Below are 114,139 nucleotides of genomic sequence, written 5' to 3' on the forward strand. Positions count from 1 at the left end.
CGGCTCGTCGGCGCCTCATGGCAGATCGTCCACCAACTGCACTCCGTGCTGCTGGCCGCCCATCGCGAACTGCCCCCGGAGCGGATCCGGGCCGTCCACGACCAGGCCCTGCACAGGGTCCAGGCGATCGTCGATCGCGGGCGACGCTCCGGCGTCTTCCGCGACGACCTGCCCGAACGGTGGCTCGTCACGACCGTGTTCAGCCTGATGCACGCCGCGGCGGAGGACACCGCCGCCGGCAGACTGGACGCCGGCGACGCCCCACGGGTCATCTCCGCGACGCTGCTCGCCGCCCTCACCGCGCCCGGCACGGCCGTACCCACACCCGCCCCGTAACCACCGCCGTCACCGGCCCGCCCCCGGCCCGCCCCCGGGCCGACGCCGCGAGCACGCCGCGCGAGCCGACGCCGCGCGGCCACGCGGCTCGGGTCACGCGGCTCGGCAGGGCCTCCGCCAGGGTGCCCTCTCAAGGCGCCAGACCTCCTCGCCACCGTGCCGCGACCGCGCGCGCCTCTCCCTATGGCGGCGACCTGGAGGACTGCTAGCACCTAAGTCGTACATATAGGTACGACTTAGGTGCTAGCCTGAAACTCGTACATGGGTGTACGGGTTATCGAATCGTGCACACCTTCCACCGACTCGGCGGCGCACTCGGGGGCGCCCCCTGTCCACCGTCGCCGCCGGTCGCGCATCAGACGCGCACCCCGCAATGCAACGAGATCCAGGAGAACGACGATGAGTAGCCACCGCTCGGCGCACGAGGGCGCCGGCACGACGACATCCGCCCGGCCCCTCCATCACCACGGCGCCGAGGACGGCACCCGGTATGTACGGGCGATGGTGAGGCTCACCGCGATGATCGGGGGCCCGTTCTTCCTGCTCACCGTCGTCCTGCACCCCGCCCGCGACGGACACGACATCGCGGCGGGCGCCCAGTGGTACGCCTTCACCCATTCCATGGAGGCCATCAGCCTGCTGATCCAGGCGACCTGCCTGGCCGGTGTCCTGGCTCTGGTCATGAACAGGTTCGGTCCGCGCGGACTCACCACGCTGTACACCGCCCTGGCCGGGACCATGCTCTGGTTCGGTCTGATCGTCTTCGACGGCGGCCACAACCCGGTGACCGCCAAGTACGCGCCCGACCTCGTGCACACCTCCAAGGACATCGACATCGAGGGCGGCATCATCGTGCTGGCCGCGAACATCGTCTTCCCGCTGGGATACGTCTTGCTCGCCCTGCTGCTCAACCGGTACGGACAACGGTTGACCGGCCTGCTCCTGGGATTCGGCGGCGTCGTCTACGCGATCGGCGGAACCGCGTCCCTGTTCGGCTTCGGACCGCACTCGATGATCACATCCGTCATCGAGATCGCCGGCGCCGCCCCGTACGCGCTGGGCTACGTGCTGCTCGGCCGCACCTTCGGACGGGCCCGGCAACTCTCCACCTGACGCCCTGGTCGCGCCGGCCTCCCCGCCGGGTGACCGCCGCGTTGCGGCCCTACGAGAAGGACGCCGTCGTCGGGTCGCGTGCCGTTGGTGGGTGGTGAACGCCACCAAGCACTGAAGGAGGCGCCCATCGGAGACCGGCAGCGGAAGCACGGAGGACCAATGGACACGACCGTACTGGTCGGCGGCCGCATCATCACCTGCGACGAACGCGGCACCATCGCCGAGGCCATCGCCATCCGCGACGGCCGGGTGCTGGCCGTGGGCGACAGCGACGCCGTCCGCGCTCAGGCCGGAACCGGCGCCCGGGTGGCCGACCTCGGCGGCGGCATCGTCATCCCCGGCCTGATCGACACCCACCCGCACCTGATGCACTTCGGCGCGCTCGCGGAGCCGCTGGTCGACCTCACGGACGTGAGCTGCCACGAGGACATCGTGGCCCGGATCGCCGCCCGGGCGGCCGTGACCCCACCGGGTGAGTGGATCATGACCACTCCCGTCGGCGAACCGCACTACTTCATCCGCCGGTCCTATCGCGATCTCGTCGAGGGCGTCCTGCCGCACCGCGACGTCCTCGACCGCGCGGCGCCTCGGCATCCGGTGTTCATCCAGGCGTGGGCACCGGTGGTGCCGAACGTCTGCGCCATGAACAGCCTCGCGCTCGACCTGCTGGACATCAGCCACGCCACCCCGGATCGCGTCGGCGACGTCTGGATCGAGAAGGACGCGGCCGGCCGTCCGACCGGACGCCTGCACGGCTCGGTGACCAACTACTACTGCGACGACCCGTTCATGAACGGCCTGCTCCGCCGGCTTCCGCTGCTGCAGCCCGAGGCGATCATCCCTGGGACGCGGCGGGCGATGCGCGCCTTCAACGCCCTCGGCGTCACCGCCGTGTACGAGGCGCACCTGATGACCTTCTCGCTCATCGAGTTCTACCGGTCGCTGCGCGACCAGGACCAGCTCACTCTCAGGGTGCTGTGCGCCCCAGAGGCCGAGCCCTTCGGGGTGGTGTGGAGCGACCCGCTGCAACCCCCCGGCTATCGGGAGCGGCTGGACCGGGCTCGCGACCTCACCGACCGCTCGGATCACATGTTCCGCGTCGACGGCGTCACCGTCTCGCCGTACGGCCCGTGCTGGCCGGGATTCGCCCGCATGCGCGAGGCGTACCAGGACCCGTACGGCAGGCAGACCCGAGGCCGGTCCACCGTGAGCCTGGAAAAGGTCGGTCAGGCGATTCGCTACTGCCACGAGAAGGGGGTGCGCCTCAACATCGTCACCTCAGGCCAAGCCGAGACCGACGGCGTGCTCGGCCGGCTCGAAGAGCTCGGGCACGCGCCCCTCACCACCGACGGCCGGGCCTGGCTGCTGCAGCACTTCTCCTTCGCCGAACCCGACCTGGTGCGACGCGCCGCCGCCCTCGGCCTCGACATCACGACCACCATGTCGTTCTCCTGGGGCAAAGGAGAGCTCGTTCGCGAACGGTTCGGCGCCCACCTGCTCCCCGACTTCATCCCCCTCGCCCGGCTCCTGGACTCCGGCCTGCACGTCGCCGCCGGCACCGACTGGGGACCCAAGAACGTCTTCGAACACATCGCTCTGGCCGTCGAACCCCGCTATGCCGCCGGCGGCGACGCCGCGGCGACCCCCGGTATCAGCCGCCGCCGGGCACTGGCCATGTGGACCAGCGAAGCCGCCCACGTCCTTCGCTGGGACGACATCGGATCGCTGCGACCCGGTAACCACGCCGACCTGGTCATCCTCGACCGCGACCCGCTCGCCTGCCCACTCGACGAGCTTCCCGGCACACAGGTCGTCACCACCATGCTCGGCGGTGAGACCGTCACGGGGCCCGACCCCACGGAGTGACTCACCGCTCCTCTTCGCGGCGGCAGGGCGTCGCGACTCTCGTCATGCCGGGTCCGAGGGAGCAGAACGCCGTGGCGGTCGTGCCGCCCGCGGACCCGGCTGGGCTCATCACGGCCGAAGGAACCGCCGGGCCTTTCGCGGACGCCGCTATTCGCTGCCGCCGGCCGCCTGCTGGGGCGATGTCTCAAGGGCCGCCCTCCGCGGCTCGCCGCGGTAGGTGCCGAACGACCAGAGGTTGTCCTCCCGGTCGCGGACGACGAACTCGCGGGAGCCGTAGTCGGTGTCGTGCGGCTCCTGGACGATCCGCGCCCCCGCGGCGGTCGCCCGGGCGAACAACGCGTCGGGATCGTCGGTCACGGCGTACGCGCCGAACGAGCCGGGGGTGAGGCTCCACTTGTCGTCCGGCGTGTCCCGGACGCTGCCCAGCATGATCCCGCCGCCGTGCGGCCAGGAGAGCTGGGCGTGGTCGACGTGGTCGCCCTCGCCGTAGACGGCGGTCTCCTCGAAGCCGAACGCCTCGACGAGGAAGGCGATCAGGGCGCGTGCTTCCCTGGCCCGCAGCGTGGGCCATACCTGCGGTGCTGGTGTGGTGTCGTTCATGCCACCGAGTCTGGAGAGCCGTCCCCCAGGCCGGCTTGGACGTTTCGGAACAGCTCGCTGCCGTGGCCGCCCTCATCGGCCAGCCAGCGACTGGGCGAGCACCCGGCGAACGCGCCGAACTCGCGGGCGAGATGCGCCTGGTCGTAGAACCCGCACTCGGCCGCCGCGTCGGCCAGCGTGAGCCGCCGTCCGGACGCCGCCGCGCCCTGCAGCAGACGGCGGACCCGGTCGAACCGCACGACCCGCGCCGCCTCCTTGGGGGACAGGCCGATCTCCTCCCGGAACCGGCCGTTGAGGTGCCTGGTGCTCCATCCCGTCTCGTGGGCGAGACCGGACACGGTGACCCGCCCGCCGGCGGTCAGCATCCGCCGCCACGCGCGCGCCACCTCGGCCGGGTGCGCCCGGGTGGGGCGGGCGTGCCGGGATAGGACCGAGTCGAGGACGGCGAAGCGCTCGTCCCAGCCCCGCGCCGCAAGCAGGCGCTCGCGCAGCTCGCCCGCCAGCCGGCCGAGCACCTCGGCGCCGTCCAGGTCGAGGCCGGACAGCTCCCCGGCGGGCAGCCCGAGCAGGGCCCGCGCACCGAGCGGCGTCAGCGCGAGCTGCACGCCCGACTGCCGCCCGTCGTGCGTGATCAGTGCGGGGCTGGTGTGCAGCCCGCCGACCAGCGTGTCGTACGACCCGGGAGGGGTGCGCGGATCGGGGTGCGCCGCGACGACGAGCGGATCGTCGAGCGTGACGATCATCGTCAGGTAGGGCGACGGCAGGCCGCGGTGCGTGGCCGGCGGAACCCCGGCCTCGCGGTAGCCGCTGTACCACGCGACCAGCGGACGCAGCGCGGGAGCGGGCCGCCGGTGCAGGTAGCGTGCCTCGTCGCGCTCGTCTTGCTTGCCCGCAGTCCGCCGTGTCGCTGCCATCGGCCGGTCCTCCTTCCCGCCCTCCCAGTCTCCACGAAGGAGCGCACGGCGGCCATCGTCGCGGCGGTTCCCGTGTCCGCGGCAGGCGGTCAGACGGCCCCTTCGGCCCCTTCGGCGTCCAGGTCGCGGGACAGCAGGTCCGCGAGGGCGGCGAGGGCCTCCTCCGCCCCCGGGCCCTCGGCCTCCAGGGTGACCTCGGTGCCGTGCCCGGCGCCGAGGGTCAGCACGCCCAGCATGCTGTTGGCGGGGACGGCCTTCCCGCCGCCCACACGGATGCGTACGGGCACCGTCTGCCGCGCCGCCGCCTCGACGAAGATCTTGGCGGGTCGGGCGTGCAGGCCGGAGCGCGAGGCGACCGCCACTGTCCTTTCCGGCATCGCGTTCCTCTCAGGGCTCGGTTGACGAGCTCGATCTCAGGGCTTGATTTCAGGGCTCGATGGTGACCTTGATGGCGGCGCCGCGGGCGACGACGTCGATGGCGTCCATGACCTCGTCCAGGCCGAGGCGATGGGTGATCAGGTCGGCGACCGGCACCGCCCCCTCGGCGATGAGCCGCAGGGCGCGGGCGTTGTGCGCGGGGCTCGACCCGTTGGCGCCGACGATGGTGAGCTCCCGGTAGTGCACCAGGTTGGAGTCGCACGCGATGATCGGGTCGTCCTTCGGCAGTCCGCCGAAGAAGCTGATCCGGCCCTGCCGCGCCGCCATCTGCAACGCCTGCTGCTGGGCCGCACCGGAGGCCGCCGCGGTGATCACCACGTCGGCGCCCCGGCCCCCGGTGAGCTTGAGCACCTCGTCCACGAGGTCGGTCTCGCCGGAGCAGATCGCCGCGTCCGGCCGCACGAGGTCGGCCGCCATCGTGAGGCGTTCGGCGTTCAGGTCGGCGAGGAAGACCCGGGCCGCGCCGCGCGAGCGGGCCAGCCGCACGTGCAGGCAGCCGATCGGGCCCGAGCCGACGACGACCACGTCGTCGCCCTCGCCGACGCGGGCCAGCTCCTGCCCGTTGAGCACGCACGCGAGCGGCTCGGCGAGGGACGCCTCGGCGAACCCGACCCCGTCGGGGATGCGGTTGAGCCCGTCCACGGCGAGCACTTTGGCCGGCACGACCATGTACTGCGCGAAGCCGCCGTCGTAGTGGTAGCCCATCGACTCCTGGTTGGGGCAGACCGTGAGGTGACCCCGGCGGCACTCCTCGCACGTGCCGCACGGGATCGCGGCGATCACCTGCACCCGGTCGCCCGGGCTCCAGCCGGTGACGCCCTCGCCGAGCTCCACGATCTCCCCGGCGATCTCGTGGCCCATCACCCGGGGCGGCCTGATGTGGTGATGTCCGAACCGATAGATCTTCACGTCCGTGCCGCACGTCGAGCAGTTGCGTACGCGGATCTTGACCTCGCCGGGGTGGGCGACGGGCTCGGGCACCTCCTCCAGGCGGATGTCCCCGGGAGCATGGAAACGGGCGACTTTCACTCGGAGTCTTCCTCTCCGTCCGGTTGCAGCAGATGGATGACCTCGTCGACCTCGGTGGCCCCGCGCAGGGCCGCGGCGCGGTCCGGGTCGAGCAGGATCTGGGCGAGCTCCGACAGCAGCCGCAGATGGCCGTCCCCGCGGGCCGCGATGCCGACGCACACCGTCACCTGCTCGCCGTGCCAGTCGACGCCGTCGGGGAAGCGCAGCACGCAGAGGGCGTCGTGGCGGACCGCCTCCTTCGAGGTCAGCGTGCCGTGGGGGATCGCGACGCCCTCGCCGACGTACGTGGAGATCGACCGCTCGCGTTCGAGCATGGCCTCGGTGTAGCTCCCGTCGACCGCGCCGACCTCTTGGAGGACCGCGCCGCACTGCCGGATGGCGTCCTCGACGTCCGTCGCGGTCGCGGCCGTCCGTACGGCGCGGGGATCGAGGGGGAGCGGGGCCGTGCCGGCCCGGTCAGCCATCGATCGTTCCCCCGTTCTTGATGGCGGTGACGACCCGCGCCACGGCCGGGTCGCCGATGAAGACCTGGAACGGCACGAGCACGACGCCGGGGGCGCTCGCCCTGGCCCGGTCGGCCAGCCCGGTGTGGCACACGATCACGTCGGCGTCCCCGGGGATCGAGTTGACCGGGGTGTGCTCCACGCTGACCGGGGTGCCCTTGAGCTGCTTGCGCAGCGTGCTCGCCAGCATGACGCTGCTGCCCATGCCCGCGTCGCAGGCCACGATGAGCTTGCGGACGTCCTTGCCCTCGATGCTGGACACGGTTCTACGCCTCCTTGGTGGCGGGCACGCTCTCGGCCGCCGTCTCGCCGGTTGTGTCGCGGTTCTCGCCGCTCGTGATGGTGGTGTCGTTCGTGTTCGTGTCGTTCGTGTTCGTGTCGTTAGGAGCCGTGCCCTGCGCCGGGTCGTCCGCCTGGTCGCCGTTGGCGCGGCCGAAGCCGAGCAGCGCGGCGGCGACGGCGAAGGAGACGGCCGTCGCGATCACGATCCCGGCGATCACTCCGAACCAGCCGCCCTTCGGGGTCACGGCCATGTAGGCGAAGATGCTGCCCGGCGACGGCGTCGCGACCAGGCCCGCCCCGGTGACCAGGAAGGTGAGCACGCCCGAGGCGCCGCCGGCGATCACCGCGAGGATCAGCCGCGGCTTCATCAGCACGTACGGGAAGTAGATCTCGTGGATGCCGCCGAAGAAGTGGATGATCATCGCGGCCGGAGTGCTGGGACGCAGCGACCTCGGGCCGAACAGCAGGTAGGCGATCAGCAGGCCGAGGCCCGGGCCGGGGTTGGACTCCAGCATGAACAGGATCGACTTGCCGTGCTTGACCGACTCGGCGACGCCCAGCGGCCCGAGCACGCCGTGGTTGATCGCGTTGTTGAGGAACAGCACCTTGGCCGGCTCGATGATGACCGAGGCGATCGGCAGGAGCGAGTGGCTGATGAGCCACTCGACGCCGCTGCCCGCCACCTCGGTGACCTTCTCCACGATCGGGCCGATGGCGAGGACACCGGCGATCGCCATGACGGCGCCGATGATGCCGGCGGTGAAGTTGTCGACCAGCATTTCGAAGCCGGCCTTGGTCCGTTCGGCGGTGAACCGGTCGACGTACTTGAGGATCAGCGCGGCCAGCGGGCCGATGATCATCGCGCCGAGGAACATCGGAACGTCCGCCCCGACGACCACGCCCATCGTGGCGACGGCGCCGACGACCGCGCCGCGCTGTGCGTGGACCATCCGGCCACCGGTGTAGCCGATGAGCACCGGAAGGAGGGTGCTGATTATCGGGCCGACGAGCTCGGCGAGTGTCTTGTTCGGCAGCCACCCGGTCGGGATGAACAGGGCCGTGATGAGGCCCCAGGCGATGAAGGCGCCGATGTTGGGCATGATCATCCCGGCGAGATGGCCGCCGAAGCGCTGGATCGTGGCCCGCACACCGGTGCCGGTGACGGTGGGGGTATAGGGCGTGGCCATTGACGTGCTCCTTTGGGGGGCGACCGGCCTGGCTGGCCGGGTTGTGAGGGGGGTGGACCGCTGTCATCCCCCGGGTTATGAGCGAGCGGACCGGATGTGTCGTGTGACGCGGAGCGGACGGAGCGGATGAAGCGTTCGAGCCGGAGCGGGTGAGTCCGAGCCGACAGCGGGCTGGGGGAGGGCGAGTGAGCCGGCGGGCGCCGTGTGGGGCTCACACGCCCCCGGGCGCCGGGCGCGGAGGTGGCGTGAGCGGCCGGGCCGGGTCGGGCGGACCGATCCGGACGTTGGTGCGATCGATGTCGGCCGGGCCGGGCATCCGGCTGCCGGGCAGCCCCACGGCGGCACCGGCCCAGGCGAGGCCCTCGGCGAGGGCAGTCGCGCCGCGGGCCCCCGCGGCGAGGAAGCCCGCCAGCAGGGCGTCGCCCGCGCCCACGCTGCTGCGCGGCTCCTCGACCGCGCATTCGCCGTACCAGACCTGGTCGTCGTGCTCCACCAGCAGCGCGCCGTCCGTCCCGAGGCTGGTCAGGACCGACCGCGCGCCCATGGCGCGCAACTTGCCGACCGCGTCGAGCACGTCGCCGACACAGGCGATCGACGTGCCGGTCGCCTCGGCCAGCTCGTCGCGGTTCGGCTTGATCAGCGCGGGGCCGGCGTTCACCGCGGACACGAGGGCGGGGCCGCTGGTGTCGACCGCCAGATTGATGCCGGCCTCGGCGAACCGGCGGCACAGTCCGGCGTAGACGTCCACCGGCACACCGGGCGGGAGGCTGCCCGAGGCGACCACCCAGTCGGCCGACCGGGCGGCGTCGAGCACGGCGCCCGCCAGCGTGTCGAGCTCGGCGGGGGTCAGCGCGGTGCCCGGCTCGTTGACCTTGGTGATGGTGCCGTCGGGCTCGGCGATCGCGACGTTGGACCTGGTGGGGCCCTCGACCGGCACGGGGATCATGTCGATGCCCTCCGCCGACAGCAGGTCGAGGAGCCGGCGCCCCTCGCTGCCGCCGTACGGGATGACCGCGCACGACCGTACGTCGTTGGCCAGCAGGGCCCGCGACACGTTGACGCCCTTGCCGCCGGGGTCGAGGTGGGTGGCGGCCGCCCGGATGACGGCACCGCGGGTGAGCTCGCCGACCTCGATCGTGCGGTCGAGGCTGGGGTTGAGGGTCAGGGTGAGGATCACGCCCGGACCACCTCCGGCCCGGCGGCGGCCAGCGCGGCGGCCTGGTCGGGGTCGAGCCCGGTGTCGGTGATGACGACGTCGATCTCGCCGAGCGTGGCGAAGCGCGCCAGATAGGTGCCGGAGAACTTGGTGTGATCGGCCAGCAGGACGGCGCGGTCGGCGCAGGCGATCATCGCCCGCTTGATCGCCGCCTCGGCCGGATCGGGGGTGGTCAGGCCCTTGGCCACCGAGCAGCCGTTGGTTGCCATGAAGGCCACGTCCACGTTGAGCTGTGACAACTGCTGGATGGCCCAGTCCTCCACGGTCGCCAGCGTCCGGCCGCGCACCCGGCCGCCCAGCATGAGCACGGTCAGGTTGGGGCGGGCCGCCAGCACCGTGGCCAGCGGAGGCGAGTTCACGACGACGGTGAGCTCGCGGTCCGGAGGGAGGGCCTGCACGAGCCGGCTCGTCGTGGAGCCCGCGTCGATGACCACGGAGCCGTCCTCGGGGAGTTCGGCCAGGGCGGCCTTGGCGATGCGCTCCTTCTCGGCCGTCAGCACCTCGTCCCTGGCGGCCAGTGCGGGCTCGAACCCCAGGCGCTCGACCGGGATCGCGCCGCCGTGCACGCGCCGCAGGACGCCCGCGCGCTCCAGTGCGGTCAGGTCGCGGCGGATCGTCTCCGTCGTGACGCCGAACCGCTCGGCCAGCGTCACCACGTCGACCCGGCCGGCGTCGCGGGCCGCCCGCAGGATCTCCTGCTGCCGCTCCTCGGCGTACATCGTGTTGGTTCACCGCCGTTTCGATGTTGTTTCGTATGTGTTTATACCTGCCTGTGTTGGAGGGTCAAGGGCAGTCAACGTAACGAAACGGACACCCGGCGTTGTGAGGAGGGGCGTGGGGCGCCTGGTCCACCGTGTCCGCGAAGGCCGGCCGGCCCGCGCGGCGCGAACCGGCCGGCGTCGCCGCAGCGGTCAGTCGCGGGGACGCGCGATGAGCGCGGCCGTCACCTGGTGCGCCCGCGCGTTGAGACGGCGGACGAAATCGACGAACTTCTCCAGCTGGTCGTCGTCGTAGTCGGAGACGACCGCCAGGAACTCCGCCTCCATGGTGCTGAAGATCTCCTCAAGTGCCGCCTCGTGTCGTCCGGTCGAGTGGATCAGCACCTTGCGGCGGTCGAGGGTGTCCCGGCGCCGTTCGACGAAGCCGCCGCGTTCGAGCCGGTCGACGACCGACGTGACGGCCGACGTGCTCAGGCCGGTGAGCTCGGCCAGCCGTCCCGCCGTCAGCTCCGGCTCGTGGCGGGCCAGATCGAGGCACTTCAAATCGGTCGGGCCGAGGCCGAAGCGGTCCGCGATCGCCTGGTGCAGCACGAGTCCGCGGCCGGCGTTCTCGCGCATCGCCTCCATGAGGGATCGCAGGGCCTTGGATCGGTGGGTTGACACGAGCGCTCCACATCGTTCATAAGTAGATATCTCGATGAGTCGAGATTTCCCAAGAGTCGGACGAATCTTATCGTGAGGGGCCGATCATGACTATGGAGTCCGTACCCGTCCTCGTCGTCGGAGCGGGTCTGGCCGGGCTGTCCACCGCGATGTTCCTCGGTCTGCACGGGGTGTCCGCGCTCGTCGTGGAACGCCATGCGGGACTGTCGACCCAGCCGAAGGCGCGGGGCCAGATGCCTCCGACGATGGAGGCGCTCGCCACGGCCGGTGTGGCCGGACGGTTCCTGGAGGCCGCGCCGCCCGGGGGGACCGAGAGCATCATCGTGATCGCCGAAAGCGTCACCGGCAGGGTCCTGCACGACTTCGTGCAGACCGCGCCGGACTTATCCGCCTTATCTGCTGCTCCCATGGCTGCGACAAGTCAGGAACGGGCGGAGCGCATCCTCGCCGGCAGGGCCGTCCAGCTGGGAGCCGAGATCAGGTTCTCCACCACCCTGGAGTCGTTCCGGCAGGAGGAGGACGGGGTCGTCGCCACGCTCCTCGACACCACCGGCGGGCGGCGGCGGACGGTGACCTCCCGCTTCCTGGTCGGCGCGGACGGCCACAAGGGCACGATCAGGGAAGCCGCCGGCATCGCGGCGCACGGGCGGACCTCGCCCCGGCCCGCCCGGACGATGTTCCTGCAGTTCGAGGCCGATCTCGACGTCACGCTCAAGGGAGCCGCCTTCGGCCTGTTCTACCTCCGCAACCCCGCCCTGCCTGGCGGATCGGTCACCGTGGTCACCACCGATCACCCCGGCAGGTACGTCGTGAGCTGTGTGTTCGGCCCGGATGAGGAACCCGATCGGGACGGGCTCACCGAGATGATCCGCATCGCCTGCGGCGTGCCGGACCTGGACGTGACGATCGTGGACGCGGCGTGGTCCTCCTCGGGCGAGCATGTCACCCGCATCGCCGGCGCCTTCCACTCCGGGCGGGTCCTCCTCGCCGGTGACGCCGCCCACCTGATGCCGCCGACCGGCGGGCAGGGCGGCAACACCGCCGTCATGGACGGGTATCACCTCGCCTGGAGGCTCGCGTACACGCTGGCCGGTGTCGCGGGTCCCGGACTGGTCGCCTCCTACGACGCCGAGCGCCGTCCGTACGCCGACGCCCTCGCCGAGCAGCAGTACGCGAACATGATTCAGCGGCAGACGCCGCATCTGCGCGACGACACGGTCGCGGAGATCATGGATCCCGCGGTCGGGCTGTTCGGGTACGTCTGCCCGTCGGGGGCGTTCGTCCGCGAACCGGGCGAGGAGCGCCCGCTCTTCGAGGATCCGGCCGCGCCTTCGGGACGTCCGGGGACCCGGGCGCCCCATGTTCGGCTCAGCCGGGAGGGCACGCCGATCTCGGCCCGCGATCTGTTCGGCACCGGGTTCACGGTGCTCGCCGGCGCCGGGGGAGGGGCCTGGGAGAAGGCGGCGGCCGAGGCCGCGCGGACTCTGCGCGTCCCCGTCGAGACGTACGTCGTCGGCGCCGGGCCGGTGCTCGGCGACCCGGACGGCCGGTTCCCCACCGCGTACGGGATCACCTCGACCGGGGCCGTGCTCGTACGGCCGGACGGGATCATCGCCTGGCGGTCGCCCACTGAGGCCGGCCTCGTGGAGCTGGAAGGCGTGCTGTGCAGAGTGCTCGCGTGAGCGGCTAGGGTGCTGGGCTCGTGAGATCGCGCGGGGAGGTGCCGATGCGCCCGTCGGGGCAGGAATGGGCGAAGGTGCGGCGACGCCTGGACGGGCACCGGCACGAGCTGGCCGTCGCGGCGGATCGGCTCTATCCCGGGCCGGCCAGGGCCGGATCGACGCGTCTGCTCACCCGGGACGGCTGGACTGCGACCCCATGGACCCTGGCCACGCCGCTCGACCTGCGCGAGGTGCGGCTCGGCTGGGTGGAGGACGCTCCCGCGCCCACTGTCACGGGCCGCGAACCGGAGGCGGCGGCTCTGCTGCCGGAGGGCGCGGACGCCTACCCGGACGCGCTGGGGACGCTCGCCCGCCCCCGGCTCTTCGAGGACCGCACCTGCTACCGGCTGCTGGACGTCGCCTGGCCGGAGCTGACCTTCACCCGCGCACGCTACTTCGACGGCGTGAGCGTGGGAGAGGCGGCCGCCCACGAGTTCGCCGCGCGCGAGCTCCCCGGGCATGAGTCCGACGGGCAGGGGTTCGACGGGCAGGGGTTCGACGGGCATGGGGGCGGGCGGCCGCTGCCGTTCCGCGCGCTCGTGGGCGATCCCACCGACCTGAGCCGGCGGCCCGCGCTCTGCGCGATCTCCACCCTGACGCTGCGCCACGATCGCCGTACGGGCGAGACGTCGTTCGTCCTGCACTGGCGTGACCCGGCCCGGGTGGCGCACGGCGGCGGGCTCTACCAGGTCATGCCGGTCGGGGTGTTCCAGCCCGCGCACGAGTCCGCGGACGCGGAGAAGGCCGACCTCGACCTGTGGAAGTGCGTGGTCCGCGAGTACGCCGAGGAGTTCCTTGGGCGGGGAGAGGAGTACGGCGACGGGTTCGACTACGAGAGCTGGCCGCTTTACCGGCTGCTGACGGACGCCCGCGAGGACGGCCGGGTGCGTTCCCTCGTGCTGGGCGTGGGGGTCGATCCGCTGACCTTCGCGACCGACTTCCTCACGGTGACCGTGCTGGAGGCGGAGACGTTCGACGCCGTCTTCGGCGAAATCGCCGCCTCCAACAGCGAGGGCCGGATCGTCGGCCGCGTCCCGTTCGACGCGGAGACCGTGCGCCGGCACGTCCGCGACGAGCCGATGCAGGCGGCGGGCGCGGCCGTGCTGGACCTCGCCTGGAGGCACCGCGAGGATCTGCTGTAGTCACACGAACGCCGTCCCCACCGGCCGGTCAGGCCGAGGGGGACGGCGTGTCGAGAGAGGACGGTCAGCCGGCGGAGGCGAGCGCGCCTTCGCCGCCCACGATCGGCAGCGTCACCGTGCTCTTCGTCGTGTCGAGGTACAGCAGCGCGCCGGGGGCGGGCCGGATGGTGTACTCGTAGTCGCTCGACAGCAGCACGACCCCGAGCCGGTGCCCGGCGGGGAAGATGTAGTCGTGCGGCTGCATGTCGAAGTCGAGGCGGTAGGGCGTGCCCGGCTTGACCGGCTCGGTCTGCCAGATCGACTTGCGGTTCTGCGGGTCGGTCCAGCCCCGGGTGATGATCTTCGCCTTGCCGTTCTGGTCGTAGTCGACGAGCAGCGCGGTGACGTTCGCCGCCGGCTGGCCGAAGGACATCCGCAGCGACACCCGCGGCGTGCCGCTGAGCCTGGCCGGCGCGGTCAGCGCCGCCGACTTGTACGCCAGGCGGTTGGGCGAGGTGGCGGCGTCGGCGAGGGTCTGCGCCGGCTTGGTGGCGTCGTCGACGATCGTCTCGGTCACCGGCTTGCCCTTACGGGTCTTGTCCGGAGTGAGCACGCCGGCCGCGCCGCCGTCGCCGGGGGCGAGGTTGAGCTCGGTGTCCGCGGCGGCGGGGTCGGGCCACTCGGCGTACTGCACCAGGGTCCTGTCCTCGCGCTGCACGAGGGCGCGCGGGTCGTTCTCCACGCCGTTCTGGTAATTCCAGAGGTAGCGGGTGAACCAGCGGTTGAGCACGTCGACGCTGGGGGAGCCGCCGTGCCCGCCCTGGTGCAGGTAGATCTTGTGCGGCACCCCGCGGGCCTTGAGCGCCTCGTACCACTGCGCGGCGTGCTTGGTCTTGACGTTCCAGTCGTTGAGGCCGTGCGCGACCAGCACCGCGGCGTGGACCTTGTCCACGTCGTTCATGTAGTTGCGCTCGTCCCAGAAGGCGTTGTAGTCGCCGGTCTCGCGGTCCTGCGCCTTCGCGAGCTCCTCGATGACGCTCCGGCAGACCTGCTGGTCCGCGCGCGTGTAGACGTACTCGGCGAGCACGTCGGTGTCCTCGCCCTGGTAGCCGCCGGCGGCGACGACGGCGCCGTTCGCCCGGTAGTAGTCGTACCAGCTGGAGATCGCCGAGATCGGCACGATGGCCTCCAGCCCGTCGACGCCGGTGCTCGCGACCGCGTTGGGCAGGGTGCCGTTGTACGAGGTGCCGATCATGCCGACCTTGCCGGTCGTCCAGGTCGCCTTGACCTCCTGCCCGGAGGCGTCGTACGCCTTCGCGCGGCCGTTCAGCCAGTCGACGACGGACTTGGCGCCGATGGTCTCGTTGCGCCCGCCGGTGGTCGGGCAGCCGTCGGACTGGCCGCTGCCCAGCGACTCGGCGTGGACCACCGCGAAACCGCGGGGCAGCCAGTTGGACTCGTGGCTGGTGCTGATGACCGGCTGCGGGCCGCTCGCCGAGAGGGACGCGTCGGCGCCGCCGTCCCCGGAATCGTCCGCGGCCGCGGCGGACAGGCGCTCGTCGGTGGCCGGGTCGAGCAGCGTGCCGCCGCGGTTCAGCCAGCCCTTGCCCGGGCGGACCGCCTGGTGGAGCTCGTGGTCGACGTCGTGGTTGGCGATGTCGTTGCCGCCGGCGTAGTAGGGGCTGACCTCGTAGACCACGGGCGACTTCAGGCCGGCCGTCTCGGTCTCCCGCAGGCGGGTGACCTCGGCGTGCACCCGGTCGTTCCGCCCGTCGCCGTCGCTGTCGACCGGGGTCTCGACCCACACCTCCTCGCGGATCCAGTCGTTCCTGTTGGACGAGAACACCGGCTGGGCCATGCCGTCCTGGATCACCGGTCCGACGGGGGCGGCCGCGGTCGCGGGGGCCGAGTTCACGGCGAGCCCCGTGACGGTGGTGGCGACGGCCAGGCCCAGCGCCGCCGCGCTGCGGCGTGCGGCACCCTTACGGCGTGACGCGGCTGGCGGGACGAGGCCAGGCGTCACCCGGCGCGATGAGGACATCGAGAACCTTCCACGAACGATCGGGGGGACTCTGGGCCGGGAGATTCGGCCCGCAGAGGGCGATGCTAGGGACGCAAATGCGGAATGTCTTCGGACGACCGTTCTGTCTTGATCGGGGCTGTTTTCGACATATGTCGAAATCGGTCGCGACGCTGGCGCCGCGGGCGGGCGTCAGTAGCCGTAGCGGCTCTTCAGGTGCCGCCAGACGTCGCGCAGCATCCACGCGTCGAACTCGGTGATCGACGTGGCGGAGCCCGCCTTCATGAGGAAGCAGCACTGCCCGGCCGGGGTCCAGTCGTAGAAGTCGTCCAGGCCGAAGCTGTGCCCGATCTCGTGGAGGAGGATGTGGATGTCGTCGCTGCCGAGGTTGTCCGTCAGATACTCGCTGCCGACGCGCTGTCCCCAGGCGCCTCCCATGCCGCCGTTCATGCCCTCGGTGAGCCACAGCGACATGTCGTAGTGGTGGGACGCGCCGCCCGGGCAGTTCGGGTAGGCGCCCGACTGGTCGAACAGGCGTCCGCACGGCTCGGCGCACTGCGGCGCGTTCTCGCTCATGTCGCCGACGTACACGTCGACCGAGTCGTCGCTCCACTGCAGCAGGGCGCGGTCGCGTACGGCCCAGCCGACCACCTTCACCGGCACGTCCGCGTACGGCCAGCCGTTGTGGCCCGCCATCACGTCCATCCACTTCTTGAACGACCTGGCGAGCGCGGCCTGGATGTCGTCGCGCAGCTCCGCCGAGACCGGCGCGCCGGAGTCCCAGCGGACGCAGTAGTTGACGCTGCCGCCGTTGGCCATGATCTGGTCCCAGGCGTAGTTGCGGTAGCCGTACAGGTCGGGGTAGGTGGACTCGACGTGCCGCCAGACCTCGTCGAGCGGCGCGACCAGGCCGGCGGGCGGGCTCCAGGTGCTCTGCCGCCCGGCGGCGTCGGCGAGCGCCCTGATCTCCAGGAGCCCGACCGACGCCTCGCCGCTACGCAGGACGACGCGCAGCCGGGTGGTGGTGACGGCGGGGAACGTGACGGTGTTGTAGGTGTCGGCGGCGGTGGGGTAGGAGGCGGGGATGTCGACGTACGCTCCGCCGTCCCAGCTCTGGAGCTTCCACGAGGCCGGCAGCCGCACGCCGCCTCCGTCGTCGAAGAAGTAGACCTGCACCGAGGAGATCGTCTGGGCGGACGGCCAGGTCAGCAGGGCCCACTGCTCGCCGGCCTCGGGCCAGGTGCCCCAGCGGCGGTTCCGCGTCTCGTCGGAACGAGCCGGGTCGATGCCGTCGTTGACGGCGGCCACGCTCTCCCAGGGAGAGGTGTAGGAGGCGGAGGCGGTGGCCGACGGGGCCACGTCCACGACGGCGGCGTCGGCATGCGCGGGCGCCAGGAGGAAGCCTGCGACCAGCGCGAAAACGGCGAACAATCGCCTCATGCCTGTCTCCTTCGCGGCTGAGCTCACCGGCCGCTGTCGGGGAAGTGCTGTGGAACGGGAGTGATCCGAGTTTTTTCCGCCACAAAAGGGGTGTCAAGTCCCCAACCGGAACGATGTGACGGACGGGTTGCGAGCATGCAGGGTCGTCGCAGCCCCAAAGGCGACCCGGTGAATTTCGGAAAAAGTCGCTGATTCTAGGATGACCTGGTCGTTTGAGGCTGACGAGGTGGTTTACGGGATGACAGCGCGTGGATGACAGGGCGGTTGGGGATCCGCCGGCTCCGCATGACGGAGTGGTCCGGAATGGGCCGGCGGTTCGGGATGAGCCGGTGGCCCAGGATGAGCCGGTGGCCCGGGATGAGCGTGTGGTCCGGGACAGGACGCGGCCGAAGGCCGGCGCGGCGCGGCGGAGCCCGGTGAGGCAGCGGCAGGGCCCGGCCCGGTCCGCCACATGGACACGCCGCCTGGCGGTCACCGCACTGGTGCTGGCCGCGCTCAACCTCCGCCCCTTGGTCACCAGCCTCGGGCCCGTGCTCGAAGAGGCCCGCGCCGCTCTCGGGATGAGCGCCGCCGTCGCCGGCCTGCTCACGTCCGTGCCGGCGGTGTGCTTCGCGCTGGTCGGCTCGGCCGCGCCCCGCCTGGCCCGCCGTTACGGACCGGACGGCGTCGTCCTCGCCGGGATGGCGGCGGTCGCGCTCGGGCTCGCCCTGCGTCCGTTCGTCGGCAGCACCCCGGTCTTCCTCACGCTGAGCGGCCTCGCGCTGGCCGGGATCGCGGTCGCCAACGTGCTGTTGCCGGTCGTGGTCAAGCAGCGCTTCCCGGACCGGGTCGGCATGATGACCGGCCTGTACTCCATGGCGCTCAACCTCGGGGCCTCGGCCGCCGCCGCCGTCACCGTCCCGCTCGCCGGCGCGTTCGGCGGTGACTGGCGTGCCGGTCTCGGCTCCTGGGCCGTCCTCGCCGCCGTCGCCGTGCCGCCGTGGGCCGCCCTCGTGAGGGACGGCCGGCGGCCGACCGGGCCCCGGCGCGGGCATCAGCTCGGGCAGGGCACCGGGCCGCAGGCCGAACGTACGGCGGGAGGGGACGTCGCCGCGGAGGCCGGGTCGCGCGTACGGGTCGCGCGCAGTCCCATGGCCTGGGCGCTCGCGGCCTTCTTCGGCCTGCAGTCCACCTCCGCGTACGTCATCATGGGCTGGCTGCCCCAGATCTTCCGTGACGCCGGGCTGTCCGCCGAGGCCGCCGGGCTGCTGTTCGCCGTCACTTCGGTGCTCGGGGTGCCGCTGTCCTTCGTGCTGGCCGCCGTCGCCGGTCGGCTGCGGAACCAAAGCGGCATCGCGGTCCTGCTCGGTGCGTTCGGGCTCGCCGGGTACGCCGGGCTGTGGGCGGCTCCCGCCGCCACGCCCTGGTTGTGGGCGGTGCTCCTCGGCGTGGCCAACTGCTCCTTCCCGCTGGTGCTCACCATGATCGCCATGCGCGGCAGGGACGGCGCGACGGTGATCCGGCTGTCCGCCTTCGCGCAGAGCGTCGGTTACCTGCTGTCGGTTCCCGGTCCCATCCTGGTCGGAGTGCTCTATCAGCACAGCGGCGGTTGGCACGGGCCGTTGGCCTTCGTGTTGTGCCTCATGGTGTCGCAGATCGCGGCCGGATACTTCGCGGGCCGCAACCGGCAGATCTGATCTCCCGCCGCTCCGGTCGCCGGCCCTCCCGGCCGTCGCCGTGGGCGCGAGGGTCGCCGGGCGTCGTGGAAGACGTCCCGGCCGCGTCGAGCCCTTGCGCACGGAAAATCGTTGGACGGTCGCGTGCGCCGATGATGATCCTGGGGAGCATGCGGCAGGAGGACATCTGGAACACCGACACCGCCCAGCACTACGACACGCCGGGCGCCGGGATGTTCGCGCCCGAGGTCCTCGGGCCGGCCGTCGACCGCCTCGCCGGGCTCGCCGGCGACGGGCGGGCGCTCGAATTCGCGATCGGAACCGGCCGGGTGGCCGTCCCGCTCGCCGAGCGTGGCGTGCCCGTCACCGGCATCGAGCTGTCACGTCCGATGATCGACCAGCTGCGCACGAAAGTGGACGAAGCGACGATCCCGGTTGTCGTCGGCGACATGGCCACCGCCACTGCCCCTGCCACTGCCCCGGGCGAGTACACGCTCGTCTACCTCGTCTACAACACGATCTCCAACCTGCTGACCCAGGCCGAGCAGGTCGCGTGCTTCCGCAACGCCGCGCGCCACCTGACCCCCGGAGGCCGCTTCGTGATCGAGCTCTGGGTGCCCGAGCTGCGCAAGCTCCCACCGGGCCAGGACGCCGTGGTGTGGCATCGCGAATCCGGCTACATCGGCCTGGACGCCTACGACCTTTTGCGGCAACATCTCGTGTCGCACCATTTCAGGTTCGACGAGAGCGGACAGGCCCGGCTGTTCCGCAGCCCCCACCGCTACATCTGGCCGGCCGAGCTCGATCTCATGGCCCAGCTGGCCGGGTTCGAGCTGGAAAGCAGGCACGCGGACTGGATCGGGACCGAGTTCACCGCGGAATCGCGTTCGCACGTGTCCGTTTACCGCATACCTCCGGGTGAAACCGCGTCTCGATAAGGGCGACGCTGTCGCCGACGTGAATTGCGCATTCGCTGAGGTCTGGGAATCCGCTTACGGCGGCGACGGGCCGAAATGCCGATGAATGGGCCGTACGCCCCGGCGGCAGGGGAGAGCCCCGCGAGGCGGCTGCCTCGTGGGGCGGGAGGGTCCGGCAGGTTCGATGTGCGGTTATCGGTCCTTGCTGCTGTTGGGGCCTCTTCTCTCCCCGCTGCTGATGCCGCTACCGCGGTCCGCGTTCCTCGAATCGGCCGCGCTCTTCCATGCGTCCGCGTTCGCGTCCGCGTTCTTCCATGCGCCCGCGCTCGCGGCCCCGCTCTTCGAATCGTCCGCGTTCGCGTCCGCGCTCTTCCATGCGCCCGCGTTCACGGCCGCGTTCCTCGAAGCGCCCGCGTTCACGGCCCCGCTCTTCGAATCGTCCGCGTTCGCGTCCGCGTTCCTCGAAGCGCCCGCGCTCGCGGCCCCGCTCTTCGAATCGTCCGCGTTCGCGTCCGCGCTCTTCCATGCGCCCGCGCTCGCGTCCGCGCTCCTCGAACCGGCCACGCTCGCGGCCGCGTTCACGACCGTAGTGGCCGTACGTCCGGCGGCGCTCACGTTCACGGCACCTGCCTCCGGGGCAGGGTTGCGCCGGGTTCTGCATGACCTGTGCGGTGCTGCCGGCCGCGTTGGCCGGCTGCGTCTGCATCGTCACCGGGACGATGAGGGCCGACGCCGTGATCGCGCCAGCAGCCAGTGCTTGCTTGAGCATGAGTATCACTCCGTCGACTCCGTGACTGTCACCCGGGAAACCCGGCCACACGGAGCGCGAATCGATCCATCGAACCTTGGATCCAGACCCTCGTTCTCACGCTAGAGGTAAGAAAAGGCCCCGTCACCCAGAAATGCGCAAACAACCGCTTTCCGCTGCAGAAAACACATGTAATCGGAGATGTTGTCGGCCCGTTTCCCTGTGCCGACAACTCCTTTACCCGGGTGGCTGAATTCCTTCCACATCATTGAGCTGCATGGGTTGCGATCGCACATCGGCGGCCGGAGCTCCCTCTCCGGCCCCTTCCCGGTTATTACGGTGAATCGCTGACCGAAACCGCGCGGGTTCTCGAGGTTGCCGTGACGGCTGCCGAGGAAACGGCCCGGAGCGAGCCCCCCGCTCGCCGCCAGGCCCGTCGGCCGCAGCCGTGCCCGGGCCGCGGCGTGGCAACCACGAGATCGCGCGGCATGGCCGGTCATTCCGGTTCCGGGACCACGTCGCGGCCGCCGTGCCGCGCAGGCGTCGCCGTGCTCGTACGCCGCAGGACGGTGAAGGCGATGAGGACGGCACCGGCCAGGAGCGCGGCGCTGAGTGTCATGCCGAGTGCGTATCCCTCGGTGAGGCCCTCGACCGTGGTGCTCGGGCCGGTGCGGGCGTGGGCGGCCGTGCCGAGAACGGCCAGTCCGAGTGATGCGCCGATCTGGCGTGAGCTGGAGAGCAGTCCGGAGGCCATGCCCGACTCGCTCGGCGTGACTCCCACGGTGGCGGCGGAGACGACCGGTCCGAGGCAGAGCCCGAATCCGACGCTGGTGACGAGCGACGGGCCGAGGACGTCGGCGAGGAAGGAACCGTCGGCGCTGATCAGGCCGAACCAGGCGAACCCGGTCGCGGTCACCAGCCCGCCGATGATCAGCATGGTGCGGAGCGGGAGACGGTAGCCGAGCTTGATGGCGGCCGCGGCGCCGGCGATCACGCCGACCGCGAAGGGCAGCAACTGGATCCCGGCCACGGTCGGGCTGACCTGGAGCACCTGCTGGAGGTAGAGGGACGCGAAGTAGAAGGACGACGCCATGGCGGCGCCGAGCAGGAGGTTGTAGGAGTTGGCGCCGGCGACCGAGCGGTTGGCCAGCAGGCCGAGCCGGATCAGCGGGTCGCGGGTGGTGGTCCGCTCGACGTGCACGAACGCCGCCAGCAGGGTGACGGCGGTCACCAGGGTCGTCAGGGTGACGGGCGAGGTCCACCCGTACTGGTCGGTGCGGACGACGCCGAACACGAGCAGGGACATCCCCGCCGTCGCCAGGATGGCGCCCAGCACGTCCGGACGGCCGCCGGGAGCCGTGGGCGGAGCGCCGGTGACACCCCGCCAGGCCAGTGCCAGCGCGACGGCGGCCATCGGGACACTGATGAACATCACCCAGCGCCAGCCCGCGTACTGGGTGAGCACACCGCCGATCAGGACGCCGAGGGCGCCGCCGGCGGCGTTCACCGCGCTCCATATGCCGTAGGCCCGCACACGGGCCTTGCCGGAGGGGAAGGTGACGGTCAGCAGCGCCAGCGCGGCCGGAGACAGCGCGGCGGCCCCGATGCCCTGCAGGGCGCGGGCGGCCACCAGATGGCCGGGCTCCTGTGCGAAGCCGCCCGCCAGGGAGGCGAGGCCGAAGACGGCGAGCCCGAGCAGCAGGACCCGTTTGTGGCCGTAGCGGTCGGCGATCTTCCCGCCCAGCAGGAGGAGGCCCCCGAAGGTGAGGGCGTAGGCGTGGATCACCCAGGTCAGGCCGACCGCGCCGAAGCCGAGGCCCGCGGCGATCCGCGGAAGTCCGAGATTCACGACCGACAGGTCCACCGACACCATGAACTGGACCACTGCCACCGCGGCGAGGGTGAGCCCTGGCCGAGCGGCCGTACGAACGACCGGTGTTCCGCTTGCTGATCGCGTGTGTGTCACCGTTCCGCACTCCTCCGGCAGGTTCTGGCGGCGCACTTTTCGTACGCGTACTGAAAGTACATCGGAAGCGGGGTGGGTGTCGATGGTCGAAGTCCCGATTGGCGGAAGGGAACAGCCGGACGGAATGATGGGACGGTGTCCCGAAGCAATGCGCCGCACGGCCGCACCGGCCGTCCACCGGTGACCTCCCGCGCGCAGATCCTGGAGGCGGCCCGCCGGCTGATCGATCGGGACGGCTGGGAAAAGCTGAGCATTCGCCGCCTGGCCGCGGAGCTCGGCATCGGGACGATGACCCTCTATCACCACGTGCGGGACAAAGAAGACCTGCTGCTTCTGCTGATCACCGAATACGCGGACCAGGTCCCGCGACCCGACCTGCCCGGCGACCCGCGCGACCGCATCATCGCGACCGCCGCCCTGGTCCACGACGCCCTCGCGGCCTGGCCGTGGGCCGCGGAGGTCCTCACGGTCGACGGGTTCGTCGGCCGGCTCGGCGAATCGGTGTGGATGGTCGAGACCATCGTGGCCGGAGCCATCGACCACGGATGCACACCCGAACAGGCCGTGCACGTCTTCCGCCACATCTGGTACTACACGGTCGGCGAGATCCTCGTCCGCGCCCACTCCGCCCACCAGCCGGCGGAGGACGGGCGACCCGCCGACCAAGCCCCCCTCTTCAGCGGCCTCGACAGGTCGCGGATGCCCAGCCTGGTCGCCATCGGCGACCAATGGCGAACGCTGTCCGCGCAGGACACCTACCCCCAGGGACTTCGGGCCCTCGTCGACGGGCTGCTCGCACAGCTCGCGCCGGAAACGTCGCGCAAGCCACGCTCGATACGATCGTGATCGTGGTGGACTGGAGGCTCCGGCCTGCTTCGACGGCGGACGTCGAGGCGGTGGCCGAGCTGCGGGCCGTGGTGCTCAAAGCGGATCTCGAGCGGCTCGGCCGATACGACGAGCAGCGCGTACGGCAGCGGCTGCGCGACGGATTCGCGCCGGCGCACACCTGGACGATCGAGGTGAACGATGCCTTGGCCGGCTGCGTGGCGCTGCGACCGGCCGAGGGCGCCTACTGGCTGGAGCACTTCTACCTGGCTCCGGAGCTGCAGGGGAGGGGCGTCGGCTCCGCCGTGCTGGGCAGGCTGCTGGAACGGTGTGACCGAGAAGGCGCCCTGATCCGGTTGAACGTGTTGCAGGGCAGTCCGGCCCGGCGGCTGTACGAGCGGCACGGGTTCACGGTCGAGACCGAGGACGAGGTGGACGTGTTCATGGTGCGCGATCCGGACCCTGCCTGTCGCTGATCGTTGCCTGTAGCTGATCAATCGACCACGCACCTCCGGCCTCGCACGGTCACGCCCAGAGGGGGCCTCGGCGGCCTGTCTGCCCTAAGGTTCTTCTCATGCCTTACGGCCGGATGGGTACCAGTTCGCTCGGCCTTTCCGCCGTGCTCGCCGGCGTCTTGCTCCTCTCGGCCTGCGGATCGGAGAGCATCGCCGCCTGGAGCGACGGTTTTCAGCAGACCCGGGGACCCGACTCGGCGGACCGGCGTGGCGACCCCTCATGCGGGGCCCCGTCCACCGGTATGTCACCCGGGTCCGGCACTTCGGAGCTTCCCGGCGGCTCCGAAGATCTGGAGAAGGACGGCGTCAGGATAACCGGCCCGGGTAGGGGGGTCCGCAACTGCGCCCTCTATCCGTTCTCCGCCGAGTTCCGGGTCACCAACCACGAAACCGAACCCTTCACGTACACCATCACCTTCACGTTCGTGTCCCGTTCCGGAGAGGTGCTGGCAGGCACGGAACAGACGGTTCCAGCGGTCGAGCCCGGTCAGACGGTTGAAAGCACGGTCGCCCTAAGCCGGCTTCCTCCGCAGGGGCCTCCCGTTGCGGGTGCGCGAATAGCCAAGGTCAGAAGCGTCCCGGCGGACGAGGCGCCCGCTGCGGCAGGTCCCTGCCCGCCCTCCGGGATCCGCGTCACATTGGGCAATGCCGACGCCGCCATGGGGCTCCGCGTCGTGGGTCTCCATCTGGAGAACTGCTCGACCCGCGCCTACCGCCTCGACGGCTACCCGCAGCTCCAGCTCCTCGACGAGGCCAGAAAGCCGGTCACCGGTGTCGAGGTCCTGCACGGTGACGGCGGCATCTCCACCGTGACCGGCTTCGACGATCCGCCCCAGCCGGTGAACTTGAAGCCGGGCCAGAGCGCGTCCGCAGGCCTGATGTGGCGCAATACCGTCACTGACGGCATTTCCGTGAATGTGCCGTACGCAAGAGTGAACGCCAAGGCCGGTGCTCCTCCGGTGATGGTGACGCCGGAGCTCGATCTCGGCACCACCGGGAAACTCGGCGTCAGCCCATGGAAGAAGGACGAGGCTCCGTAGGCCCTGGCGAGCCGCAAACGCGTTTGTCCCGCGGCCGATGGCCTACGGCTGTATTTCCGGGCAAGTCAGCCGCCAACGCGCTCGCCGCGCCTCGTGACCTGGGAACCTCACCTGTCAGGGAGTCGGGTGCTATACCAACTTGGTGGGTTTCACCACTTCCGGCGGCACCTGCGCCTACAGGTCCTACAGATCTAGCTACACACTACTAGGAGGATTGCTCCTACTCCAATAGGAAGACCCCTCCTGGTGGAGTAGGATCAAGTCATGGCCGAGGCCCTTCCCCCGCACATGCGACAGCTCGCCGAGGTGGCAACGATCGTGGCAGCCGCAGGCGCCACGGCTGACTGGCTGTACCACCTAAAGAGCGACATGTGTGCGTTGCGTGTGATCAAGGATGGCATTATCTCGGTTCCCGTTATGATCCCTGCCGACCCGGATCGCGACCCGGAGCTCTTCCGCGAAGCCCTCAAGCGTCTGGAGGCGGTCGTAGAAAGGATGAGCCGATGAACAAGACGATCAAGTATGTCGTCACCTTCGAGAACGGACGGTGGGTGTCGCGCTGTCCTACCGGGGAGGTGGAAGGGGTCGGAGTGGCAGCCTCTTTGTCTCAGCTGGAGCGCGACCTGGCGGAGATCCACGCCTGGGCGTGGCCCGAAAGCACCCCCGGCGTGGAGTTCACCTTCGATCTTCCAGAGGAGGTCGCAGGGGTGGTGGCGGAATACAGCCGTGAGAAGGAACTGGCCGAAACTCATACCAAGCGCGCCGCGGAACTAGCCGTCAGGGCCGCGAAGATGCTGACGAGCCATTGGTCGGAGCCGGATACGGCACGCGTCATGGGCCTGTCCAAGCAGCGCGTCCACCAGTTGAAGGTAAGCGCCTGACGGTTGTCGAGCGTCTGGCTTCTGTTCGCTGCAGTCGTAGGTACGAAACGCGGCGGAGTCGCACGGTGTTTGCCTAAAACGGCGGGACCGGCTCCGATGGTAACTGCGTCACCCATCATGCACGCAGAACGGTGACCTGGCGGCCGGACGGTGTGGTTGCTGATCTGCAGATCGGCGGCCACCTGCTGCACGGTGCGGCCAGCCTTCAGCAGGTCCAGGACTTTGCGACGGAACTCGGGGGATAGCTCCTCGGCATGCTGACTTCTGTGGGGTTCAGGCATGCCACTCAACCAAAGGGACTCTACAAAAAGCCGGTGAACATCAGTTCCATCTGCACTGGGAGGCGGTACGGATCACCTACTGGATCGCTCCGGGGAGGCGGATCGTCATGCTGACGGTGTTCCGTAAGCATCGGATACGGGAGTCGGCCGAGATCGAGCGTGCGTGGCGGGCCATGCAGCGGTGTATCGCTGGGGCCCACACCGCAGATGAGGAGTGAGCGGCATGGGGGAGCGCAGAGCCTGGGCGGATAAAAAGGCTGAGATCATGAGCCGCCCCGGTGGGGGAGCGGCATATGAGGCGGCCAGGATCAGGTTCGAGCTGGGCGAGGCGGTACGGCTGCGGCGTGAGCAGCTCGGGCTGACCCAGGCAGAGCTGGCCGAACGCACAGGGCTGAAACAGCCGGCGGTGGCGCGGTTCGAAGCGGGCGGGACGATGCCCACCATCCCGATGCTGGAGCGGCTGGCGGAGGCTCTGGAGATGCGGCTGAGCGTCCAGTTCCAGCCGCTGCGGGAGGCGAGCTGATCCCACCGGAGCGGCGTTCGACCTCGTACCGTTGGAAGCCACTTCAGGAACATCAAGGCCCGGGGCTGGAGTCCTGTCCTGACCTGGGCCTTCGTGGGTGGAGCGGGTGACGGGAATCGAACCCGCGCTGTCAGCTTGGGAAGTCTCTAACGCACTCGGCCTCTGAGCTGGGAAGCGCTGACCTGCGGTGGAGAGTACCCCGGCTGCCGTGAGTCCCTCGCGTTCCCTCTGCTGACGGGCACGCAACGGGCAGGGTCTGACCTGCTGGTCGTGGCCGTACAGCCGGCCCACCAGCTGTCCAGGTAGACGCGTTAGTCCGAAGTGGCCGAGAATTCAGCGGATGAACTCATGTCCCGTCTGTCCCATCGGCGCCGGTGACGTGGACGGGGAGGTCGTCGCCTACCGCACCACCAACGTGTTCGTTCTGCCCGTCCCTTGGCAGCGAGCAAAAAACCTTGGTCACTGTCTCGTGCTTCCGACTGCGCATGTGACGAGTCTTCATACCGCCCCGCGCGATCTTCTAGCCGAGCTGTTCGATGTGGTTGCTCAAGTGACCGCCGCCGTTCGAGAGGCGTTTGGAGCACCGGGGAGCATGGTCCTGCAGAACGACAACATCCCAGGCCAGACGCTGTCTCATCTGCACGTCCATGCGATTCCCCGTTCTCCCGATGACGGATTCATCCTCGCGGACCCCGCCAAGCTTGAGATCCCCTTCGGGGTCCGAGCGCAGCAGGCTGCACAGATCCGAGAGGTGCTCGCCAGGCGATAGTCGGAAGGCCGACGTTTCCGTCCTGATGGCCTCCCAACCTCGATGACGACGGCCAAGGAGGTCCGGACGGCGTCGCCGAGGATGGCCGGCTGTAAGGTCAAGCTCTCTGCGATGAAATTTGAAGCCGCTACACGGCTTCGGCAAGCCGGCCGGCCAGTGCTTCGCCCCCGGTCGGGTCTGTCCAGTGGTTCTTCTTACAGTCCCCCCGGTCCCATGCCGATCACGATCACGTCGACGGTAGTGGTGTTGTAGTGATGGTGAGAGTCTCGTCGGGCAGCTACCGACGCCACCTGTTCGGTCAGTGACGGGCCAAGCCGGCCGACGAAGGTGTTCCGGTTTGCGGTGCTCGCACAGCCGTGGCGATCAGGAGATCACCTTGTCGAAGACCTCGTTGAAGGCTTCGGTGGAACTCGGGTGAGTGTAGATCGAGTCGCGCAGTTCCGTTGCCGTGATGTTGTGCCGGATGGCGAGGGCGACGGTGTTGATGATCTCCTGTGCGTCGATGCTGAGTAGTGCGGCGCCGAGGATGAGGTCAGTGTCGGCGTCCACGATGAATTTCATTACGCCGCGGGTCTCCTCGACGGTGTAGGCACGAGGCATGGCGATGATGTCTGCGACCTTTTCCCGCGAGACTTTGATGTTCAGTCCCTGGGCGCGTGCCCGAGTCTCGGTCATCCCGACGGTGGCGAGCGGTGGCGTGATGAACAGGGTGTGAGGCACGGCTGTTCGGTCGGCCGTGGTGCGCTTGCCTTCGCCCATGAGCTGGTCCAGCACTATGCGCGCGTCGTCGAGGGAGATGTAGGTGAACTGTTCTCCGCCGTTGACGTCGCCGAGGGCGTAGATGTGCGGCTGGCTGCTGCGGAGATACTCGTCGACCTCGATCGCGCCTGTCGGTGTGGTCCGGACACCGGCGGCGTCAAGCCGGAGATCGGCGGTCACGGGTTTGCGGCCGGTCGCGGGCAGCAGGGCGCTCGCCTCGACGGTATGGGTCTGTCCGTCCTTTTCGTACATGATCGTCGAGACAGCGCCATCGTCCCGGACCTCGGTGATCTTCGCGCCGGTGATGATTCGGATACCGTCGCCGGCGAGGATCTCCGTGGCGACTTCGGCGATGTCCTCGTCCTCCCTCAGGAGAAGCCGATCTGCTGCTTCGAGGACGGTGACGTGCGTACCGAAGCGCTGGTAGATGGCCGCGAACTCAAGTCCGAGGTACCCGCCTCCAAGGACCACGAGACGCTCGGGCAGGTTGGCCGTGCGGGTGAGCTCTGTGCTGCTGATCAGGTGTGGACTGTCGGCGAGGCCCGGAATCGCCGGCACGATCGGCTCGGAGCCGGTGTTGATCAAGATCGTCGGAGCGGTGACCGTGATACGGTCCCTTCCTTCGCCGACGGCGACGGTGTGCGGGTCGACGAAGCTGGCGGCGCCGGTGATGACCGTCGCGGTGTCCTTGCCGTCGAGTGCCTCGAAGTTGCCGGCGCGGAACGTGCTGGTAAGGGCGCGGACGCCGGCGGTCGAGTTGGCGAAGAACTCCTGCGCGTCATCCTCTAGGCGCCTCGAGTTCGCGTAGTGGACGAGCATCTTCGTCGGGACGCAGCCGACGTTCGGGCAGGTTCCGCCGTACATGTTCTCGGACTGTTCGATCAGGATGACGCGCTTGGCGGCATCGGTGAGCGCGTGTGCGGCGGTCTTACCGCCTTTGCCGAAGCCGACGACCAGGACATCTGCGGTGAGAGCTGTGGTGGTTTCCATGCCTTTGAGTCTGCTGATCGGGGAGTGATACAACTAGATCTGTCAGTTTCACTTTTCAGCCCCAAAGTCTCATGATGGACTCAATCAGTCGTTTGCTACGCATGGCGCAGCTCAGGGCCAGCCTCGACAAGCGCTGTCTCCTGGGCGGGGCTACCCAGATGGACGTCGCCCGTCTCCGCGAGCTGGAGGCGCCGTTCCACGTCCTGCTGGAGGGTGAGTGCCAGCTGCAGGTCGGCACTGTCCTGCTCGACTTGGGACCCGGAGATGTTGTGATGATCCCGAGCGGGGCTCCGCATCGGGTGATCACGTCCGGGCGGGGCAGCCTACGGGGTACGACCGAGACCGCCGGTGATGCATTCGTGACCACGCGCAGCGAGCGCGGCGGAGCGGCAGTCATCGACCTGTTCTGCGGGCACTACACGTTCGATGCGGGTGCCGGCGCGCTGCTGTTCCGGAGCTTGCCCGATCCGGTGCACGTCTCTTTCGGGCAGTCCGCCGAAAGCGACGAGGTGCTGCGGATGTTGAGTGCCTTGATGCGCGGAGAGGCGCGACGCGAGGGCGAAGGTACCGCGGCAATTCTTTCGGCCCTGTGCACGGTGCTCCTGGCGATGGTGCTGCGGACCTCGCGGGGCGACACCACGACGACCACGTTGTGGACCGCGGCGACCGATGGTCGCATCGCCGAGGCCATCGAGGGCGTGTTGAACGAGCCCGGAGCCGATTGGACGATCGATCGGCTCAGTCGCGCGGCAGCCATGTCGCGTGCGACATTCCTGCGCCACTTTAGCCAGGACACGGGGATGACCGTGGGAGCCTTCCTTGCCCGTGCCCGGCTGATGGCCGCGACGGAGCTGCTCAGCACCACCGATGCGACGGTTGCCACCGTCGCCGGCCAGGTCGGCTACCAGTCCGAGTCCGCCTTCTCACGGGCGTTCCGGGCCGAGGTGGGTACGACACCAGCCCGGTTCCGGCGCGACCAAGTGCAGCGAAGGAAAGCAAGCACCCCGGCAGACGGCGGAAGCCATGATTGACCTCGCGTGCCTGTGCATGCCCGCGGCTGCCGTCGCTGAGACTGCGCCTGCCGACAATGTCATCCGCGCAGGTCATCCGGCTTTCCAGGTTTCTCCTGGCATGCGCTCGCTTCGGCTATCGAAAGGGGCTGACACCGGCAGAACGATCACTTCTGCTCTATCGTCTGGCCTATCTGACCGTCGCGAATGCCTTTGCCGCGCTGCGGCTGCTGCCGATGGGCGATCGGGACAAGGATGCTGAAATCGTTGCCCTCCGCCACCAGATCACCGTTCTTGAGCGGCAGCTCGGCGCCGACACCAGGGTGAGATTCGCCCCCGAGGATCGAGCCTTCCTCGCCGCACTCCTGACATCGCTGCCCCGCGAGGTCCTGCGTCGGCTGCGGCTCCTCGTCCATCCGGATACCGTCCTGCGCTGGCACCGCGATCTGCTGAAACAGCGGCACGCCCGCACCTGTAGGCCCAAGCGGCCTGGGCGCCCGCCCAGGGTTCGCTCCATTCGCGCTCTCATTCTTGTGCCGCTCCAGAACTCGTTGCAGCAGGTCTGATCTGCGGTTTGGCCGGATGGGTGCGGTGGGGCAGGATCGCGGGCCGTGTCTTTTCGTCTCCTGTATCTGATCATGGTTCGGGTCTTCGGCTGGCTGGTGTTGCTGGCGCGTAGCCATGGGTCGAAGGACGCGAAGATCATGGTTCTTCGTCATGAGGTGGTGGTGCTGCGACGTCAGGCTGTCCGGCCGAAGCCTGACTGGGCCGACAGGGCGGTCCTGGCCGCTCTCGCGCGAGTGCTGCCGACTGTGCTGCGGTCCCACCGGCTTGTGACGCCGGGTACGTTGCTGGCCTGGCACCGCCGACTGGTTGCGGCGATCAGTACTACCTGCTCGCCCACGAGGCCGAACTGCCGCCGGTGCGACTGCACGACCTGCGCCACGGCGCCGCCTCGCTCATGCTCGCCGCCGGGGTCGACCTCAAGGTGGTCCAGGAGACCCTCGGCCACGTCTCCAGCACGTTCACCCGCGACACCTACACCAGCGTCTATCCCGAGGTCGCCCGCGCCGCCGCCGATCCACCGCCGCCCTCATCACCACTGGACCCGGCAGCACACAGCAAGCCCGCCTGATCAGCCTGCCAACCAGGACAGCCGCCACCACCTCCTGAACCACCCGAGGCTCCGGCAGGCCCGCTGACTTGCAGCGGGCCTGCCTCTTTGTCGTCACCGCACTTTGCCCGCACGGGAAAAGGACCGGCCAGCGTGGGGGGTGAGGTGGACAGGAGGGGGTTGAGCCCGCCGCAGCGTGTCGATGAAATGTGCCCCCTCGGCTGAGGCTGACCATGATCGATCCGTATCGCGAGTCGTTAGAGGCTCGAACGGGCGGGTGAGCGCTTGCTGACTATTTAGCTGCCGGCCACGGAGGACTGATCGTCAGCGGAGCGGGCTTGCAGGGCCCTTTGCTGAAGGCCTGATCGCCGCCGATTGGAAGCCTTGAGAGGTGTTCTGGCTTGATCTTCCGATGGTCGTCTCGGGCGTCTGAGCTGACAAATACTGGTCTAAACGATCTACCGCGTGCACAATCCGTACACAAGAGCAGCCAGCGAGCAACCACACAAGATCAAATTCTCGACCCAAGGCCCAGGAGAACCGAGAAACCCCAGGTCGGATGGGGTGTGACGGAGTAGGGCGGGTGGGACTTGAACCCACGACCCACGGATTATGAGTGGAATTGATCTTGTCGGGGGAGTGGGCTCCTGACCTGCGCCTCGCCGCGACTTCGATCACGCTCTAGAGGCGGCGTTCCGCATATGTTCCGGATCTTGGAATGCATGGGTCGCCGTGGTCAGGTTAGAGGCCGTCCCATCCCTCCCAGCCCCACCAGGGACCGGTGAATTGGGTGTAGTCGTTGTCGTAGCCATCATCAGACGGCGCGCGACCGCCCGGAAGCCATGCGAATCCCATCCGGTCCATCATGCCGATGTCCTTCACCACAAGCAGGGCGCCGCCCTCGACGCGCTCACTGTGGCAGACGTAATAGAGCCCGAGCATGCGGCACCCGGGGCCGGGTGGGACGCCTGCGGCGATCGCCTTGGCGTAGGCCTGCATGCTGGGCTCGGAGAGCGTGAACCGCACCCACAGCGGACCGTCTACCGCAAGTGCTCCCACCATGGAGACAAAGAGGAGGGGTGCAAGCGCCCAACGGAGCGAGTGCCGACGTACAGCCGCCCACTCTGATCGGGCTGCGAGGGACAAGCGGATGAGCCAGTACAGGCCCAGCACGACCCAGGTAGGGAACATCAGGAACACGATCTCGTAATACCAAGTGGTCGTGCTGGCCCCGTAGAAACTGATCAGTATCGCTACGGCGAGGACCACGAAGTACAACCCCGAGGGCGGCCGTGCCCGCCACTTGACCGTGTTCACGTGTAAAGGATCTAGGTCATTCCTGGGGATGGCAAGACGTGGTCGAAGCGCTGCCTTGCAGGGTGCCCGGCGGCGCAAGCGGGTTCCTAAAAGTTCAAGATCCAGGGCCGGGAACCTGTCTCTGACATGAACCTGGGTCGTGAGAGCGGGTGGCGGGAAATTAACGCGCTGTCAGCTTGAGAATTGCATGGATCACGGCCGGAATGGGCGCCGACCTGGGCACGGAACCGGTCATGAGTGACCGTGGTTGACCCCTCGTCACCCTATCTAATGGCCCGCTAATGGCCCGGGAATTAGTCGTCTGAGTAGTTGGCCCAAGGTGCTGGAGGCATGAGGGCAAGGGCCGCCCGAGCGAGGATTCTCAGGCGCTCCCAAGTGGGATGGCATTGCAGTCCTTCGGCGCTCCAGGGCTCGTCGCCCTCCTCGGTGAGGTCGTTAGTTAGACGGTTGATCTGGTCGAGGTAGCCCGCCACCTCGTCACTAATCCACCCGGCCTCCCGCGACTGCCACGAAGGTTGGTATGCCTCGTCGAAATCGAGGGCCAGCTCGTCTGGGCACAGCACCGACCCGAGCCACTCGATCTGGTCGGAGGCTGGCAGCGCTAGATGAGTCAGGGCCTCGCGTAAGAGCCTCCAGTTGCCCCGGGCAAGAGCATCGTGCTCGTCTGCGTGCCGCACAGTGTCATCCTGCCGCATGCGCACCCCGCTTGACTGATCACCCCGTCTGCCGTCGACCCGCCCGAAGGGGAAGCGGGCCAAGGCCGCCGGGTCCAGGTGGAGCGCCCAACTGGACGAACGACCTGGACCCGGCGGCCTTGGTCTGCTCGGCTTGTCCCGGGTCCATGGCGGGCGGGGTGATCAGGCCCCTACCTCAGCCATCTACGGACAGAGACGATGCGCGAGCCTGGGCGATCACCCCGGAGCCGGAGAGCCCTCGCCGAAGGCGTCAGCCGTTCCATGTGACTGCGATTCAGGAGGGTTGAGCCCACGGGCCTTGAGTGCCTCACGCGCCTTCTGGAGGCACTCCACCGCAGAGCGTGCGTCTACCCGGACCCACCACTTCTCCTCGTCTTCGCCGCCAACGGCGTGGAAGGTCCAAGGGCGAGTGCCGCCCCGCTCAGCATCCACCCTGAGAAAGGCGTTGACGTCACGCTCTAGTAGCCATTCCAGCAGGGTGATTACGTCCACCGGGGCAACCTACAGCTACGTGGTGCCTCGCTGGAGCTGGCTAAGACGAGGGAGAGGTATGACGCTGGCCCGAGCCGCCGGCGGCCGGGACCGGCCCCCAGGCCGCATGCCCGGCCGCCGAGCGGGCGCGGGGCCGCGAGGCGGCGCGGAGCGCCGCCCTTGATGAACTCGGCGTGTCCGCCCGGACCTTCTACCGGTGGCGGGAGATCGGTAGGGCACCCGAGGGCTTCAAGCTCCCGAACGGGGAGATCCGCATTTACCGCAGTGAGTTCACCACCTGGCTTGAGTCGCTGCGGGAGGTGGCGTGACCTCCTCCTACAAGGTCAAGTTCTGGGAGATTCGCATCAACACCCGCGCCCAGGGGGAGGGCAAGAAGCCCCGCATCGTCTCCCACACTGTGCGGTGGACCGTCGGCCCGTGCGAGAAGTCCGCGACCTTCAAGACCAAGGGCCTCGCCGAGAGCTTCCTCTCGGACCTACGGCAGGCGGCGAAGAAGGGGGAGCCGTTCGACCTGGAGAGCGGCCTCCCGGCCTCGATGACGAAGGCGAAGGAGGTGCGCACCTGGTACGCCTTCGCGGTCGACTACGTTCACGCCTGGTGGCCTCACGCGGCGGCCAAGTCACGGGAGGGTATGACGGACGCTCTGACGAGCGTCACGCTCGTGCTCACCAAGGAGCATCCCGGCCGTCCTGACGACGAGGTCCTTCGCCGAGCCCTGCGGCACTTCGCGTTCTTGCCGGTAGAGCGTCGCCCGGCTCTCACACAGGAGGTCACGGCGGCCCTGCGTTGGTTGGAAGCGGCCTCGCTTCCCCTGACCGCCTTGGAGGACGCGAAGCACGCACGAGCGGCCCTGGAAGCCCTGGCGCTGCTCCTCGATGGCAAGGCGGCGGCCACCTCGACGTACCGGCGCAAGCGGGCCGTGTTCCATCACGCCCTGGAGTACGCGGTTGAACGGGAGGAGCTTTCGGCAAATCCGCTCCACCGGGTGAAGCTGCGCCGCACCAAGCCGGGCGGGGAGGTCGATCGGCGCTCGGTCGTCAACCCTCGTCAGGCGCGGCAACTGCTGACCGCCGTTACATATGTCGGACGGTCGCGCGGTCCGATGATGATGGCGATGTTCGCCGCGATGTACTTCGGCGGCCTGCGCCCGGGTGAGGCCGCCGGCCTCCGTGAGGAGGACTGCCACCTCCCCGAGAAGGGCTGGGGCCTGCTCACCCTGGCCAGGACCCGGCCGGAGAGCAGCAAGCGTTATACCGACTCGGGGGAGACGCACGACGAGCGCGGCCTGAAGCATCGGGAGGAGAAGGAGACGCGGCCGGTTCCCATTCCGCCGGAACTGGTGGCGATCCTGCGCGATCACATCAAGACACACGGCGTGGCCGAGGACGGCCGGCTGTTCCGCACCGCGAGCGGCAAGGCGTTCTCCGGCTCAACCGTCTCGAAGGTCTGGAAGGAGGCGCGAGGCTACGCGTTCCCTCCGGAGGCGGTCGCCTCGCCCCTGGCGGCCCGGCCGTACGACCTGCGTCACGCGGCTGTGTCCCTCTGGCTCAACGCGGGGGTCCACGCACCGGAAGCCGCGGAGCGGGCCGGGCACGGCGTCGACGTGATGCTCAGGGTCTATGCCAAGTGCATCGAGGGCCAACGTGAGATGGCCAACCGCAGGATCTTGGAAGCGCTCGCCGTATGAGGCGCTCGAACTCACCCACAGGACCCCGGGACAACTCTCGGGGTCCTTCGGCGTATGGGCATGGAATCGTTCCGCGAGGTGCCAAAATCGCCGGGCTCACCTGGGGAAACGAGGCCACGAGCATTCCGCGTATGTTCCGCGACCAGTGGCATACGGCTGCTTCCGGCGGCTGTCGGCTGCATGTCCGGACAAGCTTGATCAACCATGAAACCGCAGGTGAGGCCGCGGATGGCTGGTCGTACGTGGTAGGGCGGGTGGGACTTGAACCCACGACCCACGGATTATGAGTCCGATGCTCTGACCGGCTGAGCTACCGCCCCGCAATGGTGGAGTCTCTCACAACTTAGTGGGTGAGGGGATCGGTGGACTGAGGTGAACGGCGGCCTTCGGCCGTGGGCGTAATCGCCGCCCGATCGCCCTCCGGTGATCGCCCGCGCTGAGGCGCGGCTGCCCTCCGAGAGTCATGGGGCGTATGTCCGGGTATGTGACTGTTGAGGCGACATCGCTCCACAAGACGGCTCTGCGAAACGTGGCTCCGCAACGAATCGGGGGTGCCCCGTGGGGAGACGACTGGCGGGCGTCTGCGTGCTTCTCCTGATGTCCCTTCCAGCCTGCGGGCAGGGCGGGCGGCAGCCAGGAGCGGAACTCGGAGCGGTCGGCGACGTGCGGGAGGGCTTCACCGTCGGCCTGCTGCTCCCCGGCGAGGGACCCGACCGGCCTCTGTTCACCCGGGCCCTGGCGTCCCTCTGCCCGCGCTGCCACGTCCAGTATGCGAACGCCGCGGGCGACCAGGCCAGGCAGGGGCGGCAGATCGGCCGGATGCTGGCCGACGGCGTGCGGGTGCTGGTCCTCGGCGCGGTGGACCCGGGGGCCGCCGCTCCCTGGGTGGCCAGGGCCAAGCTGTCCGGGGCGAAGATCGTCGCGTACGACCGGCTGGCGAACGGGCCGGTGGACGCCTACGTGGCGACCGATCCGGCGCGCGTCGGGCGGGAGCAGGCGCTGGCGCTGCTCGGCGCCATGAAGGCCGCGGGTCCGGTGCTGCTCCTGAACGGCCCCGCCACAGACCCGTACGCCGCGACGGTGAAGCGGGCCATGCACGCCGTGCTCGACGGGCGGGTGACGATCGGCTGGGAACGGGACCTGACCCGGCCCGACGAGGCCGTACGCGAGGTGGCGGCGGCCGTCGCCGCGCTCGGCGGGCCCGCGAAGGTGGCGGGCGTGTGCTGCGCGAGCGACGCGGCGGCGGAGGCCGTCGCGGCCGAGATGGCGCGGACGGGGATGGCCGGGGTGCCGTTGATCGGGCACGGCGGGCGGCCCGCCGCGCTGGGGCGTGTCCAGGCCGGCACGCAGACCGCCACGGTCCGCGCCGACGTCGCGGCCCAGGCGGCGGCCGCCGCCAGGCTGGCGGTCGAGGTCGCGGGCGGCAGGACCGTGTACGGCACGGCCGTCGTGTCCAACGGGACGACGGTCTCGATCCCGGCGGTGCTGGTTGCGCCCGCCGTGGTCACGAGGGCACCGGCCCGTAAGGCCCCCGCCCCCGGCACCGCTCGCGGACAGGGCGCGCCGTCACACTGACACACGCGGGACCGAGCACGCCCCTGAGCATGGGGCAGGGCTCCTAACAGGGAAGGCCGCGGCCGCACGGGGATGCGACCGCGGCCTGGGGAGGGCGGGTTCACTCCTCTTCGTCGGAGGCGGCGGGACCGTCGGACGGGCGCAGGCGCTCCCAGAGCAGGAACGCGCCGCCGACGACGAGCATCGCGACGCCCGTCCACAGGTTGATGCGGATGCCCTCCGCCTTCTGGATCTCCTGGGCGCTGTCGAGCAGCCCGGTGACCGTGAGGATCAGTCCGTACACCAGGAACAGACCACCGATCACGCGGCGGATGTCGAAGAGCCGTTGCGGGGCGGCCATGCAAACCTCCTACAGGAAGGGCAGGTAGAACGCCGCGGCGAGGACCACAGCCCCGGCGCCGAGGATCACGGGGGAGCGGTACCAGGCGGCGTCTCCCGCCAGCGCGTCGTCGGAGACGGACGCGTCGCTCAGGCCGTAGACGAGCCCGTGCAGCTCGCTCTCCGGCTTGGGAGTGGTGGCGAGCGTGACCACGACGGAGACGATCGCGTCGACCACGAAGGCGATGCCGGCGCCCCAGAAGCTCGCGTTCAGCTCGGTGCCGAAGTCGAACACGCCCGCCTTGTAGAGGATGTACGAGGCGAAGGCGCAGACCGTGCCGCTCAGCAGGCCCCAGAAACCCGCCCAGGCGGTCATCCGCCGCCAGAACAGGCCGATGATGAACGTCGCGAACAGCGGGGCGTTGAAGAACGAGAACAGCGACTGCAGGTAGTTCATGATGTTGCCGAACCCGGCGGCGATGAACGCCGTGCCGATTCCGGCGAGGACGCCGACCACGGTGGCGATCCGGCCGAGCCGCACGTACCACTCGTCGGGGTGGTCGCCGTTGACGTGCGCCTTCCAGATGTCCTGCGTGAAGACCGTGTTGAAGCCGCTGATGTTGGCGGCCATGCCGGCCATGAACGACGCGAGCAGGCCGGTCACCGCGACGCCGAGCACACCGTTGGGCAGGAACTCGTTCATGAGCAGCGGGATCGCCTCGTTGTACGTCGGCCCGCCGTCCTTGCCGAGGTTGCCGAACAGCACCACCGCGACCAGGCCGGGGATGACGGTGACGATCGGGATCACGAGCTTCGGGTAGGCCGCGACGATCGGGGTCAGCCGCGCGGCGTTGGTGTTGCGGGCCGACAGCGCGCGCTGCACCTCGGCGAAGTTCGTGGTCCAGTAGCCGAAGGACAGCACGAAGCCGAGGCCGAAGACCAGGCCGATCCAGTTCGCGTTGAGCGGGTTGTCGGTGCCGGCGGTGTGCGCCCAGGTGTGCAGCCCGCCCTCGCCGAGCACGCTCTGCTTGACCTTCTCGCCGAGGCCGGAGAAGCCGCCGACCCGCGTCAGTCCGATGATCACCACAGGTACGAGCCCCGCGACGATCACGAAGAACTGCATGACCTCGTTGTAGATCGCCGAAGACAGGCCGCCGAGCGTGATGTACGCCAGCACGATCGCGGCCGACACGAGGATGGACAGCCACAGCGGCCAGCCGAGCATGGCGTCCATGATGAGCGCCAGCGCGTACAGGTTGATCCCGGCGATGAGGATCTGCGCGACGGCGAAGGTCCCGGCGTTGAGCAGCTGGGTCGCCCCGTTGAAGCGGCGGCGCATGAACTCCGGGACGCTGTGCACCTTGGACCGGTAGTAGAACGGCATCATCACGACGCCGAGGAACACCATGGCGGGGACCGCGCCGATCCAGTAGTAGTGCAGGGTCATCGCGCCGTACTGCGCGCCGTTCGCCGCCATGCCGAGGACCTCGGTCGCGCCGAGGTTGGCGGACATGAAGGCCAAGCCGGTGATCCAGGCGGGAAGCGCGCGGCCCGAGAGGAAGAAGTCCAGACTCGTCCGTACGGCCCGTTTGGCAGCGAAGCCGATTCCCAGCACCACGAGGAAGTACAGGGCGAGGATCACGTAGTCCAGAACGTTGACGTCGAGCCGCAGATCCTGTGCGGCCAGCAATTGGGCATCAGGCACGCGATGCCAGCTACCCGCAGGTCCCGTCGTTTCACAAACGCGCGCCCCGTATACCCAATCGTGACAAAACCGCAGGTGAAGGCGCTGCAAAGCCCGTCAGGGGACGTGTGCGGCGGAGTCCCGAGTGACGGGGGAGTGACCGGGTAGGCGAGGGAGAGCAGGAGAACACCGACGAAGGGAGGCACGTCATGGCGACCGCACCGAACCCGATCCAGCTGCAGAAACACCTGAAGGGCGTCGACTATCCGGCCGGCAAGTCGGACCTGATCCGTACGGCCCGCGACCATGGCGCGGACGACAACGTCATCGACGCGCTGGAACGCATTCCGGACCGCCAGTACGACGGCCCCAACGCGGTCAGCAAGGCGGTCACCGAGGCCCGGTGAGAAAGAGGCCCGGTGAGAAAGAGGACCGGTGAGAAACCGGTCCCGTCTCGGGCGGCCGGCTCGGGAGCGTTCCCGCGCCGGCCGCCCGCGTGACGCCGCGCGCCTTCCGGCGGGTACGGCGGGCGGATCCGGAGTCAGGACCAGACGGCGGCGATCGGCTCGGCGAGCACGGCGGCCTGGTCGATCCCCGCCGCGAAGGCCGGCCCCCACAGGGCCGGGTCGAGGACGTTCTCGCCGAACACCGCGGTGGACGCCGCGTCGGGGTGGACGACGTACGACGCGGACGCCCCCGCCTTCGTCATCTCGGCTTCGAGGACGGCCCGGGGGGTGAGGTTGCCGAGCGGTTCGAGCACCACGAGCGCGCGGGCGCCCTCCGCGAGGTCGGCGTTGGTCGCGGAGCGGACGCCTCCGTCCACGTACCTGCGGCCGTTGATCTCCACGGGCGGGAAGACCATCGGCACCGCGCAGCTCGACGCGACGGCGAGCACCAGCGGCGCGCCGGAGGTCCGGTCCCATACGACGAACTCGCCGGTGGCCGCGTCCACGCTGGTGATCAGCAGCTCGCGCTCGGGCCACTCCTTCACCGGCAGCCGCTCGCCGACCGCCGCGAGCCGATCGGCGTAGTGGTCGACCCTGGCCGCGAGGGCCATCTGGCCGACCCTGCGCCGGGCCTCCCGCCGGTCGAGGGTCGGGTCGAACATGATGGCGAACGCCTGCATCACCTCGTCCATGTGGTCGACGGCCGGAGGCGGGCCGGTGTCCACCACGGCCTGGTGCGCGATCGCCTCCTCCAGGTCGGCGCCGGTGGCCACGAGCGTGCCGACGACCGAGCCGGCCGAGGTGCCGATGATCCGGTCCGCCGTCCCCAGGTCCACGCCGAGACGGCGCAGGCCGGTGACGATCCCCGCTTCCCAGGCGATGCCGGCGACTCCTCCGCCGCCGAGCACGAGAGCAGTAGTCATAACCAGAATTATGTTCCACGCCAACGGATGCTCGGGCCGGAGTGAAACCGGTTGCAATTTGTCTGGACGCCAAACTATTGACGGCGCTTCCGCTGGTGTGTGAATCTTCCCTTCAGATTTCCATGCACGTGGGAGAAGGACGGTCAGGGTCCCCGCCTGGTCGTGCATGGCCGGTTGTCCGTGCTCGGAGGGAAACCGTCCATGCGAAGATTCGCAACCCTGCTCGTGGTCGCCGCCGTGGCCCTGGTCACGGCCGTGATCAGAATGAGCCCCGTGTCGGCCGTGGCCGCCGACCCCTACACGTTCAAGAACGTGCAGATCCTCGGGGGCGGATTCGTTCCCGGGATCGTCTTCAGCCCCGCGCAGAAGGACCTCATCTACGCGCGCACCGACATCGGCGGCGCGTACCGCTGGAACCAGTCCTCCCAGACCTGGACGCCGCTGCTCGACTGGGTGGGGCAGTCCAACTGGGGCTACAACGGCGTGGCCAGCATCGTCCCCGACCCGGTGGACGCCAACAAGGTGTACGCCGCCGTCGGCATGTACACCAACAGCTGGGACCCCAACAACGGCGCGATCCTGCGCTCGTCGAACAAGGGCGACACCTGGCAGGTGAGCCCGCTGCCGTTCAAGCTGGGCGGCAACATGCCCGGCCGCGGCATGGGCGAGCGCCTCGCGGTGGACCCGAACAAGAACAGCGTCCTCTACTTCGGCGCGCCCAGCGGCAACGGCCTGTGGCGGAGCACCGACTCCGGCGCCAGCTGGTCGAAGGTGACGAACTTCCCGAACGTCGGCAACTACGTCGCCAGCCCCGGGGACGCCTACAACGGCGACAACCAGGGCGTCGTCTGGGTGACCTTCGACAAGCGCACCGGCACGTCGGGCAACGCCACGCAGACGATCTACGTGGGCGTGGCCGACAAGAGCAACACGGTCTACCGCACCACCAACGGCGGCACCTCGTGGGAGCGGGTCGCGGGGCAGCCCACCGGCTACATCGCCCACAAGGGCGTGCTCGACACGGCCAACGGCTACCTCTACATCGCCACCAGCGACACCGGCGGCCCGTACGACGGCGCCAAGGGCGACGTGTGGCGCTATGCCACCGCCACCGGCGCCTGGACCCAGATCAGCCCGATCCCGTCCAGCAGCGGCGACGACTACTTCGGCTACAGCGGCCTGACGATCGACCGGCAGAATCCGAAGACCATCATGGTCGCCACCCAGGTCTCCTGGTGGCCCGACGCGATCTTCTTCAGGAGCACCGACAGCGGCGCGACCTGGACCCGCATCTGGGACTGGACGTCCTACCCGAACCGCAGCTTCCGCTACAAGATGGACATCTCCGCCGCTCCGTGGCTCACCTTCGGGACCAACCCCCAGCCGCCGGAGGTCACGCCCAAGCTGGGCTGGATGAACGAGTCGGTGGAGATCGACCCGTTCGACTCCGACCGGATGATGTACGGCACCGGCGCGACGATCTACGGCACCACCGACCTCACCAAGTGGGACTCGGGCGGCCAGTTCACGATCAAGCCGATGGTGAAGGGCCTGGAGGAGACCGCCGTACTCGACCTGATCAGCCCGCCGAGCGGCGCCCCGCTGGTCAGCGCGCTGGGCGACATCGGCGGCTTCCGGCACACCAACCTCGACGCCGTGCCGTCCATGATGTTCACCCAGCCCGTCTTCACCTCCACGACCTCGCTCGACTACGCCGAGACCAACCCGAGCGTGATGGTGCGGGCCGGCAACTTCACCGACTCCGACCGCCCGAACGACAGCCACGTGGCGTTCTCCACCGACGGCGGCGCGAACTGGTTCCAGGGCACCGAGCCGGGCGGGATCAACAGCGGCGGCACGGTCGCCGCGGCGGCCGACGGCAGCCGCTTCGTCTGGGCGCCCGGCGACCCCGGCATCCAGGTCGTCTACTCCGTCGGCTACGGCAACAGCTGGAGCGCCTCCAGTGGCGTCCCGGCGGGCGCGATCGTCGAGTCCGACCGCGTGAACGCGCAGAAGTTCTACGCCTTCTCCGGCGGCAAGTTCTACGTGAGCACCAACGGCGGCGCGAGCTTCAGCGCCACCGCGGCGACCGGGCTGCCCACCACCGGCGTGCACTTCAAGGCGCTGCCCGGCAAGGAGGGTGAGATCTGGCTGGCCGGCGAGGGCGGCCTGTGGCACTCCACCAACTCGGGCGCCTCGTTCACCAAGCTGTCCAACGTCAGCAGCTCGATCAACGTCGGCTTCGGCAAGGCGGCGCCCGGCAAGACCTACCAGGCCCTCTACCTGGCCGGCACCGTGGACGGCGTGCAGGGCCTGTTCCGGTCCGACGACACCGGCGCGAGCTGGGTGCGCATCAACGACGACCAGCACCAGTACGGCAACATGGGCGAGGCCCTGACCGGCGACCCGCGCATCTACGGCCGGGTCTACCTCGGCACCAACGGCCGGGGCATCATCTACGGCGACCGCACCGGCGGGTCCTCCCCGTCGCCGTCGCCGTCCGCCTCGCCGTCGAAGTCGCCGTCCCCGAGCCCGTCCGCGTCGCCCTCGGCCTCGCCGTCGCCGTCGCCGTCCCCGAGTCCGTCGGCGTCGCCCTCGCGCAGCCCGTCCCCGAGCCCGTCGCCCTCGGCGAGCCCGTCGGGCGGCAAGGGGTGCTCGGCGACGTACAAGGTGGTCAACCAGTGGCCGGGCGGCTTCCAGGGCGAGGTCACGGTGAACAACACCGGCAGCGCCTCGATCAGCGGCTGGAGCGTCAAGTGGGCCTTCGCCAACGGCCAGACGGTCAGCCAGTCCTGGAACGGCACGGTCAGCCAGTCCGGAGCGAACGTCACGGTCACCAACGTGAGCTACAACGGTTCGGTGGGCGCCGGGGCGTCCACCACGTTCGGGTTCCAGGCGAGCTGGAACGGCACCAACGCCGTCCCGTCGCCGGTGACCTGCACCGCCTCGTGAGATAGCACGACAACGGCCGTACGGATGCGCCACCTCGGCGGCGCATCCGTACGGCCTCTTGCCTGTCTCGACGAGAACGGCCTGGGTCTCCTCCGGGGTCCCGTCCCGTCCTCCGATTCATGACGCGGACACCAGAATGTCAACGTGAAGTAATGGTTCATGTACAGCGAGTCACGTGCGTATGTGGACGAGTCCATGCGTCTCGAAGAGGGTCTTTACGTGTTGGCCGCTGTCGCCGTCCCTGTCGATCGTGCCGCTGAATACCGCGCGGTCCTGCGTGGCCTCCTACTGACCAAGCAGCCGCGGCTGCACTGGCGAGACGAAGACCGGAAACGGCGCCTGGCGATCGCGCGTGCCGTCGCAGCCCTGTCGCCGACCTTGAACATCGTGATCGGCGCCGGGCTCCTGCCTGCGAAGCAGAGGCGAGTTCGGCGTAAGTGCCTGGAGCGGCTGCTGTGGCAGTTGGCGTCCAATGACATACGGCACGTGGTCATGGAACGTAGGAACGCCGCAGGCGACAAAGAGGACCTTGACTTGGTCAACGCCCTTCGCGCTCGGCAAGCGCTGCCGCACGACATGCATGTTCAGTGGGGCGATCCTCTCGCGGAGGAACTCCTCTGGCTGCCCGATGTGGTCGCGGGAATAGTCGCCAGAGCGGAGGCGGGGGATGACTCGTTGTGGCGTCTGCTGCGCGGCGAGCGCATGACCGAGCGCGTGATCTGCGAATGATCGCGCATAACCGGGAATGATCCCGAGAACGCGAAGCCCGGGTTCCCGTCAATTCCGGCGGTAAGCCCGGGCTCACTTCCTCTCCCCCTCGCAGGGGGCGGCATCTGGAAGCATACCTGGGAAGACGGCTCCGCGCATCACCGTGAGTGACGTTCGCATGACCTGACGCAATGATCGAACCGTCCGCGAGCGACCCGACCGTTCTCAGCGGAAATTCGCGTGCGCCCCGAGGGCGGCCGGGTGTTGCATGAATCCGATGATCGACGAACCGCTGGAACGACTGCGCGCCGCCGCCCGGCGCACGCGTGAACTCGCCCTCAACCGGGCGGGCACCGGCCTGGGCCACGAGGACGCCGACGACGACGTCGGCACGATCGGCACGGACGGCGCCCTCGGATTCGACCCGTTTCCCCTGCTCGAAGCCCTCCACCGCCACGGCGTCCAGGCCGTGGTGATCGGGCAGGTCGCCGGCATCATGCACGGATCCGCCGAGCTGACCGGCGATCTGGATCTGCTCTGGGACGGCGAACCGGTCCACGCCCCGGCCCTGGCGGCCGCCTTCATGTCCGTCGACGCCCGGCTCTCCGACGAAACGGGCGCCCCCATGGCGACTCATCCGGATGCTCTGCTCCGCCCTAAAGTGCAGTTCACCGCGCCCGGAGCGAGCGGCGACTGCTGCACCCCCGCGCTTCCCTGGGGCGACCTGCGTGTCCGGGAGATCCTCGGCAGGGCGGTCACGGCACACGGCCCGGGCGGCCTGGAAGTCCACTACGTGTCCCGGGAGGACCTCATCCGGATGCGGCGGGCCATGGGCCGCCCCAAGGACCTCCGGCGAGCAGCCGAGCTCGACGGTCTCGCATGAGACGAGGTGAGACAGCAGACCGATCATGGCTGACAGCGGATGCGAACTCGTCTGGGCGACCACCACACACGTGAGGACCAGTGGTTCGGGCTCTGCTGGAAGACCCGGACCCTGGTGAACCGGGCGGGCGGACGCCCGTTCGCCTGGGTAGACGACGAGATCACCGACGCCGACAGGGACTGGGTCTCCGCGCGCCATAGCGGTCGGGCTCTCCTTCACCGCGTGGAGTCATACAGGGGGCTCACCGACGAAGACTTCGCAGCCCTCGATCAATGGCTTCGAGCCTTGTGAATCACGCGGGATGCATTCGTTCGACCTGTCCGCACCGGCCCCGAAGCCAGGGCCGGAAAAGGGTTGGGCTGGGACGGCGCACAGGTGATCTATTGAAGCGGTGACGGGTGTCGGGTGAGTGGGGCGGGGCGGGATGGGACAGCCAGGCGCGGTTGGTCCGGGGGCGGTGGGTGGAGCGCCGTCCCAGGCGGCCGGAGGTGGCTGCGCGGCTGCTCATGGAGACCCGCCTGATGCCGTGGCTCGCGCGGCGGCTGCCGCTGCCCGTCCCGATCCCTCATGTCCTGCGGCAGGAGCCCTTGGTCGTACGGCATGAGATGGTCGCCGGTGAGCCGCTCGGGACTTTCGAAGCCGCGGGCGGCCGGACGCTGGGCGCGTTCCTGCGGGCCCTGCACGCGGTAGATCCCGCAGAGGCCGTACGGCGCGGTGTGCCGCCGCCGCGGGAAGTGCTGAGAGAGCGGGCGGCGACGGTGAAGGACTTCGGCGCCCGCGTCATACCGCTCCTGCCGGGCGACCGGCGAGACGTCGCTTCGGCGTTGCTGGACGCCGTGGCCGCGTTGCCCGCCCACGCTCTGGTCCATGGCGACCTGGGGCCCGAGCATGTGCTGATGTGGGACGGCACGGTGAGCGGCGTCATCGACTTCAGCGACGCGCACGTCGGTGACCCGGCGCTCGATCTGGCATGGGCGCTCCACGGCGCCCCGCCGGCGTTCGCCCGGGCCGTAGCGGCGGAGTACGGCGCCGCCCCGGAGCTCGCAGAACGGGCACTGCTGTGGCACCGGCTCGGCCCGTGGCACGAGGTCACGCACGGCCTCGACACCGGCGACCCGGACACGGCGGGCAGCGGTCTGGAGGGCATCCTCGCCCGCCTCCCGGCCTAAGCGGGCGGGCCGCGGGCGCCTTCGCGCCTGGGAGACCGTACGACCAGTGAGGAAGGGCCCTACGGATGTGACCTTCGACTGGTATCTCCGCAGGGCCCTTCGCATAGCCTTGCCTGGGCGGGCCGTCGGGCCGCGCCTGGACAGGGGTGACTGCGCGATGGCGATCGGGGTTTACGTCGCGGCCGGCGACGCGAGGAGCAACAAGGGCACGATCGCCCTCGGCATGATCGAACTGCTGACCCGCCAGGTGGGCACGGTCGGCGTGTTCCGGCCGGTCGTCCGGTCGGGCCGCGAGGACAGCCTGGTCAACACCGTGCGCAGCCGCTTCGGGATCGGCCTGCCGTACGCCATGTGCACCGGCGTCACCTACGAGGAGGTGCACGCCGACGAGGAGCGCGCGGCCGGGGAGATCCTGGCCCGCTACCGGGCGCTCGCCGGGCGGTGCGACGCGGTCGTGGTGATCGGCACCGACTACACCGACGTGGGCGCGCCCACCGAGTTCGTGTTCAACGCCGAGCTCGCCGCCAACCTGGGCACGCCGGTGATGAACGTGGTGACCGGGCTCGACCGCACCCCCGACGACATCGCCGCGGCCGTCGAGATGTCGCGCAAGGAGCTGGCCGAGCGGCACGCCACCGAGCTGGCGACGGTCGTCACGGGGGTCGTCCCCGGCCTGGTGGACGAGGTCGCCGCCCGCGTGCCCGCGTACGTCCTGCCGGAGGTGCGGCGGCTGTCCGCGCCGACGGTCAGCGACCTGATGGCCGCCTGCGACGGCGACCTGTTCATCGGTGACGCCGACCAGCTCGGCCGGGAGACGGGCGGGCTGATGATCGGCGCGATGTCGCTGCCGAACATCCTGGAGCGCCTCACCGAGGGCCTGGCGGTCGTCGTCCCCGCCGACCGGGCCGCCGCGCTGGTGCCGGGCCTGCTGGCCGCGCACAAGGCCCCCACGTTCCCCGCCCTGTCGGCGATCATCCTCAACGGCGGGCTGGAACTGCCCGACGCGGTGGTCCGCCTGCTGAAGGGCATGGACATCCGGCTGCCGATCATCACGACCGGCGGCGGCACGTTCGAGACCGCGACCAAGCTGTCGAAGGCCGAGGGCCGGTTCAGCCCCGACGCCAAGGGAAAGATCGACACCGCGCTCGGGGTCTTCGCCGAGCACGTCGACGGCGGGGCGCTGCTGCGCAGCCTGCAGGTCACCAAGGCCGCCGCGATCACTCCGCTCATGTTCGAGTACGACCTGCTGGACCGCGCCCGCGCCGACCGCAGGCACATCGTGCTGCCGGAGGGCGCCGAGCCGCGGATCCTGCGCGCCGCCGACAGCCTGCTGCGCCGGGGCGTCGCCGAGCTGACCCTGCTGGGCGACGAGCGGGAGATCCGGCTGGCGGCGGCCACGATGGGCCTGGCCGTCGACGGCGCCCGCGTGGTCAGCCCGTTCGACCCGGAGCTGCGCGAGCTGTTCGCCGAGGAGTACGCCCGGCTGCGCGCGCACAAGGGCGTGACGGCGGGGCAGGCCCGCGACATCGTCACCGACGTCTCCTACTTCGGCACGATGATGGTCCACCTCGGGCTTGCCGACGGCATGGTCTCGGGCGCCGCCCACACCACGGCCCACACGATCAGGCCCTCGTTCGAGATCATCAAGACCTCGCCGGGCGTCGGCGTGGTGTCGAGCGTGTTCTTCATGTGCCTGGCCGACCGGGTCCTGGTGTACGGCGACTGCGCCGTCGTCCCCGACCCCACGGCGGCCCAGCTCGCGGACATCGCGATCTCGTCGGCCGCCACGGCCGCCAGGTTCGGGGTCGAGCCGCGGGTGGCGATGCTGTCGTACTCGACCGGCGAGTCCGGCGCCGGGCCCGAGGTGGACAAGGTGCGCGAGGCCACCGCGCGGGTCCGCGAGCTGCGGCCGGACCTGCCCGTCGAGGGCCCGATCCAGTACGACGCCGCGGCCGAGCCGAGCGTGGCGCGGACCAAGATGCCTGGCAGCCCGGTGGCCGGCCGGGCGACGGTGTTCGTGGTGCCCGACCTCAACACGGGCAACAACCTCTACAAGGCCGTGCAGCGCAGCGCCGGCGCGGTCGCGATCGGGCCGGTCCTGCAGGGCCTGCGCAAGCCGGTCAACGATCTGTCCCGCGGCGCGACCGTGGGCGACATCGTCAACACCGTCGCGATCACGGCCATCCAGGCGCAGGCGCACAGGGAAGCACAGTGAGCGCGCACGCGTGACGGGAAGCACAGTGAGCGCGCACGCGCGAGGAAAAGTACGGTGAGCGCGCAGGCGCGGGAGGAGACACAGTGAGCGGGCAGGTCCTCGTCCTGAACACGGGGTCGTCGTCCATCAAGTACCGCCTCATCGACATGGGGGCGCGGCGGGCCGTGGCCGGTGGGCTGATCGAGCGCATCGGCGAGGACGAGAGCGTGCTCACCCACGACGGCGTACGGACCGAGCGCCGGGTGGCCGACCACGAGGAGGGGCTGAAGGCGGTGCTCGCGGCCTTCGCCGAGCACGGGCCGCCCCTCGACGGCGTGACCGCCGTGGGCCATCGGGTCGTCCACGGGGGCAGCCGGTTCGTCACGCCCGTGCTGATCGACGACGAGGTCGAGCGAGCCATCGAGGAGATGGCGCCGCTGGCGCCGCTGCACAACCCGGCGAACCTGGAGGGGATCCGGGTCGCCCGGCGGGCCTTTCCCGGTCTGCCGCACGTCGCGGTCTTCGACACCGCCTACCACGGCACGATCCCGCCCCACGCGCACACCTATGCCGTCCCCCGCGAGTGGACCCGCAAGCTCGGTGTCCGCCGCTACGGTTTCCACGGCACCTCCACGGCGTACGTCTCCCGCCGGGCGGCCGCGCTGCTCGGCCGGCCGTACGACGAGGTGAACTCGATCGTGCTGCATCTCGGCAACGGCGCGAGCGCGACGGCGGTGCGGGGCGGGCGCAGCGTGGACACCTCGATGGGCATCACCCCGCTCGCCGGGCTGGTGATGGGCACCCGCTCCGGGGACGTCGACCCGGCTCTGGGCGCCTACCTCGGCCGGGTCGCCGGCATGGACCTCGCCGGTGTCGACGCGGCGCTCAACAAGGAGAGCGGCCTGCTCGGCATGTGCGGCGTCAACGACATGCGGGAGGTCTGGCGGCTGGCCGACTCGGGCGACGAGGACGCCCGCCTCGCGCTCGACGTCTACGGCTACCGCGTGCGGGCCTACATCGGCGCCTACTACGCGGCGCTCGGCCACGTGGACGCCCTCGTCTTCACGGGCGGGGTGGGGGAGAACAGCCCTCGTGTCCGCGCGCTCGCGACGACGGGGCTCACCAGGCTCGGCATCGAGATCGATCCCGATCGCAACACCGCCGAGTCGGCGGAGGCCAGGGTGGTCTCCCCGGAGGGCGCCGAGGTGACGGTGCTGGTGGTGCCCACCAACGAGGAACTGGAGATCGCCGAGCAGACCGCCGCCTGCCTCGGGGACGCGTGAACCCGCCGGTCGCCGCCACGGTCGCGTGCTGGCTATCGTGGGCAGCGAATGGGGGTGAGCCGTGTGGCGACGGCTGAGGACAGTCGTACGGGTGAACACGAGGGGACTACCGATCCGCCGGGCTGGCTCGACCGGATCCGTGCGACTCCGGCGGGCCGGTTGACGCTGCGGATCGTCATCGGTGTGGTCGGCGCCGCGCTCGTGATCACCGGCCTGATCATGGTGCCGTTCCCGGGGCCGGGCTGGCTGGTGGTCTTCGCCGGGCTCGCCGTGCTGGCCACGGAGTTCACCTGGGCGTCCCGGCTGCTGGCGTTCGCCAAGGACAAGGTCAGGGCGGCGACCGGCTGGCTGAAGCGGCAGAACTGGTTCGTCCGCATCGTCGCGAGCGCGCTCACCCTGCTCTGCGCCGGGGCCATCATCTGGGTGTCGGTCCGGCTGACCTTCGGCGTCGACCTGATCCAGGAGGCCCGCGAGCTCCTCGGCTGACCGTCAGGCGCGGGCCAGCCTGCGGACCGCGAGTTCGGTGAGCAGCGTCGCGCCGTCGGACAGGATGGCGTCGTCGAACTCCGCCTCCGCGGAGTGGTTGGCCGGGGCGGTGGCGAGGTCCCGGCCGGGCGGGCAGGCGCCGACGACGAGGAACGCCCCGGGCACCTGCTCCAGCACGTACGAGAAGTCCTCCGAGCCGGTCGCCGGGGTGGGCAGCGGGAAGTAGCGATCCTGACCGAGGGCCTCCCGCACCGTGTGGGCGGCGAACTCCGCCTCGGCGTCGTCGTTCACCGTCACCGGATAGCCGATGCCGAACGCGCAGTCGACGGTGAGGCCGTGCGCCTCGCCGATGCCGCGGGCGAGGCGGACCAGGCCCTCCCTGACGCGGTCGCGTGAGCCGGCCGAGAACGTGCGCACGGTGGCCTCGAACGTGGCCTCGTCCGGGATCACGTTGTCGGTGGTGCCGGCGTGGAAGCTGCCCACCGTCACCACGACCGGGTCGAAGACGTCGTAGCCGCGGGTGACGTGGGTCTGCAGGGCCGTCACGATCTCGCAGGCGGCGGGGATCGGGTCGAGGGCGCGGTGAGGGGAGGACCCGTGGCCGCCCCTGCCGCGCACGGTCACGGTCAGCGTGTCGGCCGCGGCCAGCACGGGCCCGCCCTTGGTCAGGAACAGCCCGCGCGGGATCGTCGTGGAGAAGACGTGCATGCCGTACGCCGCGACGGGCCTGGCCCCGGCCGCGTCGAGCACGCCCTCCTCGATCATCAGCCGGGCGCCCTCTTCCCCCTCCTCACCGGGCTGGAACATCAGCACCACGTCTCCGGCGAGGTCGGCACGGCGCTCGCTGAGCAGGCGGGCGGCCCCCACCAGCATGGCCGTGTGCAGGTCGTGGCCGCAGGCGTGCATGCGGCCGTCGAATCGCGACCGGTAGGGCACGTCGGTCTTCTCGTGCACCGGCAGCGCGTCCATGTCGGCGCGCAGCAGCACGGCGGGGCGGTGATCAGCGGGGCCGGGGCCGCCGCCGCGCAGGACGGCGGTCACCGACGACAGGCGCTCGCCGGTGGTGATCTCCAGGGGCAGGCCGTCGAGCGCCGCGAGCACCTTCTCCTGCGTGCGGGGCAGGTCGAGACCGATCTCCGGCTCCCGGTGCAGCGCGCGGCGAAGCTCGACGAGGTCATCCTGAAGCGTCACGGTTCACCTCGGCGGGAGGTCGGGAGGCCAGAGACAGAGGTCCGGAGGCCACAGACAAGAGGTCGGGGGGTCAGAGGTAGAGGCCGGTGCCGTGGTCGGTCTGCTGCGTCGCCACGGCGTGCAGGTCGCGCTCGCGCAGCACCAGGTAGAGCTGGCCGTGGACCTCCACCTCGTACTGGTCCTCGGGGTTGAACAGGACCTTGTCGCCGGTCTTGACCGACCTGACGTTGGCGCCGGCGCCGCACACCTCGCCCCAGACGAGCCGGTTGGCCATCTTGACCGTTGCCGGGATGACGATGCCCGCGCTGCTGCGCCGCTCCTCAAGGTCCCGCTGAACCCTGACCATCACGCGGTCGTGGAGCATCTGGATCTCGAACTTCGGGTCAGCCACGCTCGCAGTTTACGCGCAGCGGCCCGGGCACCGTCATCGGAGGTTCACCGGCGCCGGGGGCTCACCGGCGGCCCATGGCCAGGTCGTGGCCCGTTCCCGAGCGGCGGTAGACGCCGCCCTTGCCCCACTTCAGCACCTGGAACCGTACGTGGACGGTGTTGGAGGCGACGCCCGTCAGGTCGGCCATCATCTTCTCGGACAGGTCGACGATCGCCGGGATGTCGTGCTGGGCCACGGCCCACTCGGCCGGGCCGAAGTCCTCGACGACGCCGATCGCGCTCTTCTTCTTGTACGTGATCCGCACCTTGGTGCCGAGGGGCCAGTAGGGGCTGGCGATGGTCCGGTATCGCATCGGCTTGCCCGACGCGGTCTGGGCGTCCCAGAAGGACGTGGCGGTGGAGACGCCGGAGGGCAGGGCGGCGGCCTTCTTCGCCTTCGCGTACGCCGTGCGGAGGGCCTCGTTGAAGGCCGCGCCCAGTGCGGCCAGGTCTGTGGGGATCGGGCGGGCGGTGTCGGGGGAGACGACGGGCGCCCTTGGGGGGAGTGGCGCGGAGGAGGGAGCCTGAGGGATCACCGAGGCGTCCGCGGCGGTGGCCGCGCAGGCGACGAGTGTGGTTCCGGCCATCGCCGTGATGATCACCTGACGGGCTCGCTTGCGCATGAGGTTCCTTTCGTCTCGGTCGCGGGGCGGCCCTCGGGGGAACGGGGCCTGGCGTCGTCGAGGAGTCCCGGCTGGCAGGCGGGTTCCGCACGCGCGCCCGGGTACGGCGGAGCAACCTTCGGAAAAGTGGGGCGAAGGGCTCCGGAAGCGGGTCGCGCGTTCCCTGGGGAAGGGGATACGACGGTTTTGCGATGTAAGGGATTTACTGGGGCAAAAGGTGATGTGAGGCACGAGTATAGGGAAAGAGTAAGTAAAGTGGACAAATCGATCTAAAGACCGCGTAGATCGTCCTTGACGCAGGCGCCCGGAAAGCGCTCTGATTGCACGATCAGGCAAAGCGACGGCAGGGGGCCGGCATGGCGTTGGACGACTTCGCGTGGATCAACGAGCCCGCCGATTGGTCGCAGACGGGGGAGGGCCTGCGGGCCGTCGCCGGCGCCCAGACCGACCTGTGGCAGACCACGCACTACGGCTACTCGTACGACACCGCCCACATGTTCGGCCGCCAGGTCACCGGGGACGCGCGGCTGACCGTGACCTTCGAGGCCGACTACGCCGAGCAGTACGACCAGGCCGGAGCCGTGCTGCGGATCGACGAGGAGAACTGGATCAAGGCGGGGGTCGAGTTCGTCGACGGCGGCCACCAGCTCAGCGTCGTCGTCACCCGCGGCTTCTCCGACTGGTCCGTCACGCCCGCGCCCGGCGGACTCGTCTCCGCGACGTTCGACCTCGAACGAGCCGGCGACGCCGTGACCGTCCGATACGGCGTGAACGGCGCGGAGCCGGAGCACTTGCTGCGCCTGGCCTACTTCCCGCCGCAGGCCCCGGCCCTCGCCGGGGTCATGTGCGCAGCCCCGGTGGGCAAGGGCTTCGAGACCCGCTTCGGCCGCGTGTCGCTCAGGTAGCCCTCACGCGCCCGTGAGGCGCCGCTCCCGTCCCCGTGCCGTGTGGCGGTCCTGGGCGTCCAGCACGGCGTCTCCGTGGCGCACGGCCCACATGCCCATCGCGCGCATGGGCGCGAGCAGGGCCGTGCCCGCCTCCGTCAGCGCGTAGTCGACGCGGGGCGGCGCCTCGGCGTACGCCCGGCGTTCGACCAGGCCGTTGTGCTCCAGGCGGCGCAGCGCCTCGTTGAGGACCTTGGGAGAGATCCCGCCGATCCGGGCGCGCAGCCGCCGTGGCCGCATCGGGCCGGTCTCGCCGAGCGTGTAGACCACGACGCTGTCCCAGCGGTTCGCGAGCACCTCGAACGCGAGGCGCGCCCGGCAGTCGGAGGTGTACGCCGGCCGGTCGGGGAACTCGTCCATGGCCTCATCCTGCCCGCCGCGAAGGACACCGTGTGGTGTGCGTCGGTTCGCCTAGCGTCGCGGACCGTCACCTGATTCCTCGGAAACGGAGCCCCTCATGCGTATCGGCATCCTCGGCACGGGCGCGATGGCCACGGCACTGGGCGGCGCCTGGGCCCGCGCCGGGCACGACGTGCTCGTCGGCGGACGCGACCGGTCCGCGGCCGCCGCGACGGCGGCTCGCATCGGCGCCGCGAAGGACGGGACGCTCGCGGACGCGGCGGCCCACGGCGATGTCGTCCTCGCGGCGCTTCCCGCCGGCGCGGCGCCGCGGCTGGTGAACGGGCTCGCGGCCGACCTCGCCGGGCGGACCGTCGTCGACTGCTCGAATCCCCTCCGGCCGGGAGACGACGGGCCGGTGCTGACGACGGGCGGCACGACCTCGGTCGCCCGGCTGATGGCGGACGCCGCGCCGGGCGCCCACGTGGTCAAGGCGTTCAACCTGTGCCACGACAGCATCTGGACGCTGCCCCGGCCGGCGTTCGAAGGGGTCGCGCTGGCCGTGCCGTTCTGCGGCGACGACCCCGTGAGCCTCGACAGGACCGCCGCGCTGATCACGTCGATGGGATGCACGCCGATGCCCTGCGGAGGGCTGTCCCGTGCGCTCTACGTCGAGGCGGCGGCGGCGTTCGCGATCGGGGCGTGGTGGTCCGGGGCGGAGCCGCGGTTCGCCTTCCCCACGTCGGAACGGGCCCCGCGACTCTAGGTGCCGGTCGTGGGCAGGACCAGCTCGGCGAAGATCGCCCGGTGGTCGGTCTCCGGCAGCCGGTGGACGCCGAACGCCCGGACCGCGACGCGCGGGTCCACCAGGATGTGGTCGATCGTGACGGGCGGCACCGGCAGGCCACCGAAGTCCGACGACTTCCGGTAAGGCCAGGTGCCGGCGAGGCCGTTGCCGGTCGCGTCGGCCGCGTCCCGGTAGCCCGCGTCGAGCAGGCTCCGCACCGGGGCGTGGTCGAGCGTCGCGTTGAAGTCGCCGGACAGGATCCGTACGAGCTCGCCCGGGCCGGGCAGCGAGGCGAGCGACCTCGACCAGCACCTGAACCGGAACGCGTAGCGCGGCGCGCACGGGTGCACGGACACGACGGCGACGGGTCCCGCGCCGGGAACCTCGACGATGCCCGCCGCCTGCCTGCGGCCGTTCACCGCCGTGAGATCCGCCGGCCGCAGGGGGAACCGAGTGAAGAGCCCGGAGCCGCTGGAGCCCTCCTGGGCCCGGTCGTCCGCGTACGGCAGGAGCGTGGTCAGGCCCGCCGCGCGCAGGCCCGCCGAGGCCTGCGGGGTCAGCTCCTGCAGCGTCAGGACGTCGGGGCGCAGCCGCCGCACGAGGTCCACCAGCGCGGCGGGCGGCACCGAGCCGTAGAGCAGGTTGGCCGACAGGATCCGCAGGGCCGGGCCGGCGTCGCCGGCCGCCCGCACGCCGGGACCGGCCGAGCCGAGAGGGGACGTGTCCGACAGCGCGCGGGGCAGCACGCAGGCCGCCAGCGTCACGGTGACCGCGAGGCCCGCGACCAGCGCGACGGGACGCCGCACGAGCAGCGCGACCAGCGGCGCGAGGACCGAGGCGAGGGCGACGTACGGCGTGAACGCCACCAGCTGCACCCAGCGGAAATGGACGTCGCCGGGCACCAGCCGCAGCAGGGCCCACAGCGCGAACGGAGCGACGGCCGGCCACGCGATCAGGCTGCGCCAGACCCCCGGGCGGCCCACCCAGCCGGCTGTCAGTCTCGCCATCCCGGACTCCTTCCTGAAAGATCCACCGTACGACGGAATGCACGTGCATTCCGGGGCTCCACGCCGGTCGTGGCAGGCCGTACAGTCTCCGGCATGGATGTCGAAGCGAGAGTTCTGGACGCCCTCGACGAGGCGGAGACGGTGCGCCTGCTGGCCGACCTGGTCAGGGTGCCGAGCATCACCGGCACCGACGCCGAGTCGGACCTGCAGGACAGGTGCGCCCGCATGCTCACCGAATGGGGCCTCGACGTCGACATGTGGAAGCTCGACCTCGACGATCTCCGCTCCCGTGAGGGGTTCCCCGGCATGGAGGCGGAGCGCGCCGAGGGATACGGCGTGGTCGGCGTCACCGAGGGTGAGGGCGCGCCCGCGCTGATCCTGCAGGGGCACGCCGACGTGGTGCCGATCGGCGACCCGGGCAAGTGGGAGGGGCAGGACCCCTTCGGCGCGCGCCTGACCGCGACCACCCTGCACGGCCGGGGCGCCTGCGACATGAAGGCCGGTCTCGCCGCCAACCTCGCCGTGGTGCGCGCGCTGCGCGCGACCGGCGTGCGGCTCGCGCGGCCGCTGGCCGTCCACTGCGTGATCAGCGAGGAGGACGGCGGGCTCGGCGCGTTCGCCACCCTGGCCAGGGGCCACACCGGGGAGGCGGCCGTGATCACCGAGCCGACGAGCGGGAAGCTGATCACCGCCAACGCCGGCGCGCTGACCTTCCGCCTGGAGGTCGCCGGCCGGGCCGCGCACGGCGCCACCCGCTACGAGGGGGTCAACGCCGTCGAGGCGTTTGTGCCGGTGCTGCAGGCCGTCCGGCGGCTCGAACGCGAGCGCAACGCCGACCCCGGCTCCCTGTTCGCGGGCAACCCGCTGCCGTACCCGATCGAGATCGGCACCGTGCGCGCGGGCGACTGGGCGAGCACGGTGCCCGACCTGCTCGTGGCCGAGGGACGGCTGGGCGTCCGGCTCGACGAGGACCCGGCCGACGCCCGCGCCGCCCTGGAGAGCGCCCTCGCCGATCTGGACGACCTCTGGCTGCGGGACAACCCCGTACGCGTCACCTGGCCGGGCGGGCAGTTCGCCAGTGGCCGGCTGCCCGAGGGGCACCCGCTGGCGGAGGAGGCGGCCCGGGCCGTGGCCGACGTGACCGGGGGACGGCCGGGCCGCACCGCCGCGCCGTACGGGAGCGACCTGCGCCTGTACGCGGGGGCGGGCGTGCCGACCCTGCACTACGGGCCGGGCGACGTCCGGTTCGCGCACGCCCCGCGTGAGCAGGTCGACCTGCGGGAGGTCCGCGACGTCACCCGCGCGCTGGCCCTGCTCGTGCTGCGCCGCTGCGGCGTCCGCTGAGACCGCTGAGGCGTCCCCTTGAGGTTCGTCAGCAGTCGGCGGTGACCGCGGCGATCTCGTTGAGCGGGAACTCCAGGTAGTCGCCGGCCTCCTCGCACCACGCGTCGAGCACGCCGCTGCGCAGTTCGCCGTGGCTGACCGTGGCGGTGACCCCGTCGGCCAGCGTGATCATCGCGCGGACGTCGCGGTCCACGACGAAGCCGAGCAGGGACTGCTGCGCCGCCGGGAGCCGGGTCGCCATCCGCCCGATGACGGCCCACGTCTGGCGGGGCTGCGCCGTGGCCGCCACCGGGCCGCCGCTGACCAGCAGCCGCCTGGCGTGCTCGCGCGGGTCGGGCGGGGGCTCCAGCAGGGGGCCGGGAGGTTCGAGCTCGGCGACCCGGCCGCCGGGCAGGAGGATCAGCCGCCCGCCCTGCGGCTCGCGCCGGATGGTGATCTCTCCGGTGTCGTCCACCGGCACCGGGGCGTAGCCCGCATCCCTGAGGGCGGCCAGTGTGGCCGCGGCGGGCGCCGCGCCGGCGAGCACGGTCGGCGCCAGCAGCCGCAGGCCCAGCTTGGCCAGTTTGCGGTGCGCGGCGATCTCGGCGAGCAGCGCGGGGTCGGAGCCCTGGACGATGCAGCCGACCGACGACACCGTGACCTCGCCGTGCCGCCGCGCCACGTCCCTGATCAGGTAGGTCAGCGGCTGGGGGAGCGTCCCGGCCTCCGACAGGTCGGCGACGAGCGTGTCGGCCGTGTCCCCGCCGTCCAGGGCCCGCCGTACGCTCGCGGGGCTGAACCGCCAGACCGACGCCGTGCCCTGCGACTCGCGGTCGGCGGCGCGGTCGAGCAGCGCGGCGAGCTCGACCGACGGCGGGCCGGTCACCACGGCGGTGAGGTCGGCGCCGAACAGGGCCGTGCGCTGGGCGCTGGCCATGGCGTGCGTGGCGGCCTTCGCCAGCGCGGGGTCGTGCTCGACCTCGGGCGCGCATTCGCGCGTCTCGTCCCCGGCGACGGCCGCGAGCGGGGCCAGGGCCCGGCCGAGAGCGGTGAGCGCGTCGCAGGCCACGAGCCCCAGCAGGCGGGCCTCCGCGAGCACGGCCGCCGCGCAGCCGTCCAGCAGTTCCCGGTCGAGTAGCGGGGCGCGCCAGTGCACCCGCTGCACGAGCTCCGGCAGCGTCGCGAAGGCCCTGCCCTCCGCGATCTCGGCGAGCGCCGCGAACAGGGCCCACCGGATCCTGGCGATCGTCTCGCCGGCCGGGTCGTCGCCGAGCGCGGCGGGGTGGCGGCCGTCCACCCGGCGCAACGACGAGCGCTCCATCCGCCACCAGGCGGCCAGCAGGACGCGCAGCCGCATGGGCGCCTCCTCCAGCCGCCACGCGTCGTACCGGCCGGCCGGCGTCAGCCCGCCCGCCTCCTCGTCGATCGCGATCAGCCGGGCGACCGCGCAGACCTCCAGCAGCAGCCGGGTCTCGTCCTCGGCGCAGCCGGTCTCCCTGGCCAGGCGCTTGATCTCCCGCACGCCGACCCCGCCGTTCTTGAGCAGCGGCAGCGGCGTCTTGTCGACGTTCTCCAGCAGCGCCGTGGCCCGGTCGAGCACGTGCGGCGCGGCAAGGCACATCGCGTGCTCGACGCCGTCGGCGTCCGCCTCGGCCGTGGCCAGGTCGGGCGGGTACGGCGTGAACGGCCCGCGGTAGTCGGGCCCGCGCAGCGCCAGCGCGACCTCGCGGGGCATCTCCGCCAGGTCCCACTGGGTGCGGAAGAGCAGGCCGCGGTCGAGGGCCCACTTCTCCGGCGTGCCCGGGGTGATGAACCGGTTGCCGTTCACACTGCGGACCGGGCCGTCCCACGCGAAGTCGTCGAGCATGCCGAGCGTGCCGTCGGGGGCGTCGTCGAGAAGCGCCCCCAGGCGCTCGCAGTCGCCGAGCAGCGCGGTGATCCGGGCGACCACCTGGCGCCTGCCGCCCTGCGCGGACAGGTCGAGCACGCGGCACATGCGGCGCAGCGCGTCGGTGCTGAGCTTCCAGGAGTCGAGGTACGCGCCGAGCGGCTCGCCCAGGCCGCAGGGCGCGGTCCACCAGCGGGCGACGGCCTCGGCCACGGTGATCCTGCCGTCGCGGCCGGGCCAGGCGACGGCGTGGTCGTAGAGATGGTCGAGCCAGGGGATCACCGCGGAGGTGCTCACCCCGAGGAACCGGGCCAGTTCGTCCTCCGTCGGACGGCCGCCGATGACCAGGCACGCCTGCAGGAGTTCGAGCGGGGGAAGGGGGAGGCCGCGCATGACCTCCATGACGGCGAAGGTGTCGGTCAGACGTTGCGCGAGGGCGTCCAGTCGCCGGGGCCACGGCGCGGCGATCGCGTCCGGCCGGTTCGCCAGCACGCGGGCGAGCCTGTCTTCGTCAAGACTGGTCAGCCAGCCGATTAGGTGATCGTCCATCGTAGATCTCTCGGGAGTCCCAGGAAGCCACCGTAGTGCAGATCACCGTCTCGCCGGGGTCCGTGACCGAACAAAGAGCGCAAAGTCACGAATCCCGAGATCACGATATTTCTCCGCCGATCGCTGGGGAACGAGCACGCCGCCGGGCCGTCGCGGCCCGCTCTCCGCCCATCATCGCGTGCCGCGCCCGGCCTCAGGGGCGGTTCCGGGGAATCCGGGCCGCCGGCCGGAGGGCGCTCCCATGCATTCCGGGCTGCACGGGAGCGCTCTTCGGCCGGCGGACCATGACCGGCGATAGGTAAATCTGGCGATCCGGTTAGGTTTTCCGGCGTCCCCGGCAGGAGAGCCGGCACTCCCCGTCCGGGACGGCCGAAGCCTACGGCGAAGCGCGTGGCCCCGCCGTCCGGCCGCAGGCCGGTGATCAGGCCGCCAGTACGGCCCACACCGCCTTGCCCTGTGGGACGAGCGGGCACCATCCCCAGCACACGCTCAGCGATTCCACGATGTGCAGCCCGAGACCGCCCGGCTCGAAGGGCGTGGGGTCCCGCAGCACCGGCGCGGACGACCCCGGATCGGTGATCGCGCAGGTCACGTGTGCTCCCCGCCGGATCAGCGACAGCCGCATGGCCTCCCGCACCCGGCCGTCGGCGAGTGTCATGCCGTGCCGCAGGGCGTTGGTGACCAGCTCCGAGACGACAAGTTCCATCCCGTCGATCAGGTCGGCCAGCTGCCAGCCCGCGAGGGTCCCCGTGGCGAAGCTGCGCGCCGAGTGGACCGATTCCGCACGAGGTGGCAGGACGAAGGTGGCGCTGGCGGCGGCCGACCCGGGGTCGAGGAGATCGCGGGCGGGCTCCGGCCACCAGCCGATGGGCGGCCACCAGTCGAGCGCCGACCACTGGTTCTGGCCACGAGTCAGGTTCGTGGACTGCACGGGATCATGATGAGGGACACTCCCGTGCATGTGCAAGAGCGAATGCACGTGCAAGCGTGTTGTGCAAGCGCTACGGTTACCCCCGAACACCACTGGGACGAAGGGGGCGATCTTTGACAGACTGTGAACCAGTCCACAAAGCGGAGGAATAGCACGTGTCCATAGATCCGCCCGGATCCGGTTCCACCGTTCGACGCATCATGCTCGGCGCGAGCCTGCGCCGGCTGCGTGAGCAGCGGGGGCTGACCCGCGAGGTCGCCGGATTCCACATCCGTGCCTCGGAGTCGAAGATCAGCCGGATGGAGCTCGGCCGGGTCGGGTTCAAGACACGTGACGTCGAAGACCTCCTCACGCTGTACGGCGTCCACGACGACGCCGAGAGGCGTGGCCTGCTGGAGATGGTCCGCGAGGCGAACACGCCCGGGTGGTGGCACAAGTTCGGCGAGGTGCTGCCGAACTGGTTCGTCACCTACGTCGGCCTGGAGGAGGCCGCCAGCGTGATCCGCACCTACGAGGTGCAGTTCGTGCCCGGCCTGCTGCAGACGGCGGCGTACGCCCGCTCGGTCATCCTGCTCGGTTATCCGGACGCCCCGGAGGACGAGCTCGAACAGCGCGTCCATCTGCGGATGCAGCGGCAGGAGAGGCTCACGCGCAAGGACGGCCCCCGGCTGTGGGCCGTCATCGACGAGGCCGCGCTCAAGCGGCCCATCGGAGGGAGTGCGACGATGCGGGAACAGCTCCAGCATTTGCTGGAGGTGTCCACGCTGCCGAACATCACCCTTCAGGTGATGCCCCTTCGCTACGGGATGCACGCGGCCGAGGGAGGCGCGTTCACCATCCTCCGCTTCCCGGAGTCCGACCTTTCGGACGTGGTCTACGTCGAGCAGCTCTGGGGTGCGCTCTACCTGGACAAACGTGAGGACATCGATCCCTACCTCACGGCCATGGAGCAGCTGTGCGTGGAGAGCACCACGCCCGGCGGCACTGCCGAGATCCTCGGCGAACTTCTCAGAGAGACATAAATGCACGCTTATAACGGGATGCCCGCAACCGACATCGCCGGGGTCACCTGGCGGAAAAGCGCCCACAGCAACTCGACCGGCAACTGCGTGGAGCTGGCCGAGCTTCCCGACGGCAGCGTGGCCGTCCGGAACTCCCGCTATCCCGACGGGCCGGCGCTCATCTACACACGTGACGAGATACGGGCTCTGGTGCTCGGGGTCAAGGACGGCGAGTTCGACGGACTGCTGGTCTGACCGGCTCTGGAGCGACCCCGTGTTCACCCGCTTCTCACAGGCGTAACAGCGCGACGCGGGAGGCGTAACACGGATCCGGCAGAGTGGGTCCCAGTAAAGCTCACAAGGGGGACCCCGTGCTGGACCAGATGACTCTTTATCCGGTGGCCGACGACGTGCTGTTCGCACCCGGAGGCCGCGTGGTGATCCGCACCTACGGAGTCGCCACTCCGGCCGACCCGGAGGATGGGCAGCCGAGGTCGGTGGCCTACCGGACATGGGTCACGGGGGTACGGGAGCAGCCCAGGTACTGGCGGTGGGGGCACTTCGAGGACGCCCGGCGCGGCCACCGCAAGGTCCTGGAATGGCTCACCGGCCGAGGCCCGCAGCCCCAGCCGGTCGCCCAGGTGTGACACGCGTCTCGGGCGCGTGTGATCGGACAGGTTCGATCGGACAGGCGTGACTCAGGCCGGCACGTCTTCAGGCCGGCGCATTCCAGCGGAGCAGGACGGGCTCGTCGTGCTCGTAGCCGAGGACGGAGTACGTCCCGGTGTCGAGGCGGAAGTTCCTGCCGTGGTCGGCGGGCAGCGCCAGCCAGCGGGCCGCCAGCACACGCAGGATGTGCGCGTGCGCGACGACCAGGACGTCCCCGTCCGCCGACCGGATCCGGGTGAGGACCTTGTCCGCCCGCTCCCCGACGTGCTCGACGGTCTCACCCGGGTGCGCCCCGTCTCCCGGGACGACGCCGTCGCGCCAGACGTACCAGCCGGGGCGTGACTCGCGGATGTCGGGGGTGGAGATTCCCTCGTAACCCCCGTAGTCCCACTCCCACAGATTCGGGTCCACCTCGTACGGCCCGGCGCCGGCCAGCTCGGCCGTACGGCGGGCCCGCTGCGCGGGACTGACGAGGACCAGCGCGAACGACCGGTCCGCCACCAGGCGGGACAGGGCGCGCGCCTCCTCCTCGCCGTGGGGTGTCAGTGGCAGGTCGGTGCGGCCCGTGTGCCGCCCGGCCCTGCTCCACTCGGTCTCGCCGTGCCTCAGCAGGATGACGTTCATAGGGCCTCCATCTTGCCCGTATGACCGGTTTCACTCGCGACGGCCCCCTTGACCGCCCGGCTGCGGCCTGCAGTAGGGTCCCCCGCGGGAAAGGGGGCCGTCATGGAGCCGGTGCGGGTGGGACTCGTCGGTGCGGGACCGTGGGCGGAGATGGTGCACGCGCCCGCGCTCGCCGCCGGGCCGCACACGACGCTGTCCGGGGTGTGGGCGCGCAGGCCCGAGGCGGCGCGATCGCTGGCGGACGCCCACGGCGCGCCCTCCTTCGAGCGGCTGGAGGACCTGTTCGCGGCGTCGGAGGCGGTCGCCTTCTGCGTGCCGCCCGCCGTCCAGGCCGAGCTCGGCGTGCGCGCGGCCCGGGCGGGCAGGGCGCTGCTGCTGGAGAAGCCGCTCGCGGCCGACCTCGACGGCGCCCGGCGGCTCGCCGGGGCGATCGAGGAGGCGGGCGTCGCCTCCCAGATGCTCTTCACGTTCCGCTACTCGGCGGCGACGGCCGGCTTCCTGGACCGGGCCCGGCGGATCGAGCCCTTCGGCGGGCACGCCGCGAACATCTCCGGAAGCCTGCGCGGCGGCCCCTTCGCCACCCCCTGGCGGCTGGAGCGCGGGGCGGTGCTCGACGTGGGCCCGCACATGATCGACCTGCTCGACGCCGCGCTGGGCCGGGTGGTCGCGGTCAAGGCGCACGGCGACCCGCTCGGCTGGGTCGGCCTGCTGCTGGAGCACGAGGGCGGCGCGGTCAGCGAGGCGTCGCTGAGCATGGCCGCCGAGGGCGAGACCCCGCCCAGCCGCGTCGAGGTGTACGGACGGCTCGGCAACGCCACACTGCTCGGCTCCGAACTCGGCGACGTCTTCCCCGAGGTGGTCCGGCAGTTCGCCGGCACGGTGCGCGACGGCGGCGGGCATCCGCTCGACGCCCGCCACGGCCTGCGCATGCAGGAGATCATCGACGACGTGGAGCGGCAGCTGCGGGCCGGCTGACCAGGGCGAGGCCCGCGATCAGGGCGACGGACGCGATCACCGGCGCCGCACCGGGTGCGAACCCGGTGATCGTGAGGGTGAGCAGCGCGCCGCCGACGAGCGGGACGGCCGCCGGCACGTGCCGGTGGGCTGCGGCGCCCGCGGGGTCCTCGAAGCGGCCGAGCATCGCGGTGAGCGCGACCAGGACCAGCGCCAGGACGGCCAGCCACAGCGGGACGGCGCTCCACCAGGCCGCCGAGCCGGCCTGCGGGGTCGTCAGCCCGAACCCGATGGTGGCCACGCCCGCGACGGCGACGAGCGCGGTCATGTGCCACAGGTAGACCGTCATCATGCGCGGAGCCAGCGCGCTGAGCACCGCCTCGGCCCTCGGGCGGGCCGCCAGCGCGTTCACGGCGGGGCGCAGCAGCATCGCCAGGCCGAGCTGACCGGCGAACAGCGCGAGCAGGCAGGCGCTCGGCGGGGCCATGTTCGAGATCATCCCGGGCATCCCGATCATGCTGGCGGGGTAGGGCCCGGTCGCGACCAGGGCCGCCACCATCGCGAACCCGGCCACCGCGAGCCCGGCCGCCCGGCGGCCCGTCAGCCACTCCAGGCCGCCCTCGGCGTACCGGAACCCGACCTGGTGGACCGCCAGCCAGACGAAGGCGACGTTGAGGTAGCCGGCCGCCTCAAGGCCCGAGAACCGGACCACGTCCATCAGCACCGCGCCGCCCGCAAGCACCGGCAGGACCACCCCGGTCCGCGTCCGCAGCAGGCGCGGTGTGGCCACCACGGCCAGCAGGTAGACCGCCAGGAACCACAGCAGCTGGCCGACCGTCCGCGCGGCCACCTCCACCGGCTGCGCGGGAACGCCGAGGGCCACCAGGAGGTGGGGGAGCGGCAGCCACACGACCGCCAGCGGCACCACCGGCCAGGCCAGGCGGCGAACCCGCCGCGCCGTCCACTCCCGCGCCGCGCCGGACCGCGCTCGCGGGCCCCCCGCCCGTCGCACCGCCGACCGGAAGCTGATCGCGTTGGCCGCGCCCCCGGCGAAGAAGACCAGCGGCATGACCTGCGAGATCCAGGTGACGTACGGGATCGCCGCCAGGGCGTTGCCCGTGGTGAGCCGTCCCTGGGCGTACGACAGGACCGGCATCGTCCAGTGCTGGACGACCACCAGGACCATCCCGAAGACGCGTAGGACGTCGATGAAGCGGTCCCGCGGCGCGGGCGCGGCCGGGGCCCTCTCGGCCGCAGGGGGAAGCATGGTCAGGGACACGGGGGCCGCCTTCGCTGTGTCGGGCCGCCGCGGAGGGCGATCCGCGGGCGGCGGGGCCGGGGAATTCGGGTCCTCCGGCTCTCGGGGTCTTCTGGCAGAGGGTCTTCTGGCGCGGGGTCTTCGGGCGCGTGGGTCATCTGGCAGGGGTCTTCGGGCTGCGCGTCAAGCGTCCCGCCGCGGCCCCGCCCGGCGCAGCGACGCGGTCCCTACTTCAGCTCATGGGCGACCCCCTACCGCCGGGGTAGGGCCTGCCCTACCACCCCGGCGTACGCCCAGGCAGACGGCCCGTCCGAGTGGAGCGCCGTCCGCCCCCCCCGGCGGCGGGTTCCGGGGCGGGGGTGGACGCCGCGTGAGGGATTGGTACCGTTGCGTCCGACGCGCGCCGCGCAGCGAAGTCCGGTGAGAACCCGGCGCTGTCCCGCAACTGTGGTTCCCCGACCCCGGGGACGAGCCAGGTCGCCTGCGCTGCGCGCCGACGCCATCGACCCTCGTGGAAAAGGGTGATCCGTCGCTTCCAGCGGGTCCCTCGATTCCCGGCATTCCCCCTTATGGAGGACCTCGTGAGGCCCGTACGCACGGCCGTCGCGGGTGTGGTGCTGGGCGTGCTCGCTCTGGCCGGCTGCGGCCAGAGCGACGGCGCCGCCACGTCCGCGACCCCCACCCCCGCCGCCTCGGACGGCACCGGACAGGGCGCCTTCCCCGTCACGGTCCAGGCGGGCAACGGCGCGGTGACCATCGCCAAGAGGCCCGAGCACATCGTGTCGCTGTCCCCGACGGCCACCGAGATCCTGTTCGCGATCGGCGCGGGCGCGCAGGTGACGGCCGCGGACGACCAGTCGAACTACCCGCCCGAGGCGCCCAAGACCTCGCTGTCGGGGTTCAAGCCCAACGTCGAGGCGATCGTCGCCGCCAAGCCCGACCTCGTGGTGCTCGCCAACGACCTGGAGGGCGTGGTCTCCGGGCTCGGCAAGGTCGGCGTGCCGGTGCTGCTCGAACCCGCCGCGGCCAAGCTGGACGACACCTACGACCAGATCAGGGACCTCGGCGCGGCCACCGGCAACGCGGCCAAGGCCGACGAGGTGGCGAGCGGCGTCAAGCAGAAGATCGACGCCCTCGCGGCGGCGGCGCCGAAGGACAAGGAACTGACCTACTACCACGAGCTGGACACCACGCCCTACGCGGCGACGTCGAGCACGTTCCTCGGGCAGGTCTACGGCCTCTTCGGGCTGAAGAACATCGCCGACGAGGCGCCGGACGCGGCGGGCGGCTATCCCAAGCTGTCGGCGGAGTTCATCGCCAAGGCCGACCCCGACCTGATCTTCCTCGGCGACACCAAGTGCTGCGGGCAGGACGCCGCCGCGCTGGCCAAGCGTCCGGGCTGGTCCGGTCTGTCCGCCGTGAAGAAGGGCCGCGTGGTGGGTCTGGACGACGACGTCGCCTCCCGCTGGGGGCCTCGGGTCGTCGACCTCGCCCAGGCCGTCAGCGACGCCGTGCAGAAGGCGGCGAGCTGAGCCGGTGACGACGCGGACGCTCCTGGTGGCGCGGTGCGCGATGACGACGCGGACGGCCCCGGTGGCGCGGTGCGCGGTGACGCCGGTGAGGCCGGCGGTGGCGTCATGACTCCGGCCCGGCCGCGCGGCCGGGCGCTGTTCGTCGCGTCCGTCGTGCTGGCGGCCAGTCTGGCCCTCGGCCTGATGGCGGGCGCGGCGGGCATCTCGCCCCGCGCCATCGCGCTCGCGCTGCTCGACCGGCTGCCGCTGGTGTCCGTGCACTCGGGCCTCGCGCCGGTCGAGGAGGGCCTGCTGTTCCAGCTCCGGGTGCCGCGGGTGCTGCTCGCCGCCGTCGTGGGCGGGCTGCTCGCCACGGCCGGGGCCGGCTACCAGGGCGTGTTCCGCAACCCGCTCGCCGATCCCTATCTGCTCGGGGCGGCGGCCGGAGCCGGCCTCACGGTGACGCTCGTCGTGGTCTTCCTGGGCGGCGATACCGGGGTGAGCGCGGTGCCGATCGCCGCCTTCGCCGGGGCCGTCGGCGGGGTGTTCCTCGCGTACGCGCTGGGCCACACGGCGGGCCGGGGCGGCGGCACCGCGACGCTCGTGCTCGCCGGGGTCGCGGTCACCTCGTTCCTCACCGCCATTCAGACCTTCGTGCAGCAGCTCAAGGTGGAGGAACTACAGCGGATCTACTCCTGGATCCTCGGCGACGTCGGCGGTGGCTGGGACCAGCTCCGCATGATCGCGCCGTACGCCGCGGTGTCCACCGTCGTCATGCTGCTGCACGGGCGGCTGCTCGACGTGCTGTCGGTCGGCGACGAGGAGGCGGTCAGCCTCGGCCTGCGCGCGGCGCGCGTGCGCTTCGTCGTGCTGCTGGCCGCCTCGCTCGCCACCGCGTCGGCGGTGGCGGTCAGCGGGCTGATCGCCTTCGTCGGCATCGTGGTGCCGCACGTGGTCCGCCGGCTCGCCGGCTGGTCCTACCGGATCGTGCTGCCGCTGTCGTTCCTCGGCGGCGCGGCGTTCCTCGTGCTGGCCGACACGATCGCGCGTACGGTGCTGGCACCGGCCGAACTGCCGATCGGGGTCGTCACGGCGTTCGTCGGGGCGCCGTTCTTCGTCACCGTCCTGCGCGTGACCCGGCGGGTGGAGACGTGAGCGGGCGGGCCGTACCGGCCGTCGAGGCGCGCGGCGTGGGCGTCACGCTGGGCGGGCGGCGGGTGCTCGCGGACGTCACGCTGTCGGCCGCGCCCGGCCAGTGGCTGGCGGTCATCGGCCCGAACGGCGCGGGCAAGTCCACGCTCCTGCGGGCCGTCGCCGGGCTGGTGCCGAGGGAGGGCGAGGTGCTCGTCGAGGGGACGGCCGTGGACGACCTGCGCCCGCGCCGGCGGGCCCGGCTGATCGCCTACGCCCCGCAGAGCCCGGCGCTGCCGCCCGACATGACGGTCTACGACTACGCGTTGCTCGGCCGCACGCCGTACATCGCCTATCTCGGCAGCGAGAGCGCGCGGGACCGTGAGGTGACGCGGTCGGTGCTGGAACGGCTCGACCTGGACGGCTTCGCGTCCCGGCCGCTCGGGCACCTGTCCGGCGGCGAGCGCCAGCGCGTCGTGCTCGCGAGGGCGCTGGTGCAGCAGGCGCCGGTGCTGCTGCTCGACGAGCCGACCACGGCGCTCGACCTGGGCCACCAGCAGCAGGTGCTCGAACTCGTCGACCGGCTGCGCCTGGCCGACGACCTCACCGTCGTGACGACGCTGCACGACCTCAGTCTCGCCGCGCAGTACGCCGACGCGCTCGTGCTGCTCGCCGCCGGGCGGGCGGTCGCGGCCGGGCCGCCCGCGCGGGTGCTGGCCGAGCCGCTGCTGACCGAGCACTTCGGCGCCCGCGTGCGGGTGGAGCCCGGCCCCGAGGGGCGGCCGGTCGTCCACCTGGTCCGCCCGTCGGTCGCGTCGATGGCGGAGGAGGCGTGACGGGCCTCCCTCGGCCGTCCCTGACATACCGGATGGAGGACGGCCTGCGGCTGGGCGCGCTGTTGTGGCGGTTCGGGCCCGGCTGGCGGATGATCTCCTCGGCGATGCTGGGCGGCGGCGTCGGCCGCCGGGAGTGGGTGCTGAACGCGCAGGTGGCCGCCGGTTACTCACGCATGGACCCGGTCGAGCACATGGACGCGCTCGGCCCCGGCGGTCCCGGCGTCGGCATGATGACGGCGGCGGTGGTGGAGCGGTACGCCGCGGCAGAAGACGGGGGAGCGGAGGCCGTCGCCACGGTCGGCCTGGGCGTGCCGACCTGGGCGGCCGCGCCCGAGGGCGTGCCCGACCCCGGCCTGCCCGCCGCCCCGGAGTCCGCGCGGGAGACCGCCCCGGAGTCCGGAGCGGAGTCCGCCCGGGAGACCGTCGGCGCGGGCGATGCCGGGGTGCTGGAAACCGGCGGGCGCGCGCCGCGCCCGGGGACGATCAACATCCTGGTGGCCGTGCCGGTCGCGTTCTCCGACCCCGCGCTGGTCAACGCCGTCATGACGGTCACCGAGGCGAAGACGCAGGCGCTGCTGGAGGCGGGATTCCCCTGCACCGGAACCGCGTCGGACGCCGTGTGCGTCGCCGTGCGGGAGGACGGTCCGGCGGAGGCGTTCGGCGGCCCGCGCTCCGTCTGGGGCGCGCGGATCGCCCGCGCGGTCCACCGGGCCGTCCTCGACGGCGCCCGGGACTGGCGCACCCGGCGGGAACACAGCCCGCTTCTGTGATCGGTCGTTCCGGATCGTCCGGGGCGGCCATGCGCTCCTCCTGCCGCCGGGTACCGATCACGTGTGCCGGCGGGGGGAGCCCGGCCAAGGCCCGGGGGCGGCCCGGCGGACCCGGCTAGGACGTGAACGTGATGCTGTTCACCATGTGGTCGATGTTCGACTGGTTGAACTTGCCCGCCGGGCAGAAGAACGTGATCAGCACGGTCGTGCCGGTGTCGCCCTGCCGGACGACGTAGGTGATGAATTCGAGCCGCGAGGCCTGCTGGGGGTCGCTGAGCACGCCCTCGATCCGGAACGCCGGCCTGGCCCCGACAGTCGTCGGTACCGGCACGCCGTAGTAGGTGGCCACGCCGGGCAGCGCGGGGCCCAGGCTCTCCTGGAGCTCCATCGGCGAGTCGGAGGTGCTCAGGGTGTTGCTGACCTGGGCGAACACGCCCGCGGCCCGATCAGGCTGGCCCGTGATGATGGGGGTCACCTTCGACCAGTCGGTGTTGCCCGGCACCGCGAACAGCGCGTTGAACTCGTTCACCGCAGGGGAGGCGATCATCCACTGGTCGGCGTTCGTCGTGGCTTCGCCCCAGGCCGAGGGGTACGACATGGTGAACGGCGCCGCGGTGCTGCCCGGGTAGGTGTTCCACGTCGCGGCGGTGTCCCCGCCCCTGGTGAGCAGCAGCGTGGCGGCGACGGCGATGGACACCAGGATCGCCAGGCCGCCGATCAGCGGTCCGAGCGGCAGCCCTCGCCGGTGGCCCTGAGGGGCCGCCGACGCGACCGTCGCGTGCGAGTGCGGCGACCCGGGAGGGAACGACCCCTGTCCCTGCACCCCTCCCTGTACATGGCCCACAGCGGTCCCGGCGCCGGTCGGATGGCTCACGGGCGGGCGGGACGCCCCGGGCGTCGAGCCGGAGGGATGGGTGACGGGCGGCCTGGTGCCGGGAGGGAACGAGGTGGGCGTGGCCGGCGGGTAGGACCCCTGCGGACGGGTCCCGGCGGATTCCGGCGAGACCGGAGACACCGGCGGATACGAGACCGGGGGGTAGGAGGTGGAGACCGGAGGATACGACGGGGAGGCCGGCGCCGGGTCGCCCGCACCGCCGCTGATCGCGTCGCGCAGCGCGGACACGAACGCCTGGCACGTCTCGAACCGCTCGCCCGGCGACTTGGCCAGCGCCCGCGTGAGCACGGCGTTCACCGCGTGCGGCAGGTCAGGCCGGTACGGCGTCAGCGGCGGCGGGTCGTGGGACACGTGGGCGTAGAGCAGCGCGAGTTCGGTGTCCCGCTGGAACGGCGGCTGCCCGGCGAGCGCCTCGTACACCACGCAGGCGAACGCGTACATGTCGCTCCGGCCGTCGACCGGCAGTCCCCGGATCTGCTCGGGGGCGACGTAGCGGGGGGTGCCCATGAAATGACCGTGGCTGGTCAGCCCGGCCTCCGCCGAGGAGCTCTTGGTGAGCCCGAAGTCGGTCAGATAGACGTGGTCGGCCCGCGTGACCAGGATGTTGGCCGGTTTCACATCGCGGTGCACCAGGCCGTGGGCGTGCGCGGCGTCCAGCGCCGAGGCGATCTGCACGAACAGCGGGTTGGCCCGCCCGACCGGCAGCGGCCCCTCCGACTGCACGAGCTTGCGCATGTCGCTGCCCTCGACGTAGCGCATGGCGATGAACAGCAGCTCGTCGCGCTCGCCGGCCTCGTACACCGGGATGATGTTGGGATGGTCGATGCTCGCCACCATCCGGGACTCGCGCACGAACCGGTCGCGGAAGCGATCGTCGTGCGCGAGCTGCGGCGCGAGCACCTTCAGCGCCACGGCCCGCCCGAGCCGCTGGTCGCGGGCCCGGTAGACCGTCGCCATGCCACCCCGACCGACGACCGCCTCGACCGTGTAGTCGCCGAGCCGCCGCCCGACGAGCGGCGGCATCACGGGTCCCTCGGTCATACGGTCTCCCCCTTGAACGTCCTGTAGATCACGAATCGGCTGGGTTCCCGCAGAAGCCGCAGAAGCGGTGTCCCTGACCCAGCCGCATGCCGCACTGCGTGCAGAACTTCAGCTGCGCCTGTCCCCGCGGCGGCGACGGGTTCGGCGGGTACGAGTGCCCGCGCGGCGGCGAGGGCTCCTCCGGATGCGCGTGCCCGTGCGCCGGCGACAGGTCCGCGGGGTACGAATGCCCGCCGGGCGGGGACGGATCCGCGGGCACGGGAGCCGGCGGCGGCCCCACGACGTCGGGAGAGCGGGCGGCCTCCGCCCCGAACACCCTGGTCACGGCGTACGGCGGCCAGGAGTTCTCCGGCGGCGGGTAGGACCCGGCCTCGCCCGCGAACTCCCCCTGCGCGGCGGCACCGGGTGCGGCGGCACCGGGGTCGGTCTCGCCGCCGGTGCCGGGGCGTGCGGTGCTCCTGCGGCGCAGCAGCACGACGCCCACGGCCAGCAGGGCGAGGACCGCGACGCCGCCGGCCGCCCACACGTACAACGGCACCGACGACTTGGGCGGCGTGACGGCGACCGGGCGCGCCGCCGGTTTGGCGCCGGCGTCCTCCGCGGTGCCCTGCTTGGACTGGGCGACCCGCAGATGGTCGGCCGCCACCGCGTGGTCGGGCCGCAGGTTGAGCACCTGCTGCAGCGCCGGTATCGCGCCGCTGTAGAGCTTGTTGTGGTAAGAGGCGAGCGCGTTCTCGTACACGACGTCGACCGCGCCGCGGCGGGGGGTGACCCCGGCGGCGACCAGCGCGCTGCGGATGTCGTCGGCGGGGGTGATCGTCGCCGGTTCGCCGCCGCCCCCGGAGACGAACCCGACGACCTCGCTCTTGCCGTCGTCGATGAGGGCCGCGCCGGGCGCGCCCTCGTCCAGCAGCTTGGCGACCTTGTCGCGCTCCTTGAAGGTCCGGCTGCCCGGCGGGTCGAGGTGCGCGGTGTCGAGCTTGGGCGGGGTCTTCGCCGAGGGCCTGCCCGGGAGCGACATGACGTCGAGCGACTCGACCGCCCCGCCGATCGTCGTGCCCAGCGGAACGGTCGGCAGCGACTGCTTCTCGCCGCCCTTGGTGACCTTCAGCACGGCCGGGGACGCGGGGGAGGTCCCGGCGGTCAGGATCTGCGCGGGCAGGCCCCCGGGCGGCGGCGGGTCGAGGTAGGGGTAGACGCTGACGTTGGTCGTGACGTCGGCGATGCAGGTCGAGTCGGTCTGCTGCGGCGGATAGCACGCCTGGAGCCGCCGGTCGAGGTCGACGTCGTCCAGGGAGTGCCGCTTGAAGTCGGCCGGGATCTTCACCTTGAAGTATTCGGCGAACACCCGGTTGGCGGCGTACACCCGGGGATCCTCGGCGGCCTGCACGACCTGGGTCGCGGTGACGACCACGCCGTCGGGCGTGACCGTGAAGCCGCTGCCCTTCGCCAGGTCGACGTCGTAGTCCCGGGCCAACTGCTTGATCACGCCACGGTCGTCGAGCAGCGTGATGCGGACATGCGAGGAGGACTCCACGCGTACCGCGCCAGGGGTGACCCGGTCGGTGGAACCGCTGGGGTGCGGGTGGAGCAAGGGCGCCGCGAGCGCCGACAGCGCGCCCAGCCCCGCGATAAGGGAGTGCAGGCGGGGCATCTGCTTCTCCTATGCCTGTTCGGAACGCCTCAAGCGTCTCAGCGCGGACAGTGCTCGACAAGGTGGGTTTCGTGACCGACACCCACTTGATACAGCGCGATGATCGCGCCGTCGCTTGACGATTACTTGCAGGCCGATTGCGGGAGGTCTGTTCCCTGATGCGCGCTCTGCCGTCAAGGATTACTCTGCGCGCATGCGCTTGTCCCCCCTCCGCTCGGTTCCCCGCGTCGACCTCCTGATCGGCCTCGCGATCATCGCGCTGGGCACCCTTGAGGCGTTCACGGACGCCATGGACTACGGAGCGGCCCGCAATCCCGAGCTGTGGTGGGTCGGGCAGGCGCTGGTCACCGGCGTCCTGGTCTGGTATCGCCGCAGGGCTCCGGTGGCGGTCTTCATCCTCATGATCCTCGCGCAGTACGCCTGGCACCGGCAGGGCAACGAGTCATGCCCGGTCTGGCAGCTCGCCGCGCTGCTCATCGTCTTCCACACGATCGGCGCCCACCTGTCGGTCAGGCACGGCGGCGCCTGGGCTTTCGCGGGCATCCTGATCTTCGACTCGGGGGCCGTCGACCACCGGTTCCTGCCGTTCCAGGAGGTCGTCTACCTCACCGTCATGTTCGGCTCGGCGTACGCCACGGGACTGGCCCTGCACGGCTACCTCCTGCGGGCGCACCGGATGAGCGAACGGGCGGCGCGGCTGGAGTCGGAGCGGGAACGCCGGGCCGCCGAGGCCGTCGCCGCCGAGCGCAACCGGATCGCCAGGGAACTGCACGACGTGGTGGCCCACAGCGTGAGCATGATGGTCATGCAGGCCGGGGTGCTGCGCCGGCGGATGGGCGCGGCGCAGGAAGACGGCCCCTCTCAGGAGGCCGAGATGCTCAGCGGCATCGAGCAGGCGGGCCGGGAGGCGGTCGAGGAGCTGCGGATCATGCTCGGCGCCCTGCGGATGCCGCAGGACGAGGCGCTGCCCCAGCCGGGGCTCGACATGGTGCCCAACCTCATCTCGACCGTCGGGTCCTCCGGGCTGCGCGCCACGCTGCGGGTCGAGGGCGACGCCGTACGGCTCGCGCCCGGTCTCGATCTGTCGGCCTACCGGATCGTGCAGGAGGCCCTCACCAACGCGGTCAAGTACGCCGGGGACGCCGACGTGCGCATCCGGATCGCCTACCACCCCGAACGGCTGGAACTCGAGATCATTGATGACGGCGGGGGCGCCGGACCGGCGCTGTCCACCGGCAACGGGCTCATCGGCATGCGGGAGCGGGCCGAGCTGTTCGGCGGCTCCCTGGACGCCGGGCCGCTGCCGGAGGGCGGTTACCGCGTCCGCGCGACGCTGCCGATCTCCCAGGGAGTGCCGATGAGCGAGGCCACGAATTGACCGTCCGCATCGTCCTCGCCGACGACCAGGCGATGATCCGGGCCGGCCTGCGCATGGTGGTCGAGAGCGAGCCCGGCATGGAGATCGTGGGCGAGGCCGCCGACGGCGCCGAGGCGGTCGCCCTGGCCCGCCGGGTGCAGCCCGACGTCGTGCTCATGGACATCTCGATGCCGCGCATGGACGGGCTCACCGCGGCCAGGCAGCTGCTCGCCGCGCCACGGCCGCCCAAGGTCATCATGCTGACGACGTTCGACACCGACGAGAACCTGTACGCCGCGCTGCGCGCGGGCACCAGCGGCTTCCTGCTGAAGGTGTCGCCGCCGGAGCAGCTCGTGGAGGCCATCAGGGTCGTCGCCGCGGGTGACGGCCTGCTCGACCCCGCCGTCACCACCCGGGTGATCGCCTCCTTCGCGGGCCGGCACGAGCCGGTCCGGCCGCCGCAGCTCGCCGAGCTCACCCCGCGCGAACTGGAGGTGCTGCGGATGCTCGCCCGGGGCCTCACCAACGCCGAGATCGCCAAGGAGCTCTTCGTCGGCGAGGCCACGGTCAAGACCCACGTCGCCCGCGTGCTCATGAAGCTGAACCTGCGCGACCGCGCTCAGGCGGTCGTGTTCGCGTACGAGTCGGGCGTGGTGACGCCGGGGTCGGCGCTCGGGTAGTACGACGCCCAATCGGCGTTCGTCATGCGCAGCACCTTGAGGCCGAGGTAGCCCATGGCGATGACGGGGGCGCCCCAGAACGGGATCGTCAGCGGGCTGTACGGCACCGCGATGGCGCCCAGGTAGCCCACGGCGACGACGGCCGAAACCCACCAGTGGACGAAGCCGGCGCGCCAGACGGCCAGCAGGAGCAGCGGCAGGCCGATCATGCCGAGGTAGATCCACGGCAGCGTGAACCCGAAGATGACGCCGGGCAGGTTGAACACCTCGTCGAACATCTTCTGGCCCTGCTCGACCGGGTAGTGCTGCCCGAACCACCACTCCACGGGGTCCATGAGGAGCAGCGCCGAGACGCTGATGTAGCCGATGATCGTCATGCCACCGGCGATGTGCCCGAAGACGACGGCCTTCCTGCGCACCAGGTGCAGCAGGCCGAAGGCCGCGATCGGGACGAGCACCCAGCTCCAGTGGTAGAGCAGCGACTCCAGCTGGGCCAGGGCGGGGTTGTCGCCGTAGCTGACCATCTCGCGGTCGTCGCCCCACGTGCCGGGATCGACGAGGAGCGCGACGAACTGCAGCAGCGGCGCGACGAACAGCAGGACTCCGGTGACGGAGCGCCGGAAGGCCACCGAGTCGGACATTTTGAACATCGATCTTTCCCTTCGGGTCTTTCTCCCTACGGCCGGTGACGGTAGGTGAGCGACCCCCGGGGACTCGTCCGCCGCTCGGATGATGGCTCCTCATCCGCTAGAGCGACTTATCGCTGCAAGGCCGGATATGTGTATATTTTCCGGAAGACGGCTCACAGTACGGGAGATTTTTCATGACGGCTTTCCCGGCGGTCTTGTTCGACGAGGCGCACAGCGAGGCGTGGACGATCCGGCGGGAGGTCGCCGAGTCCATGAATCCCGCCCACCCCGACGACAACAGCTATGCGGAGGCCGCCGGGGCGCTGCGGCGGCTCGGCCACACGGTGCGCGCGCATACCGAGGGCCCGATCACCCCGGCCGTGCTGGACGGGTGTGACGTCTTCGTGGTCGCGCACCCCTCGGCCGGGCGCTGGGAGCGCACCACCGGGGTCGGCAGCCCCGTCTTCTCCGCCGAGGAGATCGACGCGCTCGAGGCGTATGTCGCGGGCGGCGGCGGGCTGATCGTGCTGGCCGAGCACGAGCAGGAGAAGTACGGCAGCAACCTGGGCGAGCTGCTCGCCCGGTTCGGGGTGACGGTCGAGCACACGACCGTGCAGGACCCCGGCAACTGCCACAACACCGTGGCCACCTGGGTCCTCGGCGTGCCCACCGCGCAGGCCGTGACCGCGCAGGCCGTGACCGGGCCGGGCGGCGTGGCCCAGGACCTGCTGGCCGAGGTCGGGCGTGCCTGCTTCTACCGCGCGGGCACGCTCGGCGCGCCGGCCGAGGCGAGCGTCCTGTTCACGACCTCCGGGGCCGCCGATCCCGCGGGCGCCCCGCTCGTCGCCGCCGTACGGCGCGGCAGGGGCCGGGTGGTCGTCCTGGCCGACTCCGACCTGTTCGGCGACGACTCGATCCGCGACTACGACCACGAGAAGCTGTGGGGCAACCTGGTCACCTGGGCCGCCCGGGTGCCCGAGGCGTCCGGCGCCGCCCGCGCGTCCCGCCCCGAGGTGGCGGAGGAGTTCGGCCGGCTGAAGGCCGCCGTGGAGCGGCTGCGCCCGCTCCAGGCCAAGGACGGCTCGGTCACCGGCGACCACGACGAGGCCGTGGCGTGCATCAGCGAGATCGTCGACGGCGTCGCCCGGCTCGCGCCGCACTTCCCGCACGACGCCGAGTATCTCGACGCAGTGATGAAGGACTTCCGCGCGTGGGTGGCCGCCGGCCTCGGCAAACCCGACTTCCTCGACTCGCTGAACCTCTTCCACCCCGACGCCCAGCGGATCGACGGCCTGGAGCACCTGGTCGTCTTCCCGATGTACACCCAGAACGGCAACCCCGACCGCAACGTCGAGGCGGTCTGGATCAGGGTGGTGTGGCCCGACTGGCTGGCCGAGCTGGAGGCGGGCGGCTACGACAACCCGATGTTCGTGCCGATCACCTTCGTCGACTTCACCTCCGGCTACGACACCAACTCGGCCGTGCTGTTCCCCGAGACCGTGGTCGTGCGCCAGACCCCGCCGCGCTTCACCTGGGGCGGCATCTTCTGCGACCGCGAGGCCGCCCGGTTCCGCCGGGTCAGCGAGGCCGCCGCGGCCACGCTGAAGCTGGAGCTGCCGCCGGACGCCGCCCGGCTGCTGGCGTCCCAGGACCTCGCCCAGGACACGTTCGTGCTCTGGGACCTCGTCCACGACCGCACGCACAGCCACGGCGACCTGCCGTTCGACCCGTTCATGATCAAGCAGCGCATGCCGTACTGGCTCTACAGCCTGGAGGAGCTGCGCTGCGACCTCACGGCGTACGGCGAGGCCGTGAAGCTGGAGGCCGCGGGCGTGCCGCACGCGCGGTACGTGCAGTACGCCATCCTGTTCGACCGGCTGTTCCGCTTCCCGATCACCGGCGAGCGGGTGCGCAACTACGACGGGCTCGGCGGCCAGCTGCTGTTCGCCTACCTGCACCGGCAGGGCATCGTGCGGTGGACCGACAACCGGCTCACGATCGACTGGTCGCGGGTCGCCGACGGCGTCGCCGACCTGCGCGGCGAGGTGGAGAAGCTCTACCGCGACGGCATCGACCGGTCCAAGCGGGCCCACTGGCTCGCCGCGCACGAGCTGGTCGCGACGTACGTCGAGCCCGACCCGGCCTCGGTCTGGAAGCAGGGCGTCCAGGCGCTGCCCGCGGAGCAGAAGGCCATGGTCGACGCCGTGCTGCCCGACGAGTTCCCCCTGAGCATGTTCTACGAGGCCCTGCGCCGTAAGCTCACCGAGGTGGTGGAGTCGACCCGGGGCATCCGGGCGTGAGCGCGAACCACGTGGGTGAGATCGGGAGGGGCGTGCGATGAGCAGGGTGATCGTGGTCACGGGGGCGGGCGGTCCGGCAGGCCGTGCCGTCGTCGGGAGGTTCACCGAGCTGGGGGACACGGTCATCGGCGTGGACAAGTCCGGCGCGGAGGGCTGCCTGGCCGTCGACCTGCTCGACCGGGACGCCGTACGCGGCCTGGCCGGGCGGGTGCGGGCCGAGCACGGGCGGGTGGACGGCGTCGTCCACCTGGTCGGCGGCTGGCGCGGGTCGAAGACCTTCGCCGACACCTCGCTCGACGACTGGGACCTGCTGCACGACCTGCTGATCAGGACCCTGCAGAACGTGTCGCTGGAGTTCGAGCCGCTGCTGCGGGAGAGCGGGAACGGCCGTTTCGCGATCGTGTCGGCCCGGGCCGCCCAGAAGCCGACGCAGGGCGGCGCGGCGTACGCGGCCGCGAAGGCCGCCGCGGAGGCGTGGACGCTGTCGCTGGCCGACGCGCTGAAGGACACATCCGCCGCCGCGGTGGTCCTGGTGGTCAACGCGTTGGTGCACGATGAGATGAGGGCCGCGAACCCGGACAAGCCGTATCGGACCTTCACCGATGTGAAGGACCTGGCGGCGGCGGTCGCGGGCCTGTGGGACGAGGAGCCGGCTGCGGTCAACGGCCGCAGGATCGACCTCGTGCCCTGATCTACGCTGCTGATCCGGACCCGCGGCCGGCCTGAACGGGCCGGTCGGGGGCCCGAAACCGCGATGGGGAGACATCTCGTGACAACCGATGCCGTACGCCGGCACGACCCGGCGAGCAGGACGTTCGCCAGTGACAACTACGCGGGGGTGCACCCCGAGGTCCTGGAGGCGATCGCCCTCGCCAACGGGGGACACCAGGTCTCCTACGGCGACGACGTCTACACCGAGGCGGTCTGGGGCGTCTTCCGCAGGCACTTCGGCGAGCAGGCCGAGGTGTTCCCCGTGTTCAACGGCACGGCGGCCAACGTCGTGTCGCTGCGCTCCATGTGTGCCCACTGGGAGGCCGTGGTCTGCCCGGAGACCGCGCACATCAACACCGACGAGGGCGGCGCCCCCGAGGTCACCGGCAGGCTGAAGCTGCTGACCGTGCCGACCCCCGACGGCAAGCTCACGCCGGATCTGATCGACCGGCAGGCGTGGGGGTTCGGCGACGTGCACCATGCGCAGCCCCGGGCCGTGTCGATCTCCAACACGACCGAGCTGGGCACGGTCTACACCCCGGCCGAGATCAAGGCGGTCTGCGACCACGCCCACGAGCTGGGGATGGTCGTCCACCTCGACGGGTCGCGGATCACCAACGCCGCCGCCGCCCTGGACGTGCCGCTGCGCGCGCTGACCACGGACGCGGGGGTCGACGTGGTGTCGTTCGGCGGCACCAAGATCGGCCTGCTGCTGGGCGAGGCCGTCGTCGTGCTGAACCCGGAGGCGTCGCGGGGCCTGCCCTACCTGCGCAAGACGAGCATGCAGCTCGCCTCGAAGATGCGCTTCGTGTCGGTGCAGTTCGAGGCCCTGCTCGGGGGCGACCTGTGGCTGCGCAACGCCCGCCAGGCCAACGCGATGGCCCGGCGGCTCGCGGACGCCGTACGGGACCTGCCCGGGGTGAGCGTGCCGCGCCCGGTCGAGGCCAACGCGGTCTTCGCGGTCCTGCCGGTCGACGTGGCCGACCGGCTGCGCAAGCGGTTCCGGTTCTACAACTGGAAGGAGCAGATGGGCGGGGGCGTGGTCGAGGTGCGGTGGATGTGCGCCTTCGACACCACCGAGGCCGACGTGGACGCGTTCGCCGCGGCGCTGGCCGAGGAACTGCGCGCCTCGTAGTGCTCGGTCAGGTCGGCCTCTTGATCCTTCGGCCCGCCGCGATCAGCGGGCCGAAGGGCCGGCCTACCCGCGGGCCTGCTGTTGGACGGCCGCCGCGAGCGCGTGGTGACGCAGGGATCGATCGTCAGCGCGGCGCAAGGATGCGCAGTTGCAGCATCGCCGCGAACCGCTGCTCCGGATCGTCGAGGTCGATCTCGCCCACCTCGGCGACGCGCCTGAGCCGGTAGCGCAGTGTGTTGGCGTGGATGAACAGCGCGTTGGCCGCCTTGCCCACATCACCGAGGGCGTCCAGCCAGGCGTCCAGCGATTCGACGAGCCCGGCGTTGTGCCGCTCGTCGTACTCCATCAGACGGGCGATCGCGCCGCCCGGTCGCTCGTCGCGCGCCGCGGCGAGGTCGCGCAGCTCCAGGACCAGGGCGAGCGTCTGAACGTCGTCGAGCCGGGCCACCCGCAGGTTGGTGTGGCCCTCTCGCATCACCCTGAGCACCCGGTCGGCCTGGGCCCTTCCCTGGACGATCCCGCTGATGTCCGATCCCGCGGAGGCGACCGCCACGAACGCGCGGAGGCTCCCACCGACCCGCTCCACGAAGTCGGCGGCGAGCCGGGCGGCCCGCTGTTCCGGGCTGCCCGTCGAGACGACCACGGGCAGCAGGCCGTACACCGTGCCGCCGACGGCCGCCACCGCGGACGACGGCACCGTCACCGACAGATGCACCGACAGCGCGTCCGCGAGCCGTTCGAGCAGGGCGGCCCTGCTCTGGTCCGCCCCGGAGTGATCGTCGTCGGGCGGCAGGCCCGCGCTCACGATGACGAGACGGCGGCCGGAAAGGCCGAGCCGCGCGAGCGCGTCCCGCGCCCCGGCACCCCCCTCCAGGACGGTTCCGACGAGGTCGGTGCGCAGCCTCCGCTGGACGTCGGCACCGGCGCGGATCCGCAGCAGATGCAGCGCGACCAGCTTCGACGCGTCGAGCAGAGCCTCCGTACGCTCGTCGTCGACGTCGCCGTCCATGGCGGCCCAGATCGAGCCGAGCACCTCGTCGCCGGCGCGTACCGCGATGGCGACGCGTTGCACCGTGATCCCGTCGTAGCCCAGATCCTGTGGCTTGACGACGACCGGCCACTGGAAGCGGTAGAGGTCCCGGAAGACGCCCAGTTCCGTCAGCCGCGTGGCGTACCGCTCGGGCACCTGCCGGCCGATGACCGTCTCCACCCGGGAGGGGTCCGCCTCGTCCTGGCGCCCGGAGAAGGCGAGCACACGGGAGTTGCGGTCCTCGATGGTGATGGGGGCGTCGAGGAGCGCGGCCACGGCGTTCGCCACGGCGAAGAGGTCGCCGGACGGGAGACCCCCGAGCGACTCGTGCCCGATGACTCCGATGTCTCCTTCGGCGAGCACCGAGCGGATGAGCGCGGTGAGCTGCGCCCACGTGGCGCCCCGGCGCAGTCCGATCAGGGCCACGCCGCTCGCGAGGACCGCCTCCCGCACCTCGGGGGTCACGGCGACCGGGGCCCGGACGACGAGGCCCACCGTGTCATGGCCACCGAGCGAGCGGAGCAGCCCGCCCAGCGTGCCACCGGCCGGGTCGACTCCGACGCCTAGCACGAGCGAGCGCGGCGGGAGCACGGGTTCGTCGAGCGGGTCGAAGATGACGAGTCCGCTGATCTCTCCCGGGTGGTCGACGTCGCCGATGACCAGTTCGAGCAGCGTGGTACCGAGGTCGTCCAGCACACGACCGAGGCTGGCACGCGGACGCCGGCTCACGCCGGGAAGTATAGGCGGCCGGGCCCGCGTGTGATCCGATCGGCCGATGATCAGAAGGGGATCCATTCGGCCGACGTCGTCACCGCGTCCAGCACCTCCGGGATGGGGGTGACACCCAGCCCGGGGCCGGCGGGCACCGCGATGTGACCGTCCGCCATCACGATCGGCTCGGTGATGTCCGTCTGGTAGAAGCGGTCAGAGGCCGAGATGTCCCCCGGCAGGGTGAATCCGGGCAGGGCGGCCAGGGCGACGTTGGCCGCCCGGCCGATGCCCGTCTCCAGCATGCCCCCGCACCAGACCGCGAGTCCGTGAGCCGCGGCCAGGTCGTGGATCCTCCGGGCCTCCAGGTACCCGCCGACGCGACCGGGCTTGATGTTGACGATCTGGCAGGCGTCGAGTGCGATCGCCGCGGCGGCGGTCTGCGCGGAGACGATGGACTCGTCGAGACAGATCGGCGTCGCCATCTGCCGGGCCAGCGCGGCGTGCCCGAGAACGTCCTCTTCTTCCAGCGGCTGCTCGATCAGGAGCAGGTCGAACTCGTCGAGCTTCGCGAGGTGGCGCGCGTCGCGAAGCGTGTAGGCCGTGTTGGCGTCGACCTGAAGCGGCACGTCCGCGCCGAAGCGCTCGCGCACGGCGGCCACCGGGACCAGGTCCCACCCCGGTTCGATCTTCAACTTGATGCGTACGTACCCCGCGTCCAGAAACCCCTGGACGACCGTCAGCAACTGCGGGACCGAGTCGTAGATGCCGACCGACACACCGCTGGGGACCCGGTCGGCGACGGCGCCGAGCTCACGACCGAACGAGCGGCCGAGCCCCCGGAGTTCCGCGTCGAGGATCGCCATCTCCACGGCGGCCTTGGCCATGCGCTGTCCCTTGAACGGATGCAGCAGGCCGGCCACGGCGGCCGCACCCGAGCGCGCGATCGCGGCCTGCCCCTCGGGAGACGCCAGCTTCGGCAGGAGGAAGCGTCGCAGCACGTCCACCTGCGAGTCGACGTACTCGCTCGAGTAGAGCGGGTCGGCGAGCGCCACACATTCCCCCCAGCCCTCGGCGTCGTCCGTCACGGCCTTGAGCAGGAGGATGTCGCGCTTGGTCTGCGTGCCGAACGAGGTGCGGAACGGTGATACGAGCGGCATCGAGACACGCCGAAGTTCGATTCCGCGCAGCTTCATGACGTTTCTCCATGGGGTCGGGGGAGCTCGACGAGGTAGCCGAGGGTGAAGTCGAAGTCGACGACGCGACCGCCGGAGGCCATCAGCGGCTCCAGCTCGCCGCGGAGCCGGCGGCGCCAGGCCCCGGCGGCGGCCGCGTCGCCGGCACGGAGGGCCTCGATATCGGCCGGAGCCGCCACCCTCCTGCTCGACGGGCCGCCGGCCGGGCGTTTGTACGGTGCTCCCGAGCAGGCGGCGAGGACACGCGGCGAGAGCAGTTCCCAATGGACCAGAAGCCGGTCGGTGTCGTCGCCGCCGTTGATCGCGTCGTGCATCGCGCCGTAGAAGTTGGGCAGGTACTCAACCGGGAGCGCCCCCAGTTTGACGATGTTGAAGTAGGCGTTGCGGCCGACCAGCGGATCGAAGGTCCACTCGATCGTGCCGATGCCGCGCGCGAGTGCCCACGCGCGCTGGTGCAGCTTGAGCGCCGTCCCGACGCCGCGGCCGGCCAGCCCCGGCGCCACCCCCGCGATATGGCTGTGCAGGGTGCGTGCCGCCGGCTCCGCGTGGAAGCCGATGCAGACGCCGATGAGCCGGTCTCCGTCATAGGCGCCGACGACGTAGTTGCCCGCCATCGTCAGCGCACGGAGGAACTCGACGGTGATCAACGGGTTCTCCGGCCGGCCCCAGATCCCGACGAGCAGGTCGATCACGGCGTGGGCCTCGTCGAGGTCCCGGACTTCCCGGATCACCACTCCTGCCTTCGCCGCCCATCTCGCCGCCTGGTCCGCCGCCACGTCGAGGGAGGAAGCCTCGATGCTCACGCCTCGCCCTCCAGCGGTTCGGCGGCAGGCTCGCGAACCGGCATCGTGCGAACGAGCAGCCTGCCGGCGACGACATGTTCGTGGCCGGCGTGGGCGCCGCACCGATCCGAGGAGGGCGGCTCGCACTCGACGAGCTCCCGGAGATCGGTCAGGATCGCGTCTGGGCTGAGGGAGCCATGCGAAGTCCCGGGCACGGTCAGCCGAGCTTCTTCGGGGTCGCGCGAGCGCCGTAGTGGACGTACTCCTCGCCGGTGGGCAGCGAGTAGAACCGCACCGGCGCCCACGACTCCATGCCCTCGGGACGGACGGCGTACACGTCCCGCTCGACCGGGATCATCTCGTAGGTCTCGACGGGAATGTCCTCGATCTCGGCCAGGGGGCCCATCACCGTGACGCGCAGGACCGGCTTGCCTTCGTCCTCGAGCACCTCCATGCGCACCGACTCGCGCTCGTACGTGCCGGCGTACGGCGCCACGTCGGCCGTCACCGGCTCGGCGGGCGGCTCGAACGGCTCGGGCAGCTTCACACCGGTGAGCTCGTTGAAGATCTCGTCGTAGAGGTTGACGTAGAGGTCGCGCGTGTGGCCGCCGTTGGTGGTGAGCGCGACCGCGACGCCGGCTTCCGGCAGGATGCGCAGGAACGCCGCCTGGCCGACCGTGTTGCCGTCGTGCCCGTGGGCCCGGTGGCCTCGCCAGTCGCACCGGAACCAGCCCAGGCCCCACGAGTCGCCGAGCAGGTGCTTCTCGGGGCAGTCGGTCTGGTAGGCCGACATCGCCGCGACGCTCTCCTCCGACAGCACGCGGGTGCCGTCGGCGGCGAGCCCGCCGGTCATGTGCATCCGGGCGAAGGCGAGCACGTCGGTGACGGTCGCCGTGATCAGGCCGGCCGGACCGACCGCGCGGGGCAGTCCCCCCCACACCGGCGCGACCACCGGCTCCTCACCACCCTTGATGTGGCCCATCGCGTGGGCGAAGACCATGGCCTCCTCGGGAAGGGTCGTGGTGTGGGTGAGGCCGAGCGGGGAGAAGAGCCTCTCCCTGATCGCCTGGTCCCAGGTCTGGCCGGTGACGACCTCGATGATCCGGCCGAGCACCGAATATCCCGCGTTGCAGTACGACCAGGTGGCGCCGACCGGATGGTTCTGCGCGGAGTCGGCCAGCAGCGCGACGTACTTCTCCAGCGCGTCGTCACCCCGGCCGGTGTCGGTGAACAGATCGCCGTCGATGCCGCTGGTGTGGGTGAGCAGGTGCCAGACGGTCACGGCCGCGGTGGTCTCCGGCTCCCGCAGCCGGAACTCCGGAAGGATCTCCATGACCGGGGTGTCGAGGGCGAACCTGCCCTCGTCCACGAGCTGCATGACGACGGTCGCTGTCCACACCTTGGAGATCGAGCCGATCTGCCACACCGAGTCCGTGGTGGCCGGCTGGCCGGTGCCGGCGTGCAGCACGCCTGTGGCGGCGGTGACGAGTTCGTCGTCGCCGCCGTCGGCGCCGAGCCGGAGAATGCCCAGCTGGGCGCCCGGAACGCCATGCTTGGCGGCGAGCTCGTCGAGCCGGCTCTGCCAGTGCGGCTGGTCGATGGTGGTGGTCACGTGTGCTCCTTCGGGGTGGGGGAGAGGACGTCGTGCCTGTTTCCCGCGGACGCCCGGTGCGCGGCGCCGGGAACGGCGGTGAGGAGATGGCGGGTGTACTCGTGCTGGGGCGAGCCGAGCACCTGCGTGGTGGGGCCGTGCTCGACGATCTCTCCGTCGTACATCACCGCCACGCGGTCGGCGACGTACCGGACGACCGCCAGGTTGTGGGAGATGAACAGCAGGGACAGATCCAGTTCCCGCCGCATCTCACGGACGAGGTTGAGCACGGCGCCCTGCACGGAGACGTCGAGCGCCGAGGTGATCTCGTCGGCGAGGATCACCTCGGGCCGGGCGGCCAGGGCGCGGGCCAGCGCGACCCGCTGGCGCTGGCCGCCGGAGAGCCGGCCCGGGCGGTCGTCGGCGCGTGCCGCGTCCAGATGGACCAGCGCGAGGAGACGCGCGATCTCCGCGCGCCGAGCCTGTTTGCCGAGGCGCTCCCGCATGGCCTCGGCGATGCTCTCGCCCACGGTCATGCGCGGGTCGAGCGAGGAGTACGGATCCTGGAAGACCATCTGCACGGGGCGCTCGCGCCCGCGGGTCGGCACCGGCCGATCGTCGAGCAGGATCCGGCCGCCCGTCAGGGGCGCCAGGCCGACGGCGGCCCGGGCCAGGGTCGACTTCCCCGACCCCGACTCGCCGACGAGGCCGACGATCTCGCCCTGGGCGATGTCGAGGCTGACGCCCTTCAGCACGGTGTGCGAGCCGTAGCAGACGGAGACGTCACGGAAGCTGAGGACGCTCATGCCACCCCCTCGCCTGACGGCTCGGGGTCGCATTCGCGAATCGCACTGTGTCTACTGATTCGCTCGCTCCGCTCGCTCATGCCACCCCCTCGTCTGGACGGCTCGGGGTCGCATTCGCGAATCGCACTGTGTCTACTGATTCGCTCGCTCCGCTCGCTCATGCGGTCACCTCCGCGGTGTCGGTGGGAAGCGCCTGCCCGGCCTTGTGGCACGCGACGCGGTTGCCCGCCGCGTCGGCCTGGAGCCGGGGCTCGGCCGCGCGGCAGTGGTCGTCGGCGAGCGGGCAGCGGGCCGCGAAGGCGCAGCCGGGCGGAACCCGGGAGGGATCGATCGGCAACCCGGGAATGACGGCGAGCGGCTTGGTCAGGTCGGTCTCCATGTCCGGCACGGCCGCGACGAGCGCCCGCGTGTACGGGTGCCGGGCGAGCGTCCGAAGGTCCTGCGCCGGAAGTTCCTCGACGATGCGGCCGGCGTACATCACCAGCACCCGGTCGCACACGTCCGTCACGACCGAGACGTCGTGGCTGATGAGCAGGAGGGCGGCGCCGGTGTCGCGGCGCACCTCGGTGAGGAGTTCGAGGACCTGTCGCTGCACGGTGACATCGAGAGCGGTGGTCGGCTCATCGGCGATGATGAGCCGCGGGGTCCCCATGAGGCCCATGCCGATCATCGCCCGCTGGCGCATTCCCCCGGAGAACTCGAAGGGGTACTGCCTCGCGCGCCGCTCGGGCTCGCGGACCTTGACCGCACGCAGGCGATCGACCGCACGGGCGAAGGCCGCCCTACGGCTCAGGCCCTGGTGAAAGCGGCTCACCTCGGCCAGTTGCGGACCGACCCGGTGAACCGGGTTGAAGGACGTCATGGGGTCCTGGAAGACGACGGCCAGCGACGTGCCGAGGCGCTTGCGCCGGGACTCGGGATCGCCGGCGGCCATGAGGTCTTCTCCTCCGAAGACCAGGTGATTCGCCTCGACACGCGTCGGCTCCTCGATGAGCTGGGCCAGGGCCAGCGCCGTCATGGACTTGCCCGAGCCGGACTCGCCGACGACACCGACGGCTTCGCCGTCCCGGATGGCGAAGGTGACGCCCCGCACCGCCCGGATCGGGTTCCGGGCGGCGGGAATCGTCACCCGCAGGTCTTCCACCGACAGGACCGTGCCGGCGTCGGCGGACGCCGTCGTGGCCCCTGAACCGCGGATCTTGCCGGGGGTGTTCCGGACCTGGCGCGGCCGCACCACGCCGGGGATCACGTCGATGCCGAAGGCGGCCGCGAAGGCCTCGCCCGTGAGGTTGAACGCGAGGCCCGCGAGGATGACGGCGATGCCCGGCCCGAGCGCGGCGAGGGGGTGGACGTAGATGCCGTTGAGCCCGTCCTGCATGAGCTTGCCCCAGTCGTAGGACGGAGCTTGCACGCCCAGCCCCAGGAACGAGAGCCCGGCGAACGTGAGCAGCGCCCCGCCGGCGGCCATCGTCGCGTTGACGATGAGCGGCTGGGCGATGTTCGGCAGCGCGTGGCGCAGCAGGATGCGCAATCTGCTCACGCCCGCGATGCGGGCCGCGGCGATGTAGTCCCGCTCCGAGATGCCGGCGATGAGCGTGTGACACAGCCGGGCGAACGCGGGCGCTCCGGCCAGGCCCACCGCGAGCGCCGCCCCTCGCGCGCCCACGCCGAAGATGACGGCGAAGAACAGGACGAGCAACAGGCCGGGGAAGGCCACCAGCACGTTGACGGCTCCCATGACGAGCCGGCCCGCGCGCCGCCCGACCAGCAGGGGCGCGGCGCCCAGAACGATGCCCAGCACCATGCTGATCGCCGTCGCCGCGAGTGCCAGCGCGATCGAGAGCCTGGTGGCCACCAGCACCCGGAAGAAGAGGTCCCGGCCGAGGTTGTCGGTGCCGATCCAGTGGCCGGCCGAGGGCCCGGCGAGCAGGTTTCCCGTGTCGACGACCGTGGCTCGTCCGTCCCACAGGACCGGTCCGAACACGGCGACCAGCAGGACGAGGACGAGGAGGCCGAATCCGACCAGGCCGACGGGCCTGAGCAGGACGCGTGCCGCGCGCATCTCAGCTGTCTCCGATCGCCGAACGGGGGTCGAGCAGCGCGAGCACCACGTCGACGAGGGTGTTGATCAAGAGGACTCCGACTCCGTAGACGAGCACGGTGCCCTGCACCAGCGGATAGTCCTTCGTAGTGATCGAGGAGACGATCGTGGAGCCGAGACCGGGCCAGGCGAACACGTTCTCCACCAGGACCGTTCCGGCCACGAGCGAGCTCAGCAGCAGACCGCCGAGCGTCAGCGTCGCCGTGACCGCGTTGGGCAGGGCGTGCAGGAGATGGATCCGCACCGGGGTCAGCCGCTTGGCCCGCGCCGTGCGGATGTAGTCGGCCTCCATCACCGCGAGCATCTCCACGCGGACGATGCGCGACAGGACCGCGGCGGGACCGATCGCCAGCGCGAGCACCGGAAGCACATAGGAATCGAGGCCGTCGCGACCCGCCACAGGGAAGAGGTGGGTCTGCACCGCGAGCAGGTAGACGAGCCCCACGCCGAACAGGAAGTCGGGGATCGCGCCGAGCACGATGTTGGTCCCCGTGAACGCGAGCTCCGTGCGCCGTCTCCTGCCCCGGCGGGTGAGCACCGCCATCACGACGCCCAGGGGCACCGCGATGAGCATCGAGAGGACGAAGGCGGCCACGGCCAGCTGGGCCGTCGCGGGCAGCCGCTGCGCGATCGTCTCGCTCACGGGAAGGCGGCTGGTGATCGAGGTGCCCAGCTCCCCGTGGAACAGGTGCACCAGGTAGTCGGCGTACTGCCGCCAGAGCGGGTCGAGCAGACCGAGCTCCCGCGTACGTGCCAGCACCAGGTCCGCGGGCGCGGTCGGCCCGAGCGCGGCCCGCACCGGATCACCCGGGATCAGATGAATCATCAGGAACGAGGCGGTCACCAGGATCCAGAGCGACAGCGACAGGCGTCCCGCCCGCCGGACGGCGAAGCGGAACCACCTGTGCGCCCACAGGCCGCCCAGCCAGCCGGGGAGGCCGCGCGGGACTGTCGCCGACGTCGATTCGCTCATCGTCAGCCGAGCATCCGGATGCTCGTCGGGACGATGCTGCCGATGACGTCGAGCGTCGCTCCCTTGAGGAAGGTCGGGATCGGGCTGTTGGCGAACGGCACCATGTCAGCGGCCTTGTAGAGCGCCTGCTCCGCGGCGAACCAGTCCTTGCACCCCTCGGCGCCGTTGGCCTTCATCGCCTTGGTGGCGGCGGCGAGGTAGTCGGGGTTGTCGATGGCGGAGAAGTTCGTGCCCTTCGGGGCCGCGGGGCCGGAGACGAACGGCATGACCTGGTCAGGGGTGCTGACGGCGAGCGGCAGCCAGACGATGTCCCAGGCGCCGGTGCCGAAGACCACGCCGGAGGCCTCGGTCTGGGTCTGCTGCGTGGCCTTGACCTCGATGCCGACCGCCTTCCAGGCCGCCACCGCGAGCTCGGCGGCGGCGCCCCCGCCGGTCCCGAGCGAGTTGGGGTAGATGAGGGTGAGCGAGAGCTTCTTCCCGTCCTTGACGCGGATGCCGTCCGGGCCCTTCGCCCAACCGGCGGCGTCGAGGGCGGCCCCGGCGGCGGCGGCGTCGAAGGAGGGCACGTTGCCGGTCACCGCGTCACCGGTGCAGGCGGCCGGCGGAAGGGCGGCCAGCTGGGTCGCGGGCAGGCCCTTGCCGGAGGTCAGGGCGACCTGGAGCTGCTTGAGATCGACCCCCTGGGTCAGCGCCATCCGCACCGCGGGGTCGGCGGTGGCGTGACCGTCCGCGTGGTTGTACCACTGCTCACCGATGACCGCCTGCGTGTCGGCGGACTTCAGGCCCGCCTTGGCGAGGCGGTCGGCGTCGGGGCCGACGATCTGGACGGCGTTGATGGTGCCGGCGAGCAGCTCGTTGGCGGAGGTGGTCTCGTTCGCGACGACCTTGAAGATCACCCTGGCCGGCATCCCGGTCTCGGCCGTGGTGGCGCCGCCGGGTCCCCACGTGTAGCCCTTGCGGACCTCGTAGGTGTAGTGGTCGGACGGAACCGCCTCGGTGAGGACGTACGGGCCGGTGCCGCTCACCCCGGCCTTGAGGCTTGCACGGTTCTTCATGCCGCCGTCGCACACCATCGGCAGGCTCGCGAACGAGTTCAGCACGAACGGAGCCGGCGCGGCCAGCTTGACGGTGACGGTCGAGCCCGAGGCCGTGGCGGTCGCGCCGGCGGGGATGAAGACGCCCAGGAACGGGCTCTTGTTGTCCGGGTTCTCCACGTACGTGATGTTGTCGACCACCGTCTGCGCCGTGAACGGTGTGCCGTCCGAGCAGGTGACGCCGTCCTTGATCGTGAAGGTGACCGTGGTGCCCTCGACGGTCCACGACTTGGCCAGCTGCGGAAGGATCGTGCCGTCCTTGCCGGTGGCCACGAGGTTGTCGTAGGCGAACTGGGTCATGCCGTACAGGGTGCTCACCACCGAGCCCTGTGGGTCGAGGGCGCCCGGGTCCGAGGAGACGTCGATGGTGAAGGTCTTGCCGTCGGCGTAGCCGGCGGCACTTGGCGCGGCGGAGTCGGACCCGTCGCCACCGCAGGCGGTGAGACCGGCCGAGCCGGTCAGCGCCAGGGCGAGCGCCGTGAGAGCCCTCGTACGGATGGGAGTCATGTGGTTCCTTTTCCGGGGGGTGGGCCGGAGCCGATCCGAGCTCTCAGGCGCGGGCGACCACACGGCCGTAGTGGATGTACTTTGCGAGGCCGGCGTCGTCGCGTCCGATGAAGGCGAAGATGGGGTGGATGCCCTGGGCCGACTCAAGGGAGATCAGAGAGTCGCCCTCGAAGTGCACCAGTCGAGTGCGCATGGGCTTCTCGCCGATCTCGGCGATGATGTCCTTGGGCACCCGGTCGAGCCAGATCGCTCCGTCGGCGTCCTGGCTGACGGTGAAGTCGTAGATCGTGTCCGAGTAGCGGCCCAGGTACGGCGTCGGGTCGATCGTCTCCGGCTCGGCCGGCGGCACCGGATGACCCGGCAGGGTGATGCCGGTGAGCTCCTTGAGCAGGTGCGCCAGCACGTCGGTGAAGACACCGAAGAAGCCGCCGCCGTTGGTCAGCAGCGCGATCGCGACGCCGTGCTCCGGCACGAACCGGAGGAAGGCCGCCTGGCCGATGGTCCCGCCGTCGTGGCCGATGACGGCGTGGCCGTCGTGCTCCTCCATTTCCCAGCCCAGGCCCCACGAGCCGCCCATGCCGGTGAGCCGGGGCACTTTCACCTGCGGCTGCTGCATGGAGGTGACGGTGCCGGGCGTGAGTATGACGGAGCCGTCGGGCGCCGTACCGCCCGCCATGTGCATGGCGATGAAGCCGAGCAGGTCGCGCGGGGTCATGGCGAGCATCGCGCCGGCGGGGGCGTTGGACCTCGCGAGCGCCCAGGTCGGTGCGGCCGCGATCGTGCCGTCGGGGCCGGGCACGTGGCCGACGGCGGTCCGGTGGAGGATCGCCTCGTACGGGCTCGGACAGACGTGGGTGAGCCCGAGCGGGGTGGCCAGGCGCTCGATCAGCACCTGGTCGAAGGGTCTGCCGCGCAACACCTCGACCAGGCGGCCGAGCACCACGAAGCCGGTGTTGTTGTAGGAGAAGACCTCGCCCGGCGGGTAGAGCTGCGGGATGTCGTGAATCGAGGCGAGGTACTTCTCGATGGCGTCCTCGCCGCGGCCGGTGTCGGTGAAGACGTCGCCCTCGAAGCCCGCGACGTGGCACAGCAGCTGGCGGGTGGTGATCGTGGCGGACGCGGCCTCGTCGCCGACGGTGAACTCCGGCAGGTAGGTGCGCAGCGGAGCGTCGAGGTCGACCAGGCCGTCGTCGACCAGCTGCATGACCAGGGCGCTGGTCCACAGCTTGGTGATCGACCCGATCTGGAAGACCGAGTCGGTGGTCGCCTCGACTCCGGTGGCCATGCTGAGGACACCTGCGGCCGAGGTGAGCACCTGCCCCTGGGTGAGCACCGCGATCGAGGCGCCCGGCACCTCGTGCTCGGCCACGAGCCGGGCGAAGTTCTCGTCAAGCCAACGCTGCACGCTCTCCGGCGACATCATGCCGCTGAGGCTAGAGGCCGAGCATGCCGCCGTACTCGGCCGATCGGACAACCAAAATCGCCTGCGATTGTCCGATCGGACAAGCCGATGTCGTAGTCGCCACCTTCGCACGACCACCCGCCGGAAGTCGGCAGGGAAGCAACCGAGGGAGACAACCGAGGGGAACATTCGTTCAAGACGCCGGCGCGCACCGGCGGCGACAGTGGGCGCATGACTGTTTCCGACGGCAATCCGCATGTGGGCGACGAGACCACCGAGAGCTCGACACTGTCCCTGGACGACGGCGACATCCATGTGTGCCAGGACGGTCCCCGTGACGCGCCGGCACTCCTGCTCATCCACGGGTCCGCCTCCTCGACCCGCTCGTGGGACCGGCTGGTTCCGCTGCTGACCGGATCGCATCGCGTCATCAGGATCGACCTGCTCGGGCACGGCCGGTCGGCCAAACCGGCCGGCCCGAGTTACGCGGTCCCGGACCAGGCACGCCGGGCCGGTGAGGCACTGGACCGGCTCGGCGTCGGGCGCGCGATCGTGGCCGGTCATTCCAGCGGCGGCGCGGTCGCCACCGCTCTCGCCGAGCGACGGCCCGACCTGGTGACCGCGCTCGCGCTCGTCAACACCGGACCCGGCATGCACGCCTTCATCCCGTCGGAGTCCGCCGTGATCACACCGTCGCAATGGCCGCCGACCGACGAGCAGCTCCGCCGCTTCGCCGGCACCGCGTTCAGCCGCGCGGGCTACCGGATCCCGCAGGAACTGCTGGACGAGGTCCGCATGATGACCTACCACACGCTCACCGCGACGATGCAGGGCATCCGCGACTACCTGGAGCAGCGTGCCCTGCCGGATCGGCTGGCGGTCCTCGGCCGACCGCTACTGGTGATCTTCGGCGAGGACGACCGGAGATGGCGATCCTCGTCCGCCGCCGACTACCGCGTCGTCCCGGGCGCGGAAGTCGAGTTGCTGCCGGGTCTCGGACACTCGCCCATACTCGAGGACCCGGAAAGGACCGCCCGCTCGCTGCTGGCCTTCACCGCGGTCCACGCCGTGCGGGCGGACTGAAGGACCGCCGGCCGCGGCCGGAGAGGGTCACGGCGCGGGGAGCGGCTGGGCTCCCCGCTTGGCCAGCAGGTCCTTCATCGTGCGGATCTCGGCGTTCTGGCCGTCCACGATGTGCTGGGCCAGGGCGCGCACCTCGTCGCGGTCCGACAGCTTGAGCAGGCCCTCGGCCATCTCCACGCCGCCCTGGTGGTGGCGGATCATGAGCTGGAGGAAGAGGATCTCGGCGTCCCTGCCGGTGGCCTGGCGGAGCCGGTTCATCTCCTCCTCCGTGGCCATGCCGGGCATCGTTCCCGGCGTCGGGGCGGTCGTGGCCGCCCCGCCGTGCCCGTGCCCGGACATCCAGGCCATGGCCGGGCGGTCGGAGCTCTGGTCGAGGCCCCACTGCTGCAGCCAGCCCATGAAAATTCCACGCTGGGTGCTCTGCGTCGTGATGATGTCGTACGCCAGGCTGCGCAGCGCCTCGTCGGAGGTCTTGTCCCTGAGGATGAAGGACATCTCCACCGCCTGCGCGTGGTGGACCCCCATGTCTCTGGCGAACCCGGCGTCGGGGGAGGTGTCCCCGGGCGTCCCCTGCCTGGTGAAGAACAGCACGAGCGCCGCCGCCGCGAGGAGGACGACGACCAGCCCGAGGATGGGAAGGCGGCGCCGGGCCGGGGGAGCGGTCTCCACGGCGTTGTCCTCTGGGGCGTCGATGTCAGTGCTCACCGCCCACACGCTACTCTCCAGGGACGTCGCCCTGCCCGAAGCAATACCTTTAGCCACTATTCTCCATACGCAGCGGGGGTGTTGGTGATCAGCAGATGGAGGAGCGATGACGAAGGAGAAGGCGCAGGCGAGGCGTGACCACCTCGCCCGCATGCGCGCCGAGCAGAAGCGCAAGGAGCGGCGCGCCGCACTTCTCATGTGGGGGATAGGCGGTCTCGTGATCGTCGTCCTGGTCGCCCTCGTCGCCGTCTACGTGGTCAACGACCGCTCGGCCAAGTCGCTCAGCGCCGTCAAGACCTTCACCTACAAGGGCTCCGACCACTCCTGGACGAAGGTCGCCTACAAGGAGACCCCGCCCGTCGGTGGCCAGCACAACTTCTATTGGCAGAACTGCGGCATCTACGACAAGCCGATTCACAACGAGCACGGCGTCCACTCGCTGGAGCACGGCGCGGTGTGGATCACCTACCAGCCCAACCTGCCCAAGGCCGAGGTGGACAAGCTCAAGACCATCGCCTCCGCCGACTACATGCTGCTGAGCCCCTACCCCAACCTGCCGTCCAAGATCGTCGCCAGCTCCTGGAACCACCAGATCGCGCTGGACTCGGCGGACGACCCCCGGCTGCCCGAGTTCGTCAAGAAGTACAAGCAGAACCCGACCGACACTCCCGAGTACGGCGCCTCCTGCTCCGGCGGCATCGGCACCACCGACGAGCAGCCGCTCCCGCCGCCGCAGACGGACGCCACGCAGGAGCCCATGCCGAGCACGGCCCCGTCGTCCTGACGGCACGTCGCGTCAGGGCGCGTCGTGTCACGGCGCGTGGTGCCAGGGCACGTCGCGTCAGGGCGCGTCGTGTCACGGTGCGTGGTGCCAGGGCACGTCGCGTCAGGGCACGTCGCGTCACGGTGCGTTGCACCAGGGACTCAGGGAACCAGCACGCGGTCCACGGGCACGGCCTCCAGCCCGTGGGCCTCGGCCACCGGGCGGCTCGTGAGGTGGCCCTCGTGGGTGCTCAGACCGTGGGCGAGCGCGGGGTCGGCGGTCAGCGCCTCGCGCCAGCCCAGATCGGCGATCGCCAGCGCGTACGGCAGCGTGACGTTGGTCAGCGCGTACGTCGAGGTGTGCGGCACCGCCCCCGGCATGTTGGCCACGCAGTAGAACACCGAGCCGTGCACCCGGTAGACCGGCTCGGCGTGGGTGGTCGGCCGCGAGTCCTCGAAACAGCCGCCCTGGTCGATGGAGATGTCCACCAGCACCGATCCCGGCTTCATCCGTGAGACGAGGTCGTTGCTCACCAGGGTCGGCGCCTTGGCGCCCGGCACGAGCACCGCGCCGATCACCAGGTCGGCGTCCACCACCGCCCGCTCGACCTCGTACGCGTTGGACGCCACCGTCTGGCAGCCTCCCCGGAAGACGAGGTCGGCATGGCGCAGCCGGTCGACGTCGCGGTCGAGCAGCAGCACCTGGGCCCGCATGCCCACGGCGACCGCGGCGGCGTTCATGCCCGACACGCCCGCGCCGATCACCGCCACCTTGGCCGGGTAGGTGCCGGGGACGCCGCTCATCAGCACGCCGCGCCCGCCGCCCTGGCGCATGAGATGGTAGGCGCCCACCTGCGGCGCCAGCCGTCCGGCGACCTCGGACATGGGCGCGAGCAGCGGCAGCGTGCGGTCGGGTTTCTGCACGGTCTCGTACGCGATGCCGGTCACGCCCGACTCCAGCATGGCCCGGGTACAGGACTCCGAGGCGGCCAGGTGGAGATAGGTGAACAGCACCTGGCCCTTGCGCATCCGGTGGTACTCGTCCGGCACCGGTTCCTTGACCTTCAGGACGAGGTCGCCCTCGGCCCACACCTCGTCCGCCGTGCCGAGGATGACGGCCCCCGCCGCGGTGAAGTCCTCGTCCGGGATCGCCGACCCGAGTCCCGCGCCCTTCTCGACGAGGACCCGATGACCCTTGCGTGCGAACTCGTTGACCCCCGCGGGTGTGAGCGCGACCCGGTACTCGTGTGTCTTGATCTCTCGGGGAACTCCCACCTTCATGTCTTCACTGTCTGCTCCCGACGTCCGTATGGGCATCGGTCAACGGGCAACCATTTGGCGGATATTCATGACAAATTGTCAATAAAGGATCGCATTGAACGTTCCATGGTCACCCGGTTACCCGCAGTTGGCAGACCTCGGTAGGCTCTGCGAGCGGTGTAAGGGATCGAGGTAGGGAATGCACAACGCGCCCGTGCCGGGAGACGAAGAGCCCGGCCCGCGGCCCGGCCTGACATCGGGAGCCGAGACGGCGCCCATGCCCAAGCCGGCCGGCCCCGAGGAGCGCGGCGGCGTGCCCGCCGAGGCGTCCGGCGGATGGGGCGGCTGGTTCGGGGGCACGTCCGGCGGTACCGGGGCCGCCGCGGAGACGACCGTTCTGCCGCCCGCCGGCGGCGGACCGGGTGACACGTACGGCGGGCCCGGGGACCCCGGTGGAGGCCATCCGGCGCCCGGCGTGCCCGACGAGCGCGCTGGGTTCGGCGACCCGCTCGCCGGCTCACTCGCTGATCCACTCGGTGACCCGGGCGGTGCGCGGAGTGAGTACGGCGGGTTCGGCGGGTCCGACGATCCGCTCGGTGAACGCGGTGAGCCGCCGGGCAGGCCCGGTGATCCGCTCGCCGACACGCTCGCCGGCCCGGTAGGTGTGCCGGGTGAGCCCGGCGGGCCGTTTGACCCTCTCGGTGTGCCGGGCGTGCCCGGTGGGCCGTTTGACCCTCTCGGCGTGTCAGGTGGACCCGGTCTGTCAGGCGGACCCGGCATTCCGGATGGGCCGGGTGACCCGCTCGGGGGCCCGGGCGGAGCGGGCGACCCGCCTGGGATCTCCGGCGAACTCGGTGGCGTGCCCGCTGTCGAAGGTGCTCCCGTCCTACCCGCTGAGCCGGTGGAGCCCGCCGTGCCCGGCGCACCCGATGGCGCGCCTCCAGGCGAGGCCGCAGAGCCGGGTGACGGGCCGCCCGCCCCCGACGGCCCCACAGAGCCGAGGGCGGCCAGGGGGACGACGATCGCTCTCGTCGCGGCCCTCGTGCTCGTGGTCGTCATGTCCGGCGTCCTCGGCGCCGTCGCCGTGGTGATGACCCGCAACCCGGACGCCCCGCCGCTCAAGCAGACGCCCGTACGCACCCTGCTGACGCCCGTGCACTTCGCCCCGGTCACCGGGGTGGGGGCGGCGCCCTGCGCGGGAACGGACGCGATTCCGGACGACAAGGGCACCTCCTGCTACCAACTCGATCCGGGGGTCACGGTCACGACCGTGCAGAAGATCGAGGAGGTGACGGACAACGACGGCACCTACTCGATCAGGCTCGTGCTGTCCCCCTCCAGCCAGGAGCAGATCGCCGCGCTCACCCGGGATACGGTCAAACAGCAGCTCGCGATCGTGGTGGGGGAGAAGGTGGTGGCCGCCCCGCGGGTGGCCCAGGAGATCACCCAGGACAGCCTCGGCATCGCGGGATTCGACAAGGCCCAGGCCGATGCGATCATGGCGCTGCTGACCGGATCCGCTCCCGCGAACCAGCAGAACCCGGCCGCATCGCCCGCCGCCACCGACACCGGCCAGCCCGGAGGCACCCAGCCCGGTGGAACGCAGCCGGGTGGCACTCAGCCCGGTGGCACCCAGCCGGGTGGCACTCAGCCCGGTGGCACCCAGCCGGGTGGCACTCAGCCTGGTGGAACGCAGCCTGGTGGAACGCAGCCGGGCGGCACGGTGTACGAGGGCGGCCAGCCGGGTGGGTCGCAGACGGGCGGGACCCAACAGGGTGGGACCCAACAGCAACAGGGCGGTACGGGACAGCAGGGCGGCACGGGACAGCAGGGCGGCGCGCAGCCCAGCCCTGAGGGGTTCCAATGAGCGCATCATGGTCCGGGCCCGCGCCCTCAGACCTGAAGCGGACCTGAAGCGGACCTGAATCACCCGGAATCAGGCCCGAATCGGGCCGAATCGGCCGTCCGACGGCCGGGGCGCCTTCGCCCCGGCCAACCGGTCCTGACGGGACCTGATCAGCCGTTGATCGCGATACCGGTAGGGTCGCCGTCATGCAGCGGATGACCGGTTTGTTGGTAGGTGCGGTTTTTGGGACCGTCTTCGTGTTCGTGAACTCGCATCCACCCCTTGGTCACTCTCTCGCGCTCGTCCTCCGGATCGCCGCGGCCGTCGCCCTGGCCGGCGTCGTCGCCACCTGGGTCCTCGCCGTCGGGCGTGCCAGGTCCACCGGTGCCGAACCCGGCATCGGGGGAGGCGGCACGGCCGGGAAGATGTTCGGCCTCGGCTTCGCGGTGGTCGTCGTGATCGAAGCCGTCGCACTGTTCGGCGGCATCGCCGTGCTGCGCGCCCTGAGCCGCCCCGAGGAGAGCAACGTCGCCTGGATCGCTCTCGTCGTCGGCGTCCACTTCGTCGCCCTCGGGCCGATCTGGAGGGATCGGACGATCATGGTGCCCGGTGCGGTCCTCACCGCGCTCGGGGTCGCCGGGCTCGTCATGTCCGCCACCTCGGCCGTGGCATGGGTGCCCGTGGTCAGCGGAGTGCTGTCCGGTGTGACGCTGCTGGCCGGATGCCTGTCCGCCGCGGGACGCGGCCTGGCCGCCCAGAGGTCCCCGGCGTCAGGCTGAGGCCGGTGACCGTCCCTGCCCGGCATCGGGCGGAGGTGCCTGTCCCCCTGACCTCGGTCGGAGGCCGGCTACGGCCCGGATGGCCGTCGGCAGGGCGGCAGCGGCCGGTGCAAGCCGGGGTCAATCCAGGTGCAAGCAGAGCCTCGTAGCGTACGGCACGTGTCAGCACGATGGTTGCGAGGCGCGGCCGCCACGGCCGCGACCGCCGCGTTCCTGGTCCCCGCCTCCCTGCTCGCCGCCGCCCCGGCTCTCGCGCACACCGCGCACGCCCCCGCGCAGGCCCCCGTCAGAGCGGGCGCTCACGGCACGGCCGCACCGGCGGTCGTCGCCAAGAAGCTGTTCCGCGCGTGGCTGCGCGCGGACCGCCACGCGGCCTCCCGGGTCGCCACCGCGGGCGCGGCCTCCACGCTCTTCGCCTACCCCTTCCGGGCTCCGGACGAGTTCGCGGGCTGCTCGGGCAACGCCTGCCGGTTCGTCCACACCAGCGTGCGCGTGCCGGGCGGGCTCGACGGCATCCTGATGATCGTGTCGGGCGCCAAGGTCACGAAGGTGTACGAGTCCCGCCACCTCGTCACGCCGTCCGCCGCGGCCAAGCAGCTGTTCGACGCCTGGCGCAAGGGCGACCGCAACCGGGGCCTGGAGATCGCCACGACCACGGCGGTGAAGACGCTGTTCCGGACGAAGTACGACCCGAAGGGCGTCAAGTACTTCTTCCAGGGCTGCAGCTCCGAGCCCAAGGGCTACGGCTGCGCCTACTCCTACGAGGGCGGCGGCATGTTCATGCACGTGCGGGGCTCGAAGAGCCGCGGCTACGAGGTGACCTCCATCAGCTACATCGCCGACTGACCCCGACCCGGCACCAGCTGCGCCCGCTCAACCTGCGCCGGCTCAACCTGCGCGGGCGGAACCGAGCCGGCGGAACCGAGCCCGCCGCCCCGGCTGCCCCGGGCGCGCCGAGCATGGCGGCGGGGCTCAGCGGGCGAGGGGCGAGAGCGCGACGTCCTCGGGCCGGATCGGGACACGGGAGAGATCCAGCCCGGTCGCGGCCCTGACCGCCGCGGCCACCGCCGGGGTCGACGACAGCGTGGGCGGCTCACCCGCGCCCCGCAGGCCGTACGGCGCATGGGGGTCGGGGTTCTCCAGCACCGACACCCGCATCGGCGGCATGTCGAGGATCGTGGGGATCAGATAGTCGGTGAACGAGGGGTTGAGCACCCGGCCGTCCCTGACCTGAATCTCCTCCATCAGCGCCAGGCCCAGGCCCTGCGCGGTGCCGCCGTGGATCTGCCCCTCCAGCGCCAGCGGGTTGAGGATCCTCCCGACGTCCTGCACGGCGGCCAGCTCGACGACCTTGACCAGGCCGAGCTCGACGTCGACGTCGACCACGGCCCGGTGCACGCACAACGCGAGCTGCGTGTGGGAGTCGCCCTGGCCGGTGACGGGGTCCATGGGGAACGTGGGCCGGTGGCGATACTCCCGCGTCTCCTCGACCGGCCCGAACCGCTCCAGCACCTCCTCCAGCGACAGCTCCGGGTGCGCCGCCCGCAGCGCGTCGATGCGCGCCCGCACCGCCTCGCAGGCCGTCTTGACCGCCCCGCCGGTGACGTACGACTGGCGCGAGGCCGAGGAGGACCCGGCCGACCCGACCGCGGTGTCGGCCGGGGCGACCGTGACCCTGGCGATCCCGAGCTCCGTACGCGCGATCTGGGCCTGGACGGTGACGAGCCCCTGGCCCACCTCGGCGGCGGCGGTGTGCACGAGCACGTGCGGCTCGGCCCCGGCGAGCTCGACGCGCACCCGTGCCGTCGAGTAGTCGTCGAAGCCCTCCGAGAAGCAGATGTTCTTTATGCCGACGCCGTAGCCCACGCCGCGCCGCACGCCCTCGCCGTGGGTGGTCTGCGCGACGCCGCCCGGCAGGAGGCGCAGGTCGGGCCGCTCGTCCGCCGGTTCCGGCGGCAGCGGCACCGCGGCCAGCTCCTTCAGCATGTCCGCGAGCGGCGCGGGGCTGTCGATCACCTGCCCGGTGGCCAGGCGCGACCCCTGCGACACCGCGTTGCGGACCCGGATCTCGACCGGTGACAGCCCGCAGGCCGCCGCGAGCCGGTCCATCTGCGACTCGTACGCGTAGCATGCCTGGACCGCCCCGAACCCGCGCATCGCCCCGCAGGGCGGGTTGTTCGTGTAGACGCCGTACGCGTCGATCCAGACGTTGCCCACCTCGTAAGGACCGACGCCGAGCGAGGCGGCGTTGCCCACCACGGCCGGGGTGGACGAGCAGTAGGCCCCGCCGTCGAGCAGGATCTCCGCCCTGACGTAGACGAGCCGCCCGTCGGACGTCGCGCCGTGCTCGTAGCGCATCCGCGCCGGATGCCGGTGGACGTGGCCGAAGAACGACTCCTCGCGGCCGTACACCATCTTCACCGGGCGGCCCGTCCGCAGCGCCAGCATCGAGGCGTGGACCTGCATCGACAGGTCCTCCCTGGCGCCGAACGCTCCGCCGATTCCGGCGAGAGTCAGCCGCACCTTCTCCTTCGGCAGGCCCAGGCACGGCGCCACCTGGTCCTGGTCGACGTGCAGCCACTGGGTGGCGACGAACAGGTCCACCCCGCCGTCCTCGGCCGGCACGGCCAGGCCCGACTCCGGCCCGAGGAACGCCTGGTCCTGCATGCCGACCTCGTACTCGCCGGTGACGACCACCTCGGCATCGAAGGTCTGGCCCACCCTCACGGGCTGGTGCCGTACGAGGTTGCCCTCCGGATGTACGGCGGGGCAGGACGGGTCGAAGGCGGCCCGGCGCGGATCGGTCACAGCCTCGCGCTTCTCGTAGTCCACGACGATCGCGGCGGCGGCGCGGCGGGCGGTCTCCGGATGGTCGGCGGCCACGATCGCCACCGGCTCGCCCTGGTAGCGGACCTGGTCGACGGCGAGCACCGGCTGGTCGCGGACGTCCAGCCCGTAGAACTTCTCCCCGGGCACGTCCTCGTGGGTGAGCACGGCGAACACGCCGGGCATCGCGAGCGCGGGGCCGACGTCGATCGAGCGGATCCAGGCGGACGGGTGCGGGCTGCGCAGCGTCGCACCCCAGAGCATGCCCTCAAGCCACAGGTCCGAGGAGTACGCGAACTCCCCGGTCACCTTCAGCGTGCCGTCGGGGCGCGGCGCGCTCTCGCCGAGGCCGGAACGCCGCCCCGCTCCGGTCGCCGTGCCCGCCGCCGTCTCAGTCGCCATCCACCGCTCCACGGTCGTAGTACAGCAACCGGGCGGGGACGGGGCCTATCGGCGCGGCCATGAAACCCGGGGACGGGCGTAGTCGATGCTTGTAGATATCTCCAAATACGCTGTCTTCCGTGCTGTTGCATGATCTGCTCGCCGCCCCGGAGTTGCGGCTCACCCTGCTCACGGGCGACGAGCGGCTGGACCGCGAGATCAAGGGCGTGCTCATCACCGATCTGCCCGATCCCCGGCGATACCTGTCGGGCGGCGAACTGGTGCTGACCGGCCTGATGTGGCGCCAGTCGCCCGACGACTCCGCCCGGTTCGTGGACGCCCTGTCCGAGGCGGGCGTGGCCGCGCTCGGCGCGGGCGACGCGCGGCTCGGCACGGTCCCCGGCGACCTGGTGGAGGCGTGCCGGGCTCGCGGGCTGCCGCTGCTCGAAGTGCCCGTCGAGGTGTCGTTCGGTGCCGTCACCGAACTCGTCGGCAGGCGCGTCGCCGCAGCCCAGGCGGGCGACCTGCGCGGCGCCCTCGGGCGGCACCGCAGGATCGTCGCGGCGGTGGCAGAAGGAGCCGGGCTCGGCGAGCTGTTCACCCTGGTCGAGGCCGAGCTCGGCGTCACGGCCGCGGTCGTGTCCGCCTGCGGCGCGGTCGTCGCGGGCGACCTGCCGCAGGAGCGGGCCGTACGGCTGGCCCGCGACTACCTCGCCGCCGTCCGCCTGCCGGTCGTCGTGAACCGCGGCGGGCCGTTCACGCTGTTCGCCGTGGGCCGATCGCACCGGGCCGCCGGCTGGGCCCTGGTCTGCCGGGGCGAGGTCGACGTGGAGATCGGCTACGAGCTGGCGGCGTGCGTCGCGATGGAGCGGACGCGGGCGGAGGAGGGCCGCCGGGTGGAGCGCCGGCTGGCCGAGCAGCTCATCGCCCTGGCCTGCGCGGGCGGCGACCTCGCGGAGCTGTCGGCCCGGCTGCGGACGTGCGGCATCGACCCGGCCGAGCCGTACGCGGTGGTCACGGCCACGGCGAGCAGGCGCGGGGCGAAGGAGGGCCCCGACCCCGCTCTGCTGGGCGGTCAGGTGGTGGAGGAGCTGCTGGACCGCGGGGTGGTGGCCGCCGCGGGCGCCGACGCGTCGGTGGCGCTGGTCCCCCTGCGCGGCGACACGCCCTGGGGCGACCGCGCCGCACTCGCGGCGCTGCTGCGCGCCCGTACGGCGGTGCTCGCGGGCGGGCTGTCCTCGATCACGGTGTCGGCCGGGCTGAGCGGCGCGCTGACCGGGGCGCAGGCCATCCGGGGCGGGGTGGAGGAGGCGGGCCACGCACGGCGGATGGCCGAGGCGCGCGGCGGGGGAGTGGTCACCAGCGACGAGATCTACACCCACGCGCTGCTGCTGGCGACCGTGCCCGGCGACGTGCGGTTCTCGTTCGCCGAGAGGCTGCTCGGGCCGTTGTTCGACTACGACCGGAGGCACGGGGCCGAGCTGGTGCGCACGCTCGGCGCGTTCCTCGACTCCACGGGATCGTGGAACGCCTGCGCCGAACGGCTGCACGTGCACGTCAACACGGTGCGCTACCGGATCAGGCGGGTCGAGGAGCTCACCGGCAAGGACCTGTCATCCATGGCCGACCGCGTCGACCTCTTCCTCGCCCTCCGCGCCGGCTGAGCCGTCCGCGGTCCGCGACGGACCGTCCTGCGGGCTCTCGCCGAGCAGGGCGAGCTCCTCGCGGGCGAAGTCCACCCAGTAGCCGGCCCCGCACTCCTGCGCGACCGCCAAGGTCTCCCGCAGGTACGCGCGCGCCCTGTCGAGCCTGCCCATGAGGCGTTCGGCCCTGCCCAGCTTGCCGAGGCACCTCGGCTCCATGGCGCGGGAGCTGTTCTCCCTGATGAGGACGAGGGCCTCGTCGTAGAGCATCGCCCCGGACCGGGGGTCGTCCTGCCTCAGGTGCACCTCGGCCATGCCCATCAGCGCGTCCGAGCGATGCATGGCGTCCCCGGCCTCTTTCGCGAGCGCCGCCATCTCGACGTACGCGGCCATGGCCGCCGCCACGTCCCCCAGGCCGAGATGTGCCGCGCCGAGGCAGACGAGAGCGTGGCGTTCGCCCACCGCCGCCCCGATCTCCCTCGCTATCCGCAGCTCCTCCCGTGCCGACGACAGGGCCTCCTGGTGCCGATCGAGCGCGTTGAGCACGATGGCGAGGTTCCCCAGGGACCTCATCCGCGCGAAGGAGTCGCCGCACGTGCGGCGAAGGTCCACCTCGGCGCGCTGGTGGGCGAGCGCCTCCTCGTAGCGTCCCGTATGGCCCAGGCCGAGGGCGAGATAACCGTTCGCGAGGGCGGAGATCTCCGGGTCCCCGAGCCGTTCGCCCACATCGAGCGCCTGGCGGCCGAGGGTGATGACGTCCCGGTGGTGACCGGCGAAGGTAAGAGGCCAGTGGAAGGAGAAGCCGAGGTGCGCGCCGGAGCGCGCGAGGGACGGAGTGCGCCGGGCCATCCCCTGTGCCGCGACGGCGAGGACGTTGGGGCGTTCCCGCTCCAGCCACGCGGACGCGTCCGTGCTGCCGGTCATGGCAAGAGGTTCACACGTCGCGAACTCGTGCGGGGGATGCACCCGATGCGGGTCGATCAGTTTCATCGCCAGGCGCGCGGTCGTGCCGTACAGGCCGAGCACGCGGTCGAGCGCGTCGTCGCTGTCACGCTCGCTCAGACGCCGCTCGGCCAGTTCCATCGCGAACAGCCGGACCAGGTCATGGAGGCGGAACCGTCCCTGCTCGCCTGGTTCGGCCAGATTCGCCCGCACCAGGCGGGCCACGGCGCGCTCCGCCGCGTCCCGCGGCACCTCGAGAAGGGCCGCCACGACCTCGGGTGTGGCGTCCGGCGTGCGCAGAACGCCCAGATGGCACAGGGCAGCCGCCGCCGCCCGGTCGAGCTCGTGCCCGCTTCCCGCCAGCACATCGTGGCTGAGCTGGAGGCTGGCGCGCACCGCGAGATCGCCCGACTCCAGCTCGTGCAGCGCCCGCCGTTCGTCGCGCAGCCGGGCGTTCAGCTCGGTCAGGGGCGTGTGGCGGTTCTCCATCAGACGCGCCGCCGCGAGGCGCAGGGCGAGGGGCAGTCCGCCGCACAGGTGGGTCAGTTCGGCGGCGGCGGCCGGATCGGCGGCGATCCGGCCGGCGCCGACAAGTTTCGCGAGCATGGCGACCGACTCCGACCGCTGCATCCTGCCGAGGACGAACTGGACGCAGTCGTCGGCCGCCGCGAACGACTCCCGGCTCGTGACGAGCAGGGCATTCCCGGCCGGCAGGCCCAGCAGAGGGCGGACCTGGTCCAGGCCGGACGCGTCGTCGAGCACGATCAGCGTGCGGCGGCCCGCCAGGCGGTCTCTGAGCATCGCCGCGGCCTCGTCCGGATCGGACGGGACCGAGTCCGGGCGCGCCCCCAAGCCCCGCAGCAGCCTGCCGAGCAGATCGAGGGGGTTCAGCCGTCCGACTCCCGGTGTCGCCCCGAGCAGGTTCAGGTACAGCTGGCCGTCCGGATAGTGATCGCTCACCGTGTGAGCGGCGCGTACGGCGAGGGTCGACTTTCCCGCTCCCGCCGTGCCGGTGACGGCCACCACCGCCTGCGAGTCGCCCCCGTCCCAGGGCGCGAGCAGAGCGCGCAGTCGCACCAGCGTCTCCATTCGCCCCACGAAGATCTGCGGATCGCGCGGAAGCTGACGCGGCCGGTCGATCTCTCCGGGAGCCGTGACCGCCATGGGAGACGGCCCCGCCGCGAGGGAGGGATCCGCGCGGAGGATGAGCTCGTATGCCCGCCGCAGGGATACGCCGGGATCGACGCCGAGGTGTTCGGCGAGCAGACTCCTGGTGTCGTGGAAGACCTCCAGCGCCTCCGCCTGCCGCCCGCAGCGGTAGAGCGCGAGCATCTGCAGTTCCCGGGCCCGCTCCCGCAGCGGGGCCTCCGCGATCAGCCCGGCGAGCGCGTCGAGCGCTTCCTGACGCCGGCCCAGCCGCAGCAGCGCGTCGGCCTGGTCCTCCCGCGCCGTCTGGCGCATGCTCTCCAGCCGGGTTCGCGCCGCCTCGCAGAAAGGGCCGGGAAGGCCGCCCAGGGCGGTGCCCGACCACAGTCCCAGCGCGGTCTGCAGTTCGCGCAGCCACGCGCTGAGGTCCTCCTTGGCCTGGTAGCGGCGAGCCTCCGCGAGGCGCTGTTCGAACTCCTCGGCGTCGGTCCGGCACGCGTCCCGCGCCAGGCTGTAGCCGTTCGCGGACCGGGTGAGCAACGCGAACGGCCCGCGCCTGCCGCGCTCCGGTTCGAGCAGCCGCCTCAGCCCGGCCACATAGGTGTAGAGGCTCTGCTCGGCCGTCTTCGGTGCGGCGGCGCCCCACAGGGCGCCGATGAGCCTGTCCTTCGTGACGAGGTGGCCCGCCTGTGCGGCGAGCACCCAGAGGGTGGCCCGTTGCAACGGCGGCCCCGGGTTCAGCTGCCGGTCCTCCAGCGACACGGTCACCGGTCCGAGGACCCGGAGCCGGAGGCCACCCCCGCCGATTTCTCCATGTGCCGTCCCCATGGACGTCCTGTCCCTCCTGCGAACCGACGATCAGCCGGTGAGCGCCGCGCGGGGCGGTACCTCGCGGGTCGCTCTCAGCTCGGGGAAGGCCGTCTCGATGACGCGCAGCTCGTCTTCCGCCAACCGGGAGAGATTCTCGTCCGCGGATCGCTGCCGCGCCGCCAGCGCCTCCCGGGCGTAGGCCAGGGCCCGTGCCGGCTCGTTCAGGAGACGGTGCACTCTGGCGAGCATGGCGAGCGACTCGCACTCGCTGACCCGGTAGCCGATCTCCCGGGCCAGACGCAGGCCGCGCTCGAGGTAGGACTTCGCCGTCCGCGGATCGCCGCGGTCCAGGCACAGCTCGGAGAGCAACGCGAGGCCTTCCGATTCGTGGTAACGGTCTCCCGCGGCCTGCGCGAGTGCGAGCACCTCGCCGAGCAGGCTCATGGCCGCCGTCAGGTCGCCCAGCTCCCGGCAGGCGACCACCCTGATCAGCAGCGAATGACGCTCGCCGACCTCGGAGCCGATCTCTCTGGCGATCGCCCGCTGGGCTTCCGCCCCCTCACGCGCCTCCGCGTATCGCTCGAGCTTGAGAAGGACGACGCCCAGGTTGCCCAGGGCGCGCATCTCGCCGAACCGGTCGCGTAGCGCGCGTCTCAGCTCGAGCTCGGCACGCTGGTGCAGCAGGGCCTCGGTTTCCCTGCCGAGGTTCACCAGCGCGTGCGCGAACTGGCCGTGGGCCAGGGACAGAATCTCCTGGTCGCCGGTCCGCTCGCCCACGGCCAGGGCCTGCCTGTTGAGGTCGCGCTGCTCGTGGCGGTGCGCGCCCCTCGTCAGCTGCCACATGAGGGAGAACCCGACGTAGGCCCCCAGCCGTGCGACGTCGTCGTCCTCGCTCTGCATCGCCTGTGCGGCGGTGGCGACCACGTCCGGCAGCTCCTCCTCCAGCCAGTCCCTGGCCTCGTCCGCCGACGTCAGCGCGAGCGGGCGCTGTGGCACGGTGGGCCAGGGAAGCTGCACGCGGTGGGGATCGAGCACCGTGCTGGCGTGGCGTGCGGTCGCCCCGTAGAAGCCGAGCGCGCTCATGAGCGCGTCCTTGCGCGCCTCCGGCAGGAGACGGGCGTCCGCGAGCTCGATCGTGAACAGCCGCACGAGGTCGTGGAGGCGGTAGCGGCCCGGTCCCGAGATCTCCAGCAGGTGCGCGCGTGCGAGGCGGCCGAGGGCGCGCTCGGCGGCGTCGACCGGTTCCCTGAGAAGGGCGGACACCAGCTCGGGGGTCAGGCTCGCCACATGCAGGACGCCGAGGTGGCACATCGTCCGCGCGGCCAGCCGATCGAGCTCGCCGCCGTGGGCCAGACCCTCGTAGCTCAGCTCCAGACTGGAGCGGACGGCCCTTCGGCCCGACTCCAGCTCGTGCAGCGTACGCCGCCGGTCCTCCAGCCTCGTGCCCAGATCCCGCGCGGTCCAGTCGGGACGTTCGGCGAGCCGGGCGGCGGCCAGGCGCAGGGACAGCGGCAGCAGGTCGCACAGGTGCGCCAGGCGGTCCGCGGCGGCCGGATCCGCCGCAATCCGTTCCGCTCCGACGAGCTTCGCCAGCACGGTGACCGCCTCCGACCGCAGCAGCCTCCCGAGCACGAGCTGGACGCAGTCGTCGGTCTCCGCGTGCGACTCACGGCTCGTGATCAGCACGGCGTTGCCGGACGGCAGGCCCAGCAGGGCGCGCACCTGCTCGGGCCCCGCCGCGTCGTCGAGCAGGATCAGGGTCCTGCGTCCCTCCAGCCGGTCGCGCAGCACCGCGGCGGCCTCGTCCTCCTCGGACGGCACGGCCCCGCCTGGCAGCCCCAGGGCGCGCAGGAGCCTGCCGAGCACGTCGATCGGCTTCAGGCGCTCGCCCCCCGGCGTCGCCCCCTGGAGGTTGACGTACAGCTGTCCGTCCGGGAACGCGGAGGAGGAGGCGTGGGCGGCCCGGACGGCCAGTGCGGACTTGCCCGCTCCGGGGGCCCCGGTGATCGCGACCACCGCCTGCGGGGGTCCGCCGTCCCAGGGGGAGAGCAGGGACCGCAGGCGGACCAGTTCCTCGGCCCGCCCCACCAGAACGCTCGCCGCCCTCGGCAGCTGGCGGGGAGGCCGCGCCGGGGCCTTGGCGCCGCTCGCGCGGTCCTGCACCCGCGCGAGCGAGGGATCGGCCCGCAGGATCAGTTCGTACCGCTCACGCAGGGCCGTGCCGGGATCAACGCCGAGCCGCTCCGCGAGCAGCCGTTTGATGTCCATGTACGTCTGGAGGGCGTCGGCCTGCCTGCCACAGCGGTACAGCGCGAGCATGAGCAGGTCGCGGGTGCGCTCTCGCAGGGGAGCCTCCGCGGCCAGGTCGGTCAGCGCCGCCGCGGCCTCCTGGTGCAGTCCCAGGCCGAGCAGCGTGTCGGCGTGGTCCTCCCGCGCGGACAGGCGCAACTCCTCCAGACGAGCCCGTTCCGCCTCTGCGAAAGGACCCGGCACGCCGCACAGGGCGGGCCCCGACCAGTGCGCCAGGGCGGCGTCCAGCGCGCGCAGGCCGCCACGGTGGTCGCCCGCGCTGTGCAGCCGGCGTGCCTCGGCCAGGTGGCGTTCGAAGTCCGCCACGTCCACCTGCATCTGCCCGCGTTCCAGCGCGTAGCCGCGCGACCGGCTCACCAGGACGGCGTATGGACCGCGGGTGCCGGGGTGGGGCTCCAGCACCCGCCGGAGGCCGGCGATGTAGGTGTAGACGCTCTGCTCGGCCGTGTTCGGGGGCCGATCCCCCCAGAGACCACTGATCAGCATGTCCTTCGGGACCACGCGTCCCTCATGCCCGACGAGTACGCACAGGGCCGCCCGCTGCAGCGGCGGTCCCAGCTCGATGGGCCGTCCGTCGCGCCAGCCCGCAGGCGGACCCAGTAACCGCAGACGGGACGGTAAGTCCTGAGATGTTCCACATTCATTCGCATTATCCATACGACTTTGGACTCCATGCGGTGACGGCGCAGACGCGTTGAGTGCATCGCCCGGCCCTATTGGGAGGCTGGTGCGCGGAGCCTCGTGGCCGGGCCGCCGGTGCTGTCCCTCGGCGTTCTTGTACAGCTACTTCAATACGAAGTCATCCCCGTGACGCCGCCTATGGGCACATCGTTGGACCTAGATCGGCAGAAGCTTCAATATGCCATCACGTATCTAGATTTTGTCTAGATACGTGGAGATGCGTTCGAGGCTCTGGCGGGGAGGCGTGCGTTGGAGCCGCGGCCTCCCTATGTCCCCGCAGCTACGTCATCGGCATCCCGGTGTCACGTGCGACCCCTTCGTGCGGCAGCTCCATCGTGGGTGACGAAGGGGGGCGATCGCGGCTTCGTGCCGCTTGAGCGGGTCGCATGCCGGGTTGGACTCCTGCCTCCGGGCCGGCGAGCCGAGGCCGAGTCCGAGAGGGGCGCCGGGTGCGAACCCTCGGTGGTCGGGCACCGGACAAAGGAACGCGGTCCGGCGCGGACAATTTTATTGCGTCACCGAGGTGCAGTCGGTATCTGGCGCCACCGGGAGATTGAATTCACCCGCTCCGACAATCGCGGGAATGAGATGCGTTGATATGCGGCGGCGGACTGAAAGTAATCGCTCGATTGGATTGGAGGCATGGCCGCTTTGAATACGTGAATACTTGGAGCGGCGTCCGCCGGAGCGCCGGAGAGGATGCAGGGATGCCGGACAGTGCCTGATCTTCGTCTCCGGCGTCCCGGCGTGCTGCCAAGCGGCTTGATCAGCAGCAGAGTTGGTTGGCCAGCAAATTCGTCTCCGCAGAAGACGTGGAGGCGGTAGCTGGCGTAACATCGCCGGCAACGGCCAGTACGGCCGAAATGACGAGGGTAAGAACAGGCAGGGTAAGGCGGCGCACGGTGGATCTCCCATCAGCTCAGACTGCCGGGCCTACAATAGTGCAGGAGTTGCCAATGGCGGCGCAAGATCTGGTCGGACAGCGCATCAAGGCGATTCGCCGTCAGCGTGGGCTCTCGCAAGCGCAGTTGGCACACCCCGAACTTTCAGACAGTTATGTATCACTGATCGAAAGCGGCAAGCGCACCCCCACCCCCGCCGTGCTCGAACTCCTCGCACAGAAGCTCGACTGCTCGCTCACCTACCTTGTCAACGGCGTCACGGCGGAGCAGATGGAGGACCTCGAGGTCGGCCTCAGCTTCGCCAAGATGGCGTTGGAGAACGGCGAGGTCGACGAGGCCCGCCGCCGCTACGCCGAACTGCTCGCCGACGGCAACCTCCAGGGGCTCGCCTCGCTGCGGGTGGAGGCACGGTACGGCTACGCGCTGGCCTCCGAGGCGTGTGGCGAGCTCGCCGAGGCCATCTCCGTGCACGAGCAGCTCAGCGAGTCGGAGGCGGAGACGATGACGCAGGAGCGCAAGATCGCGGTGGCCCTGGCACTGTGCCGGTGCCATCGGGAGCGGGGTGACTATTCCGCCGCCGTCCGGGTCGGTGAGCAGGCGCTTGAGACACTGGGCAAGTCTGGTTGGAATGATGCGCTGATCGAGCTCGGCTCCACGCTGCTGGGCGTCTATCTCAGGCGGGGCGACATGCTGCGGGCCGGGCATTTCGCCGCCGAGTTGCTGGCGGCCGCCGACGCCTTGGGGACTCCCCGGGCCGCCGTAGCAGCATGCTGGAACGCCGCGTATGTGGCCGAGGAGGCGGGGCGCGGGGAAGAGGCCCTCACCCTGATCGAGCGTGCGCTGGCGATCCAGTCCGAGACCGGCGAGCCACGCAACCTGGCGCGCCTACGGCAGGCGCACGCGAACCTGGTCCTCAATCTCTGCCCCGACGACTCGGAGAAAGCGTACGACCTCCTGCTCAGGGCGCAGCGGGAGATGGAGTCCGCGGCCACGAGCACCTTCGAGAGGGCCCTCGGCGCCCTCGATCTCGCATGGGCGGAGATCGTCCTTCACCATCCCGAACAGGCCGTTGAATACGCGCGGACCGTCGTCGACCTGGTGCGCGGCACTCCAGGGTGGATGGAGACACGGGCAGCCCTCCTGCTCAGTCAGGCGCACTTCCTGCTCCATCAGGACGAGGAGGCCGCTGCCGAGCTGGACACGGTGGGCCAGTGGCTGGAGAACGCGCCGCCCACGCGAAAGACGGCCGAGGACTGGATGACGCTCGCGGAGATGCGCCGGCGGACTGGCGAAGAAGAGCAGAGCGTGGTCGCCTACCAGCGTGCTCTCGCCTGCGTCGAGCTCTGACCGCGCAAGCGGGCATCGGGGCTGACAGGGACATGTTCTGCCGGGCCGGAGGCTGCTCGCCCCGGCCCGGCTCGCGTCTCATGCGATGAGCGTGCGGACCTCAAGAGCTTGCTGACGCGTGGGCCACGACGACGGACGCGGGCCGCGAACGGAGCGGCCGGCCACCGTTCACCGGTCCGCCGAGCGGGGCGCCGTCGTCCGGCAGGCACGGAGGGCCGGCTGCGGCGTGATCAGGGGTCTTCTTCGGGTTATCCCCAGTCTTCCGGTGCGAGGTATGGACCGGACCACCGCGTCGGTAGCCTGGGAGGTGCCATGAAGACACCCTTCCTCGCCGCCTTCGCCGCGCTCGTGGCGGCTCTCCTGCTATGTGTCGCGCCGGCCCTGCCCGCCGAGGCGCACACTTCGCTCAAGAGTAGCGACCCGCAGAAGAACGCGCAGGTCAAGACCTTGCAAAAGGTCACGCTCGAGTTCGCGGACTCCGTTCAGTTCCCGGTCGTGGTCGTCCGCGGTGAGGACGGCAAAAGCTATGAGAAAGGCGAGCCGGTCGTCGACGGGCCCAAGGTCACCGAGGCGGTGACCGAGCCGGTTCCTCCGGGTCGCTACACGATCGCCTGGCGTGTGGTCTCTCCCGACGGGCACCCGCTCGAGGGGGAGATTCCGTTCACCGTGGTCGGCGACCAGTCCATAGGGGCGGCGACCTCGGCGGCCGCTCCCGGCGACCCGTCGCCGGCGTCCGCGCCGGCGGCCGCCGCGCCCGCGACGGCGCCCGCGGCGCAGGCCGATGACGGCGGGCGGGGAGGCGTCCCCGGGTGGATATGGGCGGTGATCTTCGGGATCGCCGGCGTCGGCATCGGGATGTTCCTGAGCCTGCGGAAGAAGCCGTGAACAAGGCGGTGCGCCTGACCGCCGCGGCGCTCTGCGCGGCCGTCGGCGCACTCGTCATCGCGATGGTGCTCGGCGGCGCCGCGACGCCGCGCATCATCCCCGGCCTGCCCGACGAGGGCACGCTGACCCGCTGGATGCTGCCGCTGTCGAAGCTCGCGATGGACGTCTCCGGCGTCCTGACCGTCGGCCTGCTCGCGGCGGCCGCGGGGTTCCTGCCGAACGACAAGGGCCTGCTCGGCAAGCAGGCGCAGAGTTACGTGAAGGGCGCGTCGTGGTCCGCGCTGGCCTGGGCGGTCGCCGCGGCGGTGGCGCTGGTCTTCAGTCTGTCGGAGACCCTCGGCGCGCCGGTGGGGCAGATCCTCGCCGGCAACGAGCTCACCAGCTACGCGAGCCAGGTGCCGCAGGGCATCGCGCTGACCCTGGTCGTGCTGTTCGCCGTCGCCATCGCGCTGTTCGCCCGGGGGGCGATCACCGCGGGCACCGCCGGGGGGCTGCTGGTCTTCGCGCTCGTGACGCTGCTGCCGCCCGCGCTCACCGGGCACTCCTCCTCCTCACCCAACCACGGGCTGGCCACCACCTCGGTGGCCATGCACCTGCTCTTCCTGGCCCTGTGGGTGGGCGGTCTCGGGGTGGTCTGCGTGCACGCGCTGCGTGGGCGGCCGCTCCTGGACGTCGCCGCCGCGCGCTTCTCCCGGATGGCGCTGTGGTGCTTCGCCGGGGTCGGCGTCTCGGGGCTCGCCGCCGCCGCCTCGCGCCTCACCTCGGTCGGCGAGCTGTTCACCTCGAACTACGGCCTGCTCCTGCTGGCCAAGATCGTCGCGTTCGGCGTGCTCGGGTTCGTCGGCTGGCGCCACCGGGGTCGTACGCTGCCGAAGCTGTCGACGGGGGAGCCGCACGCCTTCCTCCGCCTCGCCCTCGGCGAGGTCCTGCTGATGGGGGCGACGATCGGCCTGGCCGTGGCGCTGTCCCGGACCGCCCCGCCGCCCGTCGACACGCCGGTCGACCGCGCCTTCGAGCTGCTCGGCTACCTGGTCCCGCCGCCGATGACGTTCGCGAACCTGCTGACGCTGTGGTGGTTCGACCTGTTCTTCGCCGTGCTCGCCGTCGTCATGGCCGGTCTGTACGGCGCGGGCGTCGTGCGGCTGGCCCGCCGGGGCGACCAGTGGCCCCTGGGCCGCACGGTCAGCTGGTATCTCGGCGTCGTCGTCCTCGTCCTCAGCACGCAGAGCGGCGTGGCGCGTTACTCGCCCGTGCTGTTCAGCGTGCACATGACCGAGCACATGATCCTGTCGATGCTGGTCCCGATCTTCCTGGTGCTGGGCGCGCCGGTCACGCTGGCGCTGCGTGCGCTCAAGCCCGCCACCCGCCGGGGTGACCGGGGCCCGCGCGAGTGGCTCACGGTGATCCTGCACAGCAGGGTCCTGAAGTTCGTCAGCCACCCCGCGATCGCGACCGCGATCTTCGTGGTGTCGACGTTCGCGCTGTACTTCACCCCGCTGTTCGCCGCGGCGATGGAGGAACACCTCGGTCACATCGCGATGACCGTGCACTTCCTGCTGAGCGGCTCGCTGTTCTTCTGGGTGATCATCGGCGTGGACCCGGCGCCGTACAAGCTGCCCTACTACGGGCGGCTGCTGCTGCTCATGGTGACCATGCCGTTCCACGCGTTCTTCGGAATCGCTCTGATGAGCATGGGGACGGTGCTGGCGTCCGGTTACTACGACCAGCTCGGGCGCACCTGGGGCGCCTCCTCGCTGGCCGACCAGCAGACCGGCGGCGCAATCGCCTGGGCCTTCGGCGAGATCCCCACGCTGATCGTGCTGCTCGCGCTCGGCTTCCAGTGGTGGCGCGACGACGAGCGCGTCGCGCGCCGTGCCGACCGCCGTGCCGACGCCGCGGCCGCCAAGTCCGGCGGCACCGGGGACGCGGAGCTGGACGCCTACAACGACTACCTGGCGAAGCTGGACAGGCGGGACAGGGCCGCCGAGTAGGCCGCCGGCGATCGTCTCCCGCCGAGACCCGCGGTTCAAGGAACCCGCGCGACGCCTCACACAGACGCCGCGGCGCGTCGCCGGAACACCGGCGCGGCGCCGCGGCACCGCCTCCCACGCTCCTACGGCAGCGTGAGGATCTCGTAGCCCGACTCGGTCACCACGAGAGTGTGCTCGAACTGCGCGGTGCGCTTGCGGTCCTTGGTCACCGCGGTCCACTTGTCGGGCCAGATCTCGTAGTCGATCGTGCCGAGCGTGAGCATGGGCTCGATCGTGAACGTCATCCCCGGCACCAGGGTCACCGACAGCGAGGGGTCGTCGTAGTGGGGGACGACGAGCCCGGAGTGGAACGAGGTCGAGATGCCGTGCCCGGTGAAGTCGCGGACGACGCCGTAGCCGAAGCGCTTGGCGTACGCCTCGATCACCCGGCCGACGATGTTGAGCTGGCGGCCCGGCGCCACGGCCTTGATCGCCCGCATCATCGCCTCACGGGTCCGCTCGACCAGCAGG

Annotated in this window: 99 protein-coding genes, 1 tRNA gene and 2 pseudogenes (1 of these 102 cut by a window edge); 52 read left to right on the top strand and 50 right to left on the bottom strand. The window is 71.1% G+C overall.

Features of this window, described 5'->3' with window-relative positions:
- The 3 genes and pseudogenes from BXA11_RS42960 to BXA11_RS00015 form a co-directional block, all read left to right on the top strand.
- A pseudogene (locus tag BXA11_RS42960) lies at window positions 1-336 on the top strand (TetR/AcrR family transcriptional regulator); the annotation flags it as partial.
- Window positions 337-735: 399 nt separating this feature from the next.
- Entirely contained in the window at window positions 736-1,449 is a 714-nt protein-coding gene (locus BXA11_RS00010; protein WP_076431702.1) for a hypothetical protein, read from the top strand.
- A 159-nt stretch (window positions 1,450-1,608) separates the two neighbouring features.
- Window positions 1,609-3,315, top strand: coding sequence for an amidohydrolase (locus BXA11_RS00015; protein ID WP_076431704.1), 1,707 nt, complete (start codon window positions 1,609-1,611; stop codon window positions 3,313-3,315).
- Between the two features lie 147 nt (window positions 3,316-3,462).
- Here BXA11_RS00015 and BXA11_RS00020 read toward each other — a convergent pair whose 3' ends face one another.
- The 10 genes from BXA11_RS00020 to BXA11_RS00065 form a co-directional block, all read right to left on the bottom strand.
- On the bottom strand, window positions 3,463-3,915 hold the full coding sequence (locus BXA11_RS00020; protein WP_076431706.1) for a VOC family protein: 453 nt from the start codon (window positions 3,913-3,915) through the stop codon (window positions 3,463-3,465).
- Window positions 3,912-4,829 (bottom strand): helix-turn-helix domain-containing protein, encoded by a 918-nt coding sequence (locus tag BXA11_RS00025; protein WP_083743843.1) that lies wholly within the window; start codon window positions 4,827-4,829, stop codon window positions 3,912-3,914. Before BXA11_RS00025 ends, BXA11_RS00020 begins: the two co-directional genes overlap by 4 nt.
- 89 nt (window positions 4,830-4,918) lie before the next feature.
- Window positions 4,919-5,206, bottom strand: coding sequence for an HPr family phosphocarrier protein (locus BXA11_RS00030; protein ID WP_076431708.1), 288 nt, complete (start codon window positions 5,204-5,206; stop codon window positions 4,919-4,921).
- Between the two features lie 49 nt (window positions 5,207-5,255).
- On the bottom strand, window positions 5,256-6,296 hold the full coding sequence (locus tag BXA11_RS00035) for a zinc-dependent dehydrogenase (protein ID WP_076431710.1): 1,041 nt from the start codon (window positions 6,294-6,296) through the stop codon (window positions 5,256-5,258).
- Complete coding sequence (locus BXA11_RS00040; protein ID WP_076431713.1) at window positions 6,293-6,760, bottom strand: PTS mannitol transporter subunit IIA; 468 nt, start codon at window positions 6,758-6,760, stop codon at window positions 6,293-6,295. Before BXA11_RS00040 ends, BXA11_RS00035 begins: the two co-directional genes overlap by 4 nt.
- Complete coding sequence (locus BXA11_RS00045; RefSeq protein WP_076431715.1) at window positions 6,753-7,061, bottom strand: PTS sugar transporter subunit IIBC family protein; 309 nt, start codon at window positions 7,059-7,061, stop codon at window positions 6,753-6,755. The genes BXA11_RS00040 and BXA11_RS00045 overlap by 8 nt, the downstream gene beginning before the upstream one ends.
- A 4-nt stretch (window positions 7,062-7,065) precedes the next feature.
- Complete coding sequence (mtlA, locus tag BXA11_RS00050) at window positions 7,066-8,268, bottom strand: mannitol-specific PTS transporter subunit IIC (protein WP_083743844.1); 1,203 nt, start codon at window positions 8,266-8,268, stop codon at window positions 7,066-7,068.
- 211 nt (window positions 8,269-8,479) lie between these two features.
- Window positions 8,480-9,445: a 1-phosphofructokinase gene (gene pfkB / locus BXA11_RS00055; protein ID WP_076431717.1), complete on the bottom strand. Its 966-nt coding sequence runs from the start codon at window positions 9,443-9,445 to the stop codon at window positions 8,480-8,482.
- Window positions 9,442-10,203 (bottom strand): DeoR/GlpR family DNA-binding transcription regulator, encoded by a 762-nt coding sequence (locus BXA11_RS00060; protein WP_030508303.1) that lies wholly within the window; start codon window positions 10,201-10,203, stop codon window positions 9,442-9,444. Before BXA11_RS00060 ends, pfkB begins: the two co-directional genes overlap by 4 nt.
- Before the next feature lie 192 nt (window positions 10,204-10,395).
- Window positions 10,396-10,866, bottom strand: a complete 471-nt coding sequence (locus BXA11_RS00065) for a MarR family winged helix-turn-helix transcriptional regulator (protein ID WP_143734019.1) — start codon at window positions 10,864-10,866, stop codon at window positions 10,396-10,398.
- Between the two features lie 86 nt (window positions 10,867-10,952).
- On the opposite strand from BXA11_RS00065, the gene BXA11_RS00070 reads away from it, so the two are divergent.
- The gene (locus BXA11_RS00070) at window positions 10,953-12,548 is read left to right on the top strand and encodes an FAD-dependent monooxygenase (RefSeq protein WP_204053463.1); all 1,596 of its coding nucleotides are present in this window, start codon (window positions 10,953-10,955) and stop codon (window positions 12,546-12,548) included.
- Between the two features lie 20 nt (window positions 12,549-12,568).
- On the top strand, window positions 12,569-13,729 hold the full coding sequence (locus tag BXA11_RS00075) for a hypothetical protein (protein WP_204053464.1): 1,161 nt from the start codon (window positions 12,569-12,571) through the stop codon (window positions 13,727-13,729).
- A gap of 64 nt (window positions 13,730-13,793) precedes the next feature.
- Here the strand turns inward: BXA11_RS00075 and BXA11_RS00080 are convergent, their stop codons facing one another.
- Window positions 13,794-15,749 (bottom strand): Xaa-Pro dipeptidyl-peptidase, encoded by a 1,956-nt coding sequence (locus BXA11_RS00080; RefSeq protein ID WP_081903572.1) that lies wholly within the window; start codon window positions 15,747-15,749, stop codon window positions 13,794-13,796.
- Between the two features lie 171 nt (window positions 15,750-15,920).
- Window positions 15,921-17,168 carry a DUF7402 domain-containing protein gene (locus BXA11_RS43785; RefSeq protein WP_204053465.1) on the bottom strand — a complete coding sequence of 416 codons (1,248 nt, stop codon included), beginning with the start codon at window positions 17,166-17,168 and terminating at the stop codon, window positions 15,921-15,923.
- Window positions 17,169-17,584: 416 nt separating this feature from the next.
- On the opposite strand from BXA11_RS43785, the gene BXA11_RS00090 reads away from it, so the two are divergent.
- Window positions 17,585-18,844 carry a CynX/NimT family MFS transporter gene (locus tag BXA11_RS00090; protein ID WP_076432373.1) on the top strand — a complete coding sequence of 420 codons (1,260 nt, stop codon included), beginning with the start codon at window positions 17,585-17,587 and terminating at the stop codon, window positions 18,842-18,844.
- A 149-nt stretch (window positions 18,845-18,993) separates the two neighbouring features.
- Complete coding sequence (locus BXA11_RS00095; protein ID WP_076432375.1) at window positions 18,994-19,761, top strand: class I SAM-dependent methyltransferase; 768 nt, start codon at window positions 18,994-18,996, stop codon at window positions 19,759-19,761.
- Window positions 19,762-19,984: 223 nt separating this feature from the next.
- Here BXA11_RS00095 and BXA11_RS41805 read toward each other — a convergent pair whose 3' ends face one another.
- Window positions 19,985-20,509, bottom strand: a complete 525-nt coding sequence (locus BXA11_RS41805; protein ID WP_143734020.1) for a hypothetical protein — start codon at window positions 20,507-20,509, stop codon at window positions 19,985-19,987.
- Between the two features lie 475 nt (window positions 20,510-20,984).
- Window positions 20,985-22,379 (bottom strand): MFS transporter, encoded by a 1,395-nt coding sequence (locus BXA11_RS00105; protein WP_239104762.1) that lies wholly within the window; start codon window positions 22,377-22,379, stop codon window positions 20,985-20,987.
- Window positions 22,380-22,589: 210 nt separating this feature from the next.
- On the opposite strand from BXA11_RS00105, the gene BXA11_RS00110 reads away from it, so the two are divergent.
- From BXA11_RS00110 to BXA11_RS00145, 7 genes are all read left to right on the top strand, one after another.
- Window positions 22,590-23,300 (top strand): TetR/AcrR family transcriptional regulator, encoded by a 711-nt coding sequence (locus BXA11_RS00110; RefSeq protein ID WP_204053466.1) that lies wholly within the window; start codon window positions 22,590-22,592, stop codon window positions 23,298-23,300.
- A 2-nt stretch (window positions 23,301-23,302) separates the two neighbouring features.
- A complete protein-coding gene (locus tag BXA11_RS00115; protein ID WP_076432379.1) occupies window positions 23,303-23,755 on the top strand; it encodes a GNAT family N-acetyltransferase in 453 nt (150 codons plus the stop codon).
- Window positions 23,756-23,853: 98 nt separating this feature from the next.
- Window positions 23,854-24,834, top strand: coding sequence for a DUF4232 domain-containing protein (locus BXA11_RS00120; RefSeq protein WP_204053467.1), 981 nt, complete (start codon window positions 23,854-23,856; stop codon window positions 24,832-24,834).
- A 264-nt stretch (window positions 24,835-25,098) separates the two neighbouring features.
- Window positions 25,099-25,341 (top strand): hypothetical protein, encoded by a 243-nt coding sequence (locus tag BXA11_RS00125; protein ID WP_076431727.1) that lies wholly within the window; start codon window positions 25,099-25,101, stop codon window positions 25,339-25,341.
- The gene (locus BXA11_RS00130) at window positions 25,338-25,715 is read left to right on the top strand and encodes a hypothetical protein (RefSeq protein ID WP_076431729.1); all 378 of its coding nucleotides are present in this window, start codon (window positions 25,338-25,340) and stop codon (window positions 25,713-25,715) included. Before BXA11_RS00125 ends, BXA11_RS00130 begins: the two co-directional genes overlap by 4 nt.
- Before the next feature lie 504 nt (window positions 25,716-26,219).
- Window positions 26,220-26,519 carry a helix-turn-helix domain-containing protein gene (locus tag BXA11_RS00140; protein ID WP_076431733.1) on the top strand — a complete coding sequence of 100 codons (300 nt, stop codon included), beginning with the start codon at window positions 26,220-26,222 and terminating at the stop codon, window positions 26,517-26,519.
- A 379-nt stretch (window positions 26,520-26,898) separates the two neighbouring features.
- Window positions 26,899-27,288, top strand: coding sequence for an HIT family protein (locus BXA11_RS00145; RefSeq protein WP_244303541.1), 390 nt, complete (start codon window positions 26,899-26,901; stop codon window positions 27,286-27,288).
- Window positions 27,289-27,651: 363 nt separating this feature from the next.
- Here the strand turns inward: BXA11_RS00145 and BXA11_RS00150 are convergent, their stop codons facing one another.
- Window positions 27,652-29,037 carry an FAD-dependent oxidoreductase gene (locus BXA11_RS00150; RefSeq protein WP_076431737.1) on the bottom strand — a complete coding sequence of 462 codons (1,386 nt, stop codon included), beginning with the start codon at window positions 29,035-29,037 and terminating at the stop codon, window positions 27,652-27,654.
- Window positions 29,038-29,111: 74 nt separating this feature from the next.
- Between BXA11_RS00150 and BXA11_RS00155 the strand changes: the two genes are divergently transcribed.
- Complete coding sequence (locus BXA11_RS00155; RefSeq protein ID WP_076432385.1) at window positions 29,112-30,068, top strand: AraC family transcriptional regulator; 957 nt, start codon at window positions 29,112-29,114, stop codon at window positions 30,066-30,068.
- A gap of 146 nt (window positions 30,069-30,214) precedes the next feature.
- Here the strand turns inward: BXA11_RS00155 and BXA11_RS42965 are convergent, their stop codons facing one another.
- Complete coding sequence (locus BXA11_RS42965; RefSeq protein ID WP_159454717.1) at window positions 30,215-30,511, bottom strand: hypothetical protein; 297 nt, start codon at window positions 30,509-30,511, stop codon at window positions 30,215-30,217.
- A 458-nt stretch (window positions 30,512-30,969) separates the two neighbouring features.
- Between BXA11_RS42965 and BXA11_RS44255 the strand changes: the two genes are divergently transcribed.
- Window positions 30,970-31,182, top strand: coding sequence for a tyrosine-type recombinase/integrase (locus tag BXA11_RS44255; RefSeq protein ID WP_373320532.1), 213 nt, complete (start codon window positions 30,970-30,972; stop codon window positions 31,180-31,182).
- 720 nt (window positions 31,183-31,902) lie between these two features.
- On the opposite strand, the gene BXA11_RS00175 is transcribed toward BXA11_RS44255, so the two are convergent.
- The 3 genes from BXA11_RS00175 to BXA11_RS43790 form a co-directional block, all read right to left on the bottom strand.
- Window positions 31,903-32,478 carry a hypothetical protein gene (locus tag BXA11_RS00175; protein WP_076431740.1) on the bottom strand — a complete coding sequence of 192 codons (576 nt, stop codon included), beginning with the start codon at window positions 32,476-32,478 and terminating at the stop codon, window positions 31,903-31,905.
- Between the two features lie 293 nt (window positions 32,479-32,771).
- A complete protein-coding gene (locus BXA11_RS00180) occupies window positions 32,772-33,155 on the bottom strand; it encodes a hypothetical protein (protein WP_143734021.1) in 384 nt (127 codons plus the stop codon).
- A gap of 234 nt (window positions 33,156-33,389) precedes the next feature.
- The gene (locus BXA11_RS43790; RefSeq protein ID WP_143734022.1) at window positions 33,390-33,665 is read right to left on the bottom strand and encodes a hypothetical protein; all 276 of its coding nucleotides are present in this window, start codon (window positions 33,663-33,665) and stop codon (window positions 33,390-33,392) included.
- A gap of 173 nt (window positions 33,666-33,838) precedes the next feature.
- On the opposite strand from BXA11_RS43790, the gene BXA11_RS44260 reads away from it, so the two are divergent.
- Complete coding sequence (locus tag BXA11_RS44260) at window positions 33,839-33,973, top strand: helix-turn-helix transcriptional regulator (protein WP_143734023.1); 135 nt, start codon at window positions 33,839-33,841, stop codon at window positions 33,971-33,973.
- The gene (locus tag BXA11_RS00185; RefSeq protein WP_076431744.1) at window positions 33,970-35,352 is read left to right on the top strand and encodes a tyrosine-type recombinase/integrase; all 1,383 of its coding nucleotides are present in this window, start codon (window positions 33,970-33,972) and stop codon (window positions 35,350-35,352) included. Before BXA11_RS44260 ends, BXA11_RS00185 begins: the two co-directional genes overlap by 4 nt.
- A gap of 243 nt (window positions 35,353-35,595) precedes the next feature.
- Here the strand turns inward: BXA11_RS00185 and BXA11_RS00190 are convergent.
- Window positions 35,596-35,672: transfer RNA gene (locus BXA11_RS00190), tRNA-Ile, on the bottom strand.
- Between the two features lie 238 nt (window positions 35,673-35,910).
- Between BXA11_RS00190 and BXA11_RS00195 the strand changes: the two genes are divergently transcribed.
- Window positions 35,911-36,927 carry a substrate-binding domain-containing protein gene (locus BXA11_RS00195; RefSeq protein WP_143734024.1) on the top strand — a complete coding sequence of 339 codons (1,017 nt, stop codon included), beginning with the start codon at window positions 35,911-35,913 and terminating at the stop codon, window positions 36,925-36,927.
- A 100-nt stretch (window positions 36,928-37,027) separates the two neighbouring features.
- Here the strand turns inward: BXA11_RS00195 and BXA11_RS00200 are convergent, their stop codons facing one another.
- On the bottom strand, window positions 37,028-37,267 hold the full coding sequence (locus BXA11_RS00200; RefSeq protein WP_051761767.1) for a hypothetical protein: 240 nt from the start codon (window positions 37,265-37,267) through the stop codon (window positions 37,028-37,030).
- 9 nt (window positions 37,268-37,276) lie between these two features.
- Window positions 37,277-38,950, bottom strand: coding sequence for a sodium:solute symporter family protein (locus tag BXA11_RS00205; protein ID WP_239104764.1), 1,674 nt, complete (start codon window positions 38,948-38,950; stop codon window positions 37,277-37,279).
- 188 nt (window positions 38,951-39,138) lie between these two features.
- Here BXA11_RS00205 and BXA11_RS00210 point away from each other — a divergent pair, with 188 nt between their 5' ends.
- Entirely contained in the window at window positions 39,139-39,336 is a 198-nt protein-coding gene (locus BXA11_RS00210) for a DUF2795 domain-containing protein (protein ID WP_076431748.1), read from the top strand.
- A gap of 134 nt (window positions 39,337-39,470) precedes the next feature.
- Here BXA11_RS00210 and BXA11_RS00215 read toward each other — a convergent pair whose 3' ends face one another.
- Complete coding sequence (locus tag BXA11_RS00215; RefSeq protein WP_076431750.1) at window positions 39,471-40,298, bottom strand: patatin-like phospholipase family protein; 828 nt, start codon at window positions 40,296-40,298, stop codon at window positions 39,471-39,473.
- Between the two features lie 201 nt (window positions 40,299-40,499).
- On the opposite strand from BXA11_RS00215, the gene BXA11_RS00220 reads away from it, so the two are divergent.
- The 7 genes from BXA11_RS00220 (at window position 40,500) to BXA11_RS00255 (ending at window position 49,973) form a co-directional block, all read left to right on the top strand.
- Window positions 40,500-43,250 (top strand): cellulose-binding domain-containing protein, encoded by a 2,751-nt coding sequence (locus BXA11_RS00220; protein ID WP_076431752.1) that lies wholly within the window; start codon window positions 40,500-40,502, stop codon window positions 43,248-43,250.
- A gap of 183 nt (window positions 43,251-43,433) precedes the next feature.
- Complete coding sequence (locus BXA11_RS00225; protein ID WP_143734025.1) at window positions 43,434-43,979, top strand: DUF3800 domain-containing protein; 546 nt, start codon at window positions 43,434-43,436, stop codon at window positions 43,977-43,979.
- Between the two features lie 256 nt (window positions 43,980-44,235).
- Entirely contained in the window at window positions 44,236-44,841 is a 606-nt protein-coding gene (locus BXA11_RS00230; RefSeq protein ID WP_239104765.1) for a hypothetical protein, read from the top strand.
- A 398-nt stretch (window positions 44,842-45,239) separates the two neighbouring features.
- On the top strand, window positions 45,240-46,010 hold the full coding sequence (locus BXA11_RS00240) for a phosphotransferase (RefSeq protein ID WP_076431758.1): 771 nt from the start codon (window positions 45,240-45,242) through the stop codon (window positions 46,008-46,010).
- A gap of 157 nt (window positions 46,011-46,167) precedes the next feature.
- Window positions 46,168-48,225, top strand: coding sequence for a phosphate acetyltransferase (gene pta, locus BXA11_RS00245; protein WP_076431760.1), 2,058 nt, complete (start codon window positions 46,168-46,170; stop codon window positions 48,223-48,225).
- 83 nt (window positions 48,226-48,308) lie between these two features.
- The gene (locus tag BXA11_RS00250; RefSeq protein ID WP_076431762.1) at window positions 48,309-49,487 is read left to right on the top strand and encodes an acetate/propionate family kinase; all 1,179 of its coding nucleotides are present in this window, start codon (window positions 48,309-48,311) and stop codon (window positions 49,485-49,487) included.
- A gap of 63 nt (window positions 49,488-49,550) precedes the next feature.
- Window positions 49,551-49,973 (top strand): TIGR02611 family protein, encoded by a 423-nt coding sequence (locus BXA11_RS00255; protein ID WP_239104767.1) that lies wholly within the window; start codon window positions 49,551-49,553, stop codon window positions 49,971-49,973.
- A 3-nt stretch (window positions 49,974-49,976) separates the two neighbouring features.
- On the opposite strand, the gene BXA11_RS00260 is transcribed toward BXA11_RS00255, so the two are convergent.
- The 3 genes from BXA11_RS00260 to BXA11_RS00270 form a co-directional block, all read right to left on the bottom strand.
- Window positions 49,977-51,164 carry a M20 metallopeptidase family protein gene (locus BXA11_RS00260; protein ID WP_076431764.1) on the bottom strand — a complete coding sequence of 396 codons (1,188 nt, stop codon included), beginning with the start codon at window positions 51,162-51,164 and terminating at the stop codon, window positions 49,977-49,979.
- A 70-nt stretch (window positions 51,165-51,234) separates the two neighbouring features.
- Window positions 51,235-51,555, bottom strand: coding sequence for a GroES family chaperonin (locus BXA11_RS00265; RefSeq protein ID WP_030508272.1), 321 nt, complete (start codon window positions 51,553-51,555; stop codon window positions 51,235-51,237).
- Between the two features lie 61 nt (window positions 51,556-51,616).
- Window positions 51,617-52,216, bottom strand: coding sequence for an RlpA-like double-psi beta-barrel domain-containing protein (locus BXA11_RS00270; protein ID WP_076431766.1), 600 nt, complete (start codon window positions 52,214-52,216; stop codon window positions 51,617-51,619).
- A gap of 356 nt (window positions 52,217-52,572) precedes the next feature.
- Here BXA11_RS00270 and BXA11_RS00275 point away from each other — a divergent pair, with 356 nt between their 5' ends.
- The gene (locus BXA11_RS00275; RefSeq protein WP_076431768.1) at window positions 52,573-53,121 is read left to right on the top strand and encodes a DUF1349 domain-containing protein; all 549 of its coding nucleotides are present in this window, start codon (window positions 52,573-52,575) and stop codon (window positions 53,119-53,121) included.
- A 3-nt stretch (window positions 53,122-53,124) separates the two neighbouring features.
- Here BXA11_RS00275 and BXA11_RS00280 read toward each other — a convergent pair whose 3' ends face one another.
- Window positions 53,125-53,520 (bottom strand): winged helix-turn-helix transcriptional regulator, encoded by a 396-nt coding sequence (locus BXA11_RS00280; protein ID WP_030508269.1) that lies wholly within the window; start codon window positions 53,518-53,520, stop codon window positions 53,125-53,127.
- 79 nt (window positions 53,521-53,599) lie between these two features.
- Here BXA11_RS00280 and BXA11_RS00285 point away from each other — a divergent pair.
- A pseudogene (locus tag BXA11_RS00285) lies at window positions 53,600-54,265 on the top strand (NADPH-dependent F420 reductase); the annotation flags it as partial.
- Here the strand turns inward: BXA11_RS00285 and BXA11_RS00290 are convergent.
- The gene (locus tag BXA11_RS00290) at window positions 54,262-55,293 is read right to left on the bottom strand and encodes an endonuclease/exonuclease/phosphatase family protein (protein ID WP_076431772.1); all 1,032 of its coding nucleotides are present in this window, start codon (window positions 55,291-55,293) and stop codon (window positions 54,262-54,264) included. The pseudogene BXA11_RS00285 and the gene BXA11_RS00290 sit on opposite strands and share 4 nt — an antisense overlap.
- A 93-nt stretch (window positions 55,294-55,386) precedes the next feature.
- On the opposite strand from BXA11_RS00290, the gene BXA11_RS00295 reads away from it, so the two are divergent.
- Window positions 55,387-56,637, top strand: a complete 1,251-nt coding sequence (locus BXA11_RS00295; RefSeq protein WP_076431774.1) for an ArgE/DapE family deacylase — start codon at window positions 55,387-55,389, stop codon at window positions 56,635-56,637.
- Window positions 56,638-56,665: 28 nt separating this feature from the next.
- Here the strand turns inward: BXA11_RS00295 and BXA11_RS00300 are convergent, their stop codons facing one another.
- Both BXA11_RS00300 and BXA11_RS00305 read right to left on the bottom strand, forming a co-directional pair.
- Window positions 56,666-59,053, bottom strand: coding sequence for a helicase-associated domain-containing protein (locus tag BXA11_RS00300; protein ID WP_076431776.1), 2,388 nt, complete (start codon window positions 59,051-59,053; stop codon window positions 56,666-56,668).
- Window positions 59,054-59,474: 421 nt separating this feature from the next.
- The gene (locus tag BXA11_RS00305; RefSeq protein ID WP_239104773.1) at window positions 59,475-59,984 is read right to left on the bottom strand and encodes an ATP-binding protein; all 510 of its coding nucleotides are present in this window, start codon (window positions 59,982-59,984) and stop codon (window positions 59,475-59,477) included.
- Window positions 59,985-60,184: 200 nt separating this feature from the next.
- Here BXA11_RS00305 and BXA11_RS00310 point away from each other — a divergent pair, with 200 nt between their 5' ends.
- The 3 genes from BXA11_RS00310 (at window position 60,185) to BXA11_RS00320 (ending at window position 61,632) form a co-directional block, all read left to right on the top strand.
- Window positions 60,185-61,006: a helix-turn-helix domain-containing protein gene (locus BXA11_RS00310; RefSeq protein ID WP_197042637.1), complete on the top strand. Its 822-nt coding sequence runs from the start codon at window positions 60,185-60,187 to the stop codon at window positions 61,004-61,006.
- Complete coding sequence (locus BXA11_RS00315; protein ID WP_030508262.1) at window positions 61,007-61,240, top strand: DUF397 domain-containing protein; 234 nt, start codon at window positions 61,007-61,009, stop codon at window positions 61,238-61,240. It begins immediately after the preceding gene.
- Window positions 61,241-61,356: 116 nt separating this feature from the next.
- Complete coding sequence (locus tag BXA11_RS00320; protein ID WP_076431778.1) at window positions 61,357-61,632, top strand: hypothetical protein; 276 nt, start codon at window positions 61,357-61,359, stop codon at window positions 61,630-61,632.
- 67 nt (window positions 61,633-61,699) lie between these two features.
- On the opposite strand, the gene BXA11_RS00325 is transcribed toward BXA11_RS00320, so the two are convergent.
- Complete coding sequence (locus tag BXA11_RS00325; RefSeq protein ID WP_076431780.1) at window positions 61,700-62,278, bottom strand: histidine phosphatase family protein; 579 nt, start codon at window positions 62,276-62,278, stop codon at window positions 61,700-61,702.
- Window positions 62,279-62,380: 102 nt separating this feature from the next.
- On the opposite strand from BXA11_RS00325, the gene BXA11_RS00330 reads away from it, so the two are divergent.
- Complete coding sequence (locus BXA11_RS00330; RefSeq protein ID WP_083743849.1) at window positions 62,381-63,253, top strand: Gfo/Idh/MocA family protein; 873 nt, start codon at window positions 62,381-62,383, stop codon at window positions 63,251-63,253.
- Here the strand turns inward: BXA11_RS00330 and BXA11_RS00335 are convergent.
- Window positions 63,216-64,511, bottom strand: a complete 1,296-nt coding sequence (locus BXA11_RS00335) for an acyltransferase (RefSeq protein WP_239104774.1) — start codon at window positions 64,509-64,511, stop codon at window positions 63,216-63,218. The genes BXA11_RS00330 and BXA11_RS00335 overlap by 38 nt on opposite strands.
- 560 nt (window positions 64,512-65,071) lie before the next feature.
- Here BXA11_RS00335 and BXA11_RS00340 point away from each other — a divergent pair.
- From BXA11_RS00340 to BXA11_RS00355, 4 genes are all read left to right on the top strand, one after another.
- Window positions 65,072-66,022, top strand: coding sequence for an ABC transporter substrate-binding protein (locus BXA11_RS00340; protein WP_083743901.1), 951 nt, complete (start codon window positions 65,072-65,074; stop codon window positions 66,020-66,022).
- A gap of 105 nt (window positions 66,023-66,127) precedes the next feature.
- A complete protein-coding gene (locus BXA11_RS00345; RefSeq protein ID WP_076432393.1) occupies window positions 66,128-67,156 on the top strand; it encodes a FecCD family ABC transporter permease in 1,029 nt (342 codons plus the stop codon).
- Window positions 67,153-67,968 carry an ABC transporter ATP-binding protein gene (locus BXA11_RS00350; RefSeq protein WP_076431786.1) on the top strand — a complete coding sequence of 272 codons (816 nt, stop codon included), beginning with the start codon at window positions 67,153-67,155 and terminating at the stop codon, window positions 67,966-67,968. The genes BXA11_RS00345 and BXA11_RS00350 overlap by 4 nt, the downstream gene beginning before the upstream one ends.
- 32 nt (window positions 67,969-68,000) lie before the next feature.
- Window positions 68,001-68,738: an adenosylcobinamide amidohydrolase gene (locus BXA11_RS00355; RefSeq protein ID WP_076431788.1), complete on the top strand. Its 738-nt coding sequence runs from the start codon at window positions 68,001-68,003 to the stop codon at window positions 68,736-68,738.
- A gap of 115 nt (window positions 68,739-68,853) precedes the next feature.
- On the opposite strand, the gene BXA11_RS43795 is transcribed toward BXA11_RS00355, so the two are convergent.
- Both BXA11_RS43795 and BXA11_RS00365 read right to left on the bottom strand, forming a co-directional pair.
- Entirely contained in the window at window positions 68,854-70,674 is a 1,821-nt protein-coding gene (locus BXA11_RS43795) for a serine/threonine-protein kinase (RefSeq protein ID WP_076431791.1), read from the bottom strand.
- A 28-nt stretch (window positions 70,675-70,702) separates the two neighbouring features.
- Complete coding sequence (locus BXA11_RS00365) at window positions 70,703-72,328, bottom strand: zinc ribbon domain-containing protein (RefSeq protein ID WP_076431794.1); 1,626 nt, start codon at window positions 72,326-72,328, stop codon at window positions 70,703-70,705.
- Between the two features lie 193 nt (window positions 72,329-72,521).
- On the opposite strand from BXA11_RS00365, the gene BXA11_RS00370 reads away from it, so the two are divergent.
- Both BXA11_RS00370 and BXA11_RS00375 read left to right on the top strand, forming a co-directional pair.
- On the top strand, window positions 72,522-73,706 hold the full coding sequence (locus tag BXA11_RS00370; protein ID WP_051761766.1) for a sensor histidine kinase: 1,185 nt from the start codon (window positions 72,522-72,524) through the stop codon (window positions 73,704-73,706).
- Window positions 73,703-74,365, top strand: coding sequence for a response regulator (locus BXA11_RS00375; protein WP_076431797.1), 663 nt, complete (start codon window positions 73,703-73,705; stop codon window positions 74,363-74,365). The genes BXA11_RS00370 and BXA11_RS00375 overlap by 4 nt, the downstream gene beginning before the upstream one ends.
- Here BXA11_RS00375 and BXA11_RS00380 read toward each other — a convergent pair.
- Entirely contained in the window at window positions 74,305-75,015 is a 711-nt protein-coding gene (locus BXA11_RS00380; protein WP_076431800.1) for a hypothetical protein, read from the bottom strand. The genes BXA11_RS00375 and BXA11_RS00380 overlap by 61 nt on opposite strands.
- A gap of 173 nt (window positions 75,016-75,188) precedes the next feature.
- Between BXA11_RS00380 and BXA11_RS00385 the strand changes: the two genes are divergently transcribed.
- The 3 genes from BXA11_RS00385 to BXA11_RS00395 all read left to right on the top strand — a co-directional run bounded on the left by BXA11_RS00385 (window position 75,189) and on the right by BXA11_RS00395 (window position 79,140).
- Window positions 75,189-77,294, top strand: coding sequence for a DUF6421 family protein (locus BXA11_RS00385; protein ID WP_076431802.1), 2,106 nt, complete (start codon window positions 75,189-75,191; stop codon window positions 77,292-77,294).
- 37 nt (window positions 77,295-77,331) lie between these two features.
- A complete protein-coding gene (locus BXA11_RS00390) occupies window positions 77,332-77,985 on the top strand; it encodes an SDR family NAD(P)-dependent oxidoreductase (protein WP_030508247.1) in 654 nt (217 codons plus the stop codon).
- A gap of 63 nt (window positions 77,986-78,048) precedes the next feature.
- The gene (locus BXA11_RS00395) at window positions 78,049-79,140 is read left to right on the top strand and encodes a threonine aldolase family protein (RefSeq protein WP_076431804.1); all 1,092 of its coding nucleotides are present in this window, start codon (window positions 78,049-78,051) and stop codon (window positions 79,138-79,140) included.
- 124 nt (window positions 79,141-79,264) lie between these two features.
- Here BXA11_RS00395 and BXA11_RS00400 read toward each other — a convergent pair whose 3' ends face one another.
- From BXA11_RS00400 to BXA11_RS00445, 9 genes are all read right to left on the bottom strand, one after another.
- On the bottom strand, window positions 79,265-80,899 hold the full coding sequence (locus BXA11_RS00400) for a PucR family transcriptional regulator (RefSeq protein ID WP_204053469.1): 1,635 nt from the start codon (window positions 80,897-80,899) through the stop codon (window positions 79,265-79,267).
- Window positions 80,900-80,949: 50 nt separating this feature from the next.
- A complete protein-coding gene (gene menC / locus BXA11_RS00405; RefSeq protein WP_076431807.1) occupies window positions 80,950-82,074 on the bottom strand; it encodes an o-succinylbenzoate synthase in 1,125 nt (374 codons plus the stop codon).
- Window positions 82,071-82,877 (bottom strand): GNAT family N-acetyltransferase, encoded by an 807-nt coding sequence (locus BXA11_RS00410; RefSeq protein WP_143734026.1) that lies wholly within the window; start codon window positions 82,875-82,877, stop codon window positions 82,071-82,073. The genes menC and BXA11_RS00410 overlap by 4 nt, the downstream gene beginning before the upstream one ends.
- A gap of 196 nt (window positions 82,878-83,073) precedes the next feature.
- Complete coding sequence (locus BXA11_RS00420) at window positions 83,074-84,468, bottom strand: serine hydrolase domain-containing protein (RefSeq protein ID WP_076431813.1); 1,395 nt, start codon at window positions 84,466-84,468, stop codon at window positions 83,074-83,076.
- Window positions 84,465-85,253, bottom strand: coding sequence for an ABC transporter ATP-binding protein (locus BXA11_RS00425; protein WP_076431816.1), 789 nt, complete (start codon window positions 85,251-85,253; stop codon window positions 84,465-84,467). Before BXA11_RS00425 ends, BXA11_RS00420 begins: the two co-directional genes overlap by 4 nt.
- A 157-nt stretch (window positions 85,254-85,410) precedes the next feature.
- Window positions 85,411-87,315, bottom strand: coding sequence for a dipeptide/oligopeptide/nickel ABC transporter permease/ATP-binding protein (locus BXA11_RS00430; RefSeq protein ID WP_076431819.1), 1,905 nt, complete (start codon window positions 87,313-87,315; stop codon window positions 85,411-85,413).
- A 1-nt stretch (window position 87,316) separates the two neighbouring features.
- Window positions 87,317-88,327 carry an ABC transporter permease gene (locus BXA11_RS00435; RefSeq protein ID WP_083743851.1) on the bottom strand — a complete coding sequence of 337 codons (1,011 nt, stop codon included), beginning with the start codon at window positions 88,325-88,327 and terminating at the stop codon, window positions 87,317-87,319.
- A gap of 2 nt (window positions 88,328-88,329) precedes the next feature.
- A complete protein-coding gene (locus BXA11_RS00440; RefSeq protein WP_076431821.1) occupies window positions 88,330-89,928 on the bottom strand; it encodes an ABC transporter substrate-binding protein in 1,599 nt (532 codons plus the stop codon).
- Between the two features lie 43 nt (window positions 89,929-89,971).
- Window positions 89,972-91,351, bottom strand: a complete 1,380-nt coding sequence (locus tag BXA11_RS00445; protein ID WP_076431823.1) for a serine hydrolase domain-containing protein — start codon at window positions 91,349-91,351, stop codon at window positions 89,972-89,974.
- A 210-nt stretch (window positions 91,352-91,561) separates the two neighbouring features.
- Between BXA11_RS00445 and BXA11_RS00450 the strand changes: the two genes are divergently transcribed.
- Window positions 91,562-92,413 (top strand): alpha/beta fold hydrolase, encoded by an 852-nt coding sequence (locus tag BXA11_RS00450; RefSeq protein WP_076431825.1) that lies wholly within the window; start codon window positions 91,562-91,564, stop codon window positions 92,411-92,413.
- A 27-nt stretch (window positions 92,414-92,440) separates the two neighbouring features.
- Here the strand turns inward: BXA11_RS00450 and BXA11_RS00455 are convergent, their stop codons facing one another.
- On the bottom strand, window positions 92,441-93,118 hold the full coding sequence (locus BXA11_RS00455; protein ID WP_239104776.1) for a DUF305 domain-containing protein: 678 nt from the start codon (window positions 93,116-93,118) through the stop codon (window positions 92,441-92,443).
- A 106-nt stretch (window positions 93,119-93,224) separates the two neighbouring features.
- Here BXA11_RS00455 and BXA11_RS00460 point away from each other — a divergent pair, with 106 nt between their 5' ends.
- A complete protein-coding gene (locus tag BXA11_RS00460) occupies window positions 93,225-93,902 on the top strand; it encodes a thioredoxin-like domain-containing protein (RefSeq protein WP_076431827.1) in 678 nt (225 codons plus the stop codon).
- Between the two features lie 140 nt (window positions 93,903-94,042).
- Here BXA11_RS00460 and ald read toward each other — a convergent pair whose 3' ends face one another.
- The gene (ald, locus tag BXA11_RS00465) at window positions 94,043-95,161 is read right to left on the bottom strand and encodes an alanine dehydrogenase (protein ID WP_076431829.1); all 1,119 of its coding nucleotides are present in this window, start codon (window positions 95,159-95,161) and stop codon (window positions 94,043-94,045) included.
- An 892-nt stretch (window positions 95,162-96,053) separates the two neighbouring features.
- Between ald and BXA11_RS42970 the strand changes: the two genes are divergently transcribed.
- The 3 genes from BXA11_RS42970 to BXA11_RS00480 all read left to right on the top strand — a co-directional run bounded on the left by BXA11_RS42970 (window position 96,054) and on the right by BXA11_RS00480 (window position 98,611).
- Window positions 96,054-97,007 carry a SecDF P1 head subdomain-containing protein gene (locus BXA11_RS42970; protein WP_159454718.1) on the top strand — a complete coding sequence of 318 codons (954 nt, stop codon included), beginning with the start codon at window positions 96,054-96,056 and terminating at the stop codon, window positions 97,005-97,007.
- A gap of 242 nt (window positions 97,008-97,249) precedes the next feature.
- Entirely contained in the window at window positions 97,250-97,765 is a 516-nt protein-coding gene (locus BXA11_RS00475; RefSeq protein WP_239104778.1) for a hypothetical protein, read from the top strand.
- A 159-nt stretch (window positions 97,766-97,924) separates the two neighbouring features.
- Window positions 97,925-98,611, top strand: coding sequence for a hypothetical protein (locus BXA11_RS00480; protein WP_143734028.1), 687 nt, complete (start codon window positions 97,925-97,927; stop codon window positions 98,609-98,611).
- Between the two features lie 126 nt (window positions 98,612-98,737).
- Here the strand turns inward: BXA11_RS00480 and BXA11_RS00485 are convergent, their stop codons facing one another.
- Entirely contained in the window at window positions 98,738-100,993 is a 2,256-nt protein-coding gene (locus BXA11_RS00485) for a molybdopterin cofactor-binding domain-containing protein (RefSeq protein WP_076431837.1), read from the bottom strand.
- A 119-nt stretch (window positions 100,994-101,112) separates the two neighbouring features.
- On the opposite strand from BXA11_RS00485, the gene BXA11_RS00490 reads away from it, so the two are divergent.
- A complete protein-coding gene (locus BXA11_RS00490; RefSeq protein ID WP_076431839.1) occupies window positions 101,113-102,636 on the top strand; it encodes a PucR family transcriptional regulator in 1,524 nt (507 codons plus the stop codon).
- Here BXA11_RS00490 and BXA11_RS00495 read toward each other — a convergent pair.
- Together BXA11_RS00495 and BXA11_RS00500 are read right to left on the bottom strand one after the other, a co-directional pair.
- A complete protein-coding gene (locus BXA11_RS00495; RefSeq protein ID WP_159454719.1) occupies window positions 102,586-105,471 on the bottom strand; it encodes an AfsR/SARP family transcriptional regulator in 2,886 nt (961 codons plus the stop codon). The genes BXA11_RS00490 and BXA11_RS00495 overlap by 51 nt on opposite strands.
- A 90-nt stretch (window positions 105,472-105,561) precedes the next feature.
- Window positions 105,562-108,480, bottom strand: coding sequence for an AfsR/SARP family transcriptional regulator (locus tag BXA11_RS00500; protein WP_076431843.1), 2,919 nt, complete (start codon window positions 108,478-108,480; stop codon window positions 105,562-105,564).
- 980 nt (window positions 108,481-109,460) lie between these two features.
- Between BXA11_RS00500 and BXA11_RS00505 the strand changes: the two genes are divergently transcribed.
- The 3 genes from BXA11_RS00505 (at window position 109,461) to BXA11_RS00515 (ending at window position 113,629) form a co-directional block, all read left to right on the top strand.
- Entirely contained in the window at window positions 109,461-110,753 is a 1,293-nt protein-coding gene (locus BXA11_RS00505; RefSeq protein WP_076431845.1) for a helix-turn-helix domain-containing protein, read from the top strand.
- 312 nt (window positions 110,754-111,065) lie between these two features.
- Window positions 111,066-111,638, top strand: coding sequence for a copper resistance CopC family protein (locus tag BXA11_RS00510; RefSeq protein WP_076431847.1), 573 nt, complete (start codon window positions 111,066-111,068; stop codon window positions 111,636-111,638).
- Window positions 111,635-113,629, top strand: coding sequence for a bifunctional copper resistance protein CopD/cytochrome c oxidase assembly protein (locus BXA11_RS00515; protein WP_076431849.1), 1,995 nt, complete (start codon window positions 111,635-111,637; stop codon window positions 113,627-113,629). Before BXA11_RS00510 ends, BXA11_RS00515 begins: the two co-directional genes overlap by 4 nt.
- Window positions 113,630-113,751: 122 nt before the next feature.
- On the opposite strand, the gene map is transcribed toward BXA11_RS00515, so the two are convergent.
- Window positions 113,752-114,139, bottom strand: the 3' portion of a protein-coding gene (map, locus tag BXA11_RS00520; RefSeq protein ID WP_076431851.1) for a type I methionyl aminopeptidase. The gene runs 461 nt beyond the window's last position; only the last 388 of its 849 coding nucleotides appear in the window; its start codon lies off the right edge, out of view — the gene reads right to left on this strand; the stop codon is at window positions 113,752-113,754.

It is taken from the genome of Microbispora rosea, assembly GCF_900156315.1.
Taxonomy (GTDB): Bacteria; Actinomycetota; Actinomycetes; order Streptosporangiales; family Streptosporangiaceae; genus Microbispora; species Microbispora rosea.

What these genes read in the sequence shown, in the direction of transcription:
- BXA11_RS00010 (WP_076431702.1), top strand. Translation starts at nt 736, where the DNA reads ATGAGTAGCCACCGCTCGGCGCACGAGGGCGCCGGCACGACGACATCC.
- BXA11_RS00015 (WP_076431704.1), top strand. Translation starts at nt 1,609, where the DNA reads ATGGACACGACCGTACTGGTCGGCGGCCGCATCATCACCTGCGACGAA.
- BXA11_RS00020 (WP_076431706.1), bottom strand. Translation starts at nt 3,915, where the DNA reads ATGAACGACACCACACCAGCACCGCAGGTATGGCCCACGCTGCGGGCC.
- BXA11_RS00025 (WP_083743843.1), bottom strand. Translation starts at nt 4,829, where the DNA reads ATGGCAGCGACACGGCGGACTGCGGGCAAGCAAGACGAGCGCGACGAG.
- BXA11_RS00030 (WP_076431708.1), bottom strand. Translation starts at nt 5,206, where the DNA reads ATGCCGGAAAGGACAGTGGCGGTCGCCTCGCGCTCCGGCCTGCACGCC.
- BXA11_RS00040 (WP_076431713.1), bottom strand. Translation starts at nt 6,760, where the DNA reads ATGGCTGACCGGGCCGGCACGGCCCCGCTCCCCCTCGATCCCCGCGCC.
- mtlA (WP_083743844.1), bottom strand. Translation starts at nt 8,268, where the DNA reads ATGGCCACGCCCTATACCCCCACCGTCACCGGCACCGGTGTGCGGGCC.
- BXA11_RS00060 (WP_030508303.1), bottom strand. Translation starts at nt 10,203, where the DNA reads ATGTACGCCGAGGAGCGGCAGCAGGAGATCCTGCGGGCGGCCCGCGAC.
- BXA11_RS00070 (WP_204053463.1), top strand. Translation starts at nt 10,953, where the DNA reads ATGACTATGGAGTCCGTACCCGTCCTCGTCGTCGGAGCGGGTCTGGCC.
- BXA11_RS00080 (WP_081903572.1), bottom strand. Translation starts at nt 15,749, where the DNA reads ATGTCCTCATCGCGCCGGGTGACGCCTGGCCTCGTCCCGCCAGCCGCG.
- BXA11_RS43785 (WP_204053465.1), bottom strand. Translation starts at nt 17,168, where the DNA reads ATGAGGCGATTGTTCGCCGTTTTCGCGCTGGTCGCAGGCTTCCTCCTG.
- BXA11_RS00095 (WP_076432375.1), top strand. Translation starts at nt 18,994, where the DNA reads ATGCGGCAGGAGGACATCTGGAACACCGACACCGCCCAGCACTACGAC.
- BXA11_RS41805 (WP_143734020.1), bottom strand. Translation starts at nt 20,509, where the DNA reads ATGCTCAAGCAAGCACTGGCTGCTGGCGCGATCACGGCGTCGGCCCTC.
- BXA11_RS00120 (WP_204053467.1), top strand. Translation starts at nt 23,854, where the DNA reads ATGCCTTACGGCCGGATGGGTACCAGTTCGCTCGGCCTTTCCGCCGTG.
- BXA11_RS00125 (WP_076431727.1), top strand. Translation starts at nt 25,099, where the DNA reads ATGGCCGAGGCCCTTCCCCCGCACATGCGACAGCTCGCCGAGGTGGCA.
- BXA11_RS00130 (WP_076431729.1), top strand. Translation starts at nt 25,338, where the DNA reads ATGAACAAGACGATCAAGTATGTCGTCACCTTCGAGAACGGACGGTGG.
- BXA11_RS00140 (WP_076431733.1), top strand. Translation starts at nt 26,220, where the DNA reads ATGGGGGAGCGCAGAGCCTGGGCGGATAAAAAGGCTGAGATCATGAGC.
- BXA11_RS00150 (WP_076431737.1), bottom strand. Translation starts at nt 29,037, where the DNA reads ATGGAAACCACCACAGCTCTCACCGCAGATGTCCTGGTCGTCGGCTTC.
- BXA11_RS00155 (WP_076432385.1), top strand. Translation starts at nt 29,112, where the DNA reads ATGGACTCAATCAGTCGTTTGCTACGCATGGCGCAGCTCAGGGCCAGC.
- BXA11_RS00200 (WP_051761767.1), bottom strand. Translation starts at nt 37,267, where the DNA reads ATGGCCGCCCCGCAACGGCTCTTCGACATCCGCCGCGTGATCGGTGGT.
- BXA11_RS00210 (WP_076431748.1), top strand. Translation starts at nt 39,139, where the DNA reads ATGGCGACCGCACCGAACCCGATCCAGCTGCAGAAACACCTGAAGGGC.
- BXA11_RS00215 (WP_076431750.1), bottom strand. Translation starts at nt 40,298, where the DNA reads ATGACTACTGCTCTCGTGCTCGGCGGCGGAGGAGTCGCCGGCATCGCC.
- BXA11_RS00220 (WP_076431752.1), top strand. Translation starts at nt 40,500, where the DNA reads ATGCGAAGATTCGCAACCCTGCTCGTGGTCGCCGCCGTGGCCCTGGTC.
- BXA11_RS00230 (WP_239104765.1), top strand. Translation starts at nt 44,236, where the DNA reads ATGATCGACGAACCGCTGGAACGACTGCGCGCCGCCGCCCGGCGCACG.
- pta (WP_076431760.1), top strand. Translation starts at nt 46,168, where the DNA reads ATGGCGATCGGGGTTTACGTCGCGGCCGGCGACGCGAGGAGCAACAAG.
- BXA11_RS00270 (WP_076431766.1), bottom strand. Translation starts at nt 52,216, where the DNA reads ATGCGCAAGCGAGCCCGTCAGGTGATCATCACGGCGATGGCCGGAACC.
- BXA11_RS00275 (WP_076431768.1), top strand. Translation starts at nt 52,573, where the DNA reads ATGGCGTTGGACGACTTCGCGTGGATCAACGAGCCCGCCGATTGGTCG.
- BXA11_RS00280 (WP_030508269.1), bottom strand. Translation starts at nt 53,520, where the DNA reads ATGGACGAGTTCCCCGACCGGCCGGCGTACACCTCCGACTGCCGGGCG.
- BXA11_RS00290 (WP_076431772.1), bottom strand. Translation starts at nt 55,293, where the DNA reads ATGGCGAGACTGACAGCCGGCTGGGTGGGCCGCCCGGGGGTCTGGCGC.
- BXA11_RS00295 (WP_076431774.1), top strand. Translation starts at nt 55,387, where the DNA reads ATGGATGTCGAAGCGAGAGTTCTGGACGCCCTCGACGAGGCGGAGACG.
- BXA11_RS00300 (WP_076431776.1), bottom strand. Translation starts at nt 59,053, where the DNA reads ATGGACGATCACCTAATCGGCTGGCTGACCAGTCTTGACGAAGACAGG.
- BXA11_RS00310 (WP_197042637.1), top strand. Translation starts at nt 60,185, where the DNA reads ATGCTCGGCGCGAGCCTGCGCCGGCTGCGTGAGCAGCGGGGGCTGACC.
- BXA11_RS00315 (WP_030508262.1), top strand. Translation starts at nt 61,007, where the DNA reads ATGCACGCTTATAACGGGATGCCCGCAACCGACATCGCCGGGGTCACC.
- BXA11_RS00325 (WP_076431780.1), bottom strand. Translation starts at nt 62,278, where the DNA reads ATGAACGTCATCCTGCTGAGGCACGGCGAGACCGAGTGGAGCAGGGCC.
- BXA11_RS00330 (WP_083743849.1), top strand. Translation starts at nt 62,381, where the DNA reads ATGGAGCCGGTGCGGGTGGGACTCGTCGGTGCGGGACCGTGGGCGGAG.
- BXA11_RS00345 (WP_076432393.1), top strand. Translation starts at nt 66,128, where the DNA reads ATGACTCCGGCCCGGCCGCGCGGCCGGGCGCTGTTCGTCGCGTCCGTC.
- BXA11_RS00355 (WP_076431788.1), top strand. Translation starts at nt 68,001, where the DNA reads ATGGAGGACGGCCTGCGGCTGGGCGCGCTGTTGTGGCGGTTCGGGCCC.
- BXA11_RS43795 (WP_076431791.1), bottom strand. Translation starts at nt 70,674, where the DNA reads ATGACCGAGGGACCCGTGATGCCGCCGCTCGTCGGGCGGCGGCTCGGC.
- BXA11_RS00365 (WP_076431794.1), bottom strand. Translation starts at nt 72,328, where the DNA reads ATGCCCCGCCTGCACTCCCTTATCGCGGGGCTGGGCGCGCTGTCGGCG.
- BXA11_RS00370 (WP_051761766.1), top strand. Translation starts at nt 72,522, where the DNA reads ATGCGCTTGTCCCCCCTCCGCTCGGTTCCCCGCGTCGACCTCCTGATC.
- BXA11_RS00380 (WP_076431800.1), bottom strand. Translation starts at nt 75,015, where the DNA reads ATGTTCAAAATGTCCGACTCGGTGGCCTTCCGGCGCTCCGTCACCGGA.
- BXA11_RS00385 (WP_076431802.1), top strand. Translation starts at nt 75,189, where the DNA reads ATGACGGCTTTCCCGGCGGTCTTGTTCGACGAGGCGCACAGCGAGGCG.
- BXA11_RS00390 (WP_030508247.1), top strand. Translation starts at nt 77,332, where the DNA reads ATGAGCAGGGTGATCGTGGTCACGGGGGCGGGCGGTCCGGCAGGCCGT.
- BXA11_RS00395 (WP_076431804.1), top strand. Translation starts at nt 78,049, where the DNA reads ATGGGGAGACATCTCGTGACAACCGATGCCGTACGCCGGCACGACCCG.
- menC (WP_076431807.1), bottom strand. Translation starts at nt 82,074, where the DNA reads ATGAAGCTGCGCGGAATCGAACTTCGGCGTGTCTCGATGCCGCTCGTA.
- BXA11_RS00425 (WP_076431816.1), bottom strand. Translation starts at nt 85,253, where the DNA reads ATGAGCGTCCTCAGCTTCCGTGACGTCTCCGTCTGCTACGGCTCGCAC.
- BXA11_RS00430 (WP_076431819.1), bottom strand. Translation starts at nt 87,315, where the DNA reads ATGCGCGCGGCACGCGTCCTGCTCAGGCCCGTCGGCCTGGTCGGATTC.
- BXA11_RS00435 (WP_083743851.1), bottom strand. Translation starts at nt 88,327, where the DNA reads ATGAGCGAATCGACGTCGGCGACAGTCCCGCGCGGCCTCCCCGGCTGG.
- BXA11_RS00440 (WP_076431821.1), bottom strand. Translation starts at nt 89,928, where the DNA reads ATGACTCCCATCCGTACGAGGGCTCTCACGGCGCTCGCCCTGGCGCTG.
- BXA11_RS00445 (WP_076431823.1), bottom strand. Translation starts at nt 91,351, where the DNA reads ATGATGTCGCCGGAGAGCGTGCAGCGTTGGCTTGACGAGAACTTCGCC.
- BXA11_RS00450 (WP_076431825.1), top strand. Translation starts at nt 91,562, where the DNA reads ATGACTGTTTCCGACGGCAATCCGCATGTGGGCGACGAGACCACCGAG.
- BXA11_RS00460 (WP_076431827.1), top strand. Translation starts at nt 93,225, where the DNA reads ATGACGAAGGAGAAGGCGCAGGCGAGGCGTGACCACCTCGCCCGCATG.
- ald (WP_076431829.1), bottom strand. Translation starts at nt 95,161, where the DNA reads ATGAAGGTGGGAGTTCCCCGAGAGATCAAGACACACGAGTACCGGGTC.
- BXA11_RS00485 (WP_076431837.1), bottom strand. Translation starts at nt 100,993, where the DNA reads ATGGCGACTGAGACGGCGGCGGGCACGGCGACCGGAGCGGGGCGGCGT.
- BXA11_RS00500 (WP_076431843.1), bottom strand. Translation starts at nt 108,480, where the DNA reads ATGGATAATGCGAATGAATGTGGAACATCTCAGGACTTACCGTCCCGT.
- BXA11_RS00505 (WP_076431845.1), top strand. Translation starts at nt 109,461, where the DNA reads ATGGCGGCGCAAGATCTGGTCGGACAGCGCATCAAGGCGATTCGCCGT.
- BXA11_RS00510 (WP_076431847.1), top strand. Translation starts at nt 111,066, where the DNA reads ATGAAGACACCCTTCCTCGCCGCCTTCGCCGCGCTCGTGGCGGCTCTC.